105 protein-coding genes and 3 tRNA genes are annotated in these 107,512 nt (G+C 42.8%); 65 read left to right on the plus strand and 43 right to left on the minus strand.

Features of this window, described 5'->3' with window-relative positions; all coding sequences use genetic code 11:
* The first annotated feature begins 147 nt into the window (after positions 1-147).
* Genes DK188_RS18345 through DK188_RS18355 form a run of 3 tightly spaced genes read left to right on the plus strand, consistent with a single transcriptional unit; the run spans position 148 to position 1,151 of the window.
* Positions 148-519 carry a hypothetical protein gene (locus tag DK188_RS18345; protein ID WP_157963278.1) on the plus strand — a complete coding sequence of 124 codons (372 nt, stop codon included), beginning with the start codon at positions 148-150 and terminating at the stop codon, positions 517-519.
* Positions 500-748 carry a nucleotidyl transferase AbiEii/AbiGii toxin family protein gene (locus tag DK188_RS21785; protein WP_111672312.1) on the plus strand — a complete coding sequence of 83 codons (249 nt, stop codon included), beginning with the start codon at positions 500-502 and terminating at the stop codon, positions 746-748. The genes DK188_RS18345 and DK188_RS21785 overlap by 20 nt, the downstream gene beginning before the upstream one ends.
* On the plus strand, positions 720-1,151 hold the full coding sequence (locus DK188_RS18355) for a hypothetical protein (RefSeq protein WP_111672313.1): 432 nt from the start codon (positions 720-722) through the stop codon (positions 1,149-1,151). Before DK188_RS21785 ends, DK188_RS18355 begins: the two co-directional genes overlap by 29 nt.
* A 76-nt stretch (positions 1,152-1,227) precedes the next feature.
* Here DK188_RS18355 and DK188_RS21525 read toward each other — a convergent pair whose 3' ends face one another.
* From DK188_RS21525 to DK188_RS18380, 6 genes are all read right to left on the minus strand, one after another.
* Positions 1,228-1,383 carry a hypothetical protein gene (locus DK188_RS21525; RefSeq protein ID WP_157963279.1) on the minus strand — a complete coding sequence of 52 codons (156 nt, stop codon included), beginning with the start codon at positions 1,381-1,383 and terminating at the stop codon, positions 1,228-1,230.
* A gap of 227 nt (positions 1,384-1,610) precedes the next feature.
* On the minus strand, positions 1,611-1,865 hold the full coding sequence (locus DK188_RS18360; RefSeq protein WP_111672314.1) for a hypothetical protein: 255 nt from the start codon (positions 1,863-1,865) through the stop codon (positions 1,611-1,613).
* Entirely contained in the window at positions 1,858-2,190 is a 333-nt protein-coding gene (locus DK188_RS18365) for a hypothetical protein (protein WP_111672315.1), read from the minus strand. Before DK188_RS18365 ends, DK188_RS18360 begins: the two co-directional genes overlap by 8 nt.
* Positions 2,191-2,193: 3 nt before the next feature.
* Entirely contained in the window at positions 2,194-3,225 is a 1,032-nt protein-coding gene (locus DK188_RS18370; protein ID WP_111672316.1) for a HEPN domain-containing protein, read from the minus strand.
* On the minus strand, positions 3,222-3,572 hold the full coding sequence (locus DK188_RS18375; protein WP_111672317.1) for a hypothetical protein: 351 nt from the start codon (positions 3,570-3,572) through the stop codon (positions 3,222-3,224). The genes DK188_RS18370 and DK188_RS18375 overlap by 4 nt, the downstream gene beginning before the upstream one ends.
* The gene (locus tag DK188_RS18380; RefSeq protein WP_111672318.1) at positions 3,562-4,785 is read right to left on the minus strand and encodes a hypothetical protein; all 1,224 of its coding nucleotides are present in this window, start codon (positions 4,783-4,785) and stop codon (positions 3,562-3,564) included. Before DK188_RS18380 ends, DK188_RS18375 begins: the two co-directional genes overlap by 11 nt.
* 981 nt (positions 4,786-5,766) lie before the next feature.
* Here DK188_RS18380 and DK188_RS18385 point away from each other — a divergent pair.
* From DK188_RS18385 to DK188_RS18430, 8 genes are all read left to right on the plus strand, one after another.
* A complete protein-coding gene (locus DK188_RS18385) occupies positions 5,767-6,417 on the plus strand; it encodes a DUF6266 family protein (RefSeq protein ID WP_111672319.1) in 651 nt (216 codons plus the stop codon).
* 599 nt (positions 6,418-7,016) lie between these two features.
* Complete coding sequence (locus DK188_RS18390) at positions 7,017-7,349, plus strand: hypothetical protein (protein WP_111672320.1); 333 nt, start codon at positions 7,017-7,019, stop codon at positions 7,347-7,349.
* 61 nt (positions 7,350-7,410) lie between these two features.
* The gene (locus DK188_RS18395; RefSeq protein ID WP_111672321.1) at positions 7,411-8,166 is read left to right on the plus strand and encodes a DUF4262 domain-containing protein; all 756 of its coding nucleotides are present in this window, start codon (positions 7,411-7,413) and stop codon (positions 8,164-8,166) included.
* A gap of 226 nt (positions 8,167-8,392) precedes the next feature.
* Positions 8,393-9,100: a hypothetical protein gene (locus DK188_RS18400; protein WP_157963280.1), complete on the plus strand. Its 708-nt coding sequence runs from the start codon at positions 8,393-8,395 to the stop codon at positions 9,098-9,100.
* A 753-nt stretch (positions 9,101-9,853) separates the two neighbouring features.
* The gene (locus tag DK188_RS21530; RefSeq protein ID WP_157963281.1) at positions 9,854-10,156 is read left to right on the plus strand and encodes a hypothetical protein; all 303 of its coding nucleotides are present in this window, start codon (positions 9,854-9,856) and stop codon (positions 10,154-10,156) included.
* Between the two features lie 83 nt (positions 10,157-10,239).
* Positions 10,240-10,938 (plus strand): nuclease-related domain-containing protein, encoded by a 699-nt coding sequence (locus DK188_RS18415; RefSeq protein WP_111672325.1) that lies wholly within the window; start codon positions 10,240-10,242, stop codon positions 10,936-10,938.
* A gap of 132 nt (positions 10,939-11,070) precedes the next feature.
* Positions 11,071-11,658, plus strand: a complete 588-nt coding sequence (locus tag DK188_RS18420; protein ID WP_111672326.1) for a hypothetical protein — start codon at positions 11,071-11,073, stop codon at positions 11,656-11,658.
* Positions 11,659-12,586: 928 nt separating this feature from the next.
* The gene (locus tag DK188_RS18430) at positions 12,587-13,873 is read left to right on the plus strand and encodes an OprO/OprP family phosphate-selective porin (RefSeq protein WP_111672328.1); all 1,287 of its coding nucleotides are present in this window, start codon (positions 12,587-12,589) and stop codon (positions 13,871-13,873) included.
* A 474-nt stretch (positions 13,874-14,347) separates the two neighbouring features.
* Here DK188_RS18430 and greB read toward each other — a convergent pair whose 3' ends face one another.
* Both greB and DK188_RS18440 read right to left on the minus strand, forming a co-directional pair.
* A complete protein-coding gene (gene greB / locus DK188_RS18435; RefSeq protein ID WP_111672329.1) occupies positions 14,348-14,821 on the minus strand; it encodes a transcription elongation factor GreB in 474 nt (157 codons plus the stop codon).
* 187 nt (positions 14,822-15,008) lie between these two features.
* Positions 15,009-15,620 carry an START domain-containing protein gene (locus DK188_RS18440; protein WP_111672330.1) on the minus strand — a complete coding sequence of 204 codons (612 nt, stop codon included), beginning with the start codon at positions 15,618-15,620 and terminating at the stop codon, positions 15,009-15,011.
* 298 nt (positions 15,621-15,918) lie between these two features.
* Between DK188_RS18440 and DK188_RS18445 the strand changes: the two genes are divergently transcribed.
* From DK188_RS18445 to DK188_RS18480, 8 genes are all read left to right on the plus strand, one after another.
* Entirely contained in the window at positions 15,919-16,659 is a 741-nt protein-coding gene (locus DK188_RS18445; protein ID WP_111672331.1) for a DUF3667 domain-containing protein, read from the plus strand.
* Between the two features lie 947 nt (positions 16,660-17,606).
* A complete protein-coding gene (locus DK188_RS18450; protein WP_111672332.1) occupies positions 17,607-19,949 on the plus strand; it encodes a PAS domain-containing sensor histidine kinase in 2,343 nt (780 codons plus the stop codon).
* Positions 19,939-20,340, plus strand: coding sequence for a response regulator (locus tag DK188_RS18455; protein ID WP_111672333.1), 402 nt, complete (start codon positions 19,939-19,941; stop codon positions 20,338-20,340). The genes DK188_RS18450 and DK188_RS18455 overlap by 11 nt, the downstream gene beginning before the upstream one ends.
* A gap of 93 nt (positions 20,341-20,433) precedes the next feature.
* Positions 20,434-21,885 carry a PhoPQ-activated pathogenicity-related family protein gene (locus DK188_RS18460; protein WP_111672334.1) on the plus strand — a complete coding sequence of 484 codons (1,452 nt, stop codon included), beginning with the start codon at positions 20,434-20,436 and terminating at the stop codon, positions 21,883-21,885.
* A 67-nt stretch (positions 21,886-21,952) separates the two neighbouring features.
* Positions 21,953-23,146, plus strand: a complete 1,194-nt coding sequence (locus tag DK188_RS18465; RefSeq protein WP_111672335.1) for a glucuronyl esterase domain-containing protein — start codon at positions 21,953-21,955, stop codon at positions 23,144-23,146.
* Positions 23,147-23,743: 597 nt separating this feature from the next.
* Positions 23,744-24,745: a sialidase family protein gene (locus DK188_RS18470; RefSeq protein ID WP_111672336.1), complete on the plus strand. Its 1,002-nt coding sequence runs from the start codon at positions 23,744-23,746 to the stop codon at positions 24,743-24,745.
* Positions 24,746-24,769: 24 nt separating this feature from the next.
* Positions 24,770-25,702 (plus strand): dihydrodipicolinate synthase family protein, encoded by a 933-nt coding sequence (locus tag DK188_RS18475; protein ID WP_111672337.1) that lies wholly within the window; start codon positions 24,770-24,772, stop codon positions 25,700-25,702.
* 132 nt (positions 25,703-25,834) lie between these two features.
* A complete protein-coding gene (locus DK188_RS18480) occupies positions 25,835-27,307 on the plus strand; it encodes a sodium:solute symporter (RefSeq protein WP_111672338.1) in 1,473 nt (490 codons plus the stop codon).
* A 13-nt stretch (positions 27,308-27,320) separates the two neighbouring features.
* Here the strand turns inward: DK188_RS18480 and DK188_RS18485 are convergent, their stop codons facing one another.
* The 8 genes from DK188_RS18485 to tsaD all read right to left on the minus strand — a co-directional run bounded on the left by DK188_RS18485 (position 27,321) and on the right by tsaD (position 32,224).
* Positions 27,321-27,713, minus strand: coding sequence for a hypothetical protein (locus DK188_RS18485; RefSeq protein ID WP_111672339.1), 393 nt, complete (start codon positions 27,711-27,713; stop codon positions 27,321-27,323).
* Positions 27,714-27,773: 60 nt separating this feature from the next.
* Positions 27,774-28,217, minus strand: coding sequence for a hypothetical protein (locus DK188_RS18490; RefSeq protein ID WP_111672340.1), 444 nt, complete (start codon positions 28,215-28,217; stop codon positions 27,774-27,776).
* 96 nt (positions 28,218-28,313) lie between these two features.
* Positions 28,314-28,655 (minus strand): hypothetical protein, encoded by a 342-nt coding sequence (locus DK188_RS18495; RefSeq protein WP_111672341.1) that lies wholly within the window; start codon positions 28,653-28,655, stop codon positions 28,314-28,316.
* Between the two features lie 77 nt (positions 28,656-28,732).
* The gene (locus DK188_RS18500) at positions 28,733-29,323 is read right to left on the minus strand and encodes a YdeI/OmpD-associated family protein (protein WP_111672342.1); all 591 of its coding nucleotides are present in this window, start codon (positions 29,321-29,323) and stop codon (positions 28,733-28,735) included.
* A gap of 145 nt (positions 29,324-29,468) precedes the next feature.
* Positions 29,469-29,978 carry an HNH endonuclease gene (locus DK188_RS18505; RefSeq protein ID WP_111672343.1) on the minus strand — a complete coding sequence of 170 codons (510 nt, stop codon included), beginning with the start codon at positions 29,976-29,978 and terminating at the stop codon, positions 29,469-29,471.
* A gap of 3 nt (positions 29,979-29,981) precedes the next feature.
* Positions 29,982-30,779 carry a hypothetical protein gene (locus tag DK188_RS18510; protein WP_157963282.1) on the minus strand — a complete coding sequence of 266 codons (798 nt, stop codon included), beginning with the start codon at positions 30,777-30,779 and terminating at the stop codon, positions 29,982-29,984.
* Positions 30,742-31,209 (minus strand): SsrA-binding protein, encoded by a 468-nt coding sequence (gene smpB, locus DK188_RS18515; protein ID WP_111672345.1) that lies wholly within the window; start codon positions 31,207-31,209, stop codon positions 30,742-30,744. Before smpB ends, DK188_RS18510 begins: the two co-directional genes overlap by 38 nt.
* A 1-nt stretch (position 31,210) precedes the next feature.
* Positions 31,211-32,224, minus strand: a complete 1,014-nt coding sequence (gene tsaD, locus DK188_RS18520; RefSeq protein ID WP_111672346.1) for a tRNA (adenosine(37)-N6)-threonylcarbamoyltransferase complex transferase subunit TsaD — start codon at positions 32,222-32,224, stop codon at positions 31,211-31,213.
* Positions 32,225-32,322: 98 nt separating this feature from the next.
* Between tsaD and DK188_RS18525 the strand changes: the two genes are divergently transcribed.
* Genes DK188_RS18525 through DK188_RS18540 form a run of 4 tightly spaced genes read left to right on the plus strand, consistent with a single transcriptional unit; the run spans position 32,323 to position 39,951 of the window.
* Positions 32,323-36,828, plus strand: a complete 4,506-nt coding sequence (locus DK188_RS18525) for a translocation/assembly module TamB domain-containing protein (protein ID WP_232825768.1) — start codon at positions 32,323-32,325, stop codon at positions 36,826-36,828.
* 41 nt (positions 36,829-36,869) lie between these two features.
* On the plus strand, positions 36,870-38,168 hold the full coding sequence (locus DK188_RS18530; RefSeq protein WP_111672347.1) for a cryptochrome/photolyase family protein: 1,299 nt from the start codon (positions 36,870-36,872) through the stop codon (positions 38,166-38,168).
* Positions 38,165-39,115 carry a Smr/MutS family protein gene (locus DK188_RS18535; protein ID WP_111672348.1) on the plus strand — a complete coding sequence of 317 codons (951 nt, stop codon included), beginning with the start codon at positions 38,165-38,167 and terminating at the stop codon, positions 39,113-39,115. The genes DK188_RS18530 and DK188_RS18535 overlap by 4 nt, the downstream gene beginning before the upstream one ends.
* 2 nt (positions 39,116-39,117) lie before the next feature.
* Positions 39,118-39,951, plus strand: a complete 834-nt coding sequence (locus DK188_RS18540) for a hypothetical protein (protein WP_111672349.1) — start codon at positions 39,118-39,120, stop codon at positions 39,949-39,951.
* Between the two features lies 1 nt (position 39,952).
* Here DK188_RS18540 and DK188_RS18545 read toward each other — a convergent pair whose 3' ends face one another.
* The gene (locus DK188_RS18545) at positions 39,953-41,098 is read right to left on the minus strand and encodes a cystathionine gamma-synthase (protein WP_111672350.1); all 1,146 of its coding nucleotides are present in this window, start codon (positions 41,096-41,098) and stop codon (positions 39,953-39,955) included.
* A gap of 219 nt (positions 41,099-41,317) precedes the next feature.
* Between DK188_RS18545 and DK188_RS18550 the strand changes: the two genes are divergently transcribed.
* Positions 41,318-42,013 (plus strand): TVP38/TMEM64 family protein, encoded by a 696-nt coding sequence (locus tag DK188_RS18550; protein ID WP_111672351.1) that lies wholly within the window; start codon positions 41,318-41,320, stop codon positions 42,011-42,013.
* On the opposite strand, the gene porU2 is transcribed toward DK188_RS18550, so the two are convergent.
* Together porU2 and DK188_RS18560 are read right to left on the minus strand one after the other, a co-directional pair.
* A complete protein-coding gene (gene porU2, locus DK188_RS18555) occupies positions 42,010-47,034 on the minus strand; it encodes a putative type IX secretion system sortase PorU2 (RefSeq protein WP_111672407.1) in 5,025 nt (1,674 codons plus the stop codon). The two genes, DK188_RS18550 and porU2, sit on opposite strands and share 4 nt — an antisense overlap.
* Positions 47,031-48,146 (minus strand): putative type IX sorting system protein PorV2, encoded by a 1,116-nt coding sequence (locus DK188_RS18560; RefSeq protein WP_157963283.1) that lies wholly within the window; start codon positions 48,144-48,146, stop codon positions 47,031-47,033. Before DK188_RS18560 ends, porU2 begins: the two co-directional genes overlap by 4 nt.
* A 370-nt stretch (positions 48,147-48,516) precedes the next feature.
* On the opposite strand from DK188_RS18560, the gene DK188_RS18565 reads away from it, so the two are divergent.
* From DK188_RS18565 to DK188_RS18580, 4 genes are all read left to right on the plus strand, one after another.
* Positions 48,517-48,846, plus strand: a complete 330-nt coding sequence (locus DK188_RS18565; RefSeq protein WP_111672409.1) for a PadR family transcriptional regulator — start codon at positions 48,517-48,519, stop codon at positions 48,844-48,846.
* A 31-nt stretch (positions 48,847-48,877) separates the two neighbouring features.
* Positions 48,878-50,830, plus strand: coding sequence for a PspC domain-containing protein (locus DK188_RS18570; RefSeq protein ID WP_111672352.1), 1,953 nt, complete (start codon positions 48,878-48,880; stop codon positions 50,828-50,830).
* A gap of 85 nt (positions 50,831-50,915) precedes the next feature.
* Positions 50,916-52,316 carry an MBL fold metallo-hydrolase RNA specificity domain-containing protein gene (locus DK188_RS18575; protein WP_111672353.1) on the plus strand — a complete coding sequence of 467 codons (1,401 nt, stop codon included), beginning with the start codon at positions 50,916-50,918 and terminating at the stop codon, positions 52,314-52,316.
* Between the two features lie 9 nt (positions 52,317-52,325).
* Positions 52,326-52,790 (plus strand): carboxypeptidase regulatory-like domain-containing protein, encoded by a 465-nt coding sequence (locus DK188_RS18580; RefSeq protein ID WP_157963284.1) that lies wholly within the window; start codon positions 52,326-52,328, stop codon positions 52,788-52,790.
* Between the two features lie 79 nt (positions 52,791-52,869).
* On the opposite strand, the gene DK188_RS18585 is transcribed toward DK188_RS18580, so the two are convergent.
* From DK188_RS18585 to DK188_RS18600, 4 genes are all read right to left on the minus strand, one after another.
* Complete coding sequence (locus tag DK188_RS18585) at positions 52,870-55,407, minus strand: ATP-dependent Clp protease ATP-binding subunit (RefSeq protein WP_111672355.1); 2,538 nt, start codon at positions 55,405-55,407, stop codon at positions 52,870-52,872.
* Positions 55,408-55,487: 80 nt separating this feature from the next.
* The gene (locus tag DK188_RS18590; protein WP_111672356.1) at positions 55,488-56,111 is read right to left on the minus strand and encodes a WbqC family protein; all 624 of its coding nucleotides are present in this window, start codon (positions 56,109-56,111) and stop codon (positions 55,488-55,490) included.
* A gap of 97 nt (positions 56,112-56,208) precedes the next feature.
* Positions 56,209-56,838: an L-threonylcarbamoyladenylate synthase gene (locus tag DK188_RS18595; RefSeq protein ID WP_111672357.1), complete on the minus strand. Its 630-nt coding sequence runs from the start codon at positions 56,836-56,838 to the stop codon at positions 56,209-56,211.
* The gene (locus tag DK188_RS18600; RefSeq protein WP_111672358.1) at positions 56,838-57,263 is read right to left on the minus strand and encodes a (deoxy)nucleoside triphosphate pyrophosphohydrolase; all 426 of its coding nucleotides are present in this window, start codon (positions 57,261-57,263) and stop codon (positions 56,838-56,840) included. Before DK188_RS18600 ends, DK188_RS18595 begins: the two co-directional genes overlap by 1 nt.
* Positions 57,264-57,441: 178 nt before the next feature.
* On the opposite strand from DK188_RS18600, the gene mltG reads away from it, so the two are divergent.
* The 5 genes from mltG (at position 57,442) to DK188_RS18625 (ending at position 62,276) form a co-directional block, all read left to right on the plus strand.
* Entirely contained in the window at positions 57,442-58,485 is a 1,044-nt protein-coding gene (gene mltG / locus DK188_RS18605; protein WP_111672359.1) for an endolytic transglycosylase MltG, read from the plus strand.
* Between the two features lie 2 nt (positions 58,486-58,487).
* Positions 58,488-58,895, plus strand: a complete 408-nt coding sequence (locus DK188_RS18610) for an acyl-CoA thioesterase (RefSeq protein ID WP_111672360.1) — start codon at positions 58,488-58,490, stop codon at positions 58,893-58,895.
* Positions 58,896-58,906: 11 nt separating this feature from the next.
* Positions 58,907-59,872, plus strand: coding sequence for a YihY/virulence factor BrkB family protein (locus DK188_RS18615; protein WP_111672361.1), 966 nt, complete (start codon positions 58,907-58,909; stop codon positions 59,870-59,872).
* A gap of 87 nt (positions 59,873-59,959) precedes the next feature.
* Complete coding sequence (locus DK188_RS18620) at positions 59,960-61,789, plus strand: DUF885 domain-containing protein (RefSeq protein ID WP_111672362.1); 1,830 nt, start codon at positions 59,960-59,962, stop codon at positions 61,787-61,789.
* 402 nt (positions 61,790-62,191) lie between these two features.
* A tRNA-Ser gene (locus DK188_RS18625) sits at positions 62,192-62,276 on the plus strand.
* A 140-nt stretch (positions 62,277-62,416) separates the two neighbouring features.
* Here the strand turns inward: DK188_RS18625 and DK188_RS18630 are convergent.
* The 3 genes from DK188_RS18630 to DK188_RS18640 form a co-directional block, all read right to left on the minus strand.
* Positions 62,417-62,710: a hypothetical protein gene (locus tag DK188_RS18630; protein ID WP_317046882.1), complete on the minus strand. Its 294-nt coding sequence runs from the start codon at positions 62,708-62,710 to the stop codon at positions 62,417-62,419.
* A 103-nt stretch (positions 62,711-62,813) separates the two neighbouring features.
* Positions 62,814-63,266 carry a hypothetical protein gene (locus tag DK188_RS18635; protein WP_111672364.1) on the minus strand — a complete coding sequence of 151 codons (453 nt, stop codon included), beginning with the start codon at positions 63,264-63,266 and terminating at the stop codon, positions 62,814-62,816.
* A 165-nt stretch (positions 63,267-63,431) separates the two neighbouring features.
* Positions 63,432-64,529: a Gfo/Idh/MocA family protein gene (locus DK188_RS18640; protein ID WP_111672365.1), complete on the minus strand. Its 1,098-nt coding sequence runs from the start codon at positions 64,527-64,529 to the stop codon at positions 63,432-63,434.
* Positions 64,530-64,660: 131 nt separating this feature from the next.
* Between DK188_RS18640 and DK188_RS18645 the strand changes: the two genes are divergently transcribed.
* Positions 64,661-65,113, plus strand: coding sequence for a GlcG/HbpS family heme-binding protein (locus DK188_RS18645; protein WP_111672366.1), 453 nt, complete (start codon positions 64,661-64,663; stop codon positions 65,111-65,113).
* Positions 65,114-65,285: 172 nt separating this feature from the next.
* On the opposite strand, the gene fabG is transcribed toward DK188_RS18645, so the two are convergent.
* Positions 65,286-66,032, minus strand: a complete 747-nt coding sequence (gene fabG, locus DK188_RS18650) for a 3-oxoacyl-[acyl-carrier-protein] reductase (protein ID WP_111672367.1) — start codon at positions 66,030-66,032, stop codon at positions 65,286-65,288.
* 293 nt (positions 66,033-66,325) lie between these two features.
* On the opposite strand from fabG, the gene lpdA reads away from it, so the two are divergent.
* The 13 genes from lpdA (at position 66,326) to DK188_RS18725 (ending at position 74,736) form a co-directional block, all read left to right on the plus strand.
* Positions 66,326-67,723, plus strand: a complete 1,398-nt coding sequence (gene lpdA / locus DK188_RS18660) for a dihydrolipoyl dehydrogenase (protein WP_111672369.1) — start codon at positions 66,326-66,328, stop codon at positions 67,721-67,723.
* A gap of 81 nt (positions 67,724-67,804) precedes the next feature.
* Positions 67,805-68,338 carry an RNA polymerase sigma factor gene (locus DK188_RS18665; RefSeq protein WP_111672370.1) on the plus strand — a complete coding sequence of 178 codons (534 nt, stop codon included), beginning with the start codon at positions 67,805-67,807 and terminating at the stop codon, positions 68,336-68,338.
* Positions 68,338-69,171 carry an anti-sigma factor gene (locus DK188_RS18670; RefSeq protein ID WP_111672371.1) on the plus strand — a complete coding sequence of 278 codons (834 nt, stop codon included), beginning with the start codon at positions 68,338-68,340 and terminating at the stop codon, positions 69,169-69,171. The genes DK188_RS18665 and DK188_RS18670 overlap by 1 nt, the downstream gene beginning before the upstream one ends.
* Before the next feature lie 99 nt (positions 69,172-69,270).
* Positions 69,271-69,729, plus strand: a complete 459-nt coding sequence (locus DK188_RS18675; protein WP_111672410.1) for a DUF2721 domain-containing protein — start codon at positions 69,271-69,273, stop codon at positions 69,727-69,729.
* Complete coding sequence (locus DK188_RS18680; protein ID WP_111672411.1) at positions 69,722-70,681, plus strand: glycerophosphodiester phosphodiesterase family protein; 960 nt, start codon at positions 69,722-69,724, stop codon at positions 70,679-70,681. Before DK188_RS18675 ends, DK188_RS18680 begins: the two co-directional genes overlap by 8 nt.
* The gene (locus tag DK188_RS18685; protein ID WP_111672372.1) at positions 70,671-71,684 is read left to right on the plus strand and encodes a threonine aldolase family protein; all 1,014 of its coding nucleotides are present in this window, start codon (positions 70,671-70,673) and stop codon (positions 71,682-71,684) included. The genes DK188_RS18680 and DK188_RS18685 overlap by 11 nt, the downstream gene beginning before the upstream one ends.
* 65 nt (positions 71,685-71,749) lie before the next feature.
* Entirely contained in the window at positions 71,750-72,031 is a 282-nt protein-coding gene (locus tag DK188_RS18690) for a type II toxin-antitoxin system RelE/ParE family toxin (RefSeq protein ID WP_111672373.1), read from the plus strand.
* 10 nt (positions 72,032-72,041) lie between these two features.
* Positions 72,042-72,341, plus strand: coding sequence for a HigA family addiction module antitoxin (locus DK188_RS18695; RefSeq protein ID WP_111672374.1), 300 nt, complete (start codon positions 72,042-72,044; stop codon positions 72,339-72,341).
* 145 nt (positions 72,342-72,486) lie between these two features.
* Positions 72,487-73,749 (plus strand): replication-associated recombination protein A, encoded by a 1,263-nt coding sequence (locus DK188_RS18700; protein ID WP_111672375.1) that lies wholly within the window; start codon positions 72,487-72,489, stop codon positions 73,747-73,749.
* Positions 73,750-73,907: 158 nt separating this feature from the next.
* Positions 73,908-73,982: transfer RNA gene (locus tag DK188_RS18705), tRNA-Val, on the plus strand.
* Positions 73,983-74,000: 18 nt separating this feature from the next.
* A tRNA-Val gene (locus tag DK188_RS18710) sits at positions 74,001-74,078 on the plus strand.
* Positions 74,079-74,168: 90 nt separating this feature from the next.
* Positions 74,169-74,372: a GIY-YIG nuclease family protein gene (locus DK188_RS18715; protein WP_317046883.1), complete on the plus strand. Its 204-nt coding sequence runs from the start codon at positions 74,169-74,171 to the stop codon at positions 74,370-74,372.
* A 109-nt stretch (positions 74,373-74,481) separates the two neighbouring features.
* On the plus strand, positions 74,482-74,736 hold the full coding sequence (locus tag DK188_RS18725) for a GIY-YIG nuclease family protein (RefSeq protein ID WP_111672377.1): 255 nt from the start codon (positions 74,482-74,484) through the stop codon (positions 74,734-74,736).
* Positions 74,737-74,933: 197 nt separating this feature from the next.
* On the opposite strand, the gene DK188_RS18730 is transcribed toward DK188_RS18725, so the two are convergent.
* Entirely contained in the window at positions 74,934-76,760 is a 1,827-nt protein-coding gene (locus DK188_RS18730; RefSeq protein WP_111672412.1) for a TonB-dependent receptor, read from the minus strand.
* A 163-nt stretch (positions 76,761-76,923) separates the two neighbouring features.
* On the opposite strand from DK188_RS18730, the gene DK188_RS18735 reads away from it, so the two are divergent.
* Positions 76,924-78,870: a M1 family metallopeptidase gene (locus DK188_RS18735; protein ID WP_394335854.1), complete on the plus strand. Its 1,947-nt coding sequence runs from the start codon at positions 76,924-76,926 to the stop codon at positions 78,868-78,870.
* Positions 78,871-79,102: 232 nt separating this feature from the next.
* Here the strand turns inward: DK188_RS18735 and DK188_RS18740 are convergent, their stop codons facing one another.
* Both DK188_RS18740 and DK188_RS18745 read right to left on the minus strand, forming a co-directional pair.
* Positions 79,103-80,203 (minus strand): trans-sulfuration enzyme family protein, encoded by a 1,101-nt coding sequence (locus DK188_RS18740; protein WP_111672379.1) that lies wholly within the window; start codon positions 80,201-80,203, stop codon positions 79,103-79,105.
* Positions 80,204-80,278: 75 nt separating this feature from the next.
* Positions 80,279-80,761 carry a DUF4293 domain-containing protein gene (locus DK188_RS18745; protein ID WP_111672413.1) on the minus strand — a complete coding sequence of 161 codons (483 nt, stop codon included), beginning with the start codon at positions 80,759-80,761 and terminating at the stop codon, positions 80,279-80,281.
* Positions 80,762-80,814: 53 nt separating this feature from the next.
* On the opposite strand from DK188_RS18745, the gene truA reads away from it, so the two are divergent.
* The 6 genes from truA (at position 80,815) to hemE (ending at position 86,312) form a co-directional block, all read left to right on the plus strand.
* Positions 80,815-81,624, plus strand: a complete 810-nt coding sequence (truA, locus tag DK188_RS18750; protein WP_232825769.1) for a tRNA pseudouridine(38-40) synthase TruA — start codon at positions 80,815-80,817, stop codon at positions 81,622-81,624.
* 6 nt (positions 81,625-81,630) lie between these two features.
* Complete coding sequence (locus DK188_RS18755) at positions 81,631-83,403, plus strand: ABC transporter ATP-binding protein (protein WP_111672380.1); 1,773 nt, start codon at positions 81,631-81,633, stop codon at positions 83,401-83,403.
* 36 nt (positions 83,404-83,439) lie between these two features.
* A complete protein-coding gene (locus tag DK188_RS18760) occupies positions 83,440-84,024 on the plus strand; it encodes a hypothetical protein (protein WP_232825770.1) in 585 nt (194 codons plus the stop codon).
* Positions 84,025-84,026: 2 nt separating this feature from the next.
* Positions 84,027-84,539: a hypothetical protein gene (locus DK188_RS18765; RefSeq protein WP_111672382.1), complete on the plus strand. Its 513-nt coding sequence runs from the start codon at positions 84,027-84,029 to the stop codon at positions 84,537-84,539.
* A 72-nt stretch (positions 84,540-84,611) separates the two neighbouring features.
* Positions 84,612-85,181, plus strand: coding sequence for a collagen-like triple helix repeat-containing protein (locus DK188_RS18770; RefSeq protein WP_111672383.1), 570 nt, complete (start codon positions 84,612-84,614; stop codon positions 85,179-85,181).
* Positions 85,182-85,286: 105 nt separating this feature from the next.
* Positions 85,287-86,312: a uroporphyrinogen decarboxylase gene (gene hemE, locus DK188_RS18775; protein WP_111672384.1), complete on the plus strand. Its 1,026-nt coding sequence runs from the start codon at positions 85,287-85,289 to the stop codon at positions 86,310-86,312.
* Positions 86,313-86,382: 70 nt separating this feature from the next.
* On the opposite strand, the gene DK188_RS18780 is transcribed toward hemE, so the two are convergent.
* Complete coding sequence (locus DK188_RS18780) at positions 86,383-87,192, minus strand: MOSC domain-containing protein (protein WP_111672385.1); 810 nt, start codon at positions 87,190-87,192, stop codon at positions 86,383-86,385.
* Positions 87,193-87,622: 430 nt separating this feature from the next.
* On the opposite strand from DK188_RS18780, the gene dnaK reads away from it, so the two are divergent.
* Both dnaK and DK188_RS18790 read left to right on the plus strand, forming a co-directional pair.
* The gene (gene dnaK, locus DK188_RS18785; RefSeq protein WP_111672386.1) at positions 87,623-89,536 is read left to right on the plus strand and encodes a molecular chaperone DnaK; all 1,914 of its coding nucleotides are present in this window, start codon (positions 87,623-87,625) and stop codon (positions 89,534-89,536) included.
* Between the two features lie 124 nt (positions 89,537-89,660).
* The gene (locus DK188_RS18790) at positions 89,661-90,035 is read left to right on the plus strand and encodes a co-chaperone GroES (RefSeq protein ID WP_111672387.1); all 375 of its coding nucleotides are present in this window, start codon (positions 89,661-89,663) and stop codon (positions 90,033-90,035) included.
* 32 nt (positions 90,036-90,067) lie between these two features.
* On the opposite strand, the gene DK188_RS18795 is transcribed toward DK188_RS18790, so the two are convergent.
* The 7 genes from DK188_RS18795 to rocD form a co-directional block, all read right to left on the minus strand.
* Positions 90,068-90,430 carry a hypothetical protein gene (locus tag DK188_RS18795; RefSeq protein WP_111672388.1) on the minus strand — a complete coding sequence of 121 codons (363 nt, stop codon included), beginning with the start codon at positions 90,428-90,430 and terminating at the stop codon, positions 90,068-90,070.
* A 385-nt stretch (positions 90,431-90,815) separates the two neighbouring features.
* The gene (locus DK188_RS18800) at positions 90,816-91,994 is read right to left on the minus strand and encodes a porin (protein ID WP_111672415.1); all 1,179 of its coding nucleotides are present in this window, start codon (positions 91,992-91,994) and stop codon (positions 90,816-90,818) included.
* A 112-nt stretch (positions 91,995-92,106) separates the two neighbouring features.
* Positions 92,107-93,405 (minus strand): ammonium transporter, encoded by a 1,299-nt coding sequence (locus tag DK188_RS18805; protein ID WP_394335853.1) that lies wholly within the window; start codon positions 93,403-93,405, stop codon positions 92,107-92,109.
* A 515-nt stretch (positions 93,406-93,920) separates the two neighbouring features.
* The gene (hemB, locus tag DK188_RS18810; protein ID WP_111672390.1) at positions 93,921-94,886 is read right to left on the minus strand and encodes a porphobilinogen synthase; all 966 of its coding nucleotides are present in this window, start codon (positions 94,884-94,886) and stop codon (positions 93,921-93,923) included.
* Between the two features lie 114 nt (positions 94,887-95,000).
* Complete coding sequence (locus tag DK188_RS18815; protein ID WP_111672391.1) at positions 95,001-96,206, minus strand: porin; 1,206 nt, start codon at positions 96,204-96,206, stop codon at positions 95,001-95,003.
* Between the two features lie 239 nt (positions 96,207-96,445).
* On the minus strand, positions 96,446-97,099 hold the full coding sequence (locus DK188_RS18820) for an HAD family hydrolase (RefSeq protein WP_111672392.1): 654 nt from the start codon (positions 97,097-97,099) through the stop codon (positions 96,446-96,448).
* Between the two features lie 70 nt (positions 97,100-97,169).
* Positions 97,170-98,444 carry an ornithine--oxo-acid transaminase gene (rocD, locus tag DK188_RS18825; protein WP_394335855.1) on the minus strand — a complete coding sequence of 425 codons (1,275 nt, stop codon included), beginning with the start codon at positions 98,442-98,444 and terminating at the stop codon, positions 97,170-97,172.
* Positions 98,445-98,511: 67 nt separating this feature from the next.
* Between rocD and DK188_RS21790 the strand changes: the two genes are divergently transcribed.
* The 9 genes from DK188_RS21790 (at position 98,512) to DK188_RS18870 (ending at position 102,983) form a co-directional block, all read left to right on the plus strand.
* Entirely contained in the window at positions 98,512-98,676 is a 165-nt protein-coding gene (locus DK188_RS21790) for a DUF5522 domain-containing protein (RefSeq protein WP_157963285.1), read from the plus strand.
* A gap of 91 nt (positions 98,677-98,767) precedes the next feature.
* Positions 98,768-99,010 carry a 50S ribosomal protein L28 gene (rpmB, locus tag DK188_RS18835; protein WP_092733452.1) on the plus strand — a complete coding sequence of 81 codons (243 nt, stop codon included), beginning with the start codon at positions 98,768-98,770 and terminating at the stop codon, positions 99,008-99,010.
* A 32-nt stretch (positions 99,011-99,042) separates the two neighbouring features.
* Positions 99,043-99,225 carry a 50S ribosomal protein L33 gene (gene rpmG, locus DK188_RS18840; protein ID WP_009036148.1) on the plus strand — a complete coding sequence of 61 codons (183 nt, stop codon included), beginning with the start codon at positions 99,043-99,045 and terminating at the stop codon, positions 99,223-99,225.
* A 39-nt stretch (positions 99,226-99,264) separates the two neighbouring features.
* A complete protein-coding gene (locus tag DK188_RS18845) occupies positions 99,265-99,417 on the plus strand; it encodes a DUF4295 domain-containing protein (protein ID WP_111672395.1) in 153 nt (50 codons plus the stop codon).
* Positions 99,418-99,510: 93 nt separating this feature from the next.
* A complete protein-coding gene (gene ftsY, locus DK188_RS18850) occupies positions 99,511-100,467 on the plus strand; it encodes a signal recognition particle-docking protein FtsY (protein ID WP_111672396.1) in 957 nt (318 codons plus the stop codon).
* Positions 100,468-100,585: 118 nt separating this feature from the next.
* On the plus strand, positions 100,586-101,434 hold the full coding sequence (locus tag DK188_RS18855) for an SPFH domain-containing protein (RefSeq protein ID WP_111672397.1): 849 nt from the start codon (positions 100,586-100,588) through the stop codon (positions 101,432-101,434).
* A gap of 3 nt (positions 101,435-101,437) precedes the next feature.
* Positions 101,438-101,926, plus strand: coding sequence for a hypothetical protein (locus DK188_RS18860; RefSeq protein ID WP_111672398.1), 489 nt, complete (start codon positions 101,438-101,440; stop codon positions 101,924-101,926).
* Positions 101,927-101,929: 3 nt separating this feature from the next.
* Positions 101,930-102,112, plus strand: a complete 183-nt coding sequence (locus DK188_RS18865; RefSeq protein WP_111672399.1) for an Arc family DNA-binding protein — start codon at positions 101,930-101,932, stop codon at positions 102,110-102,112.
* A 106-nt stretch (positions 102,113-102,218) separates the two neighbouring features.
* Positions 102,219-102,983, plus strand: a complete 765-nt coding sequence (locus DK188_RS18870) for a class I SAM-dependent methyltransferase (protein ID WP_111672400.1) — start codon at positions 102,219-102,221, stop codon at positions 102,981-102,983.
* On the opposite strand, the gene DK188_RS18875 is transcribed toward DK188_RS18870, so the two are convergent.
* The 5 genes from DK188_RS18875 to DK188_RS18895 are packed head-to-tail and all read right to left on the minus strand — an operon-like array spanning position 102,980 to position 107,210.
* On the minus strand, positions 102,980-103,942 hold the full coding sequence (locus DK188_RS18875) for a glycosyltransferase (RefSeq protein ID WP_111672401.1): 963 nt from the start codon (positions 103,940-103,942) through the stop codon (positions 102,980-102,982). The two genes, DK188_RS18870 and DK188_RS18875, sit on opposite strands and share 4 nt — an antisense overlap.
* Positions 103,942-104,904: a glycosyltransferase family 2 protein gene (locus DK188_RS18880; RefSeq protein WP_111672402.1), complete on the minus strand. Its 963-nt coding sequence runs from the start codon at positions 104,902-104,904 to the stop codon at positions 103,942-103,944. Before DK188_RS18880 ends, DK188_RS18875 begins: the two co-directional genes overlap by 1 nt.
* A gap of 3 nt (positions 104,905-104,907) precedes the next feature.
* The gene (locus DK188_RS18885) at positions 104,908-105,456 is read right to left on the minus strand and encodes a DUF4199 domain-containing protein (RefSeq protein ID WP_111672403.1); all 549 of its coding nucleotides are present in this window, start codon (positions 105,454-105,456) and stop codon (positions 104,908-104,910) included.
* A 7-nt stretch (positions 105,457-105,463) separates the two neighbouring features.
* The gene (locus tag DK188_RS18890) at positions 105,464-105,976 is read right to left on the minus strand and encodes a DUF4199 domain-containing protein (RefSeq protein WP_111672404.1); all 513 of its coding nucleotides are present in this window, start codon (positions 105,974-105,976) and stop codon (positions 105,464-105,466) included.
* Entirely contained in the window at positions 105,969-107,210 is a 1,242-nt protein-coding gene (locus DK188_RS18895; RefSeq protein WP_111672405.1) for a dihydroorotase, read from the minus strand. The genes DK188_RS18890 and DK188_RS18895 overlap by 8 nt, the downstream gene beginning before the upstream one ends.
* Positions 107,211-107,512 lie beyond the last annotated feature (302 nt).

Raw genomic sequence — 107,512 nt, forward strand, 5'->3', positions numbered from 1 at the left:
GACGGCTATGGCCTGCAAAGGCAGGCCCGAAGGGTGTCGAACTATCTTTAACCAAAAATACTCCATTCTTGGTACCCCCCTTCTGATCTATTCCTGTTTAAAATGTCTAAAATCCCTGAAACTATTTTTATTTGTAAATCCTTATATTTGAACCGAATAAGAAAGATGGACTATTCTTCTGAACATATCGAAAAATCAAGAATTGCACTGGGTCGTGTCATTGCTCCACTGGCGTTTTGGTCATTTTCTAATCCGGATTCGGTAAAGAAAATACCTGATGACCTATTGATTGAAGCAGTTTTAATCCATGGAAACGATGCATTAAGAAGGAGACTTTTTAGTCTGTACAAACCAAGCCATATCAAAAATGTCTGGGAAAGCAGATTGATCATCCAGGGCCCCAGACTTGATTTTCTGAACAGAATGCTTGCAAAAGATTTTTTCAGTATCGCCCAACCCGAAAAGTATATTGAAAAATCATACCAAAGGGACAATCTCTATGCAAGGTTTAGCACCTAATACCCTAAATGTCTTCGACAAAGTCTCAAATCTCGAATCTATAAAAGGATTTGTTTTGGTTGGGGGTACAGGAATTGCCCTTCAAATTAATCATCGACTGAGCGAAGATCTGGACTTTTGCAGATGGGTGCCCACTACTAGTGCAACCCATGCCATTTCAGTAAAAGAGATCGAAGCTGAGCTGAAGAATAATTTTGAAAATGTCACTTACCAATCATCTCAGTTTTGATCAGGTTGATTTCAGAATCGAAGGAGTCAAACTAACATTTTTTAATGAGGTGGGATTGGTTTGTCCTCCATTTACTCCCATAATCTATTCTTGTAATATCCTCGGGATCCCGCTATCACTTCATGGAAGCATGAAGGTCAAAACCTTATTTGAAAGAATAACCTATCGGGATTATTATGACCTTTTCGTGCTTTTGTCTGAAAAGCATATGAATTTGGATGAATTGATCAGCGCTGCCGTTCAATACCAGCCAAGACTGAAAAAAACCATGATTATCAAGAGACTTTTGGTCTGGAATGAAATGAATAAAGATTCCGGCTTTCCTCAACTTTCACCCCGTTATACTGTTAGCCCTGAGGAAATGGGGCAATTTTTTCTGGAAGAAATCAATCAGCTCGGATAAGCTGGGAATTTAAATCCTGATGAAAAAAAATCCCGATAAGCGGTAAAGTGATAGAGTCCCATCTTTAAAATTTATGCTATACGGGTTTAGCAAATCGGATATCGTTTTTCTTGAGGTACTCTTCGACCGTTCTGTTCTCTACCGCCTTACGCAATTCTCCCTTTTGGCTTACCAAAGCCTTGACGGCTTCGGCAGCTTTGGAATCTTTCTTTATGGTAATCTTGATAATCATGAGTCAAATTAATCTAAAGGCACAGTAATATTGTGATTTTAAAAGCATCATTCTATTTCGCAATTCATTTTGGGCTTTGCAAGTTTTCCGGATCTACCGAGCTTCCCCCCAGTTCCTTCAATTTGAGATAACTTTCCTTAGCCAGAGGACGCAGATTTTCCCGGTCGTAGGTCATTTCATGTGTTTATAATTTGATTTTCATTGGCCACATGGAATGCCCTGATTAATCATTTCCCTGTGTGAGAAGCCATTTTCATGGGCATTTCAAGCTCCTTACATTTCTCTATTTGATCCCAATACAAACTAAAAAACGGATCGATCGATTCTTCCCCTCTCATCCCCATCAACTCCGCAATAATGTAGGAAATCTCCAAATCGTGATACCCTTCCTCTGTAAAACCGATCGATTCCAATCCATAGATCAGCTGCATGTGCCGAAGGTCCTGCATGATCAGTTCCTCAATAAGCAATTCCCTATTCATATGTTCCCTCCTTTAATTCCTTAGCAAGCACCACCAAAGCTTGATAGCATTCCTTGGCCAGCGGGCGAAGCTCCTCCCCCAAATGCGTGATGGAATAATCACTTGCCTTGTGCATATAGCTCAGGTAGCAGTTTGTAAAACCATCCACTCCATCACATTTTTCTACGTCAAATATTCTGAGCAGCAGATCATAGAGTCCCAGGTAATGATTTTCTGTGCTTAAATCCAAAGCCTCTAATCCATCTGTCAACTGAGAATGCTTCATATCAGCGATTATCAGTTCTTCAATCAGTTCTTCAACAGAGATGTTCAGTTCAGTTTTCATGGGTTATGAGTTAAGTGGAATGAAATAGTATTCAAAATGCCTATCACACAGCCTCCGAACCTCAGCTACCCGTTTTGAAAGAGTTCTAGATACCGCCTCTTCCACCGGGAATTCTGTTTTGTACCGAACTTTGCAATAGGCATCCTCCAAAGTTTGCAGAAGATTGATCTCCTTCTCTGTATCCTGAGGAAACACAGAAGCCAGCTCTGGGATAAACTGGTAGCATTCTCTAAGCAGGACTCGGGTTTCATGGCTTTTGAGTTCGCGCTTCTCCCATGCAAGTTTGAGTCCCCTCAGCCGGAGTTCCAGTGCCTGATGGAGGAAAAACAGGGATACGTCCCATTGCTGATTTTCCTGCTCATCGAGGGCATGCTTCCAGAACTGATCTGCTCGTTCCCAGTTCTTTTCAAGGCTGGACCGGAGTTGGAGCATTCGTTCCTGAAGTCGTTCGGACGGGATTTCTTTCAGGTCCTTGACTCCTGATTTTCTGTAGATCAGCTGAAGCTGCCTGAAATGATAATGAAAAAACAGATTGCCCTTACCCAAATCCCGAATAAGTACATTTCGGTTGACCGCATGAATCGCGATCTCCTGCTTGCCAAGAGCCAGGAAGCTAAACAGGCCTTGTGTATTATGGTAGGCATCCAATTCCTGATGCCGGAGTACCACATACACTTCTCTCCGGTGAGTAATATCAGCATGGCTAAGATTGGGCAAATCAAAAAGGAAGATCATCTCAGGATCAACCAGGATCTTCAAAGCCTCGATCATTTGAAGGAAATAGCTTTCTGAAGTATTGACCAATTCCGGAATAGGTTCGGATTCCGCTGCGGGTTCGGGCTCAGGGGCATATACCAACTCCAATAGCTGCTTCAGGTCTTCGTAGAAGGCAAGCATTTCTTTCAATTGGACAGGATTCTGGGCCATTTGTGGATCGGCAATCCAGGCTTTGAGCAGATTCCAGAGTAAGAGTTTACACTTCTCCTTGTTTTGGGAATCCGAAAACAGATCTGGGAAGGGATGAAGAGTTTTCATTTTTCCATCCGATTAAATCCTCCCGTTTCTCCATATTTCAAAGATGGATTTGCCTCCAGTTCCTTAATTCTGTTGATTAATCCCTTGTAGCATTTTAGAGCCAATGGTTTCAAAAACTCACCGTAGTATGAGAAAGGCTGGAATTTAACTTCTTTCATATACTCCATGTAAGTATCCCCAAGATCAAAATAATCGATCTCATCACTCTTACCCCATGCCTTTATAATCAATTGAAGGATTTCAAAACGGCAAAATTCCATTTCTCTTGCAGCCCTGATTTTCAAAGAAATCTGAAAGAATCTCAGGTCCTGAATGATCAATTCAACTATCAGTTCTTCAGTGTTCATTTGTTTGTGATTTTGGGTTTGCAGTAAGATTTTCGGCTTTTTTATCGGGATCCAACCTCAATAGGATCAAATGGCATGCTTCCACCATTTTGATAAGTTCATTGACTTTACTCTGGGTCTTGATTGAAAAATGGTGCTCCATTGAACTGAAGTGATCCATGCATTCTAACAAACATTGATCGAGGAAGCTGCACCATTCCGTTTTACTTGATTCTTTGAAAAATGACTCCAAAAAAAACAGAGGACTATGTATTTCCTCTTCATTTAGGTAAATCGGAAATTGCTTAGGCAAATCAGGATGATAAGCTCCGATCTTGTTGGCAACATCTTGATTCACTACATGAAAAAGTTGGACCTCCAAAAACACATCAGCTTGATCATCTGAATAATAATTGGTCAATACTTCGGAGTGGGTCACGAGCTGTTTGAGATACTCTACATTTCGAATAAAATCACTCGGATTTTTCCCAAACCAAACCGGGTTTTTGTCATAATAACCTGATCGAATCGTCTCCAAAAGTTCTCTGAAGAATTTAATATCGAAATAACTAAACAGAAATTTGATATGAGAAAAACTAGCAGTCCATATCTTATCCCAATTTTTCCCTTCCCATTTTTCCAAAGATTCTGGGGAATATTTGAAATACCTTACAAAAAGCAGATGACACAATTCGACTAATTGATAAAGTGTAATAAACTCAGTTCTGTCATATAATTCCGGAACAAAGCTTAGAGCAGTTTGATCATCTATGTTCAATTCAGACAAGCTGATACTAGACCATTGGCGTATTAAATGAATCCAATTTTCAAAACAGTTGGTCTCATAGATAAAGTAAAGTTCGAGCACTGGATTCACCAGAGCTTTTGATCTCAAAAAAATAGGAAGCGCTGTATAATTATATTTAGAGTCTTCAACTCCAACAGCAGGAGGCACTAAATTCTTAACCTTTACCTTCTTGATTTTATAAAAATCCACATGGTAATCGGAAATCTTCCTAGCAGCCGCCAGCATCCGCTCCAGTTCACGCATAATGCGATCATGGTCTTTGCTATTTTGTCCCATCCAGGTTTCCTTTGTGCGGTGCAAGCCATTTTCGAGTTTGCGTAATTCCGCACGCCAACCTGGCAGATCCATTACCTCTGTAAAGAGCCGAGTGATTTCCCCCAAGGGATTATTGTAAGCTTCAGCGCTTAAAATTTCATAAGGACTCATAGGATAATATTTTGGTGAAACCTAGCAGGCCACCGCCCACCTGGTTCTCCAAAATTTGCAAGTCCATGACTGCTAAGCTATTCCAAAGAGGAATAGCTTATTCTTGAAATGGCATATTTTATTCCTGTGCTTCGGTGTAGTTTAACACCAGCCTTGGCGTAGTTTACCCTCCTTGCAAGCTGACCTCTCGCTAAAAAGCTTCATCGAAGCATCTTTGACGCTCGATCTTGCCTGTGTATCCAAATGAATTTGCAATTCGAACCTACCAAATGGCTAAAGCCATTATTTACCCAACCGATTCGACCCATAGCCCACCGTTTAAACGGTGGGCTATGTTAGTTCATAGTCAATTGCTCTAACCAATTCAATGGATTTTGTAGACCCCAGTCCAAACCACAAATCGCCTACCCCGAGCAGAGGATATTGAAACATTCGATCCATATACCCTTCCTCCCTGATGCACAAAGAAGCCTTTTCTGATTGGCGATTCTATCTTCCCGTCTAGGCGTAAATCCATGAAAAAACGGCATACTTGGAAAGATCAACCAAGTAACTGAAAGAATCCTCCCGCATTTTTCCGATCACTTGGAATCACCGTTGAGAGGCATACCCCATTGCCGGCAAATGCCTAAAAAAGGTTTTAATTTCTACAGGTTTATTTAGGGTATGTTTAGCCTTTATATATGATATAAATAGTTTTATTATAGCCTATTGACCTAAATCAACCCTATTTGATTATAATGTAAACACTAACAAATATATTGCCGGCAATTTTGATTTCTCTTGCTTTTCTATTAGGTTAATACACTGAATTTCAGCCTACAATCCTGCCGGGGATATTTAGCACGATATGCGGAAATATTGAGAGCGAACACTCGGGTTTTCCGTGGTTTAATCGTCTTGGGACTTTTCGCGGAATGTTCCAAAATGGGTTTCTGGTACAGGCGGGTAGGCATATTGTAAACCTGTAAACAAAAAGTCATGGCAACTTTACCCAACTCTAACATCATCTTTCCCAAGGGGAAAATCGGAACATTGGTCTTCTACACGCTCAACGGCAAAACGGTAGTACGCAGCAAACCCGGTTCAAACCACAAAAACAAAAACAATCCAAGTCCGCTTCAACTTATCCAGCGGGAAAAACTCAAAACCATCAACGCTTTCCTCAAACCCATCAAACAGGCGCTGGATTTTGGCTTTCAGGAATTCCTGACACAAAGCAAAAAGGGAATGCACTGCGCCTATTCCGAGATCAATACAAAAGGATATAATCATACCCGGGAGTCTAAAATCGATCCGGCATTCCTACGGGTCAGTAAGGGAAATCTGCTTGGGCCTGAGAACCCCCAAGTGACAAAAAATGGGAATACGCTTGAAATCACTTGGTCGGATAATTCATCAGAAGGAAAAGCACAGCGAAGTGATGAAACCTTTATCCTGTGCTATTGCCCGGAGGAGGAAAAATACATCTGGCCTAAGAATAAATTCCGCAGGAATGGCGGGTTGGCGGTGATCGATTTGGATTCCGAGGAATCCGAGAAATCCTGGCATGTCTATCTTGCTTTCAGTCAGATGAATTTCAAAAAGAAGAGCTATACGCTTTCTGATTCGGTGTATTTGGGGAGAGTGTGATTTATTATTGAACTCTATCAAATTTACAGGTCAATACCCTAGCTCGATATAAGTTGGCTTTGGACTGAGCGCAGTTTACCCTCCCTACAAGCGTGCCCCCATCTGGGTGTAGGTTGACGCTGGCCTAGGCGTAGTTTGCAAAACGCCTTTATATCCAAACGAATTTGTAATCCAGCTTGTAGAATCTGAATTTTAGTTGAGCATTACTTTAAATATTTCATGTATATCCGCAATTGCACCAGCACTAAAGTGAAAGCAGAATAAGATTTATGAAGTCGAAATTTTTACAAAATCTCAAATAGCCTTCTTAATTAGCTCCGAAGGAGCCAAACCATTCATGACCCTGTACGGAGTGCAGGGTAGTTATTGATAATTTCCTTCCTTTGAGCCCTGAAAGGGTGAAACTTCAACGTGTCACCCTTTCAGGGCTCCTTTTCTAATATCTTGACTTTGCCCCCGGCTACACCGGGGGTTCCGCCTCGGCGGACAGGTATGAATTGTTACGATCCTTCGGATCTTAGGCTACCAAACATTGACCTTTATATCTCCTAATTAAATTTGCCTAGTGGCATCTTTGCGGATAATCATAAAATATTTTAATGAAATCGATAGTAATCATAACGAAGCTATTCAATGTACTTACGGTTGGAATTTCTCAAGCTTGTATATTGTTTGTGACAGGATTGTTTTTCTTGGGTAGCCAAGAGAACTTTAATGATCTACTTGAAAAATTGCCAGAAGCTTTTTTTAATCGGTTCTTTGCAGGTGTCATTATTGGAATTTTCGGTTGTATTATCTTAGCTGTAGGAAATTTACTTTTGAATAGGTTTAAACCTCCACACGAAAAAGTAAGAATTTTGAGAATTGTGATTTTTACATTTTTGTTGAGTATCGTGACTTCTGTAGCAGGAACTAGTTTTTTCTTCCATTAGTCTCCTTCCATCCTCAATTCCAAAACATGCCTTTTGCATTTCAACCTCTAATTTTTCTGCCATGACAAACGACCACAGCCAGCACGATTTAGAATCCAAACAAGCTATTCTCGAGAACATTGAGAGATATGGTTGCCATTTGGCTTTACTGGAAGCTGACAGTTATTTACCGGCATTCGTTTATTCCATAGGACTGTTTAAAAAATTTGGTCATCCTGAACTTATTTGCTTTGGCCTCAAGACCGATGTGATGGCATCTATCTTAAACATCGCTTGCGATCTTATCAAAAGTGGTGAGACTCTTACCACAAACCGACTTTATTCAGAGTTTTTAGAAGGGTATCAAATTCAATTTATTCCAGTTGACAAAGATTTCTACCCAAACTATGTTGGTTATGGAGGCTGGTTTTATGGAAATACTTTTGACTTTCCATTATTGCAACTAGTATGGCCAGATAAGCAACAGCGATTTCCTTGGGATCAAGACTTTAATTCTAATTGGAAATTCAGCCAGCCCCTACTTGACCGCAACACGGACTTTAAGTTTTATGAAGAACGAAATTTAGGCGTTTATACTACGAGTCAGGTCCTTGCAGGCGACCCAATTTTGTATGTTTATCATAACCAAAATGGAGATTGGCAATTTCACAGCGTTTTGGATCCAAGTATTGAAGATGCGAAGCTTGTATGCTTAGAAGAAATCACCAAGCTTGACTCGACTATTAATGAATTGTATCATTTGCAGTTTGGCTGGTGGGGATGGCGAGACAGTATAGAAGAGGAATGGAAATACGAAAAACGGGAAGAGGAAGAATAACCTAGTCTCCCTGATTTTTTTCAAACCAAATTAAACGATAACTCCTCCTCGAGAAAATGGCAAATCTCATTGTACAAAAATTTACAATGATCAATCGAATCAATTCCCCGATAGCCCCTGCCCGAGCGGAGTTTGATGTTGGCTTAGCGGAGTTTGAAACTCCTCCTGAGCGTAGTATACTTTTCTTACCCTGACCGCGTAAAAAAAATAAAAACTATAAAATCGAATGAGATATATCAACATAATTCTTCTCTTCTTATTGAGTTGTTCTAATAAAAATTCGGGAGAAATGGAATTCACTTCATACAAGCATTTTCTTTATTTCAAGAGTGATAGCATTCAAACGGAATATAGTAGAATATATAAAAGGCAGAGAATTTCACATCTCGACTCTATCTGGAAAACAGAAAACATTTTAGACTCAATCTATTTCTATGAATCATATCCAATTAACAAGTCGTACTTTAAGAGTACCGACACATTAGATTTTCAAATTGGAGATCATAAAGAAAAAATTGTAGTTGAAAATCAAAACAAATACCACTACGAATTAAATGAAACAAACAACACAATTAGCTTCAAAAATATAACATATCCAATACCAATTTTAGGAGAAGAAATTCCACCTCCACCAGATTCTATTGAGATATTCAATAATTTTGATTATCGAGTATATAACATTGATTCAAAAGAATATAAGATTTACAGTTTTGGTTACTTGGGAATGTGTGACGATTGTGATCATGTTGTTTATTTTTCAAAAGAGTTTGGTGAAATCGCGTCTTATTCAATTGATTGGGGTCATTTAGAAATAATCGATTCCATTCCAAACAAAAACAGTCTTTGGACTTTAAGAAAAATCATAGAAGAATTGAAAAGTGATGATCAATTTTTCCCTATCCCTAAAACCTTTAAAAACTTAGATACAAATTAAATCCAACTATCTTACCTAGGCGTAGTTTGCAAAACTCCTTTATATCAAAATGAATTTGTTATTCTCTAGAAAATGAGTTTTGTTTCAGCATATCAAACCTATGAAAAAACTGATTTTTAATCCTGTTGGTCTTTTTTGTACATGGGTAATGGTTTGCGTGTTTTTCTGGTTATTCATTCCAATACTGAGTGATGGTTTTCATCCTAGCTCCCAAACACAGTTTGTGTTGAGAACATATCTCCTCATTTCATTGGTGTGTGGGTTGTTCTTGATCAGTCTATTGAATATGTTTTTGTTTAAAGATTGGGTCAGGAGGTTTTGGTTTGTCAATGGATTTTTGACTTTAGTCACTGGAGGAACTATCATTTATTTTTTTTGAAGATTTTCACAATTTGACAACCCTGGCCTGAGCGTAGTTTGCAAAACGCTCGACTATCCAAACTAATTTGTAATTCGATAGATGAACTCGAATCCAAATTAAATCAATTCAGTATATTCAGCTATGAATCTATTCCATTGTAAAACCTTCAATTTCAATGCATGTTCCTGACCGGATTAATTAAGCTTTTAATCGGTTTGGCTGGATTGACCAGCACCTTTATTCTACTTTTCCTAAGTGCTTTCAAGCGGACGAGAAGCGGCAAACTCAGACTAGCTGGGATAGTGTTTTTTTCTACAGTAGGTCTGATTTTAATAATAACAGTGATTGAATTTCAAGTTTACCCCAAGAATCCCAAAGCAGATCAGCTAATTATGTCAGCATACAGAGAAGCTCCTATTGGTGGGATTTGGCTGGCAATTTATACCGATCAAACTTGGGAAATTGGCAATTCTTCTCGGGAAATAACTGCAAATGGGACATACGAAATTAAATCAGACACCTTAATTTTGACAGCCGCACAAGGCACTTCGATAATTGGAGAAATCGACCAAACATCATTTATAATCCAATCTGAAAGTTTAATTGAAATCAATAATTCCGGCATTTTGTCTCTCGAAATTATTTTAAATAACATGAAGGAAACGGCCCCACTTGACACAGCTGAAAGTTTATAACCGCATTTTTCTATCCTAGGGAATTTGAAATTCCATTTTTATTTTGAGCAAAGTTTTTAGATCTCATCTTCCGTCTCCTCTCAATGGATTGGCTAATCATTGTTTTTGGAATTTTGCTTGGATGGTTCACATTCAAGATTTACTTCTATTGGAGCGATAGAAAGCTTCTTTACAGCGTCACCCAACCAAATAGAGGCAACTCCTCCGAGAGGAAATTGGTCCTGAATATTTTAAAAATGGGCTTTCCAGCGCATTCAATTTACCATGATTTATATCTGAGTAAAGGAAATGGTTATTATTCTCAGATTGATGTAGTCCTAGCCACCACTGTTGGCTTGATTGTATTTGAAGTCAAAAATTACAAAGGCTGGCTATTTGGGACAGGGTTACAGCAAAAATGGACTCAGGTTTTAGCGTATGGAAAACAGAAATACCAGTTTTATAATCCCATTCTTCAGAATAAAAACCACATTTTGGAGTTAAGAAAACAATCCGTTCAATTTCAAAACCTTCCGATTTTTTCTGTTGTGGTATTTTTTGGTGAATGTGTTTTTAAGGACATTAGCTACATCCCAAAAAACACCTATCTCATCAAAGCATATCGGTTGAAAGAAGCGATTGAAAACATTATCAAAGAAAACCCGCCTATTGAATACAGAGACGAAGAGGCGTTAATGAGATTCTTAAAAAGTGCTGTGAAAAATGGAGAATTTATTTCCATCCAACACCAACATGAAGAGAACATAAAGGAACAAATTGGAAACCATCGAATCTTGGATTGATTAGCCCCCCCGACTGAGTGTAGTTTGACGCTGGCCTAGGCGTAGTTTGCAATACGCCTTTATATCCAAACGAATTTGTAATTCGATAAAATAGTAAATTTTCTTTTAAAAGAATTCAATTTTAATTGAACGATGAAATTAAAAACCAAGAAAATAATTTTCGACTTAATTGCTATAATTTCATGTTCAGTGGTGATTGGATGGATAATTACCGACTTTTTTGGTGGAATGATACTTTGGTTTTTTTCTTATGGTCTTATTTTATTGCCCTTCCTTCTCCTTTACGTTATTTCTTTTTTTGACACCGTAATTTCATTAGTCTGGAATGGGAGAAAGACAAGTAAACCTAAGCTGCTTGCACACTCAGCTGTAATCCTTTTTGTGATTTGGTTTAATCTTTATCATTCGGAGATATTCAAGTCTAAAAAAGTGATGACAGCAACTTTAATTGATGACCTATCTTCCAATATGTTGATGTTTAGAGAAAATGGAGTGATTGAAAATCATGAAAGTGGGGTGTTTGGCTATTCCGAAATCACTAAATGGAACTATGTAATAAAAGGTGACTTGATTATTTTTAGTAAAGAATTAGAGGACAGCAATTTTATTCCAGACACCCTTTTACTTGATAAAAATCAGAATGCAATATTTTTTAAAAGGGATTCAAAGGGGAATTTTATCACAACTAAAGAATGGTTAAATCATTTCGAAATTCGATGACCATAAGCTGTGTCTGGGTGATTCCCCTTCCTTAGCGTTGTTCTTTTTTGTCTAGATCAGAAACCAAAAGAGCTCTGGCTTTTATCTATTTCCCCACCATCCTCATCAACATTTCCACTTTCTCTTTCTCAGATTCGAGTAGCCTTTCCATCAAAGCAACTTAATCTTCAAAAAGCTGAACTACTTTATCTAGTGGATTGAAGTTGGGGTTTTGATTGTAAATAAATCCTGTAGCACTATCGTTGGTTGTGAAGGTGTTGGAAATGATATTTACAGCGATTTCCTCCTCAAAATTCTTAATCGCCTCCCATGAGCGTAGTTTACTTGTTTCCCCCGCCTGGGCGTAGTTTGACGTTGGACTAGCTCCCCTCTAGGCGTAGTCTACTCTTTTCTCGTTTAGTGACCAAATGAGCGCTGACCTAGGCGTAGTTTGTAAAACGCCTGTAAATCAAAACGAATTTGTAATTCGCAAGAAAACGATCATCCAAGAAATATTTTGCCAATTAGAAATTGGTAAGAATATTAGGGTGTTTTGCAAACTACACCCAGCGGCCCGAGGAACTTCAAAGCAATTGCAAGTATCGGTTTTTGCATTTTGAAGAGGTGAAACTTCCCTGAGCGTAGTTTACTTGTTTCCCCACTGAGTGTAGTTTGACGCTGGACTAAGCATCGTTTTCATAACGCCTTTCTATCCTACCGAATTTGCAATTCCCTTGAGGAGGTAGAGTGGATAAAGTCCCGCCAATTAGAAATTGGTTGGCACAGTAGGGAGTTTGCTAAAATTCACCCAGCTTTTTGGCTTTTGAAAAAGGTATTTTGGAGAACTTTTTTACTTTGGACCGGGTGAAAAATTATCCACCAAACCGCTCAGCGAAGCACTCAGTTTTTCAATCCGTTTTGTGTATTATTGAGGCAAAATAAGGTGCCTATGCGAGTTTTTATGCTGCTTTCCCTTCTGGGATTTTTATTTCTGACTCCTGGCTATGGTCAGGACTTTTTGAATCTGAATGATACCACTTTGGTGGAAAGAAATCAGGCCCCTACAGCAGCTGATCCGGTGATGGCCAAAAAGTGGAATCAGATCAATACCAAATTCTTCAACCTGAATTTTGGACTCGCATTTCTCTTAGATCACAATGTGGCGAGTCAGAATACCAATAGCATCTCTCAGGTAGGTGAAATAGGGCCAAGTACCGAATTCAGAGGTCAGCGATTTATGGTCTCTGGCAATCTCCTGTTTTTTAAACATCCCTGGCGATACATGGTCAGTGCCAATTACAATGGTATGGATGCCCCGCAGGATGGCAAATCATTCAGCTTTATTGACTGGAATTTTGAAATTCCCTTTGGGAAAAAAGGAGGTTGGATCACCATAGGAAAACAGAAAGAGGGTGTAGGACATGAATATGTGGCACCGGGTACACAGCTGTTCTTTACCGAACGGGGCACGGCAGTTCCGGCATTTGTCCGACAGCGAAACATCGGAATCCGATACTCCAACAGTATTCTGCAGCAGCGGGCCACTTATACTGTCGGCCTTTTCAACAATTACTGGGAAACGGGAAAATCCTTCCGTGAAAATGGCTCTCAGATGGTCCTGCGAGTCACCGGCTTGCCTGCTTACACCTCCGATTCAGAGCTTCTCCATGTGGGCATAGGATGGCGTTACACCGGTGCCACTGAAGGTAAATTGAGCTATAAGGCAAAGCCTGAAGTCAATACTGCACCAAGTTTCCTTAATACCGAATCCCTACTGGCTACCTCGGCGAATACCCTGATGCTGGAGACGATCAAAGTAAGTGGACCTTTCAGCTTCGTAGCGGAGTATATGGCCAATTTCATCAACGGAAGTGACAGCAGAAATCAAACGCTTAACTATTGGCAAGTCGGCGGAAGCTGGTTTATCACCGGCGAAAGCCGAAAATACAACCGCAATAATGGAAATCTGGGGAAGCTGATCCCCAATAGGAATTTCACTTTACTGAAAAAAGGCGGAGGTCCGGGAGCTTTTGAAGTGGGTGCTCGGTACACGCACTCTGACTTCAGTCTTCCGACCATAGACGGGGGACAGCATGGACGCTTGACGGCGGCCTTAAGCTGGTACCCCAATGCGCATTTCCGCTATGTGGTCTCCTATGGCAGCAGTAAATTGGATAAAGAATCTATCAGAGGCAACACGAATTTCTGGCAATTTCGGGCGCAATTTGAGTTGTAATGTAGCCTCTGCCCGGTTTGACTACACTCCAAAATTGAAATAACCCTGCTTCCGGTACCAATCCCGGCTAGCCACTTCCCAATCAATCCCCGCGAGGTCCTTTGGACTGGGGGAATCCTTCCTTGCTTCCAACAAGAAAGTACAGGTTGAAAAGTCGGATATCAACCAAGTCAACAGCTTTTGACTGGAGGATTGCAAGCACCTTGTGATTTAAACTTATTCTGGCAATCGATTTTAATTCAAAAAAGAAACTGCTCGTTGGGCAAAAAACAATATAATTTTTCACAGAAACAGGTTATCGAATTATCTGTTTATGGTTTCACTTTTTGAAAATTGAGGATTTGGTCTTTTTTCTAGCTTATCATTTATCGAAAATGGGTAACCTATTATCCAGAAGCCTAGATCCCATCAGTACCCAAATCTGTGATTGCCTAAGTGGAATTTAAAATCTACCCCAGAGCAGCCTTTCCCCCTTTACTTCACATACGTTATACTCACCACCTTCCAAAGCACCTGCATGGTAGGCGTCTGGACGAGGGCCTCATCGCCTACCTGCTTTTTCAGAAGCGCCTGAGCCATCGGAGAATCGATCGAGATGTAGTCTCTGCGTTCAAAAATCTCCTCGCCTCCCACGATTCGGAATCGGATCTTCATTCCTTTGGTATTCTGAATCTCAACCCAAGCTCCAAACATCACTTTCCCCTCCTGAAATGGTGAATAGGGAATCACCTTCAGGTCATCGACGCATTTCCGCAAGTAATGAACCCGCTTGTCTATTTCCCGGAGGCGTTTTTTGTTGTAATGATAGTCGGCATTTTCTGAGCGGTCACCCAAACTTGCCGCCCAAGCAACTTTCTGCGTGGTCTCAGGACGCTCCACACGCCAAAGGTGGTCCAGTTCGGCCTTAAGCTTTTCCAACCCCTCAGGAGTAATCCACATGGTTTTCATTTCGGCAATTCAGTTTTTGAGCAATTAAGATTAAGGATTCGATATTCGAGATTCGATATTCGATATTCAAGATTGAAAGATTAGAAAATTGAAAGATTGCAAGATTGCACATTTCCTAAATGAAGTTTTCTTAGATGATTTAATGCCTTAGTGGCCTAATAAAATTCCAGGCTAGAAAATCCACTCTTCACTTTTCCCTTTCCAAATACTCCCGAAGATTTTTAAAGGTTTGGTAAGGGCCTTCCGCCAAGGAGAGATTCATCAGCCAAGCCGGGATGGATCCTCCTGGATCGATTAAAATGCTGTGCTTGATTTTCAGTGTATTCTGATCTACTGCTGTGATGTACCAATGCGCTTCGCTCAAAGGAATTCGGACAAATCCCTCCCGTGGCGGAATGAAATCTGGCCTACCCAGAGCAGAGAAGTAATATTCTCCCTGCTTTGGGCCAGGTGATAGCTTCACATGCAGAATCAAATCCCGGTTGGAAACAGGCCAAGGAGTTTCCAGTTCGGCGCGATAGACAAACTCATCCTTTGAGATCCGCTTCAGCAGTTCTGTTTTGTTGATCTTATATTGCCATAGGGGGAAGTCATCCAGATCAAGTAAGGCTTTGGAAAGCTCTTCCATAGTGGCAGAAACCGTAAAGGTGGATTGAATGGAGTTGATCTTGGAGTCCTCCATCTTACAGGTGTAGACAGCGATTCCCTCTGCGGATTTTCTGAGCTGACAATCCTGCTCCTGAATCATTAGGATGATGGTAAAAAAGTGAACTACGGCAAACAAATAGGCTATTCCCAAGGCTAGTTTTTTTGTGTGATTCCAAATTAGGGAGAAAAAGACAAGTTTATAAAAAAAGCTCCTTCGTCCTTCCGCGATTCGATTTCTTTAACCATGATACATCTCCCACTTCAGTGTTTGGGGACTTCCAAAGCTTTGTACAGGGAACTTTTTCCACGATTTTCAAAAAACAGATGTTCAGGTAGATCCAAATTATTGAGAATAATTTCCAACATGATCAGCATATTTTTTCATAATATACCCCTGAAAAGGAAACTCTTAGCCACTGGTTTGCCTGAGACTTTAATTCAAAAGTAAAATGAACTGTAAAAATTGTGGGGATGCACTGGGAGGAAAATTCTGCAGCGCCTGTGGGCAGAGTGCGCAGGTAAGCAGAATCAACTTTCCAAACTTTATCCACGAGGTCACAGAAGGGGTGTTTCAGGTCAATCGTGGTTTCTTTTTCACCCTGAGGGAATTATTCCTCAGGCCTGGCAATACCCTCAACGAATTTCTTGAGGGAAAACGAAAAAACCACTTCAAGCCCGTAGCTTACGTTCTGACCTGGTCCACGCTGTATTTTCTGATCGCGCAGATCACCAACCAAACCACCTGGATGGATGATGTCATCACCGGCTGGATGAATGGCGCAACCGAACACAGTAAATCCGAACAACTTCCCAAATCAATCATTTGGTTATCAAAAAATTACGCATACGCCACATTATTCCTTTTACCGGTTTTCTCTCTGTCGACTTACTTGGCATTTTGGAGATTTGGCAAAAACTACTTCGAGCATCTCGTCATCAATTGTTATATCACAGGCCAGCAGGCGATTATCTATTGTTTGTTTGCAATACTCTACGCTTTGGTGCATCACTTTACTATAGAAAGTATTTCCTTTTTCGCATCCATCACTTACTTTTTCTGGGTTTTTTGGCAGTTATTTTCCAATGGAAGTCGATTGAAAAATATCCTCCGATCACTTTTGACACATTTCCTTTACCTATTATTTGTTTCCTTACTCTTATTGATTCTCTTAGTAATCAGCCGACTATGAGAAGGATTTGGCATAAATAGTTTCATTTCAATTCCTGATCAAATTGGAAATAACCCGGTTCCAAATCAGCAGGAGATGGCTTTTTCACTAGGTAAGCTTTGTTTTTTTCTATTCAAAAATCCTTGGCATATCATGGTATTTAAAAAAATTCCAAGGTCTTAGGATGGCATAAGCATTTAAATAGTTCATGAAAATGCACTGAATTCTCTCTTGAAATTTTTCTGGGGAAGGAAAATACCTGATTGATTAGCTCTAAATGGATAATATGCTTTATGAATATCCGCTTTCTAGCCAGTAGTCAAATTTTCTATTGTTCACCTCGACTTCGCTCGGTGACCGTCCTATATAGTAAGGTTGGGCGGGGAGGAAAATGCGGCTTCGCCGAATTTTCCTCCCCGCATTTGATAAATCTGAACCCGGAGGCCGAGCGAAGTCGAGGCCATTTGATTCAATTGGCATAATTGCGGATAATCAGAATATGCTTATTTAAATGTGGCCAGAAAATCGAAACGCTTTTGAAAAACAGCTATTGTAATCGGGATTCTCATTGCGATGATCAACTTACTAAAGAAGCCGGTATTCAAGCGGCTACATTCGATTTATTTATGTAAAGAGCAATTCAAAAACCATTTTTTGTCGGAAACGAAATATTCAGCCCTTAAAAATCATGATTTAAATCATTAAAGTAGGGACTTTATAATCCAAAAAACATATAGAAATTAGGGTTTATTTACGTAAAAAATGCACTTTTATGTAACTTTTACAAGATTAATTGCTTTTTGAATTGAAAATTTATAATTACAGAATATTTAATTAAACTTTTTTACTATTCATTTTACTAATTCCAGTAAAATATAATTATTCGAATACTAAAAAATTATTACCTTTTTAATACCGATTAGGAATTCAAACCCAAATTTCTCTAACGAGCAAATGGTAATAGACCCATGAAAAGCCTGACAAAACTTCCGCAGGTCCGTCTGAAAACGCTGGAGAGCATTTCGACGCTGATCACAGAGACTTTGGATGCATCCATTCTGCTTCTATATGCTTTGCACGATTCTGAAAGAAAGCTTTTATTCCAATCAGGTTTGGAACCTACCGAAATCCCTTCTTCAGAAAAATTAAAAACTCACGCCTCACTTTTTTCCAAAAACATTACAATTATTGAAGATCTCAGGAAGATTGACAAAGAGGCGAATCATTTCACCTCTTTACTTAATCAGGGGATCCTATGCTGTTGTAAGATTGATTTGGTCAATGACAAAAAACAGCATTTGGGAGAACTTTATCTTATGGATTACACCTCCCACAAAATCAGCTTTGCCAATCTTCAGCTGTTGGAATCTATCCGTGATCTTACCACTCAAATTCTAGAGCGCGACTTTATAGATCGGCAGATCATACAGGAAAAAGAAGATTCACGCAGCATCAATCGGATCGTATTGGAGGCCACTCAACTAGCCGGAGCAGGCGGACTGTGCCTTAATCTCGACACAAAAACATTGTTCTGGTACAAAAGCAATAATGCTATTCTGGAATTGCCCATGGATTTTCAACTCAGTTATTCGGATCTTTTGGGAGAAAGCCAGTCATTTGACAAAAGCCGTTACCCTCAATTGGCCGAATTTGCCGAGCAAGTCCGTCGAGGACTAGAAAACCTCAGATCCAATGATTCAGAAGGAACATTTATGCTTCAGCTTGATAAAAAGCGGCATTTTCACTTTTCGCTTCATAAATCAAAAGAGATCATTTATCTCGTTTTCAAAGACAATACCTCGCTGATCGAAGTAGGTAAGGAACTGATCCAAGTGCAGTCTCTTCTAAAGGCTGAAGAGTCACAGCTACTGACAGCAGGCTGGACTCTCAATCTTAAAGACCGAGAAATGTCCTGGTCGGAAAATGTTAAAGTATTTCTTGAATTAAGTGAGGGGACTTTGCCGAGCTGGGATGTGTTTGTGCGAAAACTCAACATGTGCGATTCCTGTGACCCAGAACATATTGTCGAGGCTTGCCTCAGTACCAAAGGAAAATTTGAAAAAGATGCCGTTATCTTACTTGAATCCGGAAAAAAGAGACACATCCGGATTCAATGTATTGTTTCACAATCGCTGACTGGAGACATACTCTTATTGGGAAACCTCTGGGACAACACGGAGGCAAAACAAACTGAATCGCAAGTCGAAAAACTCCTTGCTCATATTTGGTGGAAAGAAAATTACTTGGACGGCTTCTTGTTTAATGAAACGTTCTTTTTGGTAATTGCTCGTACAGACGGTTCTCAGATTTATATAAATCAGCACTATAAAGATTTCTTTTTTAAACCTGGAGAGCAATCCGAAGAAAGCCATGATCCAATAAACGACATCCTGGAAGAAGACCGCATACATTTACATGCGGGAATCCAAAAAGCCGTGAATAATCCGGGATCAAATGTTAGGGTATACTTTCGAAAAGTAACCTGGGATAAAAAGATCATCTATACCCAGTGGGATTTAAAGGCACTCATGGATGAAAATAATAATCCATTGGAAGTTTTGGCCATGGGAATCGACATCTCGGAAATTCAATCTAAAAAAGAGGAATTAAAAGAACTTATAGATCTGGTGTCCAAACAGAATACCCAACTTATCGAATACAACTCCATCCTTTCGCATAATATCCGAAACCACGTGGCAAACCTAAAGGGACTAGCCAATCTGATAGATCTGGCACATGACCCCAAAGATATTGTGCACTACTTTGGACTCATCAAAGAGGCCATTTCTATACTTGACCAACGAATTCAAGCGATCAATTACCTCAGTAAGCAAAAAGAAAAGAATAAAATTAAAGAGGAATTCATTGCATTGAATAAAATTATCAGCAATTCGAAAGCGTTTTTTGAAGATGAAATTGAACTGATTGGGGCCGATTTCTTTACCATCGGGGAGCCAGAACTTTTAGATCAAGTCTTCAGTCCCGTGTTGGAACGGATTCTCATTCAACTTCTCTCAAATTGCATAAAGTTCCGTTCACCTAAACGGACACTAACCATACAGATCAAAGTAGTCCAAAAAGGAGAAAAGCTTGTAGTGGCAGTTCAAGACAATGGTATCGGAATGGATGTGAAAAAAAACAAAGTAAATTCCACTGATTCGTTTGAGTTAAAAAAACTTGAGCCAAATTCAAAGGGTCTCGGTATTTACCTCGCAAAACATCTTACTGAGGCACTTGAGGGTACAATTAATTTTGTGAGCCGGATAGATTTTGGCACCAAAGTAATCCTTACATTTAGTCATGTCCGATAAAATCCTTCTGTTGGTAGACGATGATAAGATATCCCTTCTGATCACAAAGAAGGTGATTCAGACATTTTCGCCCGAAACAGCATTCGCTGAGATTATCATCAAAGACCAACCTAAGGAAGCCTTGGAACTCGTCAAGGAGTCTCTTGCCAAAGATCTTGATCTAATTATCCTTTTGGATATCAATATGCCCTTGATCTCAGGTTGGGACTTTTTGGACAGACTCAGCCAATTGGACCCCAAGGAGCGATATCCCGTCATCCTACTGACTTCTTCGGTGAGTGAACTTGACCGTGAGCGTGCCTTTGACTACAATCGAGTGCTCGATTTCTTCTCTAAACCAATGGATCAATCCTTGATTAATCGACTTTTTTCGCTGCTACAGGATCGATAGAGAATGGCACATCCCTATTTGGCTATTTAGCCTATTGGTGATAATCCGCATTTTTTATAGCTTTTAGGTATCTAACACTAAACCCCAAAAGCTATGAAGCCAAGTAAATCCTACCTCTATTGGAGTTGGGGAATTCTGATTTTCTGTGTTTTCACATTTTTCTCCTGTCAAAAAGCAGCTGAGGAGGTAACTCAAGTTGAGTCTCCCTCAACTACCCTCCTCAAGGACTACGTGCATGCATCTGACTCCACGTTCCGCTACGAAATTGTGCATTCTGTTCCCGGCGAAACAGTGGATTTTCATGTTTTGAAGATGTATTCTCAACATTGGCTGAGTCCGGAAATTGTCGACCAGACAGCATGGTGGCATTGGGTATCGATAGTCATTCCGAAAAATACACCACATGAAACAGGCATGCTCTGGATCGGAGGCGGTAGTACCAACTCCAAAATGCCCGAAAAACCAGATCCTTTAATTCTGGCGGCTTCTACCCAGACTAATTCGATCGTGGCTCAGATTCACAATGTGCCTTTTCAACCGATCACCTTTGCAAACGACACTTTTGGGGAGCGCTATGAGGACGAGATCATTTCCTATGGCTGGAGAAAATTTCTGGAAGGCGGTGCCAAAGATGAAGATGCGATTTGGCTGGCCCGACTCCCGATGACCAAAGCTGCCAAGCTCGCAATGGATGCCATGACTGCCGTCGTCAAAGACAAATACAATAAAAACCTTAACAGTTTTGTGGTGGGTGGCGCATCCAAGCGAGGCTGGACTACCTGGACTACCGCAGCAGTGGATGACCGTGTAGTAGCGATTGTGCCTGTAGTGATTGATCTGTTGAATCTGGCCCCCTCCTTTGAGCATCATTGGCGCAACTACGGCTATTGGGCCCCCGCGGTGGGTGATTACGTGCGAGAGGGAGTGATGGATTGGGTGGGCACTCCGGAGTTTGACCGAATGATGGAGATCACCGAGCCCTATTCTTTTCTGCCTGAATATGACATGCCCAAACTGCTAATCAACGCCGCCGGGGATGAGTTTTTCCAACCTGACAGCTGGAAGTTTTACTGGGATGCCCTTCCTGGGGAAAAGCACGTGATGTACGTCCCCAACTCAGGGCACGATGTGGGTGATTCCGATGCTCTTCCCAATTTAATCTCATTTTATGGATCAATTCTTAACAAAACACCTAGGCCAACTTATGAATGGAAAATCGAAGGCGATAAGATCCTTGTAAAAACAGATTCCAAAAACCGACCCCTCTCAGTCAAACTTTGGTCCGCAAGCAATCCGCTGGAGCGGAACTTCATGATTGATGTATTCGGACCAAATTGGGTTTCTGAAGAAATCAGCCTTCCCCAAAACGGAGAACTTACGGTGGAGATGAAAACCCCAGAACAAGGCTTCAGAGCCTATTTTGTGGAGTTAACTTATGCAGGGCCAAGCCCGCTTAAAGTGACCAGTGGCATCGAAGTACTACCTCGAGCGTATCCTTTTGAGCCCTTTGTGTCAAAGAAATCTTCGACCGCTTCTTCGAATTAATCTTTTCGGAAAAAGTAAGTGGTGAAAACCACTCACCACTTACCTTTCACCTTTTACGATACAAATCATGAAGAAGCTACACCTGATTGCCTCCGCTTTCCTCCTTCTTTCCCCACTTAAAAGCATGTCGCAAAACACTGCCAACTACGATGAAAACAAAGTTCCGGATTTGATTCTTTCGGATCCTTTTGTAAGTGAAAAAGGAAAGCTGATTCAGACTGTATCGGAATGGGAAAAATTTCGGAGACCTGAGATTTTTAGGCTTTTTCAGGATGAAGTCTATGGCCAAATCCCGAAAGATTTTGACAAGATTTCATTCGAAGTAATAAGCGAAACAGCAAATCCCTACCCTGAAATCGCGGATTTGGAAGAAGTGAATATCACGGTTGAAAGAAACGGAAAAAGCCATACGATGCGGATTAACTTTTTTCTGCCAAAAACAGGGAAAGGGCCATTTCCTGTGATTCTTCTAATTAATTACTTGCCAAAATACCCAGATGGAAAATTGGCCGATGAGGCTTTTTGGCCTGTTCCTGAATTGATCAAAAAGGGTTTTGCCACGGCTTCTTTTCATGCCGAAACCGTCGCTCCTGATCTTGCTGATAGTTTTCAAAATGGCATGATTTCCACCCTTTACCCCGAGCAGATTGGCCAAGCAAACGGGCTAAAAGCATTGGGAGCTTGGGGTTGGGGAGCGATGCGGGCAATGGATTACTTTCAGCAGCATCCTAAAGTAGACTCCAAAAAATCCATTCTCGTCGGCCATTCCCGAACGGGAAAAGCGGCGCTATGGGCTTCTGCCAACGATCCTCGATGGGCTTTCACCTACGCCAATGAATCGGGTTGTGGAGGAGCAGCACTGTCCAAGCGGAAATATGGAGAAACCGTCGGCGCAATTAATCGTCGATTTCCACATTGGTTTGCTGACAACTTTCAGAAATACAATGAAAAGGAGGAACAACTGCCACTTGATCAGCACCTGCTACCGGGTTTGATTGCCCCGAGAGCAGTCTATTATTCCAGTGCAAAAGGCGACCAATGGGCCGATCCCAAGGGAGAATACCTTGGAATACAATTGGGAAGTCGGGTTGCTTCGGAGATTTATGGGAAAAAGGCGGTGTTTGAACCAGAATTTGAAGCCCTGGAAGGACCAGTTCATTTGGAGTCTGTGGGATACCACATCCGGGAGGGAAAGCATGACTTGACTTGGAAGGATTGGGAGTTGTTTTTGGAGTTTTGGGATTTCAATTGGAAACGGTAAAATTTGACTTTACTGATAGGCAAGATCTTCACCATTATGTCAAAATGGCCTCGGCTTCGCTCGGCCACCAAGTGAAGTCGAGGTGAACTATTGATTATTTAAAAACTGAAAAATTTGACATGATTCTAACTGATATCAAAACTGAGTCAGAATCCGAAATCCTTTTGGATTAGATTGATTCTCAATTTGACAAAAAGCTAGACCCAGGTTCTGCTTAGGGGAAAAAACTGGAGGAAGCTTTGGCGATGGTTAAAGAATATGAGGATAAAAATTTCTTGATTCCAAATCCCTCACTAAACCGAAAGAGCAGATCTTATCAAGCTGGCTTGAAAAAAATTTCAGTTTGGTCTAAGGAAAGCATCAAAGAAATTGAGAATGCGATGGCAATTTTCAAATCAAAAAAACTTTAAAGTAAAATCGAGTTTAAACTCCTTCGTCTTTGATCCTTGTCTTCTTAAAGATTTCTCAATTACAAAATGAATCCACTTTTGGAGGAAAGTGAAAAGCCAGACAGGTCACTGCCGGACAGTTTCGAGGAAAAGTCCGGCTTTTTTGTTAGGTTAAAACTTCCGTTTTGCACCTCAACTCAAATAACCTATGCTTCAGTTTATCTCTTTTTTGAGCCTTTTGGGCTTGTTTTCTTTTTCCAATCCTGAAAATCGAGACATCAAAATCCTTTCTTCCGGCTTTATCTACGAAACGGCCCCATTCCCTTCCTGCCATGCCTCCACACTTTTGGAAACAGAGGATGGCGTGATGGCAGCCTGGTTTGGAGGCACCTATGAGCGGCATCCAGACGTAGCTATCTACACTTCGCATCGGAAAAATGGAACATGGTCTACCCCCGAATGGGCTGCAGATGGAATAGAAAATGAGGTATTTAGAAACCCAACCTGGAATCCGGTCCTTCACCGCAAAAATGACGGGGCGATCGTCCTTTTCTACAAAGAAGGTCCAAACCCAAGAGAATGGTGGGGACACTACAAAATTTCAAGCGATGAAGGAAAAACATGGTCTGAAGAAATCCAACTGCCTCCGGGATTTTTGGGTCCGGTAAGAAATAAATCTGTCGAACTCCCAAACGGTCAATTGTTGCATCCCAGTAGCTTTGAGATCAATCATGTCTGGACTTCACATATTGAACTATCCGATCCCGATCTCAAAAACTGGGAAAAAGTAGAACTGCAAGGCCCTTTCAATGCCATCCAACCTACCGTCCTTTTTCACCCAAACAATAAAATCCAGGTCCTTTGCCGCACCCAAGAAGGGGTAGTGGCCACAGCTTGGTCTAGCGATAACGGAAAAACCTGGACTACCCTTGAGGCGACAAACATGGACAATAACAACTCCGGAATAGATGCTGTCACTCTTTCAGATGGATCCCATCTCTTGGTTGCCAATCCTTTGAAGAAAGGACGAAACAAGCTCTCGCTTTTTAGCTCTACCGACGGCATCAATTGGACTGAAGTGCTGGTATTGGAGGATGAGAAAGAAGGGGAATTCAGCTATCCTGCCATCATTCAAGCGACTGACGGCACAGTTCATATCAGTTACACTTACAATCGAAAAAAGATCAAGTACGTACACCTGAGCCTTTGATTTTTTCAACAAAAACCTAAAACCATGAAACCAATAGACACTTTTCAAGGGATTATTCCTCCTATGATCACGCCTTTAAATTCAGATTTATCGCTGGATGTCCCGCATGCGGAAAAACTCATTGAGCATCTGATCGGCGGAGGAGTTCATGGGATTTTTATTCTTGGCACTACGGGTGAATTCGCAGGCTTGAGTTCGGATGTAAAAAGTGACTTAATCCGACTGACCTGCCGACAGGTGAACGGGCGAGTGCCGATCTTGGTGGGGATCACCGATTGTTCCTTTGTAGAAAGCTTGGATTTGGCCGCTATCGCCAAAGAATCCGGTGCCGATGCATTGGTTGCGGCAGCACCTTTTTACATGAATATCGGGCAGCAAGAGTTGAGCTATTACTATCAAAAACTGTCAAATATGGTGGAATTGCCAATGTTCCTCTATGACATGCCCTCACATACCAAGATCAACATTGAGGTAGAAACAGTCGTCGAACTATCCAAGCATCCCAATATCATTGGCATCAAGGACAGCTCCGGAAACCCGGAAAACTTCCAGGGACTTTGCGAGGCTCTTCGGGATCAGCCAGATTTCAAAATCTTCGTAGGACCAGAGGAAATCCTCGCAAATACGCTGGAAATGGGAGGTCATGGTGGAGTCACTGGAGGTGCTAATCTTTTCCCAAAACTCTATGTGGCACTTTACGAAGCTTTCCAGAAAAAGGAAACTGAAACAGTCAAGAAACTCCAAGATACGATCCTCTTTCTGAGCAAAAACCTCTACACCAATGGCACCTATCGCTCCAGTTATCTGAAAGGATTGAAAGCAGCAATGGCTCTCGAAGGTCTTTGCCAAGGCAACTTCGCCCCTCCCCTTTTTCCTTATTCTGAATCTGAAAAAGCAGAATTATACCCTAAATTCAACGAAGTCAAAAAACGAGTTCAGGAATCTTTAATGTCTTAAGTCGTGAATTAATCCGCGATAACCTGCCTGCGGAAGGCAGGTCAGCAAATTTTCTGCGCCAACCTGCCTGACGGCAGTCAGGTCAGCGGGAACCAAACATTCCAACCTCCCAACTTCCATACCTCCTAACATATCCAAATGCCAATCCTAGACCTCGCCATTTTTCTCATTTACATGCTGGCAATTGTAGGATTTGGTGTTTCTTTTTCATTCCGGAAGCGTACTTCCTCGGACTTTACCACAGGTAGCGGCCGGCTTCCGGCTTGGGCCATCGGTATGTCGATCTTTGCCACCTTTGTGAGTAGCATCAGCTTTTTAGCTTTACCTGGAAATGCCTTTTCAGGAAATTGGAATGGGTTTGTCTTCAGTCTATCCATTCCGCTGGCGGCTTGGATCGCGGTGAAATACTTTGTTCCGCTTTACCGCAAACTGAAAAGCGAATCAGCTTATTTCTACCTCGAGCAGCGGTTTGGAGCTTGGGCAAGAATTTACGCATCTATTTGTTATTTGCTCACTCAATTGGCTAGAATGGGAGCCATCATGTACTTGCTCGCCTTGCCGATGAATGCCTTGCTGGGATGGAGCATTCCGAGCATCATCCTGGTGACGGGGATTAGTGTGGTCATCTATTCGATGTGGGGCGGAATTGAAGCGGTAATCTGGACAGATGCGGTGCAGGGAATCATTTTGATCGGAGGTGCTTTGGCCTGTTTGGGTGTAATTTTCTTTGGGATGCCTGAGGGATCTTCCTCGATATTCAGTATTGCAAATGAAGCGAATAAGTTCAGTTTGGGCAGTTTCAAACTCGATTTTACCACCTCCACTTTCTGGATGATTTTGGTCTATGGACTCTTTATCAACCTGCAAAATTTCGGGATCGATCAGAGTTATGTACAGCGCTATTTAACCGCCAAAACCGAATCAGAAGCAAAGAAATCGACTTGGCTTGGAAGTTTGCTTTATGTGCCAGTTTCGCTTCTTTTCTTCTTTATCGGTACAGCCTTGTTTGCTTATTATCAGGCCCAACCCGAATTACTTCCCGCAGGACTGGCCGGAGACAAAGTTTTTCCCTTCTTCATCGTCAATCAACTTCCGGTGGGCGTGACAGGCTTGCTGATCGCATCCATCTTTGCAGCTGGCATGAGTACCGTTTCTACGAGCATAAACAGTTCGGCGACGGTGATTCTCTCTGATCACTTCCGAAAATACATCCATCCCAATCCATCGGAAAAGCTCTCCCTTCGCGTATTGAGGGGTTCATCGCTGATTATGGGTTTGCTGAGCATCGTGGTCGGATTGGCTTTTAATGGAGTCAACAGTGCTTTGGAAGCTTGGTGGGCACTTTCTTCGATATTCAGCGGGGGAATATTGGGACTTTTCTTGTTGGGATTATTGTCGAAAGCAAAGAATCCACAGGCTGTTTTCGCTGTGATTCTGGGAGTTTTGGTAATTGGTTGGATGAGTTTATCGGCGATTTTGATCCAAAATGGAATGTCCGAAACCTTTGCAAACCCGCTTCACACGAATATGACGATCGTGATGGGAACGCTGACGATTTTCTTGGTGGGGTTTGGGTTGAGTTGGGTAACAAAAAATCGCAACTAAGCCAAAATCCTACTCACCTGACCTTCCTAAAAGTCAACACGTCCGAACTATTTTCTGAGTCAAAAAACCTTCCAATCTTCAACTCGAGTGCATTTTGACGAAAATAGTATTCTGTTGGATTGTAATAACTTGATAAGGAATATTGAAGGGTAATGTTGTCTTTCTTTATCGAAAAAGTATAAAGTCCAGAACCTATTTTAGGTACAGCAAAGCCATTTTGATTTTGCTGTCCTCTTTTCAAATTCAAAAGTGAACTACCATCCTGCAGCGTTAAAAATTCCAGCGTATCGGTTTTAGTCAATTGATCGACCCATATTCCTTCTAAGGTTAAAGGGATAGGTTGATCAGATGTGTCGGTACAGCCAAAAACTGCAGCCAAAAGAATCAAGATAAGTGCCTGCTTCATCATTAAAATGTTTAACCCTAAATGAGAAACGTGAAATTTGAGAAAGAATGTCTTGTCAAATTACATTTTCTTATATCGACGAAAAAGGACTATAAATAGTAAAAGCGAAACTAAATTCACACCAAAGCCAAAGACTGAACCAGTACTATTATATTGGATTGTAAATTCAGAAACTGGAAAACTCACATTAATAATCCCCCTATCAAAGTCTATAACAGACAAAATTACTCCGAAACCTAATGCCATTACATACTTTAAACCTTGAAAACTAAATGAAAATATGCCTAAAAATAAAACAACCAAACTTCCTAAATATCCCATTTTTGCCCGATCTCCAATGAGGTTAAAACCGAAATAGATTGTAGTTAAACTTACACTCAACACATAAATTATATAAAAAAAATAAATAAAATTAAGGATAACTGGGCTTTGAAGAATTGTAATTAGTAATGTAATAATCCCCAAAAAACCCGTCAACACAAGATAATAACTTAAAATTTTCATTTATTTAACTTTCAATCTGTTTACCTAATAAAGCTTTAAAAGAAGAAAATATTTTTCAAAAACTCAACGAATTGTGGATCATTAAATCATATTGGTTTAATTATACAATTTAAAAATCAACGCGGCCATCTCCCTTTCAAAAGCCTGAAATTTTGCCCGAGTTGTGGCGCCACATGCAAAAATAAAAACAATTAGACTGGCCAGTTCGATCATCGCCAGACTTGACAAAATTCCTCCTACCACAGATGGTGTCGATTCATCTATGGCAATTTCATTTTTTCTCACCGTGACCTGAGCACCAATGAAGGCAGATTTTTTAATCATGACAGTTTTCTTATCCAGACCAAACTCCCGCAGGCTATAATCACTCGGCAATTCTTTCCGCAGAAGTGACAGAAGTTCTTCATTGGTTGGGGTGGTTTTCACTTTGATTATCATAGCGCTCTGGAATATGAAGAATAGACAAAAGTTAATCTACGGATTTCTACAGTCTGCAAAAACTCTAAGTTCCTGAATCAGGCATTTTTACCCCGGAATTGCTTAGGTTTTTGGTTTTGTGCTGCAAGGGTGACGATTTCATCGATTCGGTTTTGGCGGGTTTCGGGTCGCTTAGCCAAGACCAGCCATTGCAGAATGTTCCGCTTGTCTGAACGACTTAGACTTAGAAAATAATCTTTTGCAACTGGGGAAGCCTGAAAAGCTTCTTCCAAATCATTTGGTATGATTAATTCTTCTGCTTCATCAAGGATCGTCCAGGAACCATTATTCTTGGCGATTTCGATGCAATCCAAACCAGCCTGAGTCATCAATCCTTCTTCAGTAAGTCGTGCAATTTTCGCCTTGTTGATCTTGGACCAGACACTTTTGGGTTTCCGTCTGCAGAAGAACTGCATGTACCGATCCGAATCAATAGGTTTGGATTTGCTATCAATCCAACCGAAGCAAAGTGCTTCATCCACCGCATCATTGTAAACGACTGAGGGCTGCTTGGATTCCTTTTTGAAATAAATCAGCCAAATGGACTGCTTCTTATCGTGGTTTTCCTGCAGCCAATCCCGCCATTCCTGTCGGGATTTTGGGGAGAATGTTTCGAGGGGTAGGTTCATCGCATTAAAAAAATTATTTATCCTACGAAGGTAAAATTTTTATTTTTTTATTCTCACTCTTTACTTACGGGTAATTTTTATTCTAGTCTTAGTGTTCATAAAAATTCCAACTTTTCAATTTTAAAATCTACCCATCCTCCATTTCTTACGTAATCACCCGACTAGATAGAAAAGGTAACCATTCCTCTGCCTGACGCTGGGCATATTCTGCTAAAAAATAAGAAAGTGAGGGTTTGAATGGCTGGGATCGCAGCACCAGACCAGCTTGCTCGGGAGTCTTGTCTCCTTTGCTCACATTGCAGCGGTTACAGGCAGTGATCAGATTGGTCCAGTTGGTTTTGCCGCCTTTGGACTTGGGAATGATATGATCGATAGTCAGGTGTCTTTTACTGCCGCAGTATTGGCATTCCCCATTGTCCCGCTTGAAGAGATTGTTTCGATTGAGCAAGACTCCCCGGAAAGGGATGTTTTTGTAATGAGTCAATCGGATCACCGCTGGATAATCGAAACTGCGGTCCACCGTACGAATTTTCAAAAGTTCATAGGTAGACAGGATGTTGGCTTTTTCCAAAAGACAAAGCACAATGGCTTTCTGTACCGGAACTACAGCTACCGGCGAATGATCTAAGTTTAGCACCAAAACCCGTTTTTCCATACCTTATCCCACTATCGATCTCGCGTCAAAAACGACCTGTTCACCGGTATTGTTTCTCAAGTAATCCTCCCATTCGTCCAGGTCAGAGACTTTCATTTTGTTATCCATCCAGAGTATTTCCTCTGCTCCCAAAAATAAACCAAAGTGGGACTCCTGCTTTTCTAAATCTCTGAAAACAAACAAGTCACCTGGAACAGCTTCTTCAGGCGTCACGCTCTTGCCGGGGATTTTCCCAGAAAGCCAAGAATAACCAGCTATCGCAAAAATCAGTGCAAAACCAAACTCTTCATCCAAGCCAAAAATACTTCTCCCTCCGGCCTGAAAGGGTGCATTGAGGTAACGGAGTCCGATTTCGATGAGTTCTTCCCGGCCGGCCCGCACCGCATGGGGCCGATAGGTGCCGGTGAATCCGATATGCTCCTGCCAGTTGAATAGTTCGAGTTCGCTGAAGTGGAGTCTGCTGCCTGGGAGTAAGTAGAGATTGCTGCCGAGGTATTCGATAGCGGCAATGGGGCTGGTGACGATCTGAAAGTCCTGATTGAGAAACTTGCGGTATTCTTCTCCGGTGATTTCTTTGATAAGTTTGGCCCAGACCCAGCCTCCCATGCCGGTGTCTTCATGGTACACCCGAAACCACTGTCTGTCGGAGGTGAGTCCATTGATCTGGTAGCATTCTCCAAAAAGCAACTGGCAGACCAGTGCGGAGTCAAAAGTAGGTTGGCGGTAAAGTGGAAGGATCGTCTGACGACAAATCCCGTAAGCATCAATCAAAGGCCATTCGCTGGAGCTCTCTTTTTGCATCTTTTTCCTTCAGGTCCTGACGTTTATCGTGTGTTTTCTTACCCCGGGCCAGTGCAATTTCCAATTTTGCCAAACCACGGTCATTGATAAATATACGAACCGGAATGATTGCAAGCCCCTTCTCAGCCGACTTAGTTTCGAGCTTTTCCAATTCTTTTTTCTTCAGGAGCAACTTCCGATCCCTAACTGCGACATGATTGTAACTGGCAGCCATGCTGTATGGAGCGATGTGCATCTGTCGAATGTAAAGTTCCCCCTCCATAAAAATGCAAAACGCCTCCGTCAAAGACACTTTGCTCTCTCGGATAGACTTGATTTCGGTACCGGAAAGCATCAGCCCTGTCACATAGGTATCAATGAATTCAAACTCAAAGCTTGCTTTCTTATTTTTGATGTTGACGAACTTTTCGAAGCGGTTGGACTTAGCCATATCAGAGTTTCATTTTTGCCAGAGGTGTCACGTCGAGGCCGACGAATTCATTTCTCTGGTATTTGTAAAATGCAGCCATGGCAATCATGGCAGCGTTGTCCGTACAGTATTCGAATTTCGGGACGTAGAGGTTCCAGCCTTTTCGTCGGGCAAGTGCGGCGAGTGTCTCCCGCAATCCCGAATTGGCCGATACACCCCCAGCAATGGCAATTTCTTTTACCCCGTACTGCTTGACCGCTTCTTTTAGCTTAATCAGGAGCATTTCGACGAGGGTGTATTGGATGCTGGCGCAAAGATCAGCCAGGTTTTCCGTGATGAAATTTGGATTTTCTTTGAGCTGATCCCTCAGAAAATATAGAACAGCGGTTTTTATTCCTGAGAAAGAATAATTCAATCCCGGCATTCGTGTCACCGGGAATTTGAATGCTTTCGGATTTCCCTCTTTTGCGTAGCGATCAATCAATGGTCCTCCTGGATAGGGCAGGCCTAGTAGTTTGGCAGTCTTGTCAAATGCCTCTCCAACGGCATCATCCTGGGTCTCACCGATGACCTCCATTTCCAGATGATCCTTTACCAAAACCAACTGGGTATGCCCTCCACTTACTGTCAGACAAATGAACGGAAAACTAGGCTTTGGATCCTCGATGAAATGTGCCAAAATATGCGCTTGCATATGATTAACTTCGATCAGCGGAATCTTTAGCGCTGTCGCAAAAGCTTTTGCAAAACTAACCCCAACCAAAAGCGAACCCATCAGCCCAGGACCCCGGGTGAATGCTATCGCTGATAACTGATCCTTGGAAATCCCAGAAGACAAAATCGCCTCCTGAACCACAGGAATGAGGTTTTCCTGATGTGCTCGGGAAGCCAGCTCAGGAACTACTCCCCCATATTTTTCGTGTACGGATTGCGTGGCGACAATATTATTAAGTACTTTACCATTTACTATAATGGACGCCGAAGTCTCATCACACGATGATTCGATTGCTAGTATAGAAATATCCCTGTTACTCATTGGAAAAGAACTCGAAAGTTACGGATTTTTTGCACAAAGCTTTCCGGCTAATTCTCTGGGTAGTTTTTTCCTCCACCCTTTTACTGATTTTTTTGAGCTTGGCTCTCCAAATATCCAGCGTTCAAAACTGGCTAATAGACCGGGTGACCGGATACCTTAATGACAACTCAGCATTCCATACCGAGATCGGTAAAATTAAGCTTTCCTGGTGGGATGCTTTGGAACTGGAAAATGTCACCATACACGATCATCGGGATAGCCTGATGATCGGAGCGGTAAAAGCACATGCTGACTTTTCTTTACTCTCGCTACTCCCTCCGGGTGATATCGTTGTGGATGCGGTTCGATTGGATCAGGCGGCAGTGAACCTCCTGACTCATTCGGGCGATTCTGTGATGAATATCAACCGTTGGGTAAACGAATTGAATGAATTATTCGGTTCGGCAGACACCACATCTTCTGCTTCAGTCAATTTTTCGATTGGAGCTATTCAACTTAGGCAGGCTTCATTTTCTTTGATCGATTATAATTCTGATTCTGTTCCTCAGGGGTTTGATCCCAGTGCAATGCGTTTTAGCGGAATCACGGCAAATGCAAGTGATTTTGACCTTTCAAATGGAGAAATCGGCATCAACATTCGGCACCTAAGCGGTGTGGAACAAAGCTCCGGACTTAAAATTCAGGAACTGAAAACCGAATTAACCTATGCCCCAACATTCCTCGAATTGGACAAGTTAAATCTCCGTTCCGAGGGAAGTCATGTCAAGGATTACTTGAGAATGGATTTGATCGGCCCGGATGGATTTTCGGAGTTCATTGATCAAGTGAAGTTGACCCTGAGAATGGACGAGACGAAAATCTTGTTGGACGACCTGCGTGTTTTCGTTCCTTCCCTTCCTGAATTCAAAGATGAAATCTACCTCAGTGGGGAGTTGATCGGCACAGTATCGGACTTGAAGTCAGAGGAATTTCTCATTCGACTGGGACAAAAGACAGCACTCTTTGGCGCAATTGAAATCGATGGACTTCCGGATATTGAAAAGACTTATCTCAATCTTTCCCTCAAAAATTCAGTAATCTCCGCACGTGACCTTGCTCCCTACCTGTCATCGGATGTAGAGCGACAAATCAATAAATTCAACCTGATTCGTTTGGATGCAGACTTTGCGGGACTCCTCACCCGCTTTACGACTAATGGGAAATTCCGAACAAGTATCGGGAATCTGGAAGGGAGAATAAATTATGATTTGGTAAAGGGTACCCCCTCGATTGTCTCGCGAATCGAAGTTCAAAACCTCGACATGGGAATCCTGGCAGACGATAGCGAATTGCTTCAAAAAGTGAGTCTGGATGGAAATGTAAATTTCAAAGGAACTTCAGCCCAGAATGCCCTGATTGATCTCAATGCAGTCATTTCCCAAATTGGGGTAAACAACTATAACTTTTCAAACATCCGGACAGATGCTACCTACGGCTTGAACCTGTTCAAGGGGAATTTTTCGATCAATGATCCCAATCTTAAGGCACAGGCTAGAGGCTATGTCAACCTTAACGAAGCCATTGACTCGGTTCGAATGGTGGTCCAATTGGATACGGCATTTTTAGATCGGATCAACTTGGTAGAGACCCCTTCATTTATTTCCGGTAAGTTGGACATCGACACCAAGGGCATCAATCTGGATGATATCCAGGGTATCGCCCGGTTTTCAGATGTGAAAGCAGGCTACGAAGACCGCTTTTTGGATGTTGGAGATTTCTTTTTCCAATCCCTGTTTGCAGGAGGGACGCGGACTTTATCGATCAATTCTGATTACATCGTGGCGGCAGCTTCGGGGCAGTTTAACTTAGAGCAAATGACCCGTGATCTCCAGATCTTAGGCAATCAGTACGTAGCCATTTTGCTCAACGAGGAACAACCAATCGCAGATTTGGAAAAAAACTTTGCAGAAGAATACAACTTGGACCTGAATGTTAAGCTCCAGGATTTCAATCCCTTGATCCACTTGTTCAAGCCTGATTTTTCGATTTCTAAAAACACGATTCTGGAAGGAGCTTTCTACCAAACTACCGAAAACACCGTATTCAATTTCTTCACCAGCATCGACACCATCAACTACCAGGGAAATACTGCCCTGGGCACCAACATTGATTTCAATACTTCCAAAATCATCAACAGTGCCGATATTTTGGCTTCCTTTTATGTCTATTCCAAGGAGCAAAAAGTAGGAAATACCCTTGGGTTTAAAAACCTGGGACTAGAAGCCATCTGGGATCAGAGCAATCTGGATCTGGAATTGAGTTTGGATCAGGATTCCACCCAGAGCCGTGCAAGAGTCCTGGCAGAAACCACATTTTCGACCACAGGAACCAATATCCATTTCCAGCCCTCTTTACTTCGAGTCTTGAATCAGGACTGGAATTTTGACATTGAAAATCAAATCGTGATCTCAAAAGGCGAAATCACCTTCAATAAACTCGAAATTAAAAATGAAGGGCAATCGATCGGGGTTGACGGGAAAATCAGCAGCAATCCGGAGGAGATTTTGGATCTTTTCTTCAAAAATGTAGAAATCGACATTCTCAACACACTCACCACGCAGGATTTTAAGGGGCGAGCCAATGGGGCATTCCAGCTGCAAGACCTTCTAAATCAGCCTAAGATCGATGGCAATCTCTCGGTCGATGATACAGAGATCAACCAATTCCCGATCGGAAATCTCTTCGCTTCCGCTAAAATGGAAGACGATAACCTGATTTTGGATTTGGAAAATGAGATAAACGGCCAAAAGAAAATTGACGTCAACGGGATCTTGGGACTAGAATTTCAAACCCTTGATTTGGATGCTGTTCTCACGGAAGCAAACTTGGTAATTCTAGAACCCTTTCTGTCCAATTATGTCTCCAGGCTTGGAGGTACAGTCACCGGAAACCTTCAACTGAGAGGTACCACAGACCTTCCCGAGCTCATCGGCAGTGGTCGTATTGACAGGGGCAAGGTCCATATCAACTACCTGAATACCAGCTATACTCTGGACGGTAGCATCCTATTTCAGCCTACCCAAATTAGCTTTCGCGATTTGATCTTCAGGGATTTGAACGGAAATCGAGCCACCTTCACCGGGGGGGTAAACCATTCTGGCTTCAACAATATTTTCCTTGACATCAATTCCTCGCTGAGCAACTTCCAAGTGCTCAACACCTCCGCCAAGGACAATGAGGTATTCTATGGGACAGCCTTTGCCACAGGATCTTTGTCAGTCAAAGGCAGTACCACCAATCTTGATGTGACAGCCAGAGCTACCACTCAGGCAAATACCCGGATCTTTATCCCACTGACCAGCAGCAATACGCAATACCAGGAGGACTTCATTCAGATTATCAATATTCAGGACACGGTACGCATCCAGCAATTGGCAGAAGATGTCAACCGCCTAGACATCGAAAATGTCCGAATGAATTTCATTCTGGATATTACTCCGGATGCTTTTACCCAAATCATCATTGATCCCAAAACCGAAGAAAGCTTAGAAGCCAGAGGCAGAGGTATTCTCACCATGAATATCGATACCCAAGGAAATTTCAACCTGACCGGAAATTATGAGATTTCTCAGGGGCAATACAACTTCTCCCTGTACAACATCGTCAAAAAGAAATTTGTGATTCAACCCGGAGGGCGGATAACCTGGTTTGGCGACCCATATCAGGGCATCATGAACCTCAAGGCCGTCTACCAGGAAAACGTCTCCCTGCAACCCCTTCTTTCCGCTTCTTCCGTGTCAGAAAACAGTCAAATGCGACGAAGATACCCACTCAAAGTCCTGATGGATCTCAAGGGGGAATTGCTTTCACCAGATATTTCGTTTGGGTTTGACTTCTCCGAATATCCTTCCAGCGGAGATGTGCAGACCACAATTTCAGCATTTCAGAGCAGACTTGCGGCGGATGAACAGGAGATGAACCGGCAGGTGTTTTCGGTGATATTGACACAGAATTTTTCTCCGGAGGGTCAATTCTCAGGCGTTTCGACCATATCCTCGAGCCTAAGTAATCTGCTGTCTTCGCAGCTCAACAGCTTCATTGGCCAACTGGACAAAAACCTCGAAATCAACATCGATTTAGCGACTTTGGACGAAAATACCCTAGAAAATTTCCAGCTGAGTGTCGCCTATACCTTTCTGGATGGGAGGCTCAGAGTGTCTCGAGATGGAGGATTTACCGACAATCAAGGCAATGCCAGTGCCGCTTCGGTAATTGGAGACTGGCAAGCCGAATATTTACTGACCGAGGAAGGAGTATATCGGCTCAGAATATTCAATCGAAACAACTACAATACGTTTACCTCCCTTTCACTCACTCAAAATGTATTGACCTACGGAGCCTCTCTTACACAGAATGTATCCTTCAATTCCTTTTCAGAGTTATTCAAAAAAATAACCGGGAAAAAAGCCAATAAACTTACCATCAATGACTCAGATGATTTCCTAAGGTATAGTCTGCCTGAGGATGAAGAGTGGAAGCCTCTCGATTTGGAAAATCTCCCTCCCCGCAAAGATCCCCCTCTACCACCAGTGAAAGACAGAATCCCTTCAAAAGAAGATTTTTGAAACATTTCACTGGACTCGATACTTTCTTTTAGAAAAAGCTCATGGAAAAAATAACCCTGTTTTGGTTTCGCCGGGACCTCAGACTGGAAGACAATACTGGACTTTTCTATGCTTTGCAGCAGGAAAAAAACGTCCTTCCCCTCTTTATTTTTGATCGGAATATTCTAGACAAGCTTGAGGACAAAGCGGATGCCCGTGTGGAATTTATCCATTCTCAATTGGAAGAAATAAAAGCACAGCTGGAGAAGAAAGGGGGATCGCTTTTGATTCGATATGGTAAGCCGGATGACATCTATCGAGAACTCCTTCAAGAATATGAGATTCAGGCGGTCTACACCAACCGGGACTATGAACCCTACGCCAAGGAGAGGGATGCCGAAATAGCGCAAATTCTCAAGGAAAATGGCAGTGAACTTCTGAGCTTCAAGGATCAGGTAATTTTCGAGCCTGGAGAGATACTAAACGGATCCGGGGAATTTTACAAAGTATTCACACCCTTCTCTAAAAGCTGGCTGGAAAAATACAACAGCACCAAAATCCAGACTTTGGATGATCCAAACTGGAAGAACCTATATTCAAGTAAATATTTGCCTACCATTGCCTTGAAAGAAATGGGCTTTGAGAAAACTTCGGTTGAGATTCCACCGAAAGTTGCAGACGAGGATATCATCCGTCACTATGACAAAACGCGAAATTTCCCAGCGCAAAATGGGACAACCCGACTGGGAATTCATCTCCGTTTTGGGACAATCTCGGTGCGAAAACTGGCCAAAGTTGCTGCAAATCTGAACGAAACGTACCTAAATGAATTGATCTGGAGGGAATTTTATATGATGATATTGGCTTATAGTCCACAGGTAGTGGATCGGGCCTTCAAGCCTGCCTATGATCAGATCCCTTGGCGAAATAATACCGAAGAATTTCAAGCTTGGTGTGACGGAAAGACAGGCTATCCAATCGTAGACGCAGGCATGCGGGAACTCAATGCCACAGGCTATATGCACAACCGCGTCAGGATGGTGGTGGCATCATTCCTTACCAAGCATTTGCTGATCGACTGGAGATGGGGGGAAGCTTATTTTGCAAAAAAACTCCTGGACTATGACCTCTCAGCCAACAATGGTGGCTGGCAATGGGCAGCTGGCACCGGAACAGATGCGCAGCCCTATTTCCGTGTCTTCAATCCCGATTCCCAGACTGAAAAGTTTGACAAAGACCTCAAGTATATCAAAAAATGGATTCCAGAATTAGAGACATCCAAGTACCCAAAACCCATTGTAGATCATAAATCTGCTCGAGTCCGGGCGATTGACACCTACAAGCAAGCACTCAACCCATGAACATAGGAGACAAAGTCAGATTACTTCGCGGAACCGAGCAGGGGATCATCAGAAAGATCTCTTCCTCAGGAAGGATCGAGATTGAAATCGAAGACGGATTTATCATTCCGGCGATGAAAACTGAAGTAGTCCTTATAGCCGAAGCAGAGACCAATTACTTTGGAAAAAATGCAGGGGTCACCAAGGAACCGGAAGCTCCGCTACCTATCTCAGCACCAAAAGATCAAGGGCTCTACTTGGCTTTTCTTCCGATCAATGATCAGAACCTCAGCCTCTACCTGATCAATGACAGTCATCAGCCATACCTTGCCCATACCTCGGAGGTTTTCGGTGACAATCACCGTACGCTCTACGCCGGAGTATTGAATCCGGGTGAAAGCAAAAAGATCGATGACCGACTGATGAAGGAGATGGATGAATGGCCTGCATTTTTGATCCGGTTCATCCCTATCCAAAACAAGCTCGAAAAAGCCATCCCGGCTTTTGAGCGGCAGATGAAAATGAAAGCCACCCAGTTTTTCAAACACCTGAGCCAAGCACCGATTTTGGGCAAAAGCGTCTACCTCTTTGCTATGGAGCAGACGACCAAGGAGCTGGACATTCGCAGCCTGAATGCCGAACTCAACCAAATCTCATCGAAGCCTGAACCAGTCAAAACGGCAAAACCAGCCCGCTCGATCGATCTGCACATTGAAGAATTGCATCCAGACCCAGATAAACTCAGTAATTCTGAAAAGATGCGGATCCAACTTGAAGTATTTGAAAAAAATCTAAATCAGGCACTCGCATCAGGGATGGATGAAATCACCTTCATCCATGGTCTGGGAAATGGGGTGCTGAGAAAAGAAATTCACAAGCGCCTCAGCCAATTAGGAAATATTAAGTACTTTCAGGACACTCAAAAAGACCAGTGGGGCTACGGCGCTACCTTGGTCCGAATTTCCTAAACATGCCTGTAAAGACTTCTCCGGTTTTCCACATTTTTGAGCAACAACATCAGGAAGCAAAGGTGCTTTTTCTGGTGCTTGGCAAGCAAGTGAAGTCTAAGAAAGCCATAGAACTACAGACCAAACTGGAATTTCTGGAGCTTTTCACTGATTTGATGGAAAAGATCCACTTCGAAAACCAAAGTCTGGGTCATGAGCTTTTCAGGCCTTTCAAACCGCTGAAAAAGGCACTCCGCAAAACTCACCACCTCAAATTGGTGGAACGGAACCTAAGGGCGAGGGTGGAAAAAACAGATCTGGTGTACGATAGCTATGCGGAGTATCTGGCCATTCAAAAACGGAAAATTCAAAAGGAAACCTTCGATCTGGCAGTCGGCGGCACACTGAAAATCTGGGAAGATTTCAAAGCAAGTGCACAGATTTCCAGTAAAGGAATTAAGCCTCTGACCATCAATACGGCAATCAATCAACTCGTTCAGGATGAATTGATCTCTATGAATCGAGAGCTAAAAATCCCGATTCATAGCCAGGGATTCAGGGATTTGTTTGAAAGTCTTCGCAAGATTATCATGTTGGAAAATCTACTTATACAGCTGGGATTCAACCCGATTTTTGTCTCGGCCATCCATGAAGAGATCACCCAGCTCAAAGAAAATCTAAAGCCTTGGTATTCCAATCATCTGGCATTCCAGACACTGTCGGGATTCTTGGCAGAGAAGACCAGCATTTCTAAAAAGTACATGGACTGGATCAAGGAATTGAAAGAAGAAAAGAAAAGCCTGTCTTCCGAGATCGAAAAACAGGCTTTTGCAATGATGAGTAAAATATTGGTCTGAATTAGATTTTTGCTAGTGCGCGCATCAGATCATTTTTAAGGTCTTCTGCATCTTCGACTCCCACGCTGAGGCGAATCAACGAATCCACCAAGCCTACTTTTTCACGTTCTTCTCGAGGAATAGACGCATGCGTCATGGACGCAGGATGACCGCAGAGTGACTCTACTCCGCCAAGCGATTCTGCCAAAGCAAACAGTTCGAAACTCTCCATTACCGTCTTCGCATCTTCGATCCTGTTCCCCTTAAGTGTAAAGGAAATCATTCCTCCAAAATCCCGCATTTGTTTTTTCGCGACGAGATGATTGGGATGATCTTCGAATCCTGGCCAGTAAACTTTCTCTACTTTTGGGTGATTTTTGAGATACCCTGCGATGGTTTTTCCATTTTGGCAGTGACGTTCCATTCTCAGGTGAAGTGTTTTGATCCCTCTCAGGACCAAAAAGCAGTCTTGTGGACCAGGGGTGGCTCCACAGGCATTTTGTAAAAATACTAATCGGGAAGCCAACTCGTCATCATTGACGACCAAAGCTCCCATCACCACATCGGAATGACCTCCCAGATACTTGGTCACCGAGTGCATGACGATGTCTGCACCGAAATCTAGCGGATTTTGCAAAAAAGGAGAAGCAAAGGTATTGTCAACAGCCAGCAGCAGGTTGTGCTTTTTGCTGATGGCTGCCACTGCCTCCAAGTCAATGATATTCATCATGGGATTAGTCGGTGTCTCGACCCAAACCATCTTCGTGTTTTCATTCACATAGGAAGAAAGCGAAGCTGGATCCGCCATGGACACAAAGTGGAATTTGATCCCGTATCGCTCAAAGACTTTGGTGAAAAGTCGGTAGGTCCCTCCATAGAGGTCATTGGTGGAAATGATCTCATCGCCTGGATTAAAGAGCTTGATCACAGAATCTATGGCTCCCAGTCCCGAAGAAAAGCAGATGCCATGCTTCCCGTTTTCCAGTGCAGCGAGGCTATTTTGGAGGGCAGTTCGGGTAGGATTATGGGTCCGGCTATACTCATAGCCCTGGTGATCACCCGGTGACCGTTGGACGTAAGTTGAAGTCTGATAGATTGGGGTCATGATGGCCCCGGTGGTAGGATCAGGACTTACGCCTGCATGAATGGCTTTGGTACCAAATTTCATTTGAGTAGTTAGTTTTTAAATGGTCAAATAAAATCTTGCTTTTGTGAAGTCACTTTTTGAGTTTGACTTCAGGCATGCTCAATTTCATTCCTGGATATATTTGAGTTTATATTCTTAAGTGAAGGTTATAGGATTGCGGGTGATTTCCGGTATAAAACCGATTTTGCGTGCTAAACTTGCCGGGAAATACAACCAATAGCCTAGTATAAGGCTTCAAAGATGACAAAAAAGGCCAGCATATTCAAGACAATCGCCTCCTACTTCCGAGCACATCCGGGGGCTTCACTTGGGTGGATTTGGGTGACTTTGATGCCTGGAATCGGAAGCTTGCTTTTGCTTGCCAATTATGCTTTAGCGGAGAGTCTTCAATTGGAAAGTGGATTTGACCATTTACTTTACACCGTAGGTATTTCTCTCATCTTGGGTTTTGCCTTGCTTCCTACCACACTTACTGCGCTGGCTTCGGGTTACTTTTTTGGATGGATCGGTTTTCCAAGTTTGTTCTTTGGCTATCTGCTCGCCAATGTCATCGGATATACTTTAGGCAAAGTACTCAATGCTGACTTTTTACCCCTTCTTTCTGCTCAAAAACCCGAGCTAAAAACTCAACTGGAAGACAAAATCCACCGGCCGGAAAGTTTGATATTTTTCATCAGAATCAGTCCCGTCGTCCCTTTTGCGATCTCCAATTTTCTCTTTGCTTCGCTAAAAGTCGATCTCAAAAAAGTGCTACTTTATGGGATTCCCGGTATGCTTCCTAGAACTCTGATTGCATTTGGGACAGGACTCGCAGCCAGTTCTTTTTTGGATGCAAAAAATGCGATGAATGACCCCATTCAGTGGGTTATCCTTAGCGTGCTATTTTTGCTGAGTTTTTGGGGACTGTATAGAAACTGGAAAAGCTCCAAATCTTAGCGCAACAAATACATTTTCCCATATCCTTTGGTAAATCCACGGTCTCCGGCCGTTGGTCGATGCTCCATGAATTGCCCATTTTTCCGGATCAGGACGCGATAAATGTAAACTCCATTCGCCAGTTGATCTCCAAACTCATCCCGGCCATCCCAAGCATATTCGGTGATGTTGTTACCGATTCGGATGGGACCGAGTTCATTCTGGAGGATTTCCCGTACCACTTTACCTGTCACGGTCATAATCTGAATCTTGATCTCATCCGGAATCTCTGAGCCTGTCAGGGTAAATACAAATCGAACGGAGGTGCTGAAAGGATTGGGATAGGGATAGAAATTGGTGATTTGCGACTCATTGACCACTTCAAAAGTAATCTCATAAGGCTGAGGCGAGTCTTCATTGGTGATCCTTAAAGTGTAAAGCCCATCTGCCAAAGGTCCGGGTACGAAAGAAACACGGAAGCTCTCATTCTCTGAGGCCGGAGCCCAGGTAAGATTTGGATTGGAGAAGTTGATTTTGGAAAATTGGCATCCTTCACAATTTTGCTTGAGGAAGATTTCCATTCCCAGTGTGTCGCGCTTATAGATCAGTGTCTGGTCATTTTTGAGCAGGGCTGTGACCATCACGTTGGGTGATACGAGATCACCATCCATAATATAGATTCCGTCAAAATTCACGTCCAACAGCGCGGTAGAATTGTCTCCCTCCACCTCAAATGCAACACCCAAATCAATCTGGTTATTTCTGTAGGACTGCTCTCTGAGGATTCTTGGATTGGCAAAGACCTCCAGCTCAGTTTCTCCTACTCTACCGATACTGGTGAAATCTATGCTGAATTCCGCTTCCTCCCCAGCCTTCACAGCAGGGATTTTAATCGAGACGTTTTCGACTTTCTTGGAGGTCAGATTTGTCATTTTATAATCCACCTGTATCGAATCCAGGAAGTTATAGATCGACGCATTTTTGAATATAAAATCTAATTTGGCGGCCTGCCCTTCCCTGATTCGTATCCTCTCTCCTGGATTTTTCTCCAGTAAGACACCTTCGGGAAGTCCTTCAAAATTCACCTGCCACTTATCCAACTGAGCAGGCCGGGTCGAATTTTCATCATTCATCTGATACCTCAGCCTGAGGTATGGATAGCTCAGTGGATTGATAAAGGAGAGGTCCAGTTCCTTTTCCAGCGAATTTTCAAGCAGCAGCTCTTCCTCCCCGTTTTCCTTTACTCCCAAAATATCAAATTGGGTATACCGCTCCTCATTGATCCAGTTTCTTGCATTTACATTTTGGAAAAAACGCTCCCAAGTAGCTGCAGGGCCAATTCGTGGGGTGAGAATCACTCCGCTGGAGAAATATCCTTCAATGTCTGATTTGAACGTGAGGGTTTGTTCAGATGCCGGCTGCTCGAAGTTCGAATTCCCGACAATTTCAATGGATTCACCGGGGCGCATTCCTTTTCGTCCGTAAAGGATGTATGGATCACCTGATTTCAAAGCTCGAAGTGTCGCTTCATTTGCCCCAAATTCCCGTAAACTTTGGTATGCCCGCTCAGGCCAGGCGTCAAAATTGACATTGCCCACGGTGAAAATGACCACATAATCCCCATCTTTCACTCCTCGAACATAATCCTGAAGAATCGTATTTCCCGGAGTAGTAATCCAAGCATTTAGGATACTTTGAATCATCTGGGGAACTCTACCGCAAGCTCGGGAATCCAGAATATCAAATCCAGGAACAGGCACTGCCAAGTAAGGAAGCAGGGTTTTTTGGTCAATGGCTACCAAACCAATCGATCCATTGGGACAGAGTCGACTGTTGGCATTGTTGACATTGTCGATGATCTGTGGCACTTGGTCAAAATAAAACTGGGTATTTCTGAAGTTGAGCGAATCCACAGCAGAACCTATGGTAAACACCTCGATGTTTGTCTTCCGGCTGATGTATTGCCAGGATTTTCGCGATTGATCCAGTTCGATATTCTCCAATTGACTTTGAACCAGCTGTTCCTCTACCCGCTGTGTCCAGCCATTTCCTGTATTTGGGATATAAGAAAAGCTACTATTCGACCAACCATCCGTCTCCCCGGCTTTGGGCTCCTGGTATCTAGATCTCCAATAATAAGTGGTAGAATCATTTCCCGCAGATAGATTTACCGGCCATTCTACAAGGCCGGAAGTGGTTGCTCTTATTTCCTTTCTGAATGTGGAATTAAAGTTGACTGTAGTATCCAGCTGGATGATCAGCGTTCGATTTTCTGTCAGTTTGCCAGGAGCCTGAGTAACCAACTTGATGTCTTTTTGGTTTACAATACCAAAATCGGTCGGATACAGATTGATGGTACCACTCATAGGAATGAATGCCGTGTAGGTGATTAAATTATTGGCATAAGTCATCTCCGGAACGGAACGCTCTGTGTTCACAGAAATCATAAACTGATTTTCTCCGGCGGCATCCACCAGGAAATTTGGCACTTGAAAGACCAATGTATCAGATCTAGAAATCGAAGAGATCATGACTGGATCAAAACTGACCATAGTACCATCCGGGAGTTTACGGTCAATTTTAAAATTCAGCGAATCCCGATTCACAATTCCAAGATTCCGAACGACAAAGGACAATTTCAGTGTCTCTGTGATGGAGGATAGCGGCGCATTGTCAAAAGTACCAAGACTTACTTCCTCCACATTGACAGCATAATCAGCCTTATTCGCTGGGAAAATACGGACCGCGGGATCACCTAGCATTACCATCTGCTCCATGTGCGAATAATTGAGCGGATTGGTGCCATAGCGATTGATAAATATTCGCTCGGCATTTTGCTTAATTTCCCCAATTGTACGGTAGATCATCGTGCTGTCTGCAAAGGCAGTGGTATAAAAAGCGTCAGAATACCTTCTGAGATAGACATCTACTCCTATAGAGGTATTGGCCAGAACGGAAACGGCACCTTTTTCAGGTGTCATGACCCAGTCCTCACCTTGGGTGTAAGTAGTAGAAAAGGCACTGCCGTAGTCACACCCATTGAACAGCATGATCGGGTATTTTCCTTTATTGGCATATCCCAAGGTGGGATCAGAAGCAAAACCAATCTCAATATCGATCACTGTGGGCGAGCCATGACCGAAAAATGTCAACATGGACCGGCCTTCATTCAAATCTCCCGAAATATCAATGGCCTCAACCACAGAATTGGAGCGTTTGCGGTAGGTGGTTACATTGCCTCCCAGATAGGGGCCTTCAGCGATTGCTTTGAAACCGTTGAGGAAATTAAAATAGCGGTCCAATTCGAATTCTGAAACTCCGCCCCCAAGGTGGATCAATTCTTTCTGCCAAGGCTCACTGATGCCTACCTGGTCTTTTTCGATGGCCTTGTCTAGGTAATCGGCGAGTTGTTGGGAATTTTTGGCTGGGATTCTGCCGACCGCAAACGCAGGGGTAGTCGGATTAGCCGGATCTAGATTCAGGGCATAGACATTATCAGAAAAAGGATAGCCACCGACAGGCACAAGATCTTGGAAGGAAAACGCCTCAGGCGATTTACGGTAGAAGACATTTTGATTGTTCAATCTGCCTTGTGAGTAGATTGCCAGAGATCTGGCTGCCAATAGCACGTGTGTGGGTTTGTGGACAGGATAGTAGGCCCTGAAAAACTCATAGAGCGCAATGGGGGATTTTTCTCCATAGCCATATTGATCGTAGATTTCCTCCATCCGTATAGTCAGGGTATCAAATCCACCACCCAAAGCCGAAGCACGATGCGCACCGTAGGATTTCAAAGGATTAGAATACTTGCTGCTCGCTTTTTCCAGTTCCCTGTGACCGACCAAAATGTAATTGGCTGCTTGCGCGAGGTAATTTCGAAACTTCAGCGGCTGCATTTGGGCCACTGAAATCACGGATTGTTCCGATTGAATCCAAATTTTACTGGCTTGGCTAGGAACTGCTGCGGCAAAACTCAATGCTGAACCGGATTTGGACACGTCCACCTTTTGGACATTGGTCAGGTCGGAAACGTCCATGGCTACATAATTTTCCTGTACCTGATTGATTACTACCCGTTGATTTCCTGCGGGAAATCTCATGAGAATCGGGGCAAAATCTCCGTTTTGGATAGGTTTGCGGTAGGTGATTTTTGCGTAAGCAATTGAGACATTATCCGTGGCATCAGCTCCCTGTGGTAGAACCCTCACGACCAAAGAACCATTTGCATTGAAGTCGCTCATTTGCAGATTTAGGCTTAGCTGCGGGTACTCATAGCCTGCAAAATTGGACTGAGTGAGGAGACGCTGGGAGCCGGCTGCAGGGCCTGCACTGATGGCAACCGAATGTGCATTTTCTGACCTACCGACCAGTCCAATCTCCAATTGGGCCCCACCGGAGTTGAGAAGAGATCCCAGGTCTGTGAAAGTCAAATCCCTGGCGCTTCCTTTGGTAATAAGTGTTCCCATCCAACCTTGTCCCTGATCATAAGAGGATAGTCTAAATCCCAAAGTATACCCACGCCCCAAGGAGTATTGGTCTGATAAAACTTGCAGTTTTTCAGTTTCAAAACTGGTAATCAAAGGAAGGTTATTGGCAGGAATAGGCCGTTGCCCCATCCGCTTTCCTGGTGTACCGGGAGTTACCGTAAGGAAAAAAGCAGTCGTATCAGTATATGTATTGTAATACGGATTGGGTATAGTAGCAAACTCGGTGTATAGTTTTTTATCCAGTTCGGCATCGTTTCGAATTCCGTAGAAATCGATAAAATCCTGTGGATCTACTTTCCCGTCATTTTCACCTTCGACATGAATGGCTACTTCCTTACCCCTATGATAAACCCGAATCATTCGCGGATCCAAAGTGGCGAGGTTAATCCCTGAAGATTGGAGTACTTCCGGAGTGATCCGGTATATTCCATCCTGGGCAGTCGGAATCTTGTAATACGTCAAGGCATAATCATACCAGACAGGCACTTGTGCTTTGGCAAAAGTGAATAGGAAAAATAACAGCAGACTAGAGAGAAAAGCTATTTTGATCCTCATCTTTGCCATGCTTTAAATTTTCTGAAATCAGACCCTAGCTTTTCCAAACTAACCTTTACACTGAAAATATGTGAGTAAGGGCTCTCAGAAACATCACCCAAATCTGAAAGTGCATAATCGATCTGAAACCGCTCATTCAGGATCACGCCCAATCCTGCAGCCGGTAAAAAATTCAGAGATTCTATTCCATTAAAATCTTTGATGTACTGAAAATTACTCACCCCTCCCCGCACAAAGACCAGATTCTTAAAGCCTAGTTCCAAACCAAACTTAGGATCAATACTTAATGTGGACGAAGAAATAAGCGTGTTTCTGGCTCCGTCAAAAGTCGTCTCCAAATCCAATGCTGTCAAGAGGTTGAATTTTTCACCAATTTTCCAATCGTATGCGATACTTGCTATGGCTTTTGGCAAGGTAATCTCCACTGAATTGACGGGCACCTCATTATTCGTCTGAGCATAGATCTCCCGGACCAGTTCGGCATCATGGGACCAGGCATTATAGGTGGTGGTGATATCGCGCAGCATGAGCCCAAGGGTGATTCTTTTTTGGATATAAATCCCGCCGACGTCCAGTCCAAATCCCCAAGCCTGGGCGAATTTCCCCACATTCCTGTGAATCACCTTTGCATTGGCACCCACCTTGAATTTAGCTGAAATATCCCGGGCAAAACTCAGAAGCAGCGCATAATCTGCTGCGTTGAAAAACTGAATATTATTGTAGTTGATTGCCCCGTTGGCGTCATACAGAAATCGGGTATCCGGGATATCATCTACTCCAAATCTGATCAACGAAACCGCAATTTGATTTTGATTGCCAAGGGGAGTACTGAATCCAACATAGTCATATTGTGCGATTCCCGCGAAATATTCAGCATGCATCAGCGAAAATTCATATTGATGTTGGATACCGGTGAGCGCAGCAGGGTTCCAATAGGCAGAAGTGACATCTCTGACTGCACCTACCTGAGCGCCCCCCATTCCCAATGCTCTGGCACCGACACCAATACTTAGAAATTCATTTGAATATTTGGGAGTGAGATTCTGAGAAAACACAGAATTTGTCCAAAAGACCTGAACGCAAAACAGGATTACGGAAAAGAAAAATTTCACTCCATAGATTTTCACGATGCCAAAATAATTCAAATTCAAAAACTCCTACTAACCCTTTTGAAATTAAATCAATTAAACTCGATTTAATGTACATCATCGGACACTTTTCTGTCTCATTGTAGAACATATTTTCATCCGATTTTTCCTGCCACTACCCGAATCAAAAAAAAGACAACATTTTGGCAGGAATAAAAAAATGCAATCCTGAGCTCTGAAGGCTGCTTTTTCAGAACTAGGGTATCCCTACTAGCTGGTTTTAGCAAGGAATTAGGTAATGCAAGGTAGCAGGGAAAAGATTGGTATCATTTTTCTTTATCAAATGTCCATAGCAAAGAAAAAATACTCCGAAAGGACACCTAAACCTTATATCATGAACGTCGCCAACACACAGATTCAAATGCGCAAAGGGCTCTTGGAGTTTTGCGTTTTGCACATCATCTCCCGAGGCGAGGTATATACTTCTGATCTGATCGAAGAGCTCACCCAGGCTCAGATGATCGTGGTCGAAGGCACCCTCTATCCGCTTCTCAATCGGCTCAAATCCGCAGAACTCGTCAGCTACAGATGGGTAGAATCCGAATCAGGACCTCCCAGAAAGTACTATTCAATCACTGAAGAAGGGAAGAAATTTCTATTGACACTCTCGGAAACATGGTCTTCACTGGTCAATTCTACTTCAGAAATCACCTCAAAGAATTGAACCTGAAGCAACCCTAAAATTAAGATCTCACATGAAAAAGACGATAAGCATCAACATCAGCGGCATTCTCTTCCACATCGAAGAAGACGGCTACGATTCGCTCAGAAAGTACCTGGATGCGATCAACAGGCACTTTTCAAATTACAAGGATAATCATGAAATCATCTCCGATATCGAAAACCGAATTGCGGAGATTTTTCTGAGCAATCTGAAAAATAACAAGCAAGTCATCACCGCCGAAAACGTGGATAAACTCATCGAAAAGATGGGTACCATAGCCGATTTTACAGCAGAGGAGAAAGAGGAAATTATCGAGGAGGAAAACGAAACCTCGCAGGAAGATTTCTACAAATACGTCACCCCTCCTGGCAGCGAAACAGGCGGGTATAAAAAACTAAAGCGACTCGAAAACAAGAAAATCCTCGGGGGTGTATGTGCCGGTATTGCCAATTACTTCTCCGTCGATCCATTATGGACCCGACTCATCGCTATTTTATTGCTTTTCAGCGGTAACTTGAATTTTAAACTCGGATTTCTGGACATCTTCCCTTTTGACAACTTCCGGTTCAATCTGAGCTTTGGTTTCTTTGCCATCGTGGCCTACATCGTGCTCTGGATAATCCTTCCTGTGTCTTACGAGGTGATGGAAGACGCCAAAGTCAAAAAACTCTTCAGAAATCCCGACGACAAAGTTCTCGGTGGTGTTTCCAGTGGATTGGCAGCTTATTTTGGGGTCGAAGTAATTTATGTCAGATTGGCTTTTGTCCTTTTGGCTTTTGCCGGTGGATCAGGTATTTTGATATATCTCATCCTTTGGATCATCACTCCGGTGGCGAGTTCGATCACAGAGCGAATCAAAATGAAGGGCGGAGAAATCACCTTGGACAGCATTGATTCGACGATCAAAGAAAGCATCAATCCGATTCCTTCTCAGCCTGAATCAAATGCCAGAAAAATCCTGATGGCCCCTTTTCGGGTATTGGGCAAAGTCATCGACGCTCTGGGATCTGCATTGGGACCACTCGGCAGGTTCCTTGGTACGGTGATCCGAATCATCTTTGGTTTGATCATATTCTTTATTGGTTTGGCCTTGACCATCACACCCTTGCTCGCCTTAGCTGCCTATTTTGGAATAACGGACTCAGATTATCGTGCCTTGATTGATGATTTTCCGATCGAGTTATTCACTGATATGGTTCCGCTTTGGTTGGTGATTGCAAGTATCGGATTGGTCATCATCCCTGGGTTGATTATCCTTTTGCTGGGATTGAGTGTGCTAGCGCAAAAGAACCTTATCGGAGGTCGTTTTGGCCTCGTGGCTTTGGGTCTTTGGTTGCTCTGCATCGGAATATCCGCATTCCAGATTCCTAAAATCGTCCTGCAGTTCAAAGAGGAAAATCAGTATGAAACTGAAGCCACACTGCCTGTAAGCCCAGGCACACTGATTCTCAAGGTAAATGACTTTGAAGACGAGGAGATTTTCAATAAGGCCAATCTGCGAATTGTAGGAAGTTCTGATTCCTTGGTATCATTGAATCAAGAGGTATTTGCCCGAGGCAAAAGCAAACAAGAAGCATTAGAAAATGCCAAAAAGCTAAGCTACTCCTATTCAGTACAGGATTCAGTGATCACGTTCGAAGAGGGGTTTGATCTGAGAGCTTTGGATACGTTCCGGGATCAGCGAGTAAATCTGACCTTGAGTATTCCGTATGACCGACCTTTCATCATGGAAAGGTCCCTATTGGAAATCCTGAGAAACACGATCTACAACAACGGATACAGATCCTCGGATGTCAGATCATCCACCGTTTGGGTGTTCAATGAGGCTGGTTTGGTCTGTCTGAATTGTACTGAAAAAGATGGAGATTTAAGCGATTGGGACATGGATGAGGAAGATCGCGTACCTGTAGATTCACTTTCCAAAGCCAAAATGGACAGCATCACACGGGCCAAATTTGCCGATTCTTTTTTCATGAAAGATTAATCAATTCAACCTGAAGCATTTAAAAAGAGACACCCGCAAAGTGTCTCTTTTTTTGTACCTTCTTGGTAATTAAAGCGAGAAAAAGATGGATGTAACCGTAAAATTTTTGGGAGGTGCTGGAGCCGTCACCGGATCAAAATATCTGATAGACCTTGGTGAATTTGAGTTTTTGGTGGATTGCGGCCTTTTCCAAGGCCGGAAGGAACTGAGAGAACGAAACTGGGACAAATTCCCCATGCCAGTGGATAAGCTTGAGGCTGTTATCCTGACCCATGCACACATGGACCATATCGGGTACCTACCCAGACTGGTGAAGCAAGGGTTTACCGGACCGATTTATTGTACAGAAGCCTCTGCCGAATTGGCAAAAATCCTGCTTTTGGACTCCGGAAAACTGCAGGAGGAAGAAGCAGAATTTGCCCGAAAAAAAGGGTATTCCCGTCATGAAGATCCTCAACCCCTTTATACCATGGAAGATGCGGAGTCGGTATTCCCCCAGCTCGTGCCTATGCCTTTTGACAAGACATTTTCTATACATAATGGAGTGGAGGTCACTTTTTTCCATGCGGGCCATATCCTTGGTGCTTCTATCGTGAAGGTTACCTTAAGGGGAGAGACTCAAACCAAAAAACTGGTCTTTTCCGGAGATTTGGGACGATATCATGATCCGGTACTGTTTCCTCCCACCCGAATTCCAAAAGCTGATATAGTTTGGATTGAATCAACCTATGGAGACCGATCCGCTCCTGACACCAAACCTGAAATCGAACTGGCCCGGGTGATCAATGAAACGTTTGATCGGGATGGATTGGTGATCATTCCTTCTTTTGCTGTGGGCAGAACCCAATTGATGCTTTACCTGCTGTATCACCTGATGGAAAAAGGAAAAATCCCCAAAGTGCCGATTTTCCTCGACAGCCCAATGGCCATTGACACCACCAAGCTTTATCTCGATTTCCATGCAGATCATCGCCTATCCGCTATGTTGGAAGAAGATACAGCGCATGCATTCAAGCATCCCCAGCTTCACTACATCCAAAAAAGGGAACAGTCCATGGAATTGAATGATTTCCGGGGAAGAGGAATCATTATTTCCGCCAGTGGAATGGCCACGGGAGGACGTGTGCTGCATCACCTCTTTCATCACATTCCACATGCGAAAAATGGCGTAGTGATCGTTGGTTATCAGGCTGAGGGCACGCGTGGCAGACGCCTCCTAGAGGGGGAGACTACCATTCGGATCTACGGCAATGATGTACCGGTCAATGCTCAGATCTATCACATAGAGGGGCTTTCAGCACATTCGGACCAAGGTGAACTTATGGATTGGGCTGAGGGATTTTCTGAAAAGCCAAAAATGACCTTTATCGTACATGGTGAGGAAAAGAGTGCCTTGGCTTTGGCTCAAAAACTTAATGAGGAATTAGGATGGAATACCATCATCCCACAGTATTTGGAATCATTTGTGCTTTTCGAAGGCATTTAAAACTAAAACATGATGAACAGACTTCTCTTACTTTCAATCTTTTTTCTTACCGTTTCCCTAGTAGGCTGCAAGCCTTACAAACCTGAAGGCCAAGGCATCACCGGCACGCTCACTTGGCTGGATGGGAATCAAATGCCCATGGTCACTGAAGACGGGAAAGGTACTGACAAAGTAGCCCCAAAACCCATCAAGCGAGTAGTTAAAGTATATCCACTGATCAAATTCTCCGACCTGAAGATGGAAGAAGGACTATTTACGGCAGTGTCGGCACAACCCATCACTGAGGTAGAGTCAAACGATAGCGGTGCGTACTCTATTCAGCTTAGCCCCGGTAGATATTCTGTATTTGTAGTAGAAGAAAATGGGCTATTCGCCAATGTTTTTGATGGAGATGGAAATGTAAATCCAGTCACTGTGAAAGAAAATGAGTGGACCTTGCTGGATATAGTGGTGAATTATAAGGCGGTTTATTGAAAGTCCTTTTTTCTAAAAAGCATAAAAAAACCCGGAAGATTTTTCCGGGTTTTACATTAAGACTGATATCAATAGGAATTTATTCCTCCGCTTTTTCTTTCTTTTTCACAGAAATACTCAATTCAGAACCTTCGCCAGCGTAATCGGCAGTGATTACATCACCTTCGGAAAGATCCCCTTTCAGGATTTCTTCGGCAATGGCATCTTCCAAATATTTCTGAATCGCTCGATTCAATGGACGGGCTCCATACTGCTGATCGTATCCTTTTTCCGCCAAGAAATCTTTGGCCTTTTCTGTCAATTCGATCTTGTATCCCAAATCGGTAATTCTTTTGAAGAGCTTACCCAAACTGATATCGATGATTTTGAAGATGTGTTCTTTGCTCAGTGAATTGAACACGACTACATCATCCAATCTGTTCAAGAATTCAGGGCTAAAGGCTTTCTTCAAAGCGGACTGAATGGTTGACTTCATCACATCATCAGATCCTTCGGACTTGGCACGGTTGGCAAAACCAATTCCAGCACCGAAATCCTTTAGGTCACGTACTCCGATATTAGAAGTCATGATGATAATCGTATTTCTGAAATCTACTCTGCGACCCAAACCGTCAGTTAAGATTCCATCATCCAAGACTTGGAGCAGAATGTTAAACACATCAGGGTGAGCCTTTTCGATCTCATCAAGCAGAACCACAGAATAAGGCTTTCTCCTGACCTTTTCGGTCAATTGTCCACCTTCTTCATAGCCTACATAGCCTGGAGGTGCTCCAACCAATCTGGATACGGAGAACTTCTCCATGTACTCTGACATGTCGATTCGAATTAAGGAATCTTCCTTATCAAAGAGATAGGTAGCCAACATCTTAGCTAATTCGGTTTTTCCGACACCCGTTGGACCAAGGAAAATAAAAGAACCGATCGGCTTTTTCGGATCTTTCAGACCTACTCGAGTACGCTGGATGGCTTTAGTCAATTTCTTGATAGCCTCATCCTGACCGATCACTTTACCACCCAACTCAGTATTCATGTTGAGCAACTTAGCGCCTTCATTTTGAGCAATTCGCTTGGCTGGAATTCCAGTCATCATCGCAATTACTTCTGCAACGTTATCTTCTTCGACCACAAAGCGCTTGGACTTGCTTTCTTCTTCCCAGCGGTTTTTGGCTGCTTCCAACTGCTCCAGAAGTTTCTTTTCCTTGTCACGGAGCTGAGCTGCTTCCTCGTATTTTTGGGATTTGACAACCCTGTTTTTTTCGGTTTTGATATTCTCCACTTCAGACTCCAGTTTCAGAATATCTTCCGGAACGTGAATGTTGTTGATGTGTACTCTTGCTCCTGCTTCGTCCAGAATATCTATTGCTTTATCTGGAAGGAATCGATCTGAGATATACCGATCAGACAATTTCACACAAGCCTCAATGGCTTCTGGAGTGTAAATTACATTGTGGTGATCTTCGTATTTATCTTTGATGTTTTCCAGAATTTGGATGGTCTCCTCAGGTGAAGTAGCATCTACCATCACCATCTGGAATCGACGGGCCAAAGCTCCATCTTTCTCGATGTATTGACGGTATTCATCCAAAGTCGTAGCTCCAATGCATTGGATTTCTCCACGTGCTAAAGCTGGTTTGAACATGTTGGAGGCGTCCAAGGATCCTGAAGCTCCACCTGCTCCAACTATAGTATGCAATTCGTCTATAAACAAAATGACATTTGGAGACTTCTCCAGCTCATTCATCACAGCCTTCATTCGCTCCTCAAACTGTCCTCTGTATTTCGTACCAGCAACCAACGATGCCAAGTCCAATGTTACCACCCGCTTGTTGAAAAGCACTCGTGAGACTTTTTTCTGAACGATCCGCAAGGCCAAACCTTCCGCAATTGCTGTCTTACCTACACCTGGTTCACCGATGAGGATTGGATTGTTTTTCTTTCTTCTGGAAAGAATCTGGGCGACTCGCTCGATTTCTTTTTCTCGACCAATAATGGGATCTAGCTTGTCATCTTCTGCCATTTTAGTCAAATCACGGCCAAAGTTATCCAAAACTGGCGTTCTGGATTTTTCAGCACCAGGCTTGGACTGACTACCAGATCCACTTCCTGTAGAACCAAAAAGCTTGGAACCATCGTCGTCACCATCCTCAGCCTCAGCTTTTGCTCTTGGAGATGAGCCGGCATCTGACTGCATTTCAAGCATTTCCTTGACAGAATCGTAGTTCACTTCAAACTTATTCAAAATCTGAGTGGCGATATTGTCTTCGTCTCTTAGGATTGAGAGCAACAAATGCTCCGTACCTATCAATTGACTTTTAAAGATTTTAGCTTCCAGATACGTGATTTTCAGAACCTTTTCCGACTGACGAGTCAGTGGAATATTGGCCATATTTTTCACATTGTGGTTAGCGGTGCCTTTGACGGCCCGCTCGATTGCATTGCGCAGCTCATCCAGAGGCACGCCTAATTTTTTTAGAATGGAAACAGCTACACCTTCTCCCTCTCGAATCATTCCAAGTAAGAGGTGCTCTGTACCAATGTAATCATGACCTAGCCGGAGGGCTTCTTCACGGCTAAGGGAGATCACCTCTTTGACTCTATTTGAAAATTTAGCTTCCATTTATATCCTTTCTGATTGACAATAAACTCTTACGTATGTTACCGAATTTGTTTTAAAAACACAATCCTTTTAATGATTGTTCAGTGTTTTTTTATTGAATCCCTCAGGATTCTGTCTGACTCAGGGCCTGCACAAAACAACAAATCCAGAATCCCCAAGTTTGGCTCAAAGTCTAAGCCAAAAAGCTGGGTATAGCTTACCGGATGGTAGTAATTCCTAACTGAATATGGCTCTGAGGGCACAATTTGACCTCTTATGTTCTGTACATCTGCAGGAATTTCTATTCCCTCAAAGGCAGCAAGTCTGGCAGGCCAGCGCAGGAGTTTAAGACAGATTGTCAGAAGTTTGAAATTAAACTCCCAAAGATTCTCAGCCCCTTCTTGGTAAATATCCTGAAAATAGGGGAAGTAATATTCAAAAAAAGGAGCTTTGCCATATCCACTCTGGATTCCACGCAAATGGACTGCTTGCCAGTTTTGGGTGAAATCGATCTTGATCTGGTCAATGGGTAGTTTAGGACGACGACCTTGGATTGGCACGCTCAGGGTTTCGACTTTATTTGCCAGACGAATTCGGGTCCTATTAAAATAGGATTGTCTTGGATAAAAATCCTTGGGAAAAAGCAAAACCTCTTCTGCCTCGGCAATAGCAGCAAAAAACTCCAATGTGGGTAAAAAGTGAAGATCAACGGCAATTCTGTTCAAAGTCAGGTAAGTTGGGGGTTATAAGATTATGGGTTAAGAGTGAGGAGTAAATAGTGAGTAGGTAATAATTGAGATTTGAAATTTGGTCATTGAGAATTTATACGATATCCTCCAATTGCCCCAGCCCCTGACGGATAATCTCCACCTCATCTCCCGTGCAATCCAAAATGGTTGATGCGATATTCTGTCCATATCCACCGTCTATCACCACATCTACCAAGTGCTGGTACTTTTCAAAGATCAGTTCCGGATCGGTACTGTATTCGATTACTTCATCCTCATCGTGGATCGATGTTGACAAAATGGGCTGGCCCAGTTCCTCCACAATCGCTCGCGGAATGGAATGATCTGGCACACGAATCCCGACGGTCTTTTTATTGCTGTGGAGAATCTTCGGGACTACAGAACTCGCTTCCAAAATAAATGTAAATGGACCTGGAAGGCCTTTTTTCATCATCTTGAATACGGGTTTGGTGATCACCCGGGTGTATTGGGCGATATTACTTAGATCCGCACAGACAAATGAAAAGTTGTGCTTTTTGGGATTGATGCCCTTGATTTTGCAAATCCGCTCCACGGCCCGTTGATTGGTGATATCGCATCCCAAGCCATATACTGTGTCTGTGGGATAGATGATTACTCCTCCATTGCGCAGCACTTCGACGATTTGCCTCACTCGCTTTGGATCTGGATTTTGCTCATAAAGCCTAATAAATTCAGCTGCCATTAGCTCATAGGTTTGATTTCTTCTACAAGCTTAACCCATTTATCTTGGATTTGGTGCACTATGGGCACATCGGCCGCTGCCCAATCTAGGGTAAAAAGCTCATGTTCTCCTAACCATACCAACTCTTCGTGCTCGAGTAAATGGAAATCGAAACTTTTTAACTGGGCAAGAAAAGGAATCAGCCGGATGGTTTTTTCGTCAGAATAGACATAATCAGAAGACGGGAGTGCTTGGACTACCTGGATCTTAACTGCTAATTCTTCCTGAATTTCCCGTATCAAACATGCCTCGGGACTTTCGCCAGCCTCTATCTTTCCTCCTGGGAATTCCCATTTTCCAGCCAAATCCATGGTCTCAGACCGCTTTGCCGCTAGGACTTTTCCCTGATGAAAAATTATGGCGCAGGTGACGGGGATGATTTTCATGGTTAAAAATAGAAATACAGTAGAAATACCTTGAAATAAAACCGCTAAAGTGGTTGAAATAGCCCGCAAATATTGCCATTTCCGAAACCTTAGAAACCAGATCCCACGAATCGCATTTCGCGTAGCATATCACTACAAAAATACATTTCCTCAAAACCATTCCTTATTTTTGTCGCCTATGATGTCTGATAAGAAGAGAAAATTCCTCCTGGTCCTGCTGATATCCTCTTCGGTATTGGCTATTTCGCTGACGTTTTACTTTTACCAGCTTTTTTTTAGCCCAAACACCATGGTCGATTCTGACCGGGTGTATATGCTGAAAATTCCGAGTAATGCGGTATTCAAGCAAGTTTCCAATCAGCTCTATGATGATCGGGTGATCAATGATGCGATCAGCTTTGCTTTTGTCAGTAAGGTATTGGGCTATCAGGATGCTGTCAAGCCGGGTCTTTATCAGGTTGACCCCAAAATGAGTAATCTTGAATTGGTGCGCATGCTGCGAAGTGGTGCACAAGTCCCAGTGAAGGTGACCTTTAATAATGTACGGACAAAAGAGGACCTAGCGGAAAAGATCACGGCAAACCTAGAAGTGACCCCTGACCAGTTTATGGCTTTGATCCAGGACTCGGTTTATATCCGAAAGTTTGATTTTGAAGAGGAGTCCATCATGAGCATGTTTATCCCCAATACCTATGAATTCTGGTGGAACACAAGCCCTGAGGCACTATTTGATAGAATGTACCGGGAATATCAGACTTTTTGGACGGAGGAACGAAAGCAAAAAGCACAGGCCATGGGACTTTCACAAAAGGAAGTCAGTACACTGGCCTCCATTGTACAGGCCGAAAGTCAAAAATCAGATGAGCGCCCACGTATCGCCGGCGTCTACCTCAACCGAATGAAAATTGGGATGCCCCTACAGGCTGATCCTACGTTGGTTTTCGCGACCGGTGATTTCACGTTGAAGCGAATTCTGAATATTCATAAACAAATCGACAGCCCATACAACACTTATAAGAATGCGGGCTTACCTCCGGGACCTATCAATCTACCGGACATCAACTCGCTGAATGCCGTTTTGAACTCAGAGAGTCATGAGTACTATTATTTCTGCGCAAAAGAGGATTTTTCCGGATACCATGCTTTCGCAAAAACACTTGCCGAGCACAATGCGAATGCACGTCGCTACCAATCTGCACTGAATGCAGCCAAAATTTTCTGACAATGTTCTGCTCCGAAACCCAACTCCGAGTACGCTATGCAGAAACTGATCAAATGGGGTATGTGTACTATGGAAATTATGCGATGTACTTTGAAGTTGCCCGGGTAGAAGCCATGCGATCCGCTAACTTCTCCTACCGGCAAATGGAAGAAAACGGCGTGATGATGCCTGTGCTCGAAAGTCACATTCGCTACCTCAAGCCTGGAAAATACGATGAACTTTTGACCATTAAAACAACAATCCCTGAATTCCCGGGAGTCAAAATCCGGTTTGAGTATCAAGTATTTAATGAACTTGGGGATTTGATCACAGAAGGCTGGACAACCTTGGCTTTTCTCAAAAAAGAAAGCCACCAACCTACCCGCCCTCCCAAGAATTTACTAGATTTATTGAAACCCTATTTCGATTAAAGTTTTATCCTGTGGTCCAAAAACAACTTTTCAAATGGAGATTACGCTTTCAGCTGAAGGCTAGGCATTTGAAAAAGATTCATTTTGGCTCACCTGACAAAAACCTGTACGATGTGATCCGGATTTTTATCCAGCAACTCAAAAAAGATGACATCAATGAGCGCGCGGGATCCATGGCATTCAGCTATACCATCGCACTTTTCCCGCTTTTGCTGTTTTTGCTGAACCTGATTCCATACCTGCAGGACTTTTTTCCAGTAGTGACTACCGAAAACATCTTTGCTTTTGTGCAAACGATAATGCCTCAAGGAGTCTATGAAAATATCAGTTCAACTCTGGTGGACATTGTATCCAGACCACGGCAAAGCCTGCTTTCCTTTGGGTTTTTCTTTGCGCTTTTTGCTTCTACCCAAGGCGTGATGTCTATGATGACTTCATTCAATTCGGTATATAAGACCAAAGAAAACAGAGGATTTTTGAAATCCAGAATCATTGCGGTCAGCATAGTCTTTGCCTTAGTTCTGACGATTTTCACAGCTAGTACGGTAATGATCATTGGCAGCATCCTGATCAATGCTTTGGATGAAATGCAGGTTTTCAACTCGAACTTTATGATTTTTCTTTTCAATACCTTCAAGTTTCTCATCCTACTATTCGTTTTTTACATTACTTCAGCATTTATTTTCAGGCTTGCACCGGCCGTACATGACAAGTGGAATTTTTTCTCCATCGGAGCACAGCTATCCGGACTATTGATCACTTTTGCCTTTTATGGGTTTATCTTCTATATAGAAAATTTTGCCAGCTACAATAAGCTTTACGGGTCGATTGGGACCTTGATCGCGCTGATGCTATGGCTATACATCACTTCGCTGATTGTGTTGGTTTGCTTTGAAGTCAATGTAAGTTTCGATTTGGCAGAAGAGAAGCAAAGAGAACGAGAAAATCGACGAAAAATGCTGGCTGATACCAAATAACTTAAGGCCGTCTTAGTCCATAAACTAGAGTGTCCCTTGCTGATAAAAATTGGCTATTTTTAGCTTACAATCTTCAAAACCACCTCCATGAACCGAAAATCACTTGTCACCTCCCTTTTACTAGCGTTAGTATTCCTAGCAGCTTGTTCCAAGCCGGAACCCAAGACCATACCTGATTCTGAAATCAATGCCTGGTTTGACGCAAAATATGAAGAGCTACTTCAAATGAGTCCGCTCCAATTGACCACACAAGGCAGGAAAGACCGATACGGAGAAATTGACGACATGAGTGAAGCCGCAGAAGATAAACGTCTGGCGTGGATGGAGTCGAGTGTTACTGAATTGGAATCAAAATTCGATTACAATTTGTTAAGCCCACAGGCTAAAGTCTCCTATGACCTTTGGAAATACCAATATGAAATGGAAAAAGGAGAGGTACAGTTCAGGAGAATGAACTATGTCTTCAATCAAATGGGGGGAGTTCATACCATGTTGCCAACCATGCTCATCAATTTCCATAAAGTGGATGAATCATCAGACATGGAGGCCCTTATATCCCGGATCAAAGAAAGCGGGAGAGCCATCGGCCAACTTTTGGAACGGGCAAAACTGCAAACTGAGGCTGGCATCCGACCGCCTAAATTCGCTTACGAATATGTCATTCAACAATCCAAAGCATTGATTCAAGGACAGCCATTCAGCGAAGGACCAGACAATGCCCCACTTTGGACAGACGCACTTAGTAAAATTGAAAAACTGGAAACTGAGGGAAAAATCACAGCTGAGCAAGCAGAACAATTCAAAACAAGTGCAAAAGAAGCCCTTCAGAACGAATTCAAACCTGCCTATGAAAACCTCATCGCTTGGCTGGAATCCGAACTTCCATATCTAGAGGAATCTCCCACTGGTGTCAGTCGCCATGAAATGGGAAATGCATTGTATGCTCATCGACTTAAAGCCTCCACCACAACCAGCCTGACTGCGGAGGAAATCCATCAAATAGGTTTGAATGAGGTCAAACGGATTCAGCAGGAAATGCTTGCGATTAAGGATCAGGTTGGGTTTGAAGGTGATTTGCAGGAGTTTTTCAAATTCGTCAACAGTGACCCCCAGTTTTTCTTCCCAAATACCGACGAGGGAAGACAGGCGTATCTGGACGAATCGACCGCCTACCTTGATGCGATCAAGGCAAAACTTCCTGAGTTTTTTGGGATTCTGCCGAAAGCGGATTTGGTGGTAAAACGCGTGGAAGCTTTCCGCGAACAGGATGGGGCACCGCAGCATTACAACCAGGGAACGCCAGACGGATCTCGTCCTGGCACCTACTATGTCCACCTTTCAGACATGAATGCAATGCCAAAATCCACCATGGAAGGTGTAGCATATCACGAAGGAAATCCCGGACATCACATGCAGATCTCAATCGCTCAGGAATTAGAATCTGTGCCAAAGTTCAGGACTCAAATGGGTTTTAATGCTTATGTAGAGGGCTGGGCTTTATACGCTGAAGCATTGGCTAAAGAAATGGGTGGCTACCAAAACCCATACTATGACTTTGGACGATTGGTCAATGAAATCTGGCGAGCAATCCGACTGGTAACAGACACCGGACTCCATGCCAAAGGCTGGACAGAAGCAGATGCTATTCAATATTTTTCAGAAAACTCCTCGATTGCTCCGGGTGCTATCCAAGCGGAAGTTCGCCGGTACATGGTAATCCCTGGTCAAGCAACCGGCTATAAAATAGGAATGCTTAAAATCCAAGAATTACGAAAGCTAGCTGAGACAGAACTGGGAGATAAATTTGACCTAAAAGCCTTCCATGACACGGTATTGGGAGGTGGAGCTTTGCCATTGGATATTTTGGAAAAAGTGGTGAAGGAGTGGATTGATGAGGTGAAGGGAAGTGATAAGTAAGTAGCCTCTTAGGCTGAGACCTTGCACTACGAGCGTAGCGTTTATCGAAAACAATTAGGTGACCAATAGGCAGTCGGAGTAGGCAGCTTGTCAGGTTGAGCGAAGTCAAAGCCGTAGTCAGGGTTCAGTAGACAGTCACAGTAGGCATCTTGTCAGGTTAAGGCAAGTCGAAGCCAGTGAAACTGGGGATCAGTTATAGGTTAAACCGTTAATGATTAATGAGTGGCAGGAAACTGAAGGGCTGATTTGGCATCTTAAAATTGCCTATACGCTGGAAAGGAAAGAGGCGAAGAAAATTTTAATCCATAAAAATCAGGGACTTAAAAGAAAAAGCTGCTTAGGGGTTTGGATAAAGAGATAAACCCCCTACTTTTGCAATCTCGAAAAGAGAGATCACAGCACAGAGGAGTGGCAGAGTGGTCGATCGCGGCGGTCTTGAAAACCGTTGTACCGTGAGGTACCGGGGGTTCGAATCCCTCCTCCTCTGCATAAAAATAGCCAAGCAAACGCTTGGCTATTTTCGTTTCAAGGCATTGAGATAGGCTCTCCCACCTTAAATAAAGAAGCTTTGAAACCCAATGCGAGAGAACTAAGCCTAGCATAAATCAGGGGTTGATAGCGCTGATTTTAACCCACTCGTGATTCGGAATACAAATCATAAGCAGCTACCAGCAATTGCCTTCCTGGAGAATACCCATATTTTTCATGTTCTGCTATTTCACTTCGATTCAAGGCGTATCCCGCAAGATATTTTTGGTCCAACTCATCCCAAAAAATCAATAAATAGCAATAAGAAATCGGGCTTGCCCTTCCTGCTTCCATCCAGGAATCAAAAAGTGCCTCATCGAGTGATTTAGGAAATTTCAAGCCTTCAAACATGTGAAAAGGTGTCGTGATTGGCTGCGAAATTAAGGAAACCAAATCAATCTTGTTTCTTTTATCCTAGTAGTTAGGTCTACAGAAGTACCAAATTCCAACGCTGAGCCAATACAATTTATCTCAATAGATTCTGCTGGTAAGTCAGTTAATATACATCCAAAATCTGGTACCTGAGTCCATTGAATTCGATCCATTGACCAATTTGCTTTCCTTTCATAGCACTATAAATAGGCGCATGGGTTGATAGCCCAAATACTGAAACGCCATTAACCTCCACTGCTTCAATGGATGTACTCACAAAAAAGACTCGATGATCTGTCACTACTACGGAACCCTCCTGAATCCTCTCATTTACCTGATCTGGATCAATGGACTCCAATATTCTCAATTCATTTCTGAGAAAAAGTAACTCATGCTCCATCCTGACCAAGAGTTCATTTTGCTCTGATGCACCACGACCGCTTTGGCTGGCACTTTCATCGTGCGTTGTGACCTCGGATTTGAGCCGATTAACTTCTTTTTCAAAATCAGAAATGGTCAATTGTTGCTTGATGATGCAGGCATGAAGGATGCTGCTCTTGGGAAGTCTGGAGTCCATGGTTTAGTCATTAGATCAGTACAATGTTAGTTAACGCAACACCACCTTCAAATGACTAAAGTCAGGAATCAACCTGATTTAGAAAATAGAGACTAACGGGTTTTCAAACAAGGCTTTATCGTACTTCAGACAATTTCTCTCCCTTGATTTCAGAATAAAAACACTTCAAAGGCCTACCCTTGAACCACTCTCCGCACTTTTCAAAATCGCCTGGACTATCCGGATATCCCGGAGACCTTCCTCTCCTGGGACAGGCATGGGTTTACCTTGCATGATCGCCATCGCATCGTGATCCATTTGATTAGCCTGCTGCCAAGGGACGTCATATGGGAAATTAATTTCGCCAAGCGGGCTTTTTCCTTTGTTTCCCGAATAGGCTGAAAAAGGAGCCATTTCAATCATTCCTTTCTCACATCGGATATTCAAGAAGTTGGTATTTTCAGCAAAAGAAGTTTTGATCTTCCCAATCACTCCTCCTGGAAATTCGAGTTCTGCTTCCACGATTTCTCCCAGACCATCTTTGTAGATTTCCGGTCGTTCAGTCCATACTTTGGCTGAATTCACAGCGATTGGTTCCATACCAGAGCCAAGTCTTGCTCCTTGGATGGCATACACACCCATATCATAAATCACTCCGCCGCCCATTTCGCGCTTTTGCTTCCAGTGGTCAGTTCTTCCCTCGCGGTAACCCGCCGCACAATCCAGACTAAGTACTTTCCCCAATGAGCCCTCTTTGACGATCTTCTGGTATGCTTGCGTATTGGGTTCGTGCTGACATCGATAGCCTATGGACAGACCCACTCCGTTTGCTTTGCAGGCATCGATCATCGCCTGGCAGTCTTCCGCTGTGACAGCCATGGGCTTTTCGCACCAGACTTCTTTTTTTGCTTTTGCTGCACGCTCCACATACTCCCGGTGCATGGATGGAGGCAGGACAACGTAGACTACATCAATGTCCGGATTATCCGCGATCGAATCAAAGTTCTCGTAGTTGTAAATGTTTTTTTCGGGAATATTGTATTTGGCTTTCCACGTTTCAGCTTTAGAGGGGGTACCGGTGACGATCCCCGCGAGGTAGCAATTTTTGGTGATTTGGAGTGCTGGGGCAAGCAAGTCAGTACTGTAATATCCCAGACCGACCAAGGCAATACCAAGTTTGTCTTTCTTTGGTTTAGTACTGCAGGCAAAAAGGCTGGATGGGGCAAAAAGACTGATTCCGGTAGCCAATCCTAGGGTTTTGAGCGATTCACGTCTGCTGATCATGGTTTTTTGTTTAAGGGAAAACTCCTTCTCAATTTGGCGATCTGTCGCTCAGAATCCAAAAATCCGAGGGGTATAAGCTCCTTAACTTTGAAAAATCAATAAATTGAAATTCACTTCAACTCCTATACACCATGAAAAAGTCCTTTTTCTTCCTTCTGTTGATTTTGCCACTCATTTCTTTTGCGCAGCAAAAACCCTATCTGACTCTGGAAGACGCTGAGCGGATCAGCGCTGCTGCAGAAGCCAAAGCCAAAGCTGAGGGCTGGAATGTGGTGATTGCTATTCTTGACGATGGTGGACATTTGATTTCCTTGAAGCGGATGGATGGTGTTCAAATCGGTTCTATTGATGTGGCACAGGCCAAAGCCAAATCAGCAGTATATTTCAAGCGGCCTACCAAAGTCTTTGAAGAAGCGATGAAAAGTGAGGGAGGAAGCCGAATCTCCACCCTCCCCCATGCTGTGGGCGTGGAAGGCGGGCTTCCGATCTTCAAAGACGGGATCATCGTGGGCTCGATTGGTATTTCAGGAGTAACATCAGCGCAGGATGGAATCATTGCAGAAGCCGGAGTGAAGGGGTATTGAGAAGGGATGAATTCAGAAATGGCAATATTTTGCTAAAGCCCCAGAAGGGAAACAATTAACTTGAGAATGGGCTAAAGCCGCATTCCTATTTATAAATTTAAGATTAGCTGTAAAAAGCAAAAACGGCTGAATCTCTCCAGCCGCTCGTAAATCGTAAATCCAAAATCGTAAATCAAGTATACATCGCCCCATTCACATGCAGCACTTGACCTGAGATGTAGCTACTCATATCGGAAGCCAAAAACACACAGGTATTTGCCACTTCTTCCGGCTGTCCTCCACGCTTCATCGGGATGCCGTCTCTCCAACCCTGCACCGTCTTTTCATCCAAAGCTCCTGTCATCTCAGTTTCGATAAATCCCGGCGCTACGGCATTGCAGCGGATATTTCTTGATCCCAACTCCAACGCCACTGACTTGGTGAAACCAATGATTCCAGCTTTAGAAGCTGCATAATTTGCTTGACCCGCGTTGCCTTTCACACCAACTACAGAAGTCATATTGATGATTGAGCCAGCTTTGGCTTTCATCATTGTGCGTGAAGCGGCCTTCACTGTGTTGAAGCAGGACTTCAGGTTGACATTCATGATTTCGTCCCAAACCTCTTCGGTCATCCGCATCAAGAGATTGTCGCGGGTAATGCCTGCATTGTTCACCAAGATATCCAGCGTACCAAAGTCAGCCACGACGTCGTTGATCAATTGCTCTGCTGCTTTGAAATCGGAAGCATCCGAGCGATAGCCTTTGGCTTTGATTCCAAAAGCAGCCAACTCAGCTTCAAGTGCCTGCCCTTTTTCCACGCTGGACAAAAAAGTGAAAGCGACATTTGCACCTTCCTCAGCAAAACGGATGGCTATTGACCTGCCGATTCCCTTTGAAGCTCCTGTCACCAATGCGGTTTTTCCTGAAAGTAATCCCATGAAGAATAAAATTTTGTTTGGTCAAAATTAGAAAAAAAGCCCGGAATTCTATTTTCTGAAAAAACAACTCTTCCTCTTTTCACTGAAAACCAAGTCATTAAATCTCTGAAAATCAATTTCGCAAAAGATAAATGGGCTGTTTGAAGATTTGTTAAAATTTTCACCCAAAACGCATAAAATATTCAGTTTTAGCAGCTTTTGAATGTCAGCGCAACTCTGAATTCCGATTTTTTTCTGAAGCCAAAAGGCCTATTTTTGCAGAGTTTCAATTTGTAATCAAACAAGAATAAGATATGTCTTCGACAAAATTTGACTTGATCGTGCTGGGAAGTGGACCTGGAGGGTATGTAGCTGCGATTCGTGCTTCTCAACTCGGACTGAAAACTGCCATAGTAGAAGCTGCCGAGTTAGGCGGCATTTGCTTAAACTGGGGCTGCATTCCGACCAAAGCTTTGCTGAAAAGCGCACAGGTATTTGAGTACATCAACCATGCGGCCGATTATGGGATTTCGGTAAAAGGTGCAGATGCAGATTTTTCAGGAATGGTGAAAAGAAGCCGCGGTGTGGCAGATGGCATGAGCAAAGGCGTTCAGTTTTTGATGAAGAAAAACAAAATCGAAATCATCACAGGTTGGGGAAAAATCCAGCCCGGCAAAAAAGTTGAAGTTGCAGACAAAGAAGGCAAAAAGACTGTTTATGCAGCTGACCATATCATCATTGCCACAGGTGCACGCTCCAGAGAATTGCCATCCATGAAGATCGATGACAAGAAAATCATCGGCTATCGCAAGGCAATGACCCTGGAAAAGCAACCAAAAACCATGGTGGTGGTAGGTTCTGGAGCTATCGGAGTCGAGTTTGCTTATTTCTACAATTCCATAGGTACCAAAGTGACGATCGTAGAATTCATGGATCGCATCGTCCCTGTAGAAGACGTTGAAGTATCCAAAGCCTTGGAGAAAATCTACAAAAAGGCCGGCATGACTATCATGACTTCCTCCGAAGTGACCGCAGTGGATACTAAAGGGACAGGTTGCAAAGTGACTGTCAAAACCGCCAAAGGTGAAGAAACACTGGAATGCGATGTGGTACTTTCCGCAGCAGGCGTGGTTTCCAACTTGGAAAACATCGGTTTGGAAGATGTCGGAATCTTGGTAGAAAAAGGCAAAATTAAAGTAGACGAATATTACAAAACCAACATGCCAGGCTATTATGCTATCGGTGATGTGGTACCAGGTCCTGCATTGGCGCACGTGGCATCTGCCGAGGGAATTACTTGTGTGGAGAAAATCGCTGGCCATCATCCAGAACCAATCAATTACAACAACATCCCAGGCTGTACCTATTGCTCACCAGAAATTGCCTCTGTAGGTTATACCGAAGCCAAAGCTGTAGAAGCAGGCTATGAGGTAAAAGTGGGTAAGTTCCCATTCTCTGCTTCTGGAAAAGCTTCAGCAGCTGGCGCAAAAGAAGGATTTGTGAAATTGGTTTTTGACAAAAAATACGGAGAGCTTCTAGGAGCACACCTGATCGGGGCTAACGTAACAGAGATGATCGCTGAGATCGTAGCGATCCGAAAACTGGAAACTACCGGACATGAATTGATAAAAACAATTCACCCGCATCCAACCATGTCTGAGGCAATCATGGAGGCCGCAGCAGCAGCCTACGATGAAGTAATTCACCTTTAATTGAAAATAAATGAACTCCAAGCTTAAACATTCAGCTTGGAGTTCTATTTTTAAGCGTATTCCATTTCAACCCAAATACTTTTGCAGGAAGAACAACTCATCGAAGGCCTACGAGCCAGAGACCGGAAAACCACCGAATACCTTTATGAAAAGTATTCGCGTGCACTGTTTTCGGTGATTTCCAGAATCGTCTCCGACCAAGACATCGCAGAGGAGATTTTTCATGATGCTTTCATCAAAATCACCCGAAAGATCGACTCCTATGAAGAGTCAAAAGGCCGTTTATACACATGGATGGCCAATATTTGCCGCAATTCTGCCATTGATAAACTTCGCTCCAAAGAAATTTCTCAAGCCAGTAAGACCAACGGAATCGATGACTTCGTATATGGAATCGAAAGCCAGTCAGGAACTATGGAACAGGTAGAAGGGATAGGAGTCAAGGAGTTGATCAATAATCTCAATGAGGATCAACGATTCATTATCGATTACATTTATTTCAAAGGGTATACGCACTCGGAGGTCTCGGAGGAATTTGAAATCCCTCTTGGCACAGTCAAATCCCGCGTCAGGGCTGCACTTCAAGTATTAAAAAAGAACTTAGACAGAATCTAGTGGACATTCAATCATACATAGCATCAGGCAAACTTGAACTCTTCCTTTTGGGAGAGTTGACTGAGCGCGAGCGTGAGGAAGTCCTGACCCTGGCAAAAGCTTATCCTGAAATCCAAAAGGAATTGGATGAGCTGGAGGAAGCGATGTTTTCCTTTGACCATTTGACAGGACCGACACCCTCAAAAGAGATAAAGTCACGGATTTTCGAGAGTCTGGAATCAGACTTCAAAAAAGACCTGACAGGTACGGAAGAAAAAGTATCCGTGACAGCTCCCATCGACACCAAGGTGGTAAAACTTTCCCCATGGAAAGGTTTCGCGGTGGCCGCATCGCTGGTAGCAGTATTGGCAAGTACAGCAGCCATTTATTTTGCCGGCAAGTATTACGAGGTAGATGAGCAATTTACCGCTCTGCTTCAAGATCAGCAAGTGATGGCGGACAATCTGAATCAGGTCAAGCTGCAATACGAAGAAACAGACAATCGCTTGGATCGCTTGGTAGCGGGTGATTTTAAGCGTGTGGAGATGAAAGGAGAAGGCTTTGATATGCAAAAAGACGCCAAAGTGGATGTCTTCTGGGATCAAAGTAAGCAGGAAGTATTCGTGGCTGTGAATAATCTGAATTCACTCTCGGCAGAATTCGACTATCAGCTTTGGGCCATAGGCAAAGATGGTCCTGTCGGCATCGGTTTAGTCAATCCTGGAGAGAAATTTACGCTGCAACAGATGCAAGCAGTGGCAGAGGCGGGTGTTTTTGCCATCACCATCGAACCAAAAGGTGGTTCAAAAGCACCTACTCTGGAGAAATTGGTGGTACTGGGTGAGGTAGCCTAAAATTTAAAATTCTTGAAAAACTGAAGCCTGCTTTGAAAAGAGCAGGCTTTTTTAGTGTCTTTTGCTGAACTTACCGATTCAGAAAGCACTTCTCAAGTCATGGAATTACAACTCTCCACTCCTGCCCTGCTTTTTTCAGCCATTACCTTGTTGATGTTGGCGTTTACCAATCGATTTTTGGCGATAGCTACGCTAATTCGCGGACTGCACAAAAACTACCTCAAGGAACCCGATTCTACGCTGATCGTCGAGCAGATTCACAATCTCCGCCGGCGGCTGACACTCATCAAAAACATGCAGCTATTTGGAGTTTTCAGCTTTTTAATGTGCATCGTTTGTATGTATTTGCTGTTTCAAGGATATACTCAGGCTGCCAATTGGGTATTTGTAGCGAGCATGCTTTCCTTGCTGATTTCTTTAGCCATTTCCTTAATAGAAATTCAGATTTCAACAAAAGCGCTTAATCTCGAGCTTTCAGATATGGAGGAAATTTTTGAGAAGCGAAGAAGCAGCCTTGATATTTTCTTTAAAAAAGACCCCAAAAATGAAAATGAGTAAAAATTACCTTTGGTTTCCCTCCCTTTTAATTGGGCTGATTTCATGCAGTTCGCCACAATCCAATCAAAATCAAAATGAACTTGACATTTCAGAGACAAGTTCAAATAACATCCAAGTCAATACCATCAGCGATGCCGAGACTTTTTACGCTTGGACCACTGATCGAATTCCTATGGTATCCGCGCATCGAGGAGGTCCATATCCTGGTTTCCCCGAGAATGCCATCGAAACCTTCGCTAACGTTTTGACTTATACCCCAGCGATCATTGAACTCGATGTCGCGATGACCAAAGACTCTGTCTTGGTACTCATGCACGATGATGAGCTGGAGCGGACTACTACCGGAACTGGCAAAGTGAACGAAGTCACTTTTGAATACATTCAGAGTCTATTTTTGGAAGATAACGAAGGAAATCGGACTGAATTCAAGGTTCCAACTCTGGAAGAAGCCTTGGTTTGGTCAAAAGGAAAAGCCCTGCTTACCGTCGACATCAAGCGCTCTGTTCCCTATGAAAAGGTGATTGAAGAAGTCAGAACAACTGAATCTGAGGCGCATGCAGCTTTGATCACTTATTCCTTCGAAGCGGCCAAAAAACTTCATCTCATGGCTCCGGAACTTATGCTTTCGGTCACTATCAGGAATGAAGAAGAAATTGGCAGATTGCAAGAGGCGGGTATTCCCTGGAATCGGGTGATTGCCTTTACAGGCGTAGCCGAGCGGTCTGTAGAATTTAACAAAGCCATTCATGATAAAGGCGTGTTTACCATTCTAGGTGTTTTGGGCAACTTGGACAAGAGCGCTGCCGCTCGGGGAGATGAGCTCTATGTCAGTTTTGTCCAAAACGGAGCCGATATATTAGCTACCGATCGGCCTATTGAAGCTGCAAAAGCTATTCAGACCCTCGTCCCAAACACAAGTTCAAAAGCAAAATTTTTCACCCATGTTGATTGATCTGAGAAGTGACACGTTGACCCGGCCGACTCCGGGAATGAAGGATGCCATGTTTGCAGCCCCTGTAGGCGATGACGTGTTTGGCGAAGACCCTACCGTCAATGCACTTGAGGAGAAAATCGCACGACTGTTTGGGATGGAAGCAGCACTTTTCTGCCCTTCCGGCACCATGACCAACCAGATTGCGATTCGTCTCCATACCCGGATTCAGACAGAGGTAATTTGTCACCAATATTCACATATTTACCTCTATGAAGGAGGCGGGATCATGGCCAATTCCCATGCTTCTGTGAAGCTATTGCCAGGGGAACTGGGAAAAATCACTGCATCACAAATCGGCGAATCCATCAATCCCGACGATGTTCATGCTCCAGAGACTACGATGGTTTCATTGGAAAATACGATGAACAAAGGCGGAGGGAGCATTTATAAGCTGGATGAAATCAAGCCAATTCATGCTATATGCCAGGAAAAAGGAGTCAAACTTCATCTGGACGGGGCGAGATTGTTCAATGCCTTAGTGGAAACTGGAGAAAGTCCTGCCGATTGGGGAGCTCATTTTGACACGATCTCCATTTGTTTGAGCAAAGGTTTGGGTTGCCCGATAGGTTCTGTTTTACTCGGGTCAAAAGCTGCTATTAAGCAGGCGAGAAAAGTTCGGAAAGTTTTTGGAGGCGGGATGCGACAGGCGGGATTTCTGGCAGCTGCGGGCATTTATGCCTTGGATAATCAGGTGGAGCGACTGAAGGAAGATCATGTAAGAGCTAGAGAATTGGGAGATATGCTCAGCAAACTACCTGTGGTATCAGAGATTTTCCCTGTGGCTACCAATATTGTGATTGCCAGACTGGAGGGAACTACTCCTGAGGAATTCATGAAAAAACTGGCGGAGCAAAACATCAAATCCGTCAAGTTTGGTAAGGACCTCGTGCGATTTGTGACGCATTTGGATTTTGGGGACGATAACTTGGAGGAATTTGGGAAGAGGATTAGAGAAATTTGAAATTCGATATTTGAAATTTGAAATCAATTACTAACTTCAAGCGTTAGTATCGAAACACAGAACTAGTGATACTATCTTTTGGAGACAAGGAAACTGAGAAAGTTTGGAATGGAACCCGTTCGGCTAAACTCCCAAATGAAATTCAAGAAGTCGCAAGAAGAAAACTTAGGATGCTCAATAACTCTCAAAACATTAATGATTTAAGAATTCCTCCGTCAAATCATTTAGAAAAACTCTCTGGAAATTTATCTGGAAAGTTTAGTATACGCATTAATAAACAGTGGCGCATCATATTTACCTGGGAAGGCAATCAATCATTTGATGTTCAAATAGTAGATTATCATTGATATCAAAATAATGGAAAATCTTAAAAACATTCATCCTGGCGAAATTCTGTCGGAAGAATTCTTAAAACCGATGAAAGTCTCCGCTTACAGACTTGCCAAAGAAACTCATATTCCTCAAACTCGCATCTCTGAAATCATTCAGGGAAAAAGGAGGATTACAGCAGATTCAGCGTTGAGGTTTTCCAAATTTTTTGGTACTTCCCCGAAATTCTGGCTAGGGCTTCAGGATGATTTTGATCTTGAGGAAGAAAAAACTACCAAACAGACAGCGATTGACTCAATCACTCCATTCGATTACAATCAGGCCTAAAAAGGCCTTTTTTTTATTCTAATTTGCGCTCCTAAAACCAATTAACCCAATCTTGATTCTTTTCATTAAGTCCCTTTTCTTGCTACTAAAATCTAGCTATTTGATACTTTCTTGACTCTTGCTTCTAATCTCTTGTCTCTAAAAAATGAACCCCACTCCCCTAGCCGAACGCATGCGACCAACCCGATTGGAAGATCTGATCGGTCAGGCGCATTTATCTTCACCCAACTCGTTTTTGCACAAGGCGATCAAGTCGGGGAATGTACCATCGTTGATCCTTTGGGGTCCTCCAGGAGTAGGAAAAACCACTATTGCCAATATAATCGCCAACGAGATCAAAGCGCCATTCTACACCCTGAGTGCGATCAGTTCGGGCGTGAAAGACATTCGGGAAGTGATCGAAAAAGCACGATTTCAACAAGGCGTAGTTCTCTTTATCGACGAGATCCACCGGTTTAACAAATCTCAACAGGATGCCCTACTTGGTGCAGTAGAAAAAGGAACAATCCGATTGATTGGAGCGACTACCGAAAATCCTTCCTTTGAAATCAACGCAGCTTTGCTGTCCAGATGTCAAGTTTTTACGCTGAATGCTTTGGGAAAGCCTGAACTTGAAGCGATGATGTATCAGGCTTTAGAAAAGGATATTGATCTAAAGAAAATCACCGTTGAATTGAAGGAAATCGACGCCCTACTCCGAATCTCAGGCGGGGATGGCAGAAAACTTCTCAACCTCCTAGAAATCGTCATAGACGGAATAAACGAGAATCCTTGCCAAATCACAGATGAAATTGTGATGACAATCGCACAACAAAAAGTTGCGCTATATGACAAGTCAGGCGAGCAGCATTACGACATCATTTCGGCATTTATCAAATCGATTCGAGGTTCCGACCCCAATGCAGCAGTATATTGGCTCGCGCGGATGATCGAGGGTGGTGAAGACGTCAAATTCATCGCGAGAAGGCTGGTAATCCTATCCTCAGAAGACATTGGAAATGCAAATCCAAATGCACTGCTCTTGGCTACCAATTGCTTTGAGGCGGTCAAAATCATCGGCTATCCAGAGGCCAGAATCATCCTTTCCCAATGCGTCACTTATCTGGCGAGTTCGCCAAAAAGCAATGCCTCCTATTTGGCCATCAATAAGGCCCAAGCTTTGGTCCGTGAAAAGGGTGATTTATCCGTCCCTCTTCATCTCCGGAATGCTCCCACCAAGTTGATGAAAGACCTGAACTATGGCAAAGCCTACAAGTATTCCCATGACTTTCCGGGTAACTTTGTCGAGCAAGAGTTTTTACCCGATGAAATAAAAGGTACCAAGCTCTACGAACCGGGAGAAAACGCCCGGGAGCATGAGTTGAGAAAGTATCTTTCGGGAAAATGGAAGGGGAAATACGGGTATTGATTGATTAGAAATTTGAAGTTTGAAGTTTGAAATCCCTTTAGCATCGCAATGCACAAAAAATTAATTCTTCTCATTTTCAAATCATTGCAAACGAATCAAACATTTTATTTGCCAGTAAAAAATTAGAATCTACCTTTGCATTCCGTTTGATAAGCGACGGGAGTTTAGCTCAGCTGGTTCAGAGCATCTGCCTTACAAGCAGAGGGTCGGGGGTTCGAATCCCTCAACTCCCACATATTTTGAACTCAATCGGAAGTTTAGCTCAGCTGGTTCAGAGCATCTGCCTTACAAGCAGAGGGTCGGGGGTTCGAATCCCTCAACTTCCACCAAAGCCTCAGAAAAATCTGAGGCTTTTTTTATTTTTAGAGATGGCCTGTTCATTTTATATTCTTTTTTCAAAGTCAAAAGAGAAATACTATATGGGACATACTTGCGAGCAAATAAACGAAAGAATCAGAAAGCACAATTCAAACCATAAAGGCTTCACCGGAAGTGAAGCTGACTGGAAACTGGTTTTTATCGAAAATTTTCCAGATAAATCGAGTGCCTATGCCAGAGAAAGGGCTGTGAAATCATGGAAATCCCGAAAAAAGATTGAAGAGTTGATTTTGAAAAAAAACTAATTTAGCTGGTTTGACAGCATCCCGATGCAATCAGGAGGGTCGGGGGTTCGAATCCCTCAACTTCCACCAAAGCCTCAGAAAAATCTGAGGCTTTTTTTAATTTTTAGAGATGGCCTGTTCATTCTATATTCTTTTTTCAAAGTCAAAAGAGAAATACTATATGGGACATACTTGCGAGCAAATAAACCAAAGAATCAGAAAGCACAATTCAAACCATAAAGGCTTCACCGGAAGTGAAGCTGACTGGAAACTGGTTTTTATCGAAAATTTTCCAGATAAATCGAGTGCCTATGCCAGAGAAAGGGCTGTGAAATCATGGAAATCCCGAAAAAAGATTGAAGAGTTGATTTTGAAAAAAAACTAATTTAGTTGGTTTGACAGCATCCCGATGCAATCAGGAGGGTCGGGGGTTCGAATCCCTCAACTTCCACCAAAGCCTCAGAATAATCTGAGGCTTTTTTTATTTCCTTTTTTTAAAACCATGAAAACAAAAAATCGAATGCCATTTCTAGCATTCGATTTTTATTTATCTGCGTTCATCCGTGACATCTGTGAGAAAAACTATTCCAGATTCACCATAATCCCTGCCCTAAACCATCTTCCCGGCATTTGGACCGTACCAGCTTCGATATAGTCTGTGTTGGTGATATTCGATGCTTCCGCAAAGAACCCAAGTTTGCCCAAGCGATTGTAATCTACCCGCATATCCAGCAAGAAATAGGGATCCAGGCTGATTCGCTCCACGTAGCGCATTTTGGTATTCCATTCCACTTTTTCTCCTAATCCCACCAAAACTCCAGTAATCAATTGATTTCGCAAAGCGGTCAGCGCATAACGTGACTCCAAGCCCTCTTGGGTGGAAAAGTCCGCATCTATGAAATTATAGGAGAGCATCAACTCTTTCAACAGAACAGTTTTCCCATTGGGATTCACACGATAGTAAGCAGAAGCCTCCACTCCGTTAAATGTCACTTCATTGAAATTTTGTGGCTGCCAGGGCTCATCCGCACTGGTTCGAGTCCACTCGATCACACTTTCCGAGTATCGGTTGAAATACACCAGTTCTCCCCGCAAATTTGAATGGGACCATTTCCCTCCAAACTCAAATGATCTAGCCTGCTCTGGCTGCAAATCAGCATTTCCGATATTGGTTGGCCCTACATAATACAAGTCGGTGTAGGTAGGAATCCTAAAACTTGATCCGATGCCGGAATAAAGGCGAATGGATTTTGATGCTTGGAATCCAACTTCCAGGCCCGGAAAATGCTTCCATCCATATTCAGAATAGTAGTTGGAGTAGATTCCCGCGCGGATATCTGTCTTTTCTCCCAAGTTGACGAGTTGCTCCAGGAAAATTCCCGTCAAAGATCGCTCGTGATCACCAAGGTTATTGCTTTCGATCTGCTCTTTGCGCAGCTCCAGACCAAAACCAGTCACTCCGAACTTGCTCTTATAGCTCCCATTGGTCTCCAGCGCATAGACGTCCGAGGTGTGATTATTTTGAAAAAACTCGGGCTCATTTCTCCGCAGTCGATATTCATCCGTATTTCTTCTTCCGTAAAGTCGAGTTTGGAGAGAAAATACATCCGAATCATAGGAATGACTCAATGATGCAAGTGTAGTCTGGATGCTTTCCCACTGATCCGGAAAAGCGGAGGTATAAAATCCGTTGGCACCAAAAGTCCGATCAGTGTACGCAATCATCCCCCGAATCGAGTTTTTATCATTGAGATCCAGACCTCCTTCATAGAAAATGTTGCTCACCTGATAGTCAGAATTATACTGATGCCCGTTGGAATCATCGTAGGATACAGCAAGATTCTGCTTGTATTTCCCCAAAGGAAGTGATCCAGCCAGATTGATGCCTTTCATCCCAAAGTCACCCGCATAGCCTTGAAATCTCAGGCTACGGGTATCACTGAGGCTCGTGATGACATTGACCGCACCGGTATAGGCATTTTGACCAAAAATACGCGATGCGGGACCTTTCAGCACCTCCACCCGATCGATATTGACAAGTGGCACAGGGATATTCATCATATGATGCCCGGTCTGAGGATCACTGAGTTTGATCCCGTTGAGCAGCATAAGGGTCTGTTCAAAAGAGCCTCCACGAATCCCGATGTCTGCCTGGACCCCGGACACGCCCCGCTGTCTCACATCTATACCCGGAACAAAACTCAATACCTCCTGCAAACTTCTGGCTGGACTCAGCTCAATTTGCTGCTTGTCGACGAGGGAAATATTTCTGCTTTGTTTAGAAAATGGAATCTGAATCCGGTTTTCCTGAATGATCACTTCATCCAGATTTCTGGAAGTGGTATCTGTTTGGGCTTTAACTAAAACTGATACTGTGGCCAAACAGCTAAATAATAGTGCTTTTTTCATTAAATAGTAGGGTAATTTGGCCAAAGGTATGGCCGTTTCACTTCTACTTCCAACCTTGCTGGTCATCAAAAAATGTCAAAGTGAGGTTTTCTTTCTTATAAAATCATTCGTTCAAACGACCAATGTCCTTATTTTGTGGCCAAATAGAACGACTATGAGAAAAATGAATGTAGCCGGTTGGATGATGTCCTTCTTGCTTTTGACAGGAAGTATTTCAGGTTTTGCCCAGCAGGCAAAAGAAAACAACCAAAAAGAATTCGGGGAATTTCTGGACCGAAAGGGAAACAGCTATAGAAGTGCCTCCGGAAAGCCCGGCGAGGACTACTGGCAAAATGCTGCGGATTATCAGATCGAAGTCGCGTTAGATGATTCGACCCATATTCTCTCCGGAAAAGTCACCATCACCTACACCAACAACAGCCCGGAATCCTTGGATTTCATTTGGCTTCAATTAGAGCAAAACCGATTCACCCCCAATTCCAGAGGTACCCTGACCACTCCTGTGCAGGGCAATCGATACAACGGTGAAGTGGACGGAGGCTATGAGATCACCAATGTCATGGCCAAAGTAGGCACCAAAGGAGCCAATTCTTCGAAGCACCTGATCGAGGATACCCGAATGCAGGTTTGGTTTGCTGAACCGATTCCTGCAAAAGGTGGAAAAGCTTCTGTTTCCATGAATTTTTCTTTCAAAGTCCCGCAAAAAGGAATGGACCGAATGGGAAGATTGAAAGTGAAAGATGGTTGGATCTATGCTTTTGCGCAATGGTATCCTAAAGTGGCGGTATTTGACGATATCGAAGGCTGGAATGTAGAGCCTTACTTGGGTGCAGGTGAATTCTATTTGGAATATGGCAACTTCGATTACAAAGTCACCGTGCCCTATGACCACATCGTAGTTGGTTCAGGTAAGCTGATGAATCCGACCGAAGTCCTGAGTAAAGAATTGCAAAATCGCTTAGCAAAAGCTTCACAGAGCGACACTACAGTCTATCTAATCTCTCCTGAGGAAATCAAAAACACGCAATTGACCAGACCAAAGCAAGAGGGTACGGTTACATGGCACTTTAGAATTCAAAATTCGCGCGACGTGGCTTTTGCAACTTCTGACTCGTTCATCTGGGATGCAGCCCGAATCAATCTCCCCTCAGGGAAAACTATTTTGGCACAATCCACCTATCCCATGGAAAGCAACGGACAGGAGGCATGGAGTCGATCAACAGAATACAGCAAAGCTTCAATCGAATATTATTCAGAAAAATGGTTTGAGTTTCCCTACGAAACTGCAACTAACGTGGCAGCAGAAATTGGGGGCATGGAATACCCAGGCTTAAACTTCTGTCATTACAGATCCAAAGGCGAATCGCTTTGGGGTGTGACAGACCATGAGTTTGGACACAACTGGTTCCCTATGATCGTCGGAACGAATGAGCGTCGCTATGCCTGGATGGACGAAGGATTCAACACCTTCATCAACCACTACAGCTCCAATGCCTTCAACAATGGAGAATACCCTTCTAACTTGGTTCAGACCCGAAGATTCAATACTTATTTTCTTGGTGAAACCCGAGAGGGAATCGACAATTACCCCGACGTGGTCGACACCAGAAATCTAGGGATGGTGGCTTACATGAAGCCGGCCATAGGACTGATCATGCTTCGGGAATACATCCTTGACGCGGAACGATTTGACAATGCATTCAAATCCTACATCAAAACCTGGGCGTACAAGCATCCACAGCCAAACGACTTTTTCAATCACATGGAGAATGTTGCTGGTGAGAATCTGTCTTGGTTCTGGAAAGGTTGGTTTTACGGCAATGGAAACATTGACCTTGGAATCAGTTCGGTTCAACCCTATGGGGGAAATTTCCTGATCAATCTGGTAAACAAAGGGGATTTCCCTATGCCAGTTGTTTTGGAAATCGTCTATGAAGATGATAGCCAAGAACGAGTCAAACTTCCTGTGGAAATCTGGCAAAGAGGAGATTCTTGGTCATACCTTCATAAAACAGGTAAAAAAGTAAAATCAGTGGAAATCGACCCTGACAAAGTCATCACTGACATCAACCTCGGCAATGATCATTGGCCGGTAGAGGTTTACAAATAACAAAAAGGGCTCCCAAATCATGTGGGAGCCCTTTTTGTTAAAAAATTCTTCAATTATTTGAAGCTGTATGGCGGATTTCTTACCGGTAGATTAAAATGGCCTTATCTTAAAACGTTCACCGGATTTGAAGTCATCAAAGAGAGAGGAACACCGAGCTAAGTCGAGGTGAGATCATCTATAATTTGATAACTGACAGCATACCGGGAAATCAGTCATCTAAAGATCGAATCTTTCAATCTAAAGCCTGAGCCAAATCCTCCAGCAAATCATCGGTATGTTCGAGGCCTACGGATACGCGAAGGAGATTTTGTGGAGTTTTGGTATCTGGTCCCTCTACCGATGCTCGACGCTCAATGAGGCTTTCCACCCCTCCAAGACTTGTTGCATTGGCAAAAAAGCGGAGTTTGGAAACCACTTCATTCGCCCGCTCTGCATCACCTTTGACCATAAAGGAAACTATCCCGCCAAATCCACTCATTTGCGAAGCCGCTATTTGATGACCTGGATGAGACTTTAGCCCAGGATAAAAAACCTTTTCGACCTGTGGATGATTCAGTAGAAATTCAGCTAAGATCATCGCATGCTCAGCATGGCCTTTCATCCGATAAGCGAGCGTGCGAATACTTCTGCAAAGCAGGTAGCAATCCATCGGCGAAGGCACTGCCCCTCCTACCCGCTGGACGATCTTCACTTTTTCCCAGAAAGGATTCCTCTCCTTAGTGATCAATGCCCCTCCCAAAATATCAGAATGTCCCCCAAAATACTTGGTGCTGCTGTGCATGACAATGTCGGCTCCTAGCTCCAGTGGGTTTTGAAATACTGGCGTAGCAAAGGTATTGTCACAGGCCAGAATCGCTTGTTGAGCTTTTGCTAGCTCGGAGATTTTTCGGATATCCGTAATTTTCAAAAGTGGATTGGATGGTGTTTCTACCCAAAAGAGACGCGTATTTGGCCGAATTGCATTTTTCACCACCGCTATATCACTCATATCTACAAAGCTGACCTCCAAAACTCCTGCGAAAAGCTGTACCATGGAATTGTGCAAACCGTGGTACATATCATCCGGAGCAATGATATGGGAACCGGGCTCCAAAGCCTGAAATACGGCTGTTCCGGCAGCATTGCCTGAAGAAAATGCAGCTGCTTCGGCTCCTTTTTCCATGGCTGCAAGTAAATCTTCCAGCGCTTTTCGATTGGGATTGTCAGCTCGGGTATAAATCATTTCCCCGGCCCCGTGCTCAAATGTGGTACTGAGTGTGATCGGCTGCACTACTGGCTTGGCTGAGTCGGTAACTAGGTTTCCTTTATGAATGGTGAGTGTTTCGAATCGCATAGGAGAATTTTTATTTGAAGTAAGTTACAAAATGAGGCCAAAAAAAAGGCCAGTATTTGATTACTGGCCTAGGTTTTACCTGATTCGATCCACAGACCGCACCAAGGCTTCGTCCTTTCGGATAAATCGATTGGCGAGCATATTACAGACCATAGCTGCGAGAATCGACCAGAATCCGATCTGGTAGGATCCTGCCTCCTCTGCTTTGATCGCCTGATTGATGCCATTTGTGGTCAGAAACACAGTCGCCACTAGTCCAACCATGATCAGACTATTGATCATATTGAGCATCATCTGTCTGCCTCTGTTTTTATATTGAAAAATAGAAATCAAGGCCAATAAACCTGCAAAAGCCGCCAAAGCAGCAATGTACCACTTGGAGGAAGTTTGGGTCACTTCGCCAGAGGCATCCACATTGGACATCATGAACGCGGTAAGATTCCAAGAATCTCCATTACCCGAACCGGTAGCAAGCTGCTCCCAAAGTGGAGTGCCGATGGTTATCCCCATGGCTACTACTACAAGAAAAAGAAATATCGTCTGAATGCGCTGAATCATTTTTTTGCTGTTTTTTTTGGCAAAGAAAAGATCAAATCCAATCATAACCAAGGATGGAAAAGTCCCCTGAAGGATTTGGCAGGGAATTGTATCTTTGCAGCCGTATGAGTGAGACCAAGCGGTATTTTCTGGAATTGAGCTACAAGGGCACTCCATTTCACGGATGGCAGATCCAAAAAAATGCGTTTACAGTGCAGGAGTGTATAGAATCTGCGCTTAGTACCTATTTCAGACATCCAATTTACATTACAGGAAGTGGAAGAACAGACACGGGCGTACATGCAAGTATGCAGGTATGTCATTTTGATCTGACAGATGATAGGCCAGGTGAAAATTTCCTAAAGGCAATCAATGCGATTTTGCCAAAGGAGATATCCATTCATTCCATCCGCGAAGTCAAGCCGGATGCCAATGCCCGATTCAGTGCACGGAGACGTTCCTATGTGTACCAGCTAATTTTCAGAAAAAATCCTTTTCTCACGGACTTGGCTTGGCATAGTTTTCAATTCCCAGATGTTGAAAAAATGAATGAGGCTGCAAAAGCCCTGCTTCGTCATGAAGATTTTGAATGCTTCAGCAAAGTACACACCGAGGTCAATCACTTTCGCTGTGAAATTATTTCAGCGTATTGGGAACAAAAGGAGGACCGATTGTTATTTCATATAACCGCAAATCGTTTTTTGCGTGGGATGGTACGTGCAATTGTTGGAACTTTGATGGAAGTGGGACTTGGATTCAGAAAAGTCGACAGCATGGACGAACTAATTCAATCCAGAAACCGTGCCCTTGCCGGGAAAGCAGCACCTGCAAAGGGACTTTTCCTTAATCAAATCATTTATCCGGAAGACATCTACCTAGACTAAACAGCCTTGAGCTTAGAAAAAGAAAATGAATCGTCAGGCGAAATCGTCGACATGAAAGTACTGCGGCAGCTTTACTCCTTTGTAAAGCCGTACAAAGCGCAGTTTTACTTCTTGGTGTTTTTGACGATTGCCATGGCGATATTGGCGCCGACCCGACCGTATTACATTCAGATAGCTATAGATGACTATGTGGCCCTAGGAGATGAAGCAGGGCTTCTACGGATCATTTACATTCTGGTGGGATTGATGACATTGCAGGCCATCGTACAATGGGCCCACACGTACTATTCTGGCTGGATCGGTCAGGTGATCATCAAAGACATCAGGGTCAGACTGTATCAGCACTTGCTCAAGCTCCGACTGAAATTTTTTGACAATACGCCAATCGGCCGATTAGTCACCCGAAATGTCTCCGATATCGAAACCCTCGCCGACGTGTTCAGTGAAGGTTTGGCGGCGATTATCGGGGATTTACTGCAGATCATCACGATTTTGGGGGTGATGTTTTACATCGATTGGAAGCTTACCCTAGTGAGTTTGTGTACACTTCCCCTTTTGATTATTTCTACTTATGTATTCAAGGAAAAAATCAAAGTCACCTTCAACGACGTCCGAAACGCCGTTTCCAATCTGAATTCATTCCTCCAGGAACACATCACCGGGATGAATATTGTGCAGATATTTAACCGAGAGCAGCGGGAATTTGAAAAATTCAAAGACATCAACCGAGAGCACCGAACCGCACATATCCGCTCTGTTTTGTATTACTCGATTTACTTTCCTGTAGCTGAAATCATCCAAGCTATTGGGATCGGCCTGGTGGTTTGGTACGGTGCAGTCGGAGTTTTAGGACTTGAACTTCAGATTGGAGTTTTGATCTCCTTCATCATGTATTTGCAGCTTTTCTTCAGACCGATCCGACAGATCGCTGACCGATTCAATACCCTTCAGATGGGCGTGGTGAGTTCTTCCAGGATTTTTAAACTGTTGGCAAGTTCGGAAAACATAGCCAATGAAGGGAATCACAAACCGGAAAAAATCAAGGGCAATATCCGTCTGGAAAATGTCTGGTTTGCCTACGTGGACGAAGACTATGTGCTCAAAAACATCAATTTTGAAGTAAAATCAGGTGAAACTGTGGCGCTTGTAGGAGCCACCGGCGCTGGAAAATCATCCATTATCAATTTGATTTCGCGCTTTTATGAAATCAACCAAGGACAGATTTTCATCGATGGCACAGAGATCCGCGAATTTGAATTGGGTACTTTGCGCAAACACATTGGAGTCGTTTTGCAGGATGTTTTCCTTTTCTCTAACACCATATACCACAATATCACCCTGGGAAATCCATCAATTTCCAGAGAGCAAGTCCTGGAAGCAGCGGAAAATGTCGGTGCAAGAAAGTTTATTGAGCGACTACCCGGCGGGCTGGATTACAATGTAATGGAACGTGGCGCAACTTTGTCCGTTGGCCAACGACAACTCATTTCCTTCGTTAGAGCAATGGTGTATAATCCGGAAATTCTGATTTTGGATGAGGCAACTTCCTCAGTGGATAGCGAGACCGAAGAACTGATTCAGGAATCGACAGAAAAGATGATGAAAGGGCGAACTTCAATTGTGATCGCCCACCGACTTTCCACGATTCAAAAAGCCGACAAAATCATCGTCCTTCACAAAGGTGAAATCGTAGAAACTGGAACTCATGATTCATTGCTTGAGTTAGGTGGCTACTACACCCAACTGCATCAAATGCAACTCAAGATGATGGCGATTTGATTCCAGTGAACAAAACAAAACCAACTAATTACAATCGTGAAATACCGCATTTTATTCCTTCTCCTTTCCTTACCCATGTTGAGTCTTGCTCAAGAACGCGGTGCCGGAATCAGATTAGGCGAACCCCTTTCCCTTACTTACAAAGACTTTATCGAGGATTATCTCTCGTATGAAGTCATGCTTGGAGGAGCTGGAATCAATGGTTCGGATTACTACCGAAAGGATTTTGAAAACAATCCTCCTTCTTCGAATGCCTTCTACCAGGGCCATGCCGCAAGCCGGGGAGTTTCAATCAATTTCCGAATGGCGCTTCATGAAGACATTACGGATGTCTTCGACATTACACAGGGATATCTTTTGGGATATGGCGGTGCGGGTATCCAAGTCAGAACGACCAATGTTGATTATACTTACATCCAAAGTAATCCTGGACTTCCCGAAACGGTGTTGCGTGAAAAGCGAAACAATTTTGACCTAGGACCCGAAGTTTTTGCAGGTGCAGAATATTACTTTGACGAGACACCGATCAGTGTTTTTGTTGAAGTGGGGATGTTTCTGGAGCTAATTGACCGGATCAATCTGAAAGGTCAAGGTGGAGTCGGCGTACGCTATCTTTTCTAAAAATGAAAAAAATAAGTGTTATAGGGATCGCTATTTTGGCGGTTTTCTTCCTAGGCTATTTTGCTTTTGATCGTCTCGGAGGAAATAATCCAATCCAGGTTGAGCTGGTTGATGGACCTCCACCAAGTCTCGTAGGCCGATCTTTTACCGGGCAGCCACAGGATGAGGAACTAGTCAAAATCTTCAAATCTATCGAAACACTTCAATCCTTGCACCCTGGAAAGAAAATTCATACCATTTACTACCAAGAACCGGCTGGTAAACTGGACACCATGAAAGTATTTGTAGGACTGGACTTGCCATTTGCACCGGCGGAAATGGAATCAAAGACTTTTATAGAACGCAAATACCTTTTGGCAACTATTACAGGAAATCAATGGGTCATGCCAGGACCAAACAAGGTCAAATCCAAACTTGAGGAATCAGCAGAGGAATTAAACGTTTCATTATCAGGGATTTTTATTGACCGCATTGTCAGTGACACGATGGTTCAGGTGATTGCACCAATCCGCTAAACCAATCTTTTTTTTACTTTTCAAACCTTGGCATGAAACCTGCCGTGAAACCTGAAAACAAATCCAGATACTATGAGAAAACTTTCATCAATTTTTGGCTTGATCCTATTGATAGCATTTCAAGCATGTGAAGGTCCTGAAGGACCACAAGGTGTCCCAGGGCCTCAAGGGCCTCAGGGACTTCAAGGTGTACCTGGTGCACCTGGTGCACCTGGAGTAAACATTGTTGGTACCACCTATGAAGCAGAAGTTGATTTCACTGCAGAGGAAAACTGGGGTGTTGTATTGGATTTTCCCGAAGAATTAGTAGAAAGTGATGCAGTATTGACCTATATCCTATGGGATGTAGTGGACGAAAGACCGATCTGGAGAGCAGTTCCTCAAACCATCTTTTTCCCAGCAGGTCCCTTGGTATATAATTTTGACTTCTCCACAGTAGATATTCGGCTTTTTCTGGAAGGCACTGTGGATCCTGCTTCACTCGATGATGTGTGGACTCAAGGACAAATTTTTAGAATAGTAGTAGTCCCATCTGATTTCCCCGATGCTAAAATTGATTGGACAAACTATGAAGCGGTTACTAAACTGCTGGGTATTGAAGATTCTGATTTTCAAAAATTAGCACCGAAAAAGAAGAATTAATTTCATAAGCGAACTCTTTGGCTAAGCAAGGCTCGGGATTCCGGGCCTTGCTTTTTTATTTTTGGGCAATCCATCCAAAAATAATTTGGTTCTTATCTTTGCGCCATGCAACTCAAAAATGATTTGCTGCTACGGGCAGCGAGAGGTGAAAAGACAGAGCGAACCCCTGTATGGTTGATGCGTCAAGCCGGCCGGATACTCCCTGAATATCGGGCAGTTCGTGATTCCGTAAGCGGCTTCATAGAACTCGCGCAAACTCCCGAGCTGGCAGCTGAGGTGACCATTCAGCCGGTGGATATTTTGGATGTAGATGCAGCGATCATTTTTTCAGATATTTTGGTCATCCCGGAAGCGATGGGATTGCCTTATGAAATGGTCGAAAAACGTGGTCCATGGTTTCCTCAAACTGTAAGAAGCCAATCAGACTTGAAAAAACTTCGGGTGGCCGATGGCGACAATGACTTAAAATATGTGCTGGATGCGATCCAAATCACCAAAAAAGCACTGAACGGAAGAGTCCCACTCATCGGATTTGCCGGGGCTCCATGGACGATATTTGCCTACATGGTCGAAGGAAGTGGCAGCAAGACCTTTTCCAAATCCCGGGAAATGCTCTATCGAGATCCAGTTTTCTCTCATAAGCTGCTCCAACTTATTACCGATTCGACGATCAATTACCTCAAAGCCCAAATTCGTGCTGGAGCAGACTTGGTCCAGCTATTTGACAGTTGGGCGGGGATTTTAGGTCCAAAGCAGTATCAGGAATTTTCATTGAATTATATCTCACAAATCTGTGATGCGATTACAGAAGTTCCTGTCACTGTTTTTGCCAAAGGCGCATTTTTCGCCAGAGAAGAAATGGGACAGCTTAATTGTGAAACGATCGGACTCGACTGGAACATGGGAATCGCTGAATCAAGACGACTAGTCGGAGAAGACAAAACCCTACAGGGAAATCTAGATCCTGCAGCGCTCTATGGCAATCCGGATCAGGTTCGTGCAGCTACAATCGAAATGATGGAGCAGTTCCGAGGATCTCGTCACATTGCCAATCTTGGTCATGGAGTTTACCCTGACATCGATCCGGAAATGGTGAAGGTATTTATTCAGACCGTCAAAGAATTTAAATAAAACGATACACGAAGTCCAAAAAAAGCTGTTCAGATCAATTCGAGCAGCTTTTTTGTGCCTAAAAGCCGAATCAATCCAGAATCTGGATTTCATCTCCGATTTTTATCCTTCCGTGTTGAAGGGCAACTACATTTTGCCCGAAATACACTTTGTTATTGATTGTGCGATAGCTTGAGAGTGTTTTCAGTGGTTCTTTTCCCTTTTCACCCGAATCTTGATCGACCGTGATCATTACACAGCGGGCGCAGGGCTTAACAATTTGAAACTGAACCTCACCTATTTTGACTTTGCGAAGCGAATCTTCCAAAAACGGAGTTCCCCCTGAAAACACAATATTTGGACGGAAGCGATCCATAGGAATCGGCACCTCGAGCCTAGAATTTAAGTCATTTAATGACTCTTGTCCTATGAGGAGATACGGCATCCCATCTGCAAAACTCACAGATTCCCCTTGAACTGCATATCGTGGATCTACCTTTCTGTGGGAATCTTCCGGCATGATCATCAGTTTGGCCTCAATCCCCAGAAAATCAGAAAACCACCGATTGATCTCGGGACTCACCTCTTTACCAACCACGCGATCATCCCAAATAGTCACCCATAATTCTGGGCCTATAGCCAGATTTAATGGGATATTGACTGCTCTTGAAGGCTCCTTTTTATGGAAAACAGTCAAATCCTCTCTTCCCAAAATAACAGCCAAGTGTGCCAAGTGAGGATGAGATCGCTGGGAGATAAAAACTCCTTGATGATCCACTAACATCCATCTTCTGTCATACTGGAAGCCTTTTTCTTCCACTAGCCCCTCTATCTGGCGAATGCCGCCGAGCGACTTGATCGGATAAATGAAGATATCCTGAACCACTAGTTTCTTTTCCATCAATCAAAAATAAGAGAAATCAGCGGGGCGGCTAAGCCGTGAAAAACAAATTTTGAATCCCGACTGATTTGAACAAATCAGCAAGATCCATGGAAAAATGTAGATTTCGGGTAAAATATAGGACTACCAATCCCAACAAAAGGACTAAGAGCCATTTGGCCCGGTCACGGCTCAGGGGAGAAGAAAAAAGTCGCATCACTTCATAGATGCAGTAGATAGAATTGAGGTTGCATTTTAAAACTGATGGTGGGAAAACCTGCCAAAAACGGAAGCTTGTTTTCTCAGAAAAGTGACAATTCGATTTTTATTTCAGAAGAGGAATGGCAGTTTGACTGACAATCTGACACCAAAATGCAGATTTTCTCCAGTGGCACATCCCTTGAAGAACGAGGAATGTACAATTAATGCAACTAGCTAAATCTACATAATCATGGGAAAAATTATAGGCATTGACTTGGGTACCACCAACTCCTGCGTAGCCGTAATGGAGGGTAATGAGCCCGTAGTCATCCAAAACAGCGAAGGAAGAAGAACCACTCCATCTATTGTGGCTTTTCTTGATAATGGAAACGGTGAGCGTAAAGTAGGAGATCCTGCAAAGCGGCAAGCCATTACCAACCCTGCAAACACTATTTCTTCAGTAAAACGATTCATGGGAAAGAAATTCTCTGAAGTTTCCGCTGAAAAAAAGCATGCATCTTACAAAGTCGAACAAGGAACAAATGATACCGTAGTCGTAAAAATCGGCGACAGATCGTACACTCCGCAGGAACTTTCTGCAATGATCCTTCAGAAGATGAAGAGCACTGCCGAAGACTTCTTGGGTCAAACAGTAACTGAAGCTGTCATCACTGTTCCTGCATATTTCAATGACGCAGAACGTCAGGCAACCAAAGAAGCCGGACAAATCGCGGGGCTTGAAGTGAAGCGAATCATCAACGAGCCGACAGCAGCAGCTTTGGCTTACGGGATGGATAAGAAGCACCAAGACATGAAAATCGCTGTGTATGACCTTGGTGGTGGTACATTCGATATTTCAATTCTTGAATTAGGTGATGGAGTATTCGAAGTAAAATCTACCAACGGTGACGTGCACTTGGGTGGTGATGACTTTGACCAAGTGATCATTGATTGGTTGGCAAACGAATTCCAGACTGAAGAGTCCATCGATCTGAGAAAAGATCCTATGGCGCTTCAGCGTCTAAAGGAAGCAGCCGAGAAAGCAAAAATCGAGCTTTCAAGCTCTGCTTCTACTGAAATCAACCTTCCATACATCACGGCTACTCAGACTGGTCCAAAGCACTTGGTAAGACAGTTGAGCAGAGCGAAGTTTGAGCAATTATCAGAATCTCTGGTGAAGCGATCCATGGATCCATGTATCAAGGCATTGAAAGACGCAGGTCTCAGTGCTTCTGATATCGATGAAGTAATTCTTGTCGGAGGATCTACCCGAATTCCTAGAATTCAGGAAGAAGTGGAGAAATTCTTCGGAAAGAAACCATCCAAAGGTGTAAACCCTGATGAGGTTGTAGCAATCGGTGCTGCCATTCAAGGTGGTGTTTTGACCGGTGAAGTGAAAGATGTCCTTCTTTTGGATGTGACTCCACTTTCATTGGGAATCGAAACCATGGGCGGTGTATTTACAAAATTGATCGAATCCAACACGACAATTCCTACCAAGAAGTCAGAAGTGTTCTCTACCGCGGTGGACAATCAGCCAGCAGTGGATATCCATGTACTTCAGGGAGAGAGACCTTTGTCAAAAGACAACAGATCAATCGGTAGATTCCAACTTTCTGACATCCCGCCGGCACCAAGAGGTGTACCTCAGATCGAAGTGACCTTCGATATTGATGCGAACGGTATTCTGAATGTATCCGCAAAAGACAAAGGAACTGGCAAAGAGCAGAAGATTAAGATCGAAGCTTCTTCTGGACTTTCTCAGGACGACATTGAGCGAATGAAGCGTGAAGCAGAAGCAAATGCTTCATCCGATAAGGCTGAAAAAGAAAAAATCGAAAAGCTGAACCAAGCTGACAGTTTGATTTTCCAAACTGAAAAACAACTGAAAGAATACGGTGAAAAGCTTTCTGATGGAAACAAAGCGAATATCGGCGCTGCCTTAGAAGCCTTGAAATCTGCTCACGGGTCTAAAAACATCGAAGGCGTAGATGCTGCGATGGAAAGCTTGAACAAAGCTTGGGAAGGTGCATCTCAGGAAATGTACAACGCAACCCAAGGTGCAGGTGCTCAACCAGGACCTGATGCAGGTACTGCGGAAAGCACTTCCGGTGACGGAGTGTCAGATGTAGACTATGAAGAAGTAAGCGAGGACAAAAAATAATCCGCGCTGAAACAAGATTTCCTCGGTGACGGAATCGTTCTGACACCGCTTATATCAAAAGCCAAGAATCGAGATTTCAGGATCAAGACTCTTGGCTTTTTCCTTCTCTAAAAAATCACACAACATGCAACTTACTGCTGAAAATAAATTGAAGAAACTCATCGTAGTGGGTGATCGGGTTCTAATCCGCCTGAAAAAACCAAATGAAAAAACCGGCTCGGGACTCTATCTTCCTCCAGGTGTGCAAGAAAAGGAGAAGGTCCAACAAGGCTATATCATTAAAGCTGGTCCCGGCTATCCGATTCCAATGCCTGTAGAGGACAGTGAGCCCTGGATGGATCAAGAGGAAAAAGTCAAATATGTTCCCCTCCAAGCAAAAGAAGGAGATTTGGCGATATTTCTGCTTTCAGGGTCTCATGAGGTAATTTACGAAGGAGAAAAATACTTTATCGTGTCGCAGGGGGCCATCTTAATGCTGGAACGAGAAACCGAACTATAAAAATTAAGCCCGGAAGTACCGGGCTTTTGTATTTAATGAAACCAACCTTTTTTCGGTCTCATTGATTTTGGTTTTTCATAAACTGCCTTGGTATCCACTTTGGCAGGTTTTTTATCCCAAGGATTGCTATTTTTCGCTTTCAGTCCTTTAGGATTGTCGATAGTTTCTCTAAAGCCAACCTTTAATTTAGTTGTTGGTTTGGCCATCCAGACCTCAGTATTTTTAGCTAATGGTCCTTTGACAGTGACTGGGCTTGATTCGTGAACTAACGTGATCTTTGGTCCTTGAATAGTTCCTGCCGGTGCGTTTTTAAATTTGGGGCCCATGAGCATTTCTTGAGAATAACAAAGCGTAGAAAAGGCCAGAGCAGAGATAAACAGGGTCAACTTTTTCATGTGATTTTTATTAAGTTAAATGCCACATGGAATCTTACTTGGATATTCACAATCTCTACGAGTGATACGAATATCAAGCTCGATTTCATAGCTGTACATTTGGGTTCGTACAAAACTATACAGATTTTCGAACTTGAATGTTTCAGGATTCAGTTGATTTAGATCAATTTAATTAAAAAAAAGAAATATTATTCTTATTTTAAAATGGAATCAATTCAAAACCACACATAATTTCAATCCTGAAAAAATGAAATCACATCAATTTGTGTCAGAATTGATTGTTTTGAAATCTGATTTAGAGATTTTTTACACAAAAAATAAAAAACCGAGGTGAAATTCACCCCGGCTTTAATTTAACAATAGACCCTGTTTAAATTTTCAATAGTTAGAAAGCAAATACTGCCGCAAAAAGGAATGATGCAAGGCCTTTACTTCCATTAAGATCTTTATTCACAAAGAATTCTTCTTTCATACTATCCACTCTCAACTCAGGAATCAATGTCAGATTACCACCTACTTTGATGTTTCCGGAGAGTGTGGCAGCAAAAACGCCACCATCTCCCGTAATTGGATCCAAACCAACAACTCCTTCTAAACCAGTATTAAAAACACTGAAGTACTCTCCACGGATTCCAATACCGAAATTCTCTGAAGGCTTGGCTTGCAAATATCCCGCAAAACCATAAAAGCCTGCTGCATCTCCATCCAAATCCTGAATATCCGAACCTGTAAATACTTCTCCTGAGCTTGTGGTATTATAAGTTGTATTGATTCCCGCATAGAATTTGTCCGAAAGGTCAAAACCAGTAGTCAAATCCACTTGAAAAGTCTTACCCAATGAAGACTGATCTGTGATTAAGGTACCGTCATTTTCCAGTGTGCCATCCTGATCACCATACACGAAGTTCAAATAGGTACTTCCGGCGTCGGTAGAATAGCCTAATTGAGCACCAAGAGTATAAGTTCCGTTAAGGTTAAATTCAGTCATATCAGTAGGGTTCATTACAGCTGCCAAGAATGAAAACTTATCAGACAATTGGAAATTAGCCTTGATTCCAGTATGGGAAAAAGGCCCATATGAAAACATATAAGAAGTCGAGTAATTGAAATTAGCTGTCGGGGAAATCACTTCATAACCCAAGAAAGTATTAAAGTTCCCCAATGTCAATGTGACTTTGTCAGATACATTCCAATAGACATAAAGTTGATTCAATATCTGTGAACTTCCTGCCATGCCACCTGCATATAGAGGTGATCCAAATACTGCGTCTTCACCCCTAGGTCCAAAAACCAGATCTGCTACGGCACCTACTTTTTTGCCCTCGTAGGTTGCAATAATATTAGCCATACCCAATGAAAATCCTGGGAGATTGCCAAATGAAGATGCAGGAGCTTGGAAATTTTCTCCTTTGTTAGGAGCATTAAAATTAGTCCGGAAATAGGCATCAATAGAGCCAGAGAGTGTCAAAGAGCCAGTTTCTTCCTCAGTAGTCTCTTCTTGAGCATAAGCAACTTGATAGGTGGACAATGCCACACATAGTATTAGTAGGAATAAGTTTTTCATTTTAATTTTGAATGTTGGTGAATGATAGAGTTGACCAATAGATCCTCGGTCTGGCTGAAAGAGAGTCGCGTTTTTTTCTCCAGCCGGGGATCTTCTTTTGGAAATGGAATGACTATTCGTCGTAAACAATGGTATAGCCTCTGATACCATGCTCATGGGAATCGAGACCGCTTTTCTCATGCTCCTCAGATACTCTGATACCCATCGTTACTTTTAGGATATAGAAAATCAGAAATGCTGATCCAAATGCCATCGCACCACATACTGCCACACCGATTAATTGTGTAATAAAGGAGTGGTCGGGATTGGTAGAAAAAATACCTACTGCTAAAGTACCCCAAACACCACATGTCAAATGGACCGATACAGCACCTACGACATCATCAAGCTTGAATCTATCCATAATGATAGCGGACAAAACGACCAGAATTCCTGCAACAAATCCGATAAGCAAAGCTGAGGCTGGAGTAAAGACATCTGCTCCTGCAGTGATACCCACCAAGCCTGCTAGAATTCCATTGAGAAGCATACCTAGATCGAGTCTTTTGAAAGCAAAATATGCTGTAAAAAATCCGCCTAATCCACCGGCACATGCTCCGAGTGAAGTTGTAACCAATACCATAGAAACTAGCGCTGGGTCAGCTGAAAGTACGGATCCTCCATTGAAACCAAACCAGCCCAACCAAAGCAAAAAGACTCCGATAACGGCCAAAGGAACACTGGCACCCGGCTTTTCCATGGTTTTGCCATTGATATATTTACCAATTCTAGGACCTACTAAAATAACACCTGCCAAAGCTCCCCATCCTCCAACAGAGTGAACAAGTGTACTTCCTGCGAAATCATAGAAACCCATTTCATTCAAAGCTCCACCACCCCATTTCCAGCTTCCGATTAATGGATATACCAATCCTACAAAAAGAACTGTGAAAATTAGATAAGCAGAGATTTTAACACGCTCAGCTATAGCACCTGAGACAATTGTAGCAGCTGTCGCGGCAAACATGGCTTGAAATAAAAAATCAGTCCAATAGGTATACCCACCACTGGCATAATCCGCGGAGACATCCGCATCTGCAGGTGAAAACCAAAACATGGACCATCCTGCAGTGTCGAAACTAAACCAACCTGGTACTTCGAAGCCAGGGTACATCAGGTAAAATCCGACAACAGCATAAGACACAATTCCAATAATCGGGGTGATTGTGTTCTTAAACAGAATGTTTACTGTGTTTTTGGCTTGACCAAATCCAGTCTCCACTCCAGCAAATCCAAGGTGCATAATAAACACCAGAGCCGTGGAAAGCATCATCCAAACATTGTTTGTCGTCAGGAGATTCTGTGAAATCTCCAGCGCCAAATCAGGGGTCGCGGCCAAATCTTGGGCCAACAGGGTAGCGATATTCATCATAGGTTTTTGGTTAAATTTTGAACGTTTTTCAGAATTTAAATAGGTTTGAAAGCCGAAGCTCGATTCGAATGTAATTATAAAAAAAGCATAAAAACAAACCACTTTTTAATAATTATATAATAATTGATGATTTTTGAGATCAATTTTGAACCATTTTTTACATTTTTTTTAAAAAAATATCCTTTTTGAGGTGTTTCGATAACTTACTTAATGAAAAAATAAAATTTGGATATCATTCAAGAAATTTTCTGAAAACGATTACATAAATGCATAAACAGTATAAAAAATATAAATACTATTTATTATCAGAATTTTATTCTGTATTTGGCTAAAAAATGGAATTTTAATTCATTCAATGGTTTTTACAAAAAACATAATTTTTCAAAAATTTGATTTTTTTTCAGCTGACTTTGAAATATTCATCAAATAATTCTCACCCTTTAATCCAAATCAAAACCTAATTCATAAAAAAAGCCCGGATTAATCGGGCTTTAGGTTAAAATTTCAACTGAAACCTATTGAAGTCTCGCGAACTCTTTCGCAAAGTAAGTCAAGATAATTTTAGCTCCGGATCGCTTGATAGAAAGCAAAATCTCAAGCATCGCCCGCTCGGAATCCAACCAACCTTGAGCTGCGGCGGCTTTTACCATACTGTATTCGCCCGAAACGTTATACGCTGCAATTGGCAGGGGAAAATTGTCACTCAACAACTTAATGATATCCAAATAACTCAACGCTGGCTTCACCATCAGGAAATCTGCACCCTCGTCGAAATCCAGGTCGGCTTCGATCAATGCTTCTTTAGAATTGGCAGGGTTCATCTGATACGTCTTTTTGTCTCCAAACTTTGGAGCTGAATCCAATGCATCCCTGAAAGGCCCATAAAATGCGCTAGCATATTTGGCAGTGTATGACATTATCGAGGTATCTACAAACCCATTTTCATCCAACAATTCCCGAATATACCCCACTCTGCCATCCATCATATCTGAGGGTCCGAGGATATCTACACCTGCATCTGCTTGTGCCAGTGACATTTTAGCGAGTATTTCAAGCGTCTCATCATTGAGAATCTTTCCGTTTTTCACCAACCCGTCATGGCCATCGCTGCTGTATGGATCCATTGCCACGTCTGACATCAGGCACACTTCAGGAAATTGCTTCTTGATTTCTTTAAGTGTTTTCAAATAAAAAGTCTCAGGATTGTAGCTTTCAGAAGCAATGGAATCCTTGAGCGATTCTGGATAAGCTGGAAAAACGTCAAAGGCTGTAATTCCCAGTTTCATACATTCTTCGATCTCCTTTAAAAGCAAATCTTGGGAAAATCTGAAAATCCCGGGCATGGACTTGACTTCAATCTTTTGACGGGTTCCTTCGACAAGAAATAGCGGAAAAATCAGGTCTTTTACGGACAAACTGGTTTCTTCTACCAAATTTCTAACTGATTCGGATTTTCGGTTTCTTCTTGGTCTTCTTTGCATGATTTATAAGGTAGTCAACGCACTCAAAGTTAACTATACGGATTTTAACCTTTTACTTTTAAAGCAAAAAAGCATCTCCGAGATCGAAGATGCTTTCACTGATATCTATCAGAATTAGAAATTTACTTGCGCTTGAATCCGTAGCAGACTTCCACGCTCTTGATTCCATGGATCAAGCGAATTCTGGGCTGATCGATCCGAAATCGTGTACATCGTCACCAGCTCCAAGGCTTTGTGAAATTGCCATTCAATACCGATTTCAAGTTCATTTACCCGATGTCGAGTAGCATCCAATTCAAACTTTTTCCCACCTGAATAATAATGATATCTCGTAAATGGAATAATGGCACCTTTCCCAGTTTTCTTCATGTAGGAAGCTAATACATAGCCTCCTTTAAGAGGAGCATCCTCCACTTCATTAGTCTCAGGATTATACTCAGGTCCTCTGCCCCAGTTGAACTCTGCCTGAAGGCCAAATGGCTGCGGATAAATAACGAAAGTCGGACCTAATCTATATTCGGGAAATTCGATTTGATCAAAATCTGTCAGAGGATTTCTATTGATCACAAATTTCCCGGCATATCCTTGGAGTGATGCCTCAATAAACTGACCGGATGCCAATTTCATTGGATAAGTGACTCGAGTGACTGCATGGAAATTTCGGTTTTTCTCAGGAAGATTTGCAGTTTGTCCATTGTAGATTCCTACTCCGAACATCCCATAATCTCCAGACCCCTTCAGTCCTGAAGAAACCAAATAGCTAAAACGCTCCCGAATTTCAGATGGAGCATAATAAAGGAATACTCCCAGATCTCGCTCATTTAGTATAGCCGAGTTCAATCCATCATTTCGATCCAAAGGCAGACGATTTTGACTCGATTGAAGGTTTTCAAACCCAAATGGAACTTTAGATTGGCCAATTCGTAACCTGAACTCCTGTTTTGCATCCAAACCTAAGTCGAAATAAGCATCACGGATTTGAGCAAAGTTTTGACCACCAGAAGCAAAATCCGGCTGTATATACATATATACACGCTCATGGATTTGCCCTGAGAAAATCATTCGAATTCGACGGAGAAAAAATCCTCCCGTTCCCCATGATTTGTCACACTGAGAGCAACCCAAATTAGGATTGGTCTCCAAAAGACCGTTATACCTGATCTGGGCATATCCTCGCAATTGGATACGATCATACCATTTAACTGGAGCCGATGACTCAGTTTTTGTTGTTAGCAGCGAATCCCCCTCCATGCCCCTTGCAAAAGCATTTGTAGAGAATAATGTCAGAATGACAATCGCTGCAGCGAACTGGATTCGCATACAGGAAGATTTAATTTTAATAATTGTACAGCAAGACAAAGGTCGTAGGACAACATGTATTAAAAGTGAATTCAGCGTTATCAATCCATTACTAAAACTAAATTCTTTAGTATAAAAATTTCAGTAATTAATCAAAAAAGTGTCATCCTACTTGATGAATTGCATTTTTAATATTACGGGAATGTTAACTCAGTTTTTCAATGTTAAAAAATCTTGAAATTAATGTTAAGCGATTTTAGCTAATTCAAAAGGGAAAGAATGCTAGTGACCTCTAAATCCCGGTAATCCTCAATGTATAAATCACAAATTGGAAGTTCATCTATAGAATGGGACGATAGCACACCTACTACCTTCATGTTAGCATTCTTTGCTGCTGACACCCCTGAAAAGGAATCTTCAAACACGATACACTGACTGGGATCAAGTGATAGATTTGCCGCAGTTTTCAAATACACCTCCGGATCAGGTTTGTGTTTGCTTACTTGCTCACTGGCTAAAGCCGATTCTAGATGTGGAAAAAGATCCAGTCTACCTCCGATGAGTTCCAGATTTGCAAAAGGAGCAGAAGTTGCTACAGCTGTTTTTAGCTTGGCTTCTCTCAGGGAATGAAAAAACTCCATAAATCCAGGGATTGGATCGATGTGGTGCTGATAAATTTCGCGAAAGAGACTTTCTTTTTCAAATTCAAGCGCTGCCAATTCTTCACCTTCGATTTTTCTTCCCAAAAAGTGACTTAAAATGTACCCGTTGTTTTTCCCATACATGTGCTGCATGAATTCCTCTTCGGTCGGGAATAGGTTTCGCTTTTCAAAGAAAATCTTGAATGCCTGAGAATGAAATGGATTGGTGTGGCAGATTACTCCATCCATATCAAAAATTACTGCCTTTGTCATCGGATTCTGAAAAAGAAGAGATCGCTTTTAGCTTTCGCCAAAAGCGATCTGAAGAAAATTTATCGCTTACTTATTTATTGAATTTAGCAATGACCCTTTCGATGATGTCACAGCATTCATGAAGCTGATCTTCTGTCATTACTAAAGGGGGCGCGAATCGAATTATATTACCATGTGTCGGCTTTGCTAAAAGTCCATTTTCGGATAGCTGAACACAGATATCCCAGGCGGTGCTACTTTCTGGAGAATCATTTACAACAACTGCATTGAGTAATCCTTTTCCCCTAACGAGTTTTGCAATGGGATTTTTTTCAACCATTTTTTGCATGCGCTCACGGAAAATTTTACCCAGCTTCCTTGCATTTTGCGCCAGCTTCTCATCTCGAACCACCTCTAGTGCCGCCATGGCTACTTTTGCGCCCAGCGGATTTCCACCAAAAGTAGAGCCATGCTGACCAGGCCTGATTACCTCCATTATTGCGCGGTCTGCCAATACTGCCGAAACCGGATAAAATCCTCCGGAAATCGCCTTCCCTAAAATTAATACATCAGGTTTGACGTAGGTTTCTTGTTTTTCACAATGCCCTTCACAAGTGCAATTCCCACAGACTGCAAGCAAGGATCCTGTACGGGCAATACCTGTCTGAATTTCATCTGCGATAAAGAGGACATTCTGAGCAGCACATGCTTCTTTCGCTTTTCTCAGGTAATCCTCAGCAGGGACATACACCCCTGCTTCGCCTTGAATAGGCTCTACAAGAAAACCTACCACACCTTCAGTTTTCAATGCCTGCTCCAGCGCAACGATGTCATTATAAAGTATACGAATGAAACCATCTGTAAATGGACCGAAGCTCTTACGGGCATTGGCATCATTCGAAAAAGAAATAATAGTAGTCGTGCGTCCGTGGAAATTATTCTCGGCAACAATGATTTTCGCTTGATTTTCTTCCACGCCTTTACGCTCGTAACCCCATTTTCTGGCTAACTTCAGTGCAGTCTCGACACCCTCTGCCCCAGTATTCATCGGCAAAACCAAATCAAATCCGAAATACTCCGTGATGTACTTTTCAAACGGACCTAAGACATCGTTATAAAATGCTCTGGAAGTCAGCGTCAAGGTACTGACTTGCTCAATCATTGCATCCTTGATTCTGGGATGACAATGGCCCTGGTTTACCGCAGAATATGCCGATAGAAAATCAAAATATCTCTTACCCTCTACATCCCAGAGGAAGACTCCCTCACCTCGTGCTAATACCACAGGTAATGGATGATAATTGTGAGCTCCATATTTCTCCTCGAGATGGATGGCTTGCTTGCTGGAAGTGATTGTTTCCATGATTTGGTTATTTTTACGCGATTTTATTCAGAAACAGGCCCAAATATAGCAAATGCCCTCGGGCAAAGCCATGAAACCAGAAAAGAACCAGTTGCCAAAAATTGAAGCTGAGGACTTTTACTTCAATGAACAGGGGTTGATGGTTTTCACAGAAAAATACCATCTCAAAAGGGGTTACTGCTGCGGAAGCGGGTGTAAGCATTGCCCCTATCCGAAAGAGCGAGAAAATCCCTAATATTTTTAAAACTGCTTGTTGTTAATTCCCAAAAAGTTCCGATATTTGCAAACTCATTACAGAAACGCATCCCATTTACGATATCAATATCATGGCAAAAGTTTGTGACATTACCGGAAAAAGACCTCAAGTAGGTAACAACGTGTCCCATGCAAACAACAAGACCAAGCGTAGATTTTACCCAAATCTTCACAAGAAGAGCTTCTATGTTCCTGAGGAAGACGCATGGATCACTTTGAAAGTTTGCTCAAAGGCACTGAGAACAATCAATAAAAATGGCATCACTGCAGTTTTGAAAAAAGCGCAGGATACTGGAATGATTGTTATTAAATAATCAAAGTCACAGTCCCTTAAAATAACACCGAGATGGCTAAGAAAGGAAATAGAGTACAAGTGATTATGGAATGCACAGAGCATAAAAACTCTGGTATGCCAGGTACTTCTAGATACATCACTACCAAAAACAGAAAAAATACTACTGAGCGTTTGGAGTTAAAGAAATTCAACCCAATCCTCAAGAAAGTAACTGTTCACAAAGAAATCAAGTAATATTAGCTCGGGAGCAATTCCGTTTAAAACGAAAAAAACATGGCTAAGAAAGTAGTAGCAACCCTAAAAAAAGAAGGTGGCGTGTCTTACGCCAAAGTAATCCGAGCAGTGAAGTCTGAAAAGACTGGTGCTTATACCTTCAGAGAAGAAATGGTTCCTTCCACCTTGGTGCAAGAGGCTTTGAAAAAATAATTTGTCAAGCGCATCCTAATGCACATAGAGTCCCTCTGATCAAATTCAGCAGGGACTTTTTCATTATATTCCACTTTTAAAAATCAGCGCAACATGGGAATCTTTGGATTTTTCTCTAAAGAAAAAAAAGAAAGCCTCGATCAGGGTCTTCAAAAAACCAATGAGTCTATTTTCTCCAAACTAAGCAAAGCCGTAGTCGGAAAATCTCAAGTAGATGAGGAAGTATTGGACCAGCTGGAGGAAGTCCTCATCACTTCGGATGTAGGAGTCGACACCACCATCAAAGTAATCCGGAGAATTGAAGAACGGGTAGCAAGAGATAAATACCTCAATTCTTCAGAATTGGATTTGATTTTACGGGAGGAAATTGCCGCTCTTCTGGAGGAAAATAATTCACAAGATCTTTTGGATTTTGATATCCCTGAAGGGAAAAAGCCTTACGTTATCATGGTAGTCGGTGTGAATGGCGTCGGTAAAACAACCACTATCGGCAAACTGGCCAACTTGTTTAAAAATGCAGGTAAATCAGTTGTTTTGGGTGCAGCAGATACCTTCCGGGCAGCTGCTGTAGACCAGCTTATCTTATGGGGCAACCGTGTAGGTGTGCCTGTCGTCTCGCACGGAATGAACACTGACCCTGCCTCGGTGGCATTTGATGCGGTAAAGCAGGGTGTGGATACTGGTGCAGACATTGTCATCGTAGATACAGCAGGCCGACTCCACACCAAAGTCAACTTGATGAATGAGCTGAGCAAAATCAAACGAGTCATGCAGAAATTCATCCCCGATGCACCACATGAGATTCTGTTGGTATTAGATGGTTCTACTGGACAAAATGCCTTTATCCAAGCCAAGGAATTTACCAAAGCAACAGAAATCTCCGCACTGGCCATCACCAAACTAGATGGAACAGCCAAAGGCGGTGTGGTCATTGGCATCTCGGATCAGTTTAAAATCCCTGTCAAATACATTGGCGTCGGAGAAAAAATGACTGACCTCCAGATTTTTAACCGAAAAGAATTTGTGGATTCACTCTTCAAAAAGAAATAAAAAAACTACCGCATTCCAATGCTCCGAAAATTCGGAGCATTTTTTTTTTGATAGAATGGTGAACATTCCAAATCTTTTTCCGTAATTCAAAATGATATCATTTTAACATCATATTGAAATGGAAAAAATAATCAAACCAGCCTCAGGCTACATCTACCTTTTCTTAGATCTGGCTAGTATCGGTGCCTCAATTTATCTCTTCACGCAAGGGATGTTTATCGTAGGAACCATTTTGTTGTTTCTTGGGATAATTTGCTTACCGGGATTCTTTATCGTAGAACCCAACAAAGCCGTGGTCATGCTTTTGTTTGGAGAGTACAAAGGAACAGTCAAAGCGTATGGATTCTTTTGGGTCAATCCTTTCATGACCAAAAAGAAAATTTCACTTCGCGTCAGAAACTTTGAAAACAAGCCGGTCAAAGTGAATGACAAAATCGGTAATCCGGTCATGATCGGTACCATAGTCGTCTGGCAAGTTCAGGACACGTTCAAGGCAACGTTTGATGTGGAAGACTATGAAAACTTCGTCCACCTTCAGACGGATGCAGCGGTGCGAAAAATGGCTGGAAAATACCCTTACGACGACTTTGAAGCCGAAAATGCAGAAATTACGCTCAGGTCAGGTGTAGAGGAGGTGAACCACTCTTTGGAGATTGAAATTGCAGAACGACTGGAGCATGCCGGTATCAAAGTAATCGAAGCAAGGATATCTCACCTAGCTTACTCCTCTGAAATTGCCTCAGCAATGCTTCAGCGACAGCAAGCCACAGCCATAGTAGCTGCCAGAAGGAAGATTGTGGACGGGGCTGTAGGAATGGTAGAAATGGCTCTTCATGACTTAAAAATGAAAGACATCATCGAGTTTGACGATGAGAAAAAAGCGGTGATGGTCTCCAACCTGATGGTGGTTTTGTGCTCAGATAAAAGTGCAAGCCCTGTTCTTAACGTAGGAACTTTAAATCAGTAAGCCATGCACGGAAGGATTTTCAAAGAAGAGCAAACATACCGGGGCACCTGGGTGATGTATCTCATCTTGATGCTGGAAATCCCCACTCTAATTTTGGTTTCTGTTTTAGTTTTGAATAGCAGCGAAGGCCAAAAGGAGGATTTCTTTGGTTTAATCTTTGTGCTTCTCATAATGGGGTTGACTTTGGGATTGATAGTAAATCTTAAGCTTTCGACCCGAATTGACGAGACTGGGATTCACTACAGGTATTTTCCTTTTTTCAAATGGAGGAAAATACCCAAAGAACAGATAAGGTCTGCAGAGGTGATTTCTTTCAGTCCACTATCCGATCATGGCGGCTGGGGAATTAAAGGCAACAGCACCACCAAAGCCTACACAATAATTGGCGAAAAGGGTTTGCAGCTGGACATTAACGAAAAGAAAAAAATAGTGATCGGCACTCAAAAGCACCGAGAGCTAAGTGAATTTATAGAAAACTGGATGGAGGAATAAATCATGTCCAAGAAAAAAGCATTTGCCTTAAGACTAGATGAATCGATGATGAAGTCCATTGAAAAATGGGCTGCTGACGAATTCAGAAGTACTAACGGGCAACTGGAATGGATGATCAGAGAATCGCTGAAAAAAGCAGGAAGACTACCCAAAAGTACCACTTCGGCTGAAAGTAGTGAAGAGTGACCCCTTGATCTCCATTTAATCAAAAATTAAAGTGTACTTCAAAGAGCTCTGCATAGTCGGAGCTCTTCTTTTTTATTTTAATAACTTGCAGGCCAATTCAATATCAATGAAATCTGTTATAAGTCTTGTAATTCGATACATACCCAGACCAATTCTTCAGACTGTCAGTCCTTTGGCCATGAAGGCACTTTCTCTTTTCAATCGAGGAAATGAGGTTACCTGTCCAATATGTAATAGTCAGTACAAGAAATTCTTGCCTTATGGAAGAAAGGCAAGGGAAAATGCCCTCTGCCCAAGTTGTCTTGCTTTGGAGCGTCATAGATTAATGTGGCTGTACCTTCAGGAGAAAACCAATTTTTTCACAGGAAGTCTTAAAGTACTTCATGTAGCTCCTGAACATTGCTTTATCGATAGATTTGAAGCGCTGCCAAACTTGGAGTACATCACTGCCGATATCGAATCCCCGCTTGCCAAAGTCAAAATGGACGTTCATTCCATACCTTTTCCTGACAATTCCTTTGATGTGGTTTTTTGCAATCACGTTTTGGAGCATGTAGATGACGACATTCTTGCCTGTTCGGAGTTCAATCGAGTCCTAAAATCCGGAGGTTGGGGTATTCTTCAGTCGCCTGTTTACGATCTGGAAAAAACCATTGAGGACAAAACCATCACAGATCCAGCAGAGCGGGAAAGACTCTTCGGGCAGCGTGACCACGTGCGCAAATTCGGAAAAGACTACGCCGAACGTCTCAGGAAATCAGGCCTTCAGATCGAGGAAAACACCTTCGTAAAAACACTTCCTGAAGAAAAAGTAAAGCGTTTTGCTTTGGCTCCAGATGAAATCATCTTCGTCTGTCGAAAAGGAAACTAACCTTTTAACGCCTTTTTAAAACGTTCAAAAACCAATCCTGCTCCGTAGCCACACAGCTGAACCAGGGATGTCAGCAACGATAAAACACCTACCCAGATAGATTTATACTTTTGTGTTGCTGACACCATCACCAGGCCTCCCCAGGTCCCCAGAATCCCCAAATGGAAAATTGGAAAATAGTTGACCACGAGGATATTCAATACAATTGAAAACAAGAAAAACAGGAAGAAGGTAGGCAGCCAATGAACGAGTTTGATCGCCTCCGGGTGAAATCGAGACACATTCACTCGATTTCTACCGAATGAAAAGGCCTGTTTTGCAAATGACAGAAGGGTATTTTTGCGCTTGTGATACACAAATGCGTCCTCGACCAATTCAAGGGTAAATCCAGCCTTTTTGATCCGGATACTCCATTCGATATCTTCTCCCTGATTGGGATCTACAAATCCCCCAATCGATTCAAAAACGGCTCTGGACACGCCCATATTAAATCCACGAGCTTGATATTTTGATGGATCTTTAAGCTTACCCCTTATTCCTCCAGTAGTCCAAAAGGAAGTCATGGCAAAGTCCATCGCTTTCTGCAAATCAGAAAAGTCAGAAGCTGCAGCATCTGGACCACCGAATGCATCGAGCTTTCTGGAAAGTATGGCACTCTTTAAGACGGATAAATAACTCTCAGGAAGAATCACATCCGAGTCTAAAATCACGAAAAAATCACCTTTGGCCTGATCCATACCAAAATTTCGCGCAAATCCCTGTCCCTGATTCTCCTGAAAAAAATAGCGCACCGATAGTGTGGATTGAAAAGAGGAGGCGATCTGATCCGCTTTATTCACCGATCCGTCCTCGACTAAAATCACTTCAAAATCCTTAAAGGATTGATGAGAAAGACTAGCGAGAAGCTCAAAAGCCTCAGATGGTCGATTGAAAACCGGTATAATGACTGAAAAAAACATCAGAAATCGAAATTGACTTCTTCATCAATTTTGTATTCAATTTCCTTGGACTGATTGGAAGTCATCAATTCAGCAATAAACCCTGTCACAAAAAGTTGCACACCGATAATCAGGGCAACAAGCGCCAAGAAAAATAGTGGCTGATCGACTATCTCCCGAACTTTGAGCCCATTGCTCAGGCTATAAATCTTCTCAAAAATCAACCATACCGTAATCCCAAAACCTGACAAAAAGGAAAGTGTACCTAAAAGTCCAAAAAAGTGCATCGGTTTTTTCTTGTATCGATGGACAAAAGAAACGGTAATCAAATCCAAGAAACCATTTAGAAACCGCTCAAGTCCAAACTTGGAATATCCGTATTTGCGGGGTTGGTGCTGCACGATCTTTTCTCCGATTTTCCCAAAGCCATTCCATTTAGCCAATAATGGAATATAACGGTGCATTTCGCCATAGACCTGGATATTTTTCACCACTTTATTGCGATAGGCTTTCAGCCCGCAATTAAAATCGTGGAGCTTGATTCCCGAAATCCAACGCGTAACTCCATTGAAAAACTTGGAAGGTATCGTTTTGGAGATGGGATCATGGCGTTCCTTTTTCCACCCAGACACGACATCCAAACCTCCATTGATGATCATCTCATACAGTCCTGGGATCTCATCAGGACTGTCTTGGAGGTCGGCATCCATTGTGATCACTACATCACCGATAGCCCTTCGAAAGCCTGCATCTAGGGCTGCGGATTTGCCAAAATTCCGAGTAAAATTCAACCCTTTGAGGTTAGCGTTTTGACTTGAGAGTGATTGAATGACCGTCCAAGAGCGATCGGTACTTCCATCATTTATGAGAATCACCTCATAAGAAAAGCCGTGTGTATCCATCACACGGCTGATCCAATGGGTTAATTCCGGTAAGGATTCTTCCTCGTTGAAAACAGGAACAACTACGGAAATTTGAGTCATAGGTTAGAAATCGAGAGACTTGTCTCTCTTTTTGAGAATAGCAGCCAAAATTAATGCAATGATGGCATAAACAATCAAACCAAAGCCAAAGCCTTTCAATTGACCTCCAAGTGTAAAACTTGAAGCCGAGCTCTTTCTGATTTCTTCAAGCTGTTCAGGGCTCAATGAATCAGGATTTGCACCAAAACTTTCCATCATTTGCAATGAATTTTGAAAAGTTATATCTGAAAGAACTTGGGGCAAAGAAGGGTCAACAACTTGAAAAAGAAGAATTTGACCAATTAATGAGATTATCCCGGAGATCAGGATTGCAATAAAACTAAAGTTAAAAGCGGTTCCAAAACTCATAAAACCACCCAACTCTTTTCGATATTGACCGCCAAAATAAATAATCAGACCAAAAAATATAACCAAAGAAATCAGGAGAAACCAACCTGAGGCCAAAAGGCTAGAATCGATCAAATACGCGATATAGGTGACAGCCAAGGCGACCAATCCCATGGTTAGACCTGGCTTAATTGCAGCTTGTAGGGGTGTTTGTTGCTCTTCCATAAGTTAATTAGTTAGGGTTTTTCCTTAAAATTATTGAAATAATAATACTAAAAAACATTCCAGGGATGATTTTCCATAGTCCGTCGTTTAAAGCAATGTTCCAAGGACTCAGATTCTCCATGCTTTTCTGAGTGGCCTCAAAGGAATTTTCTCCGACTTGAGAGAGAATCATGTCTTTATTCTGAAGCAATAATTCAATCTTTTGCGTTTTGATCAGGTCAAATAACTCGGGAGAACTCAACAAGATCATCCATATTCCAACGGTAGATAAAAGACCAATCAGAACGTAAGTCACAAAGCCTACCGTCATGCCCTCTGCAAAGGACAGGAAGCCTGAATTAGAGTAGTCTTTATAGAATTTGACGGATAGAAAAATAGAAATAGGAATAAGAATGTATCCAAAAACCAGATTAAGATTCGTGGGATCCGGGTATAAATGTGAAAGCACGTAAAATGAAACGATACTCAAAAAGCCTCCCAACAATCCAAACTTGTAAGCCGTAGCCAGGTATTTATTCATCTATCTTGGTCAATTGCCCTTTTTGAACCACAAACTTCACTTTTCCCTGAAGTTCTTTACCAAACCATGGGTTGTTTGAGGAAAGAGATTTGTTGCTCTTTTCATTGTAAGTCCATTTTTCACTTGGATCAAAAATAGTCCAGGATAAGTCAGCTACGCCCAAAATCCTAGAAGGACCTGTTGTGATTTTTTCGATCAAAAGCTCCCAACCGACTTCTGAAGCAAGCATTACCAAAGCCGGCAAGAAAGTCTGCAAACCTGCCATACCGAAAATTGCCAAGTCAAATTCCGCGAATTTAGAATCAAAATCCTGAGGCTGATGATTGGATACCAACGCATCGATCGTGCCGTCTTTTAGACCATCGAGCAGAGCCACCCGGTCTTCAAGGCCTCTAAATGGAGGCTTAACTTTAAAATTGGAATCAAAGGTCACCAAATCAGCATCCGAAAAGAGCAATTGATAGACTGAAACATCCGCCGTCACATTCAAACCTTCTTTTTTTGCGTTTCGGATCAGATCGACCCCTTTCGCAGTATTGACAGTTTGAAAATGTACCTTTCCACCTGTGTATCGTAGGATCTCGAGATTTCGCTGAATAGCTATGTCCTCAGCAAGATTAGGAAGTCCTTTCATTCCCAATCTGGTAGAAATATTTCCTTCGTGCATTTGACCAAAAATTGCAAGAAGAGGATCATACGCATGATCAAATAAAGTTCCGTCAAACTTCTGGAGATACTGAAGGATTTTCATGTACCGGTCCGAATTGGAAAGCGTTTTAATCCCATCTCCAAAAAATCGAATACCGGATTGGAAATGCATATCCAGTATTTCTGTCAAATCCTCACCTTGGGCATTTTTAGTTACAGCCCCCATCACATGAAGCTGAGTCAAAAAATTCTTTGACTTATTAAGAACAAAATCAACTTCATTTTTTGTCTGAATCACAGGATCAGTATTCGGCATCACCAGTGCCTGCGAAAACCCACTTGTAGTCAAAGACTGACATAGGCTCTCTACAGTCTCTCTGTACTCTTGACCGGGCTCCCCTAGACCACAACGCAGATCAATCCAGCCTTTTGATGCAAATAAACCCGAACAATCAAGGATCTCTTCAAATTCCGGTGTATTAGTGTCAGATACTTGATCTAATGAACCCTTATTGAGAATATAATCAGCTGGTTCAAATATCCTTCCATCCTGAATCAATCTAAGGTCTCTGAGTAATCTTGCCATCCATTTGAGTTTTGCTGCAAAAGTGCAACTTTAAAGTATAAAAAGAAAAGTAGTAGGGATAATTCGAATCCATTAGAGGATAAAACCTATACTCAAACCGAGGAATGAATCTTGGGAGAAACAACAATTAATCACCCAGATGAAAGTTCTATAAAGGATATATAAGTGTTTTAATTTTGAATAATAGTAGCTAGCCAAAACCCAACTCCAAAACAATTAAAATGGATTGGGTTTATAACGACTGAACCAAACCAAAACATCGTTCCTGAACTCTTTCCCCCCCAAACGCAAAAAAGCCTCTG

The sequence above is a fragment of the Algoriphagus litoralis genome (genome assembly GCF_003259255.1).
GTDB classification, from domain to species: Bacteria; Bacteroidota; Bacteroidia; order Cytophagales; family Cyclobacteriaceae; genus Algoriphagus; species Algoriphagus litoralis.

Excerpts from the sequence above, each read along its gene's own strand:
- DK188_RS18485 (WP_111672339.1), bottom strand. The coding sequence starts at position 27,713 with ATGAAGCAGGCACTTATCTTGATTCTTTTGGCTGCAGTTTTTGGCTGT.
- DK188_RS18415 (WP_111672325.1), top strand. The coding sequence starts at position 10,240 with ATGGATTGGCTAATCATTGTTTTTGGAATTTTGCTTGGATGGTTCACA.
- DK188_RS18510 (WP_157963282.1), bottom strand. The coding sequence starts at position 30,779 with ATGCAAAAAGAGAGCTCCAGCGAATGGCCTTTGATTGATGCTTACGGG.
- tsaD (WP_111672346.1), bottom strand. The coding sequence starts at position 32,224 with ATGAGTAACAGGGATATTTCTATACTAGCAATCGAATCATCGTGTGAT.
- DK188_RS18430 (WP_111672328.1), top strand. The coding sequence starts at position 12,587 with ATGCGAGTTTTTATGCTGCTTTCCCTTCTGGGATTTTTATTTCTGACT.
- DK188_RS21530 (WP_157963281.1), top strand. The coding sequence starts at position 9,854 with ATGTCAGCATACAGAGAAGCTCCTATTGGTGGGATTTGGCTGGCAATT.
- dnaK (WP_111672386.1), top strand. The coding sequence starts at position 87,623 with ATGGGAAAAATTATAGGCATTGACTTGGGTACCACCAACTCCTGCGTA.
- DK188_RS18460 (WP_111672334.1), top strand. The coding sequence starts at position 20,434 with ATGAAGCCAAGTAAATCCTACCTCTATTGGAGTTGGGGAATTCTGATT.
- DK188_RS18445 (WP_111672331.1), top strand. The coding sequence starts at position 15,919 with ATGAACTGTAAAAATTGTGGGGATGCACTGGGAGGAAAATTCTGCAGC.
- DK188_RS18400 (WP_157963280.1), top strand. The coding sequence starts at position 8,393 with ATGAGATATATCAACATAATTCTTCTCTTCTTATTGAGTTGTTCTAAT.
- DK188_RS18500 (WP_111672342.1), bottom strand. The coding sequence starts at position 29,323 with ATGAACCTACCCCTCGAAACATTCTCCCCAAAATCCCGACAGGAATGG.
- DK188_RS18880 (WP_111672402.1), bottom strand. The coding sequence starts at position 104,904 with ATGACTCAAATTTCCGTAGTTGTTCCTGTTTTCAACGAGGAAGAATCC.
- DK188_RS18565 (WP_111672409.1), top strand. The coding sequence starts at position 48,517 with ATGAACGTCGCCAACACACAGATTCAAATGCGCAAAGGGCTCTTGGAG.
- DK188_RS18875 (WP_111672401.1), bottom strand. The coding sequence starts at position 103,942 with ATGTTTTTTTCAGTCATTATACCGGTTTTCAATCGACCATCTGAGGCT.
- DK188_RS18645 (WP_111672366.1), top strand. The coding sequence starts at position 64,661 with ATGAAAAAGTCCTTTTTCTTCCTTCTGTTGATTTTGCCACTCATTTCT.
- DK188_RS18475 (WP_111672337.1), top strand. The coding sequence starts at position 24,770 with ATGAAACCAATAGACACTTTTCAAGGGATTATTCCTCCTATGATCACG.
- DK188_RS18465 (WP_111672335.1), top strand. The coding sequence starts at position 21,953 with ATGAAGAAGCTACACCTGATTGCCTCCGCTTTCCTCCTTCTTTCCCCA.
- DK188_RS18815 (WP_111672391.1), bottom strand. The coding sequence starts at position 96,206 with ATGCGAATCCAGTTCGCTGCAGCGATTGTCATTCTGACATTATTCTCT.
- DK188_RS18640 (WP_111672365.1), bottom strand. The coding sequence starts at position 64,529 with ATGATCAGCAGACGTGAATCGCTCAAAACCCTAGGATTGGCTACCGGA.
- hemB (WP_111672390.1), bottom strand. The coding sequence starts at position 94,886 with ATGCAAAGAAGACCAAGAAGAAACCGAAAATCCGAATCAGTTAGAAAT.
- DK188_RS18390 (WP_111672320.1), top strand. The coding sequence starts at position 7,017 with ATGAAATCGATAGTAATCATAACGAAGCTATTCAATGTACTTACGGTT.
- DK188_RS18695 (WP_111672374.1), top strand. The coding sequence starts at position 72,042 with ATGGAAAATCTTAAAAACATTCATCCTGGCGAAATTCTGTCGGAAGAA.
- DK188_RS18585 (WP_111672355.1), bottom strand. The coding sequence starts at position 55,407 with ATGGAAGCTAAATTTTCAAATAGAGTCAAAGAGGTGATCTCCCTTAGC.
- DK188_RS18360 (WP_111672314.1), bottom strand. The coding sequence starts at position 1,865 with ATGAATAGGGAATTGCTTATTGAGGAACTGATCATGCAGGACCTTCGG.
- lpdA (WP_111672369.1), top strand. The coding sequence starts at position 66,326 with ATGTCTTCGACAAAATTTGACTTGATCGTGCTGGGAAGTGGACCTGGA.
- DK188_RS18395 (WP_111672321.1), top strand. The coding sequence starts at position 7,411 with ATGACAAACGACCACAGCCAGCACGATTTAGAATCCAAACAAGCTATT.
- DK188_RS18370 (WP_111672316.1), bottom strand. The coding sequence starts at position 3,225 with ATGAAAACTCTTCATCCCTTCCCAGATCTGTTTTCGGATTCCCAAAAC.
- DK188_RS18490 (WP_111672340.1), bottom strand. The coding sequence starts at position 28,217 with ATGAAAATTTTAAGTTATTATCTTGTGTTGACGGGTTTTTTGGGGATT.
- DK188_RS18455 (WP_111672333.1), top strand. The coding sequence starts at position 19,939 with ATGTCCGATAAAATCCTTCTGTTGGTAGACGATGATAAGATATCCCTT.
- DK188_RS18795 (WP_111672388.1), bottom strand. The coding sequence starts at position 90,430 with ATGAAAAAGTTGACCCTGTTTATCTCTGCTCTGGCCTTTTCTACGCTT.
- rpmG (WP_009036148.1), top strand. The coding sequence starts at position 99,043 with ATGGCTAAGAAAGGAAATAGAGTACAAGTGATTATGGAATGCACAGAG.
- DK188_RS18540 (WP_111672349.1), top strand. The coding sequence starts at position 39,118 with ATGCCTGTAAAGACTTCTCCGGTTTTCCACATTTTTGAGCAACAACAT.
- fabG (WP_111672367.1), bottom strand. The coding sequence starts at position 66,032 with ATGGGATTACTTTCAGGAAAAACCGCATTGGTGACAGGAGCTTCAAAG.
- DK188_RS18610 (WP_111672360.1), top strand. The coding sequence starts at position 58,488 with ATGTTCTGCTCCGAAACCCAACTCCGAGTACGCTATGCAGAAACTGAT.
- DK188_RS18685 (WP_111672372.1), top strand. The coding sequence starts at position 70,671 with ATGTTGATTGATCTGAGAAGTGACACGTTGACCCGGCCGACTCCGGGA.
- DK188_RS18790 (WP_111672387.1), top strand. The coding sequence starts at position 89,661 with ATGCAACTTACTGCTGAAAATAAATTGAAGAAACTCATCGTAGTGGGT.
- DK188_RS18805 (WP_394335853.1), bottom strand. The coding sequence starts at position 93,405 with ATGATGAATATCGCTACCCTGTTGGCCCAAGATTTGGCCGCGACCCCT.
- DK188_RS18620 (WP_111672362.1), top strand. The coding sequence starts at position 59,960 with ATGAACCGAAAATCACTTGTCACCTCCCTTTTACTAGCGTTAGTATTC.
- DK188_RS18580 (WP_157963284.1), top strand. The coding sequence starts at position 52,326 with ATGATGAACAGACTTCTCTTACTTTCAATCTTTTTTCTTACCGTTTCC.
- DK188_RS18595 (WP_111672357.1), bottom strand. The coding sequence starts at position 56,838 with ATGGCAGCTGAATTTATTAGGCTTTATGAGCAAAATCCAGATCCAAAG.
- DK188_RS18780 (WP_111672385.1), bottom strand. The coding sequence starts at position 87,192 with ATGGAAAAGAAACTAGTGGTTCAGGATATCTTCATTTATCCGATCAAG.
- DK188_RS18470 (WP_111672336.1), top strand. The coding sequence starts at position 23,744 with ATGCTTCAGTTTATCTCTTTTTTGAGCCTTTTGGGCTTGTTTTCTTTT.
- DK188_RS18375 (WP_111672317.1), bottom strand. The coding sequence starts at position 3,572 with ATGAACACTGAAGAACTGATAGTTGAATTGATCATTCAGGACCTGAGA.
- DK188_RS18535 (WP_111672348.1), top strand. The coding sequence starts at position 38,165 with ATGAACATAGGAGACAAAGTCAGATTACTTCGCGGAACCGAGCAGGGG.
- DK188_RS18680 (WP_111672411.1), top strand. The coding sequence starts at position 69,722 with ATGAGTAAAAATTACCTTTGGTTTCCCTCCCTTTTAATTGGGCTGATT.
- truA (WP_232825769.1), top strand. The coding sequence starts at position 80,815 with ATGGAAAAGTCCCCTGAAGGATTTGGCAGGGAATTGTATCTTTGCAGC.
- DK188_RS18745 (WP_111672413.1), bottom strand. The coding sequence starts at position 80,761 with ATGATTCAGCGCATTCAGACGATATTTCTTTTTCTTGTAGTAGTAGCC.
- DK188_RS18820 (WP_111672392.1), bottom strand. The coding sequence starts at position 97,099 with ATGACAAAGGCAGTAATTTTTGATATGGATGGAGTAATCTGCCACACC.
- DK188_RS18380 (WP_111672318.1), bottom strand. The coding sequence starts at position 4,785 with ATGAGTCCTTATGAAATTTTAAGCGCTGAAGCTTACAATAATCCCTTG.
- DK188_RS18860 (WP_111672398.1), top strand. The coding sequence starts at position 101,438 with ATGCACGGAAGGATTTTCAAAGAAGAGCAAACATACCGGGGCACCTGG.
- DK188_RS18530 (WP_111672347.1), top strand. The coding sequence starts at position 36,870 with ATGGAAAAAATAACCCTGTTTTGGTTTCGCCGGGACCTCAGACTGGAA.
- DK188_RS18715 (WP_317046883.1), top strand. The coding sequence starts at position 74,169 with ATGGGACATACTTGCGAGCAAATAAACGAAAGAATCAGAAAGCACAAT.
- porU2 (WP_111672407.1), bottom strand. The coding sequence starts at position 47,034 with ATGAGGATCAAAATAGCTTTTCTCTCTAGTCTGCTGTTATTTTTCCTA.
- DK188_RS18870 (WP_111672400.1), top strand. The coding sequence starts at position 102,219 with ATGAAATCTGTTATAAGTCTTGTAATTCGATACATACCCAGACCAATT.
- DK188_RS18885 (WP_111672403.1), bottom strand. The coding sequence starts at position 105,456 with ATGGAAGAGCAACAAACACCCCTACAAGCTGCAATTAAGCCAGGTCTA.
- DK188_RS18505 (WP_111672343.1), bottom strand. The coding sequence starts at position 29,978 with ATGGAAAAACGGGTTTTGGTGCTAAACTTAGATCATTCGCCGGTAGCT.
- DK188_RS18600 (WP_111672358.1), bottom strand. The coding sequence starts at position 57,263 with ATGAAAATCATCCCCGTCACCTGCGCCATAATTTTTCATCAGGGAAAA.
- greB (WP_111672329.1), bottom strand. The coding sequence starts at position 14,821 with ATGAAAACCATGTGGATTACTCCTGAGGGGTTGGAAAAGCTTAAGGCC.
- mltG (WP_111672359.1), top strand. The coding sequence starts at position 57,442 with ATGATGTCTGATAAGAAGAGAAAATTCCTCCTGGTCCTGCTGATATCC.
- hemE (WP_111672384.1), top strand. The coding sequence starts at position 85,287 with ATGCAACTCAAAAATGATTTGCTGCTACGGGCAGCGAGAGGTGAAAAG.
- DK188_RS18495 (WP_111672341.1), bottom strand. The coding sequence starts at position 28,655 with ATGATAATCAAAGTGAAAACCACCCCAACCAATGAAGAACTTCTGTCA.
- DK188_RS18845 (WP_111672395.1), top strand. The coding sequence starts at position 99,265 with ATGGCTAAGAAAGTAGTAGCAACCCTAAAAAAAGAAGGTGGCGTGTCT.
- DK188_RS18725 (WP_111672377.1), top strand. The coding sequence starts at position 74,482 with ATGGCCTGTTCATTCTATATTCTTTTTTCAAAGTCAAAAGAGAAATAC.
- DK188_RS18355 (WP_111672313.1), top strand. The coding sequence starts at position 720 with ATGTCACTTACCAATCATCTCAGTTTTGATCAGGTTGATTTCAGAATC.
- ftsY (WP_111672396.1), top strand. The coding sequence starts at position 99,511 with ATGGGAATCTTTGGATTTTTCTCTAAAGAAAAAAAAGAAAGCCTCGAT.
- DK188_RS18365 (WP_111672315.1), bottom strand. The coding sequence starts at position 2,190 with ATGAAAACTGAACTGAACATCTCTGTTGAAGAACTGATTGAAGAACTG.
- DK188_RS21525 (WP_157963279.1), bottom strand. The coding sequence starts at position 1,383 with ATGATTATCAAGATTACCATAAAGAAAGATTCCAAAGCTGCCGAAGCC.
- DK188_RS21785 (WP_111672312.1), top strand. The coding sequence starts at position 500 with ATGCAAGGTTTAGCACCTAATACCCTAAATGTCTTCGACAAAGTCTCA.
- DK188_RS18700 (WP_111672375.1), top strand. The coding sequence starts at position 72,487 with ATGAACCCCACTCCCCTAGCCGAACGCATGCGACCAACCCGATTGGAA.
- DK188_RS18865 (WP_111672399.1), top strand. The coding sequence starts at position 101,930 with ATGTCCAAGAAAAAAGCATTTGCCTTAAGACTAGATGAATCGATGATG.
- DK188_RS18855 (WP_111672397.1), top strand. The coding sequence starts at position 100,586 with ATGGAAAAAATAATCAAACCAGCCTCAGGCTACATCTACCTTTTCTTA.
- DK188_RS18740 (WP_111672379.1), bottom strand. The coding sequence starts at position 80,203 with ATGCGATTCGAAACACTCACCATTCATAAAGGAAACCTAGTTACCGAC.
- DK188_RS18570 (WP_111672352.1), top strand. The coding sequence starts at position 48,878 with ATGAAAAAGACGATAAGCATCAACATCAGCGGCATTCTCTTCCACATC.
- DK188_RS18895 (WP_111672405.1), bottom strand. The coding sequence starts at position 107,210 with ATGGCAAGATTACTCAGAGACCTTAGATTGATTCAGGATGGAAGGATA.
- DK188_RS18545 (WP_111672350.1), bottom strand. The coding sequence starts at position 41,098 with ATGAAATTTGGTACCAAAGCCATTCATGCAGGCGTAAGTCCTGATCCT.
- DK188_RS18635 (WP_111672364.1), bottom strand. The coding sequence starts at position 63,266 with ATGGACTCCAGACTTCCCAAGAGCAGCATCCTTCATGCCTGCATCATC.
- DK188_RS18420 (WP_111672326.1), top strand. The coding sequence starts at position 11,071 with ATGAAATTAAAAACCAAGAAAATAATTTTCGACTTAATTGCTATAATT.
- DK188_RS21790 (WP_157963285.1), top strand. The coding sequence starts at position 98,512 with ATGAAACCAGAAAAGAACCAGTTGCCAAAAATTGAAGCTGAGGACTTT.
- rpmB (WP_092733452.1), top strand. The coding sequence starts at position 98,768 with ATGGCAAAAGTTTGTGACATTACCGGAAAAAGACCTCAAGTAGGTAAC.
- DK188_RS18890 (WP_111672404.1), bottom strand. The coding sequence starts at position 105,976 with ATGAATAAATACCTGGCTACGGCTTACAAGTTTGGATTGTTGGGAGGC.
- DK188_RS18450 (WP_111672332.1), top strand. The coding sequence starts at position 17,607 with ATGAAAAGCCTGACAAAACTTCCGCAGGTCCGTCTGAAAACGCTGGAG.
- DK188_RS18735 (WP_394335854.1), top strand. The coding sequence starts at position 76,924 with ATGAATGTAGCCGGTTGGATGATGTCCTTCTTGCTTTTGACAGGAAGT.
- DK188_RS18730 (WP_111672412.1), bottom strand. The coding sequence starts at position 76,760 with ATGAAAAAAGCACTATTATTTAGCTGTTTGGCCACAGTATCAGTTTTA.
- DK188_RS18575 (WP_111672353.1), top strand. The coding sequence starts at position 50,916 with ATGGATGTAACCGTAAAATTTTTGGGAGGTGCTGGAGCCGTCACCGGA.
- DK188_RS18550 (WP_111672351.1), top strand. The coding sequence starts at position 41,318 with ATGACAAAAAAGGCCAGCATATTCAAGACAATCGCCTCCTACTTCCGA.
- DK188_RS18675 (WP_111672410.1), top strand. The coding sequence starts at position 69,271 with ATGGAATTACAACTCTCCACTCCTGCCCTGCTTTTTTCAGCCATTACC.
- DK188_RS18770 (WP_111672383.1), top strand. The coding sequence starts at position 84,612 with ATGAGAAAACTTTCATCAATTTTTGGCTTGATCCTATTGATAGCATTT.
- DK188_RS18765 (WP_111672382.1), top strand. The coding sequence starts at position 84,027 with ATGAAAAAAATAAGTGTTATAGGGATCGCTATTTTGGCGGTTTTCTTC.
- smpB (WP_111672345.1), bottom strand. The coding sequence starts at position 31,209 with ATGGCTAAGTCCAACCGCTTCGAAAAGTTCGTCAACATCAAAAATAAG.
- DK188_RS18800 (WP_111672415.1), bottom strand. The coding sequence starts at position 91,994 with ATGAAAAACTTATTCCTACTAATACTATGTGTGGCATTGTCCACCTAT.
- DK188_RS18385 (WP_111672319.1), top strand. The coding sequence starts at position 5,767 with ATGGCAACTTTACCCAACTCTAACATCATCTTTCCCAAGGGGAAAATC.